Source organism: Bacteroides sp. RTP21281st1_H5_RTP21281_210402, assembly GCF_040918965.1.
GTDB classification, from domain to species: Bacteria; Bacteroidota; Bacteroidia; order Bacteroidales; family Bacteroidaceae; genus Bacteroides; species Bacteroides congonensis.
In genome coordinates this window covers 1-115,343 of record NZ_JBCOWR010000004.1, presented here as the reverse complement: position 1 = coordinate 115,343, position 115,343 = coordinate 1, and the positions used below count along the sequence as shown (strand labels likewise).

The 115,343-nt window shown below is 42.7% G+C and carries 93 protein-coding genes and 1 rRNA gene (1 of these 94 running past the window's edge); 62 read left to right on the top strand and 32 right to left on the bottom strand.

From position 1 onward, the window contains the following. Together AB5443_RS07630 and AB5443_RS07625 are read left to right on the top strand one after the other, a co-directional pair. Positions 1 to 221 carry the 3' end of an RNA degradosome polyphosphate kinase gene (locus AB5443_RS07630; RefSeq protein ID WP_277131453.1) on the top strand. 1,870 nt of this gene lie to the left of the window's left edge, so the window shows 221 of its 2,091 coding nt (coding positions 1,871–2,091); the start codon falls outside the window, past its left edge; the stop codon is at positions 219 to 221. Next, entirely contained in the window at positions 218 to 1,159 is a 942-nt protein-coding gene (locus tag AB5443_RS07625; protein WP_277131455.1) for a Ppx/GppA family phosphatase, read from the top strand. Before AB5443_RS07630 ends, AB5443_RS07625 begins: the two co-directional genes overlap by 4 nt. Positions 1,160 to 1,388: 229 nt before the next feature. On the opposite strand, the gene AB5443_RS07620 is transcribed toward AB5443_RS07625, so the two are convergent. Together AB5443_RS07620 and AB5443_RS07615 are read right to left on the bottom strand one after the other, a co-directional pair. Next, positions 1,389 to 3,749, bottom strand: coding sequence for an LruC domain-containing protein (locus AB5443_RS07620; RefSeq protein WP_277131457.1), 2,361 nt, complete (start codon positions 3,747 to 3,749; stop codon positions 1,389 to 1,391). Between the two features lie 156 nt (positions 3,750 to 3,905). Then, on the bottom strand, positions 3,906 to 5,765 hold the full coding sequence (locus AB5443_RS07615) for an SLC13 family permease (protein WP_277131459.1): 1,860 nt from the start codon (positions 5,763 to 5,765) through the stop codon (positions 3,906 to 3,908). A 273-nt stretch (positions 5,766 to 6,038) separates the two neighbouring features. Here AB5443_RS07615 and AB5443_RS07610 point away from each other — a divergent pair, with 273 nt between their 5' ends. After that, entirely contained in the window at positions 6,039 to 7,664 is a 1,626-nt protein-coding gene (locus AB5443_RS07610; protein ID WP_277131462.1) for an ATP-binding protein, read from the top strand. A gap of 73 nt (positions 7,665 to 7,737) precedes the next feature. Here AB5443_RS07610 and AB5443_RS07605 read toward each other — a convergent pair whose 3' ends face one another. Together AB5443_RS07605 and AB5443_RS07600 are read right to left on the bottom strand one after the other, a co-directional pair. Beyond that, a complete protein-coding gene (locus AB5443_RS07605; RefSeq protein ID WP_073346228.1) occupies positions 7,738 to 8,883 on the bottom strand; it encodes an iron-containing alcohol dehydrogenase in 1,146 nt (381 codons plus the stop codon). 79 nt (positions 8,884 to 8,962) lie between these two features. Then, positions 8,963 to 9,103 (bottom strand): hypothetical protein, encoded by a 141-nt coding sequence (locus tag AB5443_RS07600; protein ID WP_022137877.1) that lies wholly within the window; start codon positions 9,101 to 9,103, stop codon positions 8,963 to 8,965. Between the two features lie 360 nt (positions 9,104 to 9,463). On the opposite strand from AB5443_RS07600, the gene trpB reads away from it, so the two are divergent. The 13 genes from trpB to AB5443_RS07535 all read left to right on the top strand — a co-directional run bounded on the left by trpB (position 9,464) and on the right by AB5443_RS07535 (position 23,206). Further along, positions 9,464 to 10,651 carry a tryptophan synthase subunit beta gene (trpB, locus tag AB5443_RS07595; RefSeq protein WP_277131465.1) on the top strand — a complete coding sequence of 396 codons (1,188 nt, stop codon included), beginning with the start codon at positions 9,464 to 9,466 and terminating at the stop codon, positions 10,649 to 10,651. 48 nt (positions 10,652 to 10,699) lie between these two features. After that, entirely contained in the window at positions 10,700 to 12,106 is a 1,407-nt protein-coding gene (locus AB5443_RS07590; protein ID WP_277131468.1) for an anthranilate synthase component I family protein, read from the top strand. A gap of 53 nt (positions 12,107 to 12,159) precedes the next feature. Continuing rightward, a complete protein-coding gene (locus AB5443_RS07585; protein WP_022137880.1) occupies positions 12,160 to 12,726 on the top strand; it encodes an aminodeoxychorismate/anthranilate synthase component II in 567 nt (188 codons plus the stop codon). Between the two features lie 4 nt (positions 12,727 to 12,730). Next, positions 12,731 to 13,726 carry an anthranilate phosphoribosyltransferase gene (gene trpD, locus AB5443_RS07580; RefSeq protein WP_022137881.1) on the top strand — a complete coding sequence of 332 codons (996 nt, stop codon included), beginning with the start codon at positions 12,731 to 12,733 and terminating at the stop codon, positions 13,724 to 13,726. A 3-nt stretch (positions 13,727 to 13,729) separates the two neighbouring features. Next, positions 13,730 to 14,512 (top strand): indole-3-glycerol phosphate synthase TrpC, encoded by a 783-nt coding sequence (gene trpC / locus AB5443_RS07575; protein WP_073346241.1) that lies wholly within the window; start codon positions 13,730 to 13,732, stop codon positions 14,510 to 14,512. A 26-nt stretch (positions 14,513 to 14,538) separates the two neighbouring features. After that, positions 14,539 to 15,168 carry a phosphoribosylanthranilate isomerase gene (locus AB5443_RS07570; protein ID WP_277131472.1) on the top strand — a complete coding sequence of 210 codons (630 nt, stop codon included), beginning with the start codon at positions 14,539 to 14,541 and terminating at the stop codon, positions 15,166 to 15,168. A gap of 13 nt (positions 15,169 to 15,181) precedes the next feature. Further along, complete coding sequence (trpA, locus tag AB5443_RS07565; protein WP_277131475.1) at positions 15,182 to 15,952, top strand: tryptophan synthase subunit alpha; 771 nt, start codon at positions 15,182 to 15,184, stop codon at positions 15,950 to 15,952. Positions 15,953 to 16,196: 244 nt separating this feature from the next. Beyond that, positions 16,197 to 17,237 carry an asparaginase gene (locus tag AB5443_RS07560; protein ID WP_022137885.1) on the top strand — a complete coding sequence of 347 codons (1,041 nt, stop codon included), beginning with the start codon at positions 16,197 to 16,199 and terminating at the stop codon, positions 17,235 to 17,237. A gap of 244 nt (positions 17,238 to 17,481) precedes the next feature. Beyond that, on the top strand, positions 17,482 to 19,866 hold the full coding sequence (locus tag AB5443_RS07555) for an LruC domain-containing protein (protein WP_283139997.1): 2,385 nt from the start codon (positions 17,482 to 17,484) through the stop codon (positions 19,864 to 19,866). Positions 19,867 to 20,102: 236 nt separating this feature from the next. Beyond that, the gene (locus AB5443_RS07550; protein WP_022137887.1) at positions 20,103 to 20,468 is read left to right on the top strand and encodes a PleD family two-component system response regulator; all 366 of its coding nucleotides are present in this window, start codon (positions 20,103 to 20,105) and stop codon (positions 20,466 to 20,468) included. Positions 20,469 to 20,483: 15 nt separating this feature from the next. After that, positions 20,484 to 21,647, top strand: a complete 1,164-nt coding sequence (locus tag AB5443_RS07545; RefSeq protein ID WP_195407529.1) for a sugar transferase — start codon at positions 20,484 to 20,486, stop codon at positions 21,645 to 21,647. A 15-nt stretch (positions 21,648 to 21,662) separates the two neighbouring features. Continuing rightward, positions 21,663 to 22,607 carry a glycosyltransferase family 2 protein gene (locus tag AB5443_RS07540; RefSeq protein WP_073346246.1) on the top strand — a complete coding sequence of 315 codons (945 nt, stop codon included), beginning with the start codon at positions 21,663 to 21,665 and terminating at the stop codon, positions 22,605 to 22,607. Next, complete coding sequence (locus AB5443_RS07535; protein ID WP_073346249.1) at positions 22,559 to 23,206, top strand: DapH/DapD/GlmU-related protein; 648 nt, start codon at positions 22,559 to 22,561, stop codon at positions 23,204 to 23,206. Before AB5443_RS07540 ends, AB5443_RS07535 begins: the two co-directional genes overlap by 49 nt. A 554-nt stretch (positions 23,207 to 23,760) precedes the next feature. Here AB5443_RS07535 and AB5443_RS07530 read toward each other — a convergent pair. Together AB5443_RS07530 and AB5443_RS07525 are read right to left on the bottom strand one after the other, a co-directional pair. Next, positions 23,761 to 24,372 carry a LuxR C-terminal-related transcriptional regulator gene (locus AB5443_RS07530; RefSeq protein WP_277131479.1) on the bottom strand — a complete coding sequence of 204 codons (612 nt, stop codon included), beginning with the start codon at positions 24,370 to 24,372 and terminating at the stop codon, positions 23,761 to 23,763. Beyond that, positions 24,362 to 25,066: a hemerythrin domain-containing protein gene (locus AB5443_RS07525; RefSeq protein ID WP_073346251.1), complete on the bottom strand. Its 705-nt coding sequence runs from the start codon at positions 25,064 to 25,066 to the stop codon at positions 24,362 to 24,364. Before AB5443_RS07525 ends, AB5443_RS07530 begins: the two co-directional genes overlap by 11 nt. Before the next feature lie 206 nt (positions 25,067 to 25,272). Between AB5443_RS07525 and AB5443_RS07520 the strand changes: the two genes are divergently transcribed. The 4 genes from AB5443_RS07520 (at position 25,273) to AB5443_RS07505 (ending at position 28,721) form a co-directional block, all read left to right on the top strand. Further along, positions 25,273 to 26,448 (top strand): phosphoribosylaminoimidazolecarboxamide formyltransferase, encoded by a 1,176-nt coding sequence (locus tag AB5443_RS07520; RefSeq protein ID WP_277131482.1) that lies wholly within the window; start codon positions 25,273 to 25,275, stop codon positions 26,446 to 26,448. A 190-nt stretch (positions 26,449 to 26,638) separates the two neighbouring features. Continuing rightward, a complete protein-coding gene (fldA, locus tag AB5443_RS07515; protein WP_022137894.1) occupies positions 26,639 to 27,145 on the top strand; it encodes a flavodoxin FldA in 507 nt (168 codons plus the stop codon). Between the two features lie 34 nt (positions 27,146 to 27,179). Continuing rightward, positions 27,180 to 27,542, top strand: coding sequence for a DUF2023 family protein (locus AB5443_RS07510; protein WP_044655700.1), 363 nt, complete (start codon positions 27,180 to 27,182; stop codon positions 27,540 to 27,542). A gap of 156 nt (positions 27,543 to 27,698) precedes the next feature. Continuing rightward, a complete protein-coding gene (locus AB5443_RS07505; protein ID WP_277131486.1) occupies positions 27,699 to 28,721 on the top strand; it encodes a TQO small subunit DoxD in 1,023 nt (340 codons plus the stop codon). Between the two features lie 301 nt (positions 28,722 to 29,022). Here AB5443_RS07505 and AB5443_RS07500 read toward each other — a convergent pair whose 3' ends face one another. Continuing rightward, positions 29,023 to 29,523 (bottom strand): hypothetical protein, encoded by a 501-nt coding sequence (locus AB5443_RS07500; protein ID WP_277131487.1) that lies wholly within the window; start codon positions 29,521 to 29,523, stop codon positions 29,023 to 29,025. A gap of 111 nt (positions 29,524 to 29,634) precedes the next feature. Continuing rightward, positions 29,635 to 29,985, bottom strand: a complete 351-nt coding sequence (locus AB5443_RS07495; RefSeq protein WP_277131489.1) for a hypothetical protein — start codon at positions 29,983 to 29,985, stop codon at positions 29,635 to 29,637. Positions 29,986 to 30,414: 429 nt separating this feature from the next. Between AB5443_RS07495 and AB5443_RS07490 the strand changes: the two genes are divergently transcribed. The 7 genes from AB5443_RS07490 (at position 30,415) to ccsA (ending at position 39,722) form a co-directional block, all read left to right on the top strand. Next, complete coding sequence (locus tag AB5443_RS07490) at positions 30,415 to 31,755, top strand: hypothetical protein (protein WP_277131492.1); 1,341 nt, start codon at positions 30,415 to 30,417, stop codon at positions 31,753 to 31,755. A 29-nt stretch (positions 31,756 to 31,784) separates the two neighbouring features. Beyond that, positions 31,785 to 32,936: an imelysin family protein gene (locus AB5443_RS07485; protein WP_277131494.1), complete on the top strand. Its 1,152-nt coding sequence runs from the start codon at positions 31,785 to 31,787 to the stop codon at positions 32,934 to 32,936. A gap of 108 nt (positions 32,937 to 33,044) precedes the next feature. Further along, the gene (locus tag AB5443_RS07480; protein WP_073346264.1) at positions 33,045 to 34,475 is read left to right on the top strand and encodes a di-heme oxidoredictase family protein; all 1,431 of its coding nucleotides are present in this window, start codon (positions 33,045 to 33,047) and stop codon (positions 34,473 to 34,475) included. Positions 34,476 to 34,503: 28 nt separating this feature from the next. Then, positions 34,504 to 35,718, top strand: a complete 1,215-nt coding sequence (locus AB5443_RS07475) for a porin (RefSeq protein ID WP_277131497.1) — start codon at positions 34,504 to 34,506, stop codon at positions 35,716 to 35,718. Positions 35,719 to 35,741: 23 nt separating this feature from the next. Then, positions 35,742 to 36,452: a hypothetical protein gene (locus tag AB5443_RS07470; RefSeq protein ID WP_073346267.1), complete on the top strand. Its 711-nt coding sequence runs from the start codon at positions 35,742 to 35,744 to the stop codon at positions 36,450 to 36,452. A 21-nt stretch (positions 36,453 to 36,473) separates the two neighbouring features. Next, a complete protein-coding gene (locus AB5443_RS07465; protein ID WP_277131502.1) occupies positions 36,474 to 37,628 on the top strand; it encodes a Rid family hydrolase in 1,155 nt (384 codons plus the stop codon). Between the two features lie 21 nt (positions 37,629 to 37,649). Then, positions 37,650 to 39,722: a cytochrome c biogenesis protein CcsA gene (gene ccsA / locus AB5443_RS07460; protein ID WP_277131505.1), complete on the top strand. Its 2,073-nt coding sequence runs from the start codon at positions 37,650 to 37,652 to the stop codon at positions 39,720 to 39,722. A 384-nt stretch (positions 39,723 to 40,106) separates the two neighbouring features. Here the strand turns inward: ccsA and AB5443_RS07455 are convergent, their stop codons facing one another. Then, entirely contained in the window at positions 40,107 to 41,186 is a 1,080-nt protein-coding gene (locus tag AB5443_RS07455) for an acyltransferase (protein WP_368114043.1), read from the bottom strand. A gap of 86 nt (positions 41,187 to 41,272) precedes the next feature. Here AB5443_RS07455 and AB5443_RS07450 point away from each other — a divergent pair, with 86 nt between their 5' ends. Continuing rightward, positions 41,273 to 42,046: a LuxR C-terminal-related transcriptional regulator gene (locus AB5443_RS07450; RefSeq protein ID WP_368114044.1), complete on the top strand. Its 774-nt coding sequence runs from the start codon at positions 41,273 to 41,275 to the stop codon at positions 42,044 to 42,046. 124 nt (positions 42,047 to 42,170) lie between these two features. Here the strand turns inward: AB5443_RS07450 and AB5443_RS07445 are convergent, their stop codons facing one another. Continuing rightward, positions 42,171 to 44,477, bottom strand: coding sequence for a family 20 glycosylhydrolase (locus tag AB5443_RS07445; protein ID WP_368114045.1), 2,307 nt, complete (start codon positions 44,475 to 44,477; stop codon positions 42,171 to 42,173). 184 nt (positions 44,478 to 44,661) lie between these two features. Between AB5443_RS07445 and AB5443_RS07440 the strand changes: the two genes are divergently transcribed. Together AB5443_RS07440 and AB5443_RS07435 are read left to right on the top strand one after the other, a co-directional pair. Continuing rightward, the gene (locus tag AB5443_RS07440; RefSeq protein ID WP_073346277.1) at positions 44,662 to 45,576 is read left to right on the top strand and encodes a cation diffusion facilitator family transporter; all 915 of its coding nucleotides are present in this window, start codon (positions 44,662 to 44,664) and stop codon (positions 45,574 to 45,576) included. 129 nt (positions 45,577 to 45,705) lie between these two features. Continuing rightward, a complete protein-coding gene (locus tag AB5443_RS07435; RefSeq protein WP_277131515.1) occupies positions 45,706 to 47,265 on the top strand; it encodes an ATP-binding protein in 1,560 nt (519 codons plus the stop codon). A 147-nt stretch (positions 47,266 to 47,412) separates the two neighbouring features. On the opposite strand, the gene AB5443_RS07430 is transcribed toward AB5443_RS07435, so the two are convergent. From AB5443_RS07430 to AB5443_RS07405, 6 genes are all read right to left on the bottom strand, one after another. Next, positions 47,413 to 49,740, bottom strand: a complete 2,328-nt coding sequence (locus tag AB5443_RS07430; RefSeq protein ID WP_277131518.1) for a TonB-dependent receptor — start codon at positions 49,738 to 49,740, stop codon at positions 47,413 to 47,415. Positions 49,741 to 49,829: 89 nt separating this feature from the next. Next, complete coding sequence (locus tag AB5443_RS07425; protein ID WP_277131579.1) at positions 49,830 to 50,210, bottom strand: hypothetical protein; 381 nt, start codon at positions 50,208 to 50,210, stop codon at positions 49,830 to 49,832. A gap of 46 nt (positions 50,211 to 50,256) precedes the next feature. After that, the gene (locus AB5443_RS07420; RefSeq protein ID WP_277131520.1) at positions 50,257 to 51,855 is read right to left on the bottom strand and encodes an aspartate:alanine exchanger family transporter; all 1,599 of its coding nucleotides are present in this window, start codon (positions 51,853 to 51,855) and stop codon (positions 50,257 to 50,259) included. Positions 51,856 to 51,904: 49 nt separating this feature from the next. After that, entirely contained in the window at positions 51,905 to 52,807 is a 903-nt protein-coding gene (locus AB5443_RS07415; RefSeq protein ID WP_277131523.1) for a cation diffusion facilitator family transporter, read from the bottom strand. A gap of 294 nt (positions 52,808 to 53,101) precedes the next feature. Beyond that, positions 53,102 to 53,770, bottom strand: coding sequence for a bifunctional 4-hydroxy-2-oxoglutarate aldolase/2-dehydro-3-deoxy-phosphogluconate aldolase (locus AB5443_RS07410; protein ID WP_004300153.1), 669 nt, complete (start codon positions 53,768 to 53,770; stop codon positions 53,102 to 53,104). A 75-nt stretch (positions 53,771 to 53,845) separates the two neighbouring features. Next, on the bottom strand, positions 53,846 to 54,871 hold the full coding sequence (locus AB5443_RS07405) for a sugar kinase (protein ID WP_022137926.1): 1,026 nt from the start codon (positions 54,869 to 54,871) through the stop codon (positions 53,846 to 53,848). A gap of 252 nt (positions 54,872 to 55,123) precedes the next feature. Here AB5443_RS07405 and AB5443_RS07400 point away from each other — a divergent pair, with 252 nt between their 5' ends. The 5 genes from AB5443_RS07400 to creD all read left to right on the top strand — a co-directional run bounded on the left by AB5443_RS07400 (position 55,124) and on the right by creD (position 60,234). Beyond that, entirely contained in the window at positions 55,124 to 56,188 is a 1,065-nt protein-coding gene (locus AB5443_RS07400) for a LacI family DNA-binding transcriptional regulator (RefSeq protein WP_277131549.1), read from the top strand. Between the two features lie 30 nt (positions 56,189 to 56,218). Then, the gene (locus AB5443_RS07395) at positions 56,219 to 57,709 is read left to right on the top strand and encodes a UxaA family hydrolase (protein ID WP_022137928.1); all 1,491 of its coding nucleotides are present in this window, start codon (positions 56,219 to 56,221) and stop codon (positions 57,707 to 57,709) included. Between the two features lie 249 nt (positions 57,710 to 57,958). Next, positions 57,959 to 58,558 (top strand): hypothetical protein, encoded by a 600-nt coding sequence (locus tag AB5443_RS07390; protein WP_277131550.1) that lies wholly within the window; start codon positions 57,959 to 57,961, stop codon positions 58,556 to 58,558. Continuing rightward, positions 58,559 to 58,855, top strand: coding sequence for a transcriptional regulator (locus AB5443_RS07385; protein ID WP_022137931.1), 297 nt, complete (start codon positions 58,559 to 58,561; stop codon positions 58,853 to 58,855). 26 nt (positions 58,856 to 58,881) lie between these two features. After that, on the top strand, positions 58,882 to 60,234 hold the full coding sequence (creD, locus tag AB5443_RS07380) for a cell envelope integrity protein CreD (protein ID WP_277131551.1): 1,353 nt from the start codon (positions 58,882 to 58,884) through the stop codon (positions 60,232 to 60,234). A 465-nt stretch (positions 60,235 to 60,699) separates the two neighbouring features. Here the strand turns inward: creD and AB5443_RS07375 are convergent, their stop codons facing one another. Further along, the gene (locus tag AB5443_RS07375; protein ID WP_022137933.1) at positions 60,700 to 61,143 is read right to left on the bottom strand and encodes an N-acetyltransferase; all 444 of its coding nucleotides are present in this window, start codon (positions 61,141 to 61,143) and stop codon (positions 60,700 to 60,702) included. Positions 61,144 to 61,275: 132 nt separating this feature from the next. On the opposite strand from AB5443_RS07375, the gene AB5443_RS07370 reads away from it, so the two are divergent. Beyond that, positions 61,276 to 61,416 (top strand): hypothetical protein, encoded by a 141-nt coding sequence (locus AB5443_RS07370; RefSeq protein ID WP_022137934.1) that lies wholly within the window; start codon positions 61,276 to 61,278, stop codon positions 61,414 to 61,416. Beyond that, complete coding sequence (locus tag AB5443_RS07365) at positions 61,417 to 61,698, top strand: PIN domain-containing protein (protein WP_277131552.1); 282 nt, start codon at positions 61,417 to 61,419, stop codon at positions 61,696 to 61,698. Positions 61,699 to 61,846: 148 nt separating this feature from the next. Here the strand turns inward: AB5443_RS07365 and AB5443_RS07360 are convergent, their stop codons facing one another. Beyond that, on the bottom strand, positions 61,847 to 62,197 hold the full coding sequence (locus tag AB5443_RS07360; RefSeq protein ID WP_277131553.1) for a helix-turn-helix domain-containing protein: 351 nt from the start codon (positions 62,195 to 62,197) through the stop codon (positions 61,847 to 61,849). Positions 62,198 to 62,364: 167 nt separating this feature from the next. Here AB5443_RS07360 and AB5443_RS07355 point away from each other — a divergent pair, with 167 nt between their 5' ends. The 24 genes from AB5443_RS07355 (at position 62,365) to AB5443_RS07240 (ending at position 96,719) form a co-directional block, all read left to right on the top strand. Beyond that, a complete protein-coding gene (locus tag AB5443_RS07355; protein WP_277131554.1) occupies positions 62,365 to 62,892 on the top strand; it encodes a DJ-1/PfpI family protein in 528 nt (175 codons plus the stop codon). 482 nt (positions 62,893 to 63,374) lie between these two features. After that, positions 63,375 to 64,973, top strand: a complete 1,599-nt coding sequence (locus tag AB5443_RS07350; protein ID WP_277131555.1) for a HAMP domain-containing sensor histidine kinase — start codon at positions 63,375 to 63,377, stop codon at positions 64,971 to 64,973. Between the two features lie 180 nt (positions 64,974 to 65,153). Then, complete coding sequence (locus AB5443_RS07345) at positions 65,154 to 68,273, top strand: ATP-binding protein (RefSeq protein ID WP_277131556.1); 3,120 nt, start codon at positions 65,154 to 65,156, stop codon at positions 68,271 to 68,273. Between the two features lie 186 nt (positions 68,274 to 68,459). Then, positions 68,460 to 69,761, top strand: a complete 1,302-nt coding sequence (locus AB5443_RS07340; protein WP_277131557.1) for a Na+/H+ antiporter NhaC family protein — start codon at positions 68,460 to 68,462, stop codon at positions 69,759 to 69,761. Positions 69,762 to 69,867: 106 nt separating this feature from the next. Continuing rightward, entirely contained in the window at positions 69,868 to 70,419 is a 552-nt protein-coding gene (locus AB5443_RS07335) for a 30S ribosomal protein S16 (protein ID WP_044654313.1), read from the top strand. 176 nt (positions 70,420 to 70,595) lie between these two features. Continuing rightward, positions 70,596 to 71,591 (top strand): GntR family transcriptional regulator, encoded by a 996-nt coding sequence (locus tag AB5443_RS07330; RefSeq protein ID WP_022137139.1) that lies wholly within the window; start codon positions 70,596 to 70,598, stop codon positions 71,589 to 71,591. A 68-nt stretch (positions 71,592 to 71,659) separates the two neighbouring features. Next, a complete protein-coding gene (gene fucI / locus AB5443_RS07325) occupies positions 71,660 to 73,435 on the top strand; it encodes an L-fucose isomerase (protein ID WP_022137140.1) in 1,776 nt (591 codons plus the stop codon). A 157-nt stretch (positions 73,436 to 73,592) separates the two neighbouring features. Beyond that, positions 73,593 to 74,231: a class II aldolase/adducin family protein gene (locus AB5443_RS07320; RefSeq protein ID WP_022137141.1), complete on the top strand. Its 639-nt coding sequence runs from the start codon at positions 73,593 to 73,595 to the stop codon at positions 74,229 to 74,231. A gap of 18 nt (positions 74,232 to 74,249) precedes the next feature. After that, positions 74,250 to 75,680 (top strand): rhamnulokinase family protein, encoded by a 1,431-nt coding sequence (locus AB5443_RS07315; RefSeq protein WP_277131559.1) that lies wholly within the window; start codon positions 74,250 to 74,252, stop codon positions 75,678 to 75,680. Positions 75,681 to 75,686: 6 nt separating this feature from the next. Then, positions 75,687 to 76,079: an L-rhamnose mutarotase gene (locus AB5443_RS07310; protein WP_044654178.1), complete on the top strand. Its 393-nt coding sequence runs from the start codon at positions 75,687 to 75,689 to the stop codon at positions 76,077 to 76,079. 18 nt (positions 76,080 to 76,097) lie between these two features. Further along, positions 76,098 to 77,414 carry an L-fucose:H+ symporter permease gene (fucP, locus tag AB5443_RS07305; RefSeq protein WP_277131560.1) on the top strand — a complete coding sequence of 439 codons (1,317 nt, stop codon included), beginning with the start codon at positions 76,098 to 76,100 and terminating at the stop codon, positions 77,412 to 77,414. A 191-nt stretch (positions 77,415 to 77,605) separates the two neighbouring features. Beyond that, positions 77,606 to 78,163: an RNA polymerase sigma-70 factor gene (locus AB5443_RS07300; RefSeq protein ID WP_044654176.1), complete on the top strand. Its 558-nt coding sequence runs from the start codon at positions 77,606 to 77,608 to the stop codon at positions 78,161 to 78,163. Between the two features lie 55 nt (positions 78,164 to 78,218). Then, a complete protein-coding gene (locus AB5443_RS07295; protein WP_022137145.1) occupies positions 78,219 to 79,205 on the top strand; it encodes a FecR family protein in 987 nt (328 codons plus the stop codon). Between the two features lie 198 nt (positions 79,206 to 79,403). After that, positions 79,404 to 82,757, top strand: coding sequence for a TonB-dependent receptor (locus AB5443_RS07290; protein WP_277131562.1), 3,354 nt, complete (start codon positions 79,404 to 79,406; stop codon positions 82,755 to 82,757). Positions 82,758 to 82,761: 4 nt separating this feature from the next. Continuing rightward, on the top strand, positions 82,762 to 84,360 hold the full coding sequence (locus AB5443_RS07285; protein ID WP_277131563.1) for a RagB/SusD family nutrient uptake outer membrane protein: 1,599 nt from the start codon (positions 82,762 to 82,764) through the stop codon (positions 84,358 to 84,360). Between the two features lie 27 nt (positions 84,361 to 84,387). Beyond that, on the top strand, positions 84,388 to 85,335 hold the full coding sequence (locus AB5443_RS07280) for a glycoside hydrolase family 18 (protein ID WP_277131564.1): 948 nt from the start codon (positions 84,388 to 84,390) through the stop codon (positions 85,333 to 85,335). A 41-nt stretch (positions 85,336 to 85,376) separates the two neighbouring features. After that, positions 85,377 to 87,017, top strand: coding sequence for a DUF1735 domain-containing protein (locus AB5443_RS07275; protein ID WP_277131565.1), 1,641 nt, complete (start codon positions 85,377 to 85,379; stop codon positions 87,015 to 87,017). A gap of 167 nt (positions 87,018 to 87,184) precedes the next feature. Then, a complete protein-coding gene (locus AB5443_RS07270; RefSeq protein ID WP_277131566.1) occupies positions 87,185 to 88,120 on the top strand; it encodes a glycosyl hydrolase family 18 protein in 936 nt (311 codons plus the stop codon). A 407-nt stretch (positions 88,121 to 88,527) separates the two neighbouring features. Next, positions 88,528 to 89,793, top strand: a complete 1,266-nt coding sequence (locus AB5443_RS07265) for a DUF1735 and LamG domain-containing protein (protein ID WP_277131567.1) — start codon at positions 88,528 to 88,530, stop codon at positions 89,791 to 89,793. Positions 89,794 to 90,296: 503 nt separating this feature from the next. Continuing rightward, on the top strand, positions 90,297 to 91,205 hold the full coding sequence (locus AB5443_RS07260; protein WP_277131568.1) for an Rpn family recombination-promoting nuclease/putative transposase: 909 nt from the start codon (positions 90,297 to 90,299) through the stop codon (positions 91,203 to 91,205). 926 nt (positions 91,206 to 92,131) lie between these two features. Continuing rightward, positions 92,132 to 92,728, top strand: coding sequence for an AraC family transcriptional regulator (locus tag AB5443_RS07255; RefSeq protein ID WP_277131569.1), 597 nt, complete (start codon positions 92,132 to 92,134; stop codon positions 92,726 to 92,728). A gap of 679 nt (positions 92,729 to 93,407) precedes the next feature. Then, positions 93,408 to 95,099, top strand: a complete 1,692-nt coding sequence (locus AB5443_RS07250; protein WP_277131570.1) for a response regulator transcription factor — start codon at positions 93,408 to 93,410, stop codon at positions 95,097 to 95,099. 176 nt (positions 95,100 to 95,275) lie between these two features. Then, positions 95,276 to 95,926, top strand: a complete 651-nt coding sequence (locus tag AB5443_RS07245; RefSeq protein ID WP_277131571.1) for a DUF4840 domain-containing protein — start codon at positions 95,276 to 95,278, stop codon at positions 95,924 to 95,926. 100 nt (positions 95,927 to 96,026) lie between these two features. Beyond that, positions 96,027 to 96,719 (top strand): DNA alkylation repair protein, encoded by a 693-nt coding sequence (locus AB5443_RS07240; RefSeq protein ID WP_073346392.1) that lies wholly within the window; start codon positions 96,027 to 96,029, stop codon positions 96,717 to 96,719. An 87-nt stretch (positions 96,720 to 96,806) separates the two neighbouring features. On the opposite strand, the gene AB5443_RS07235 is transcribed toward AB5443_RS07240, so the two are convergent. From AB5443_RS07235 to potA, 4 genes are read right to left on the bottom strand one after another with little or no spacing between them, the layout of a single operon-like run. Continuing rightward, a complete protein-coding gene (locus AB5443_RS07235) occupies positions 96,807 to 98,144 on the bottom strand; it encodes an ABC transporter substrate-binding protein (protein WP_073346589.1) in 1,338 nt (445 codons plus the stop codon). A gap of 32 nt (positions 98,145 to 98,176) precedes the next feature. After that, positions 98,177 to 98,971: an ABC transporter permease gene (locus AB5443_RS07230; RefSeq protein WP_022137160.1), complete on the bottom strand. Its 795-nt coding sequence runs from the start codon at positions 98,969 to 98,971 to the stop codon at positions 98,177 to 98,179. Then, positions 98,965 to 99,765 carry an ABC transporter permease gene (locus AB5443_RS07225; protein ID WP_022137161.1) on the bottom strand — a complete coding sequence of 267 codons (801 nt, stop codon included), beginning with the start codon at positions 99,763 to 99,765 and terminating at the stop codon, positions 98,965 to 98,967. The genes AB5443_RS07230 and AB5443_RS07225 overlap by 7 nt, the downstream gene beginning before the upstream one ends. An 11-nt stretch (positions 99,766 to 99,776) precedes the next feature. Then, complete coding sequence (gene potA / locus AB5443_RS07220) at positions 99,777 to 101,168, bottom strand: polyamine ABC transporter ATP-binding protein (protein WP_195407573.1); 1,392 nt, start codon at positions 101,166 to 101,168, stop codon at positions 99,777 to 99,779. Positions 101,169 to 101,306: 138 nt separating this feature from the next. Here potA and AB5443_RS07215 point away from each other — a divergent pair, with 138 nt between their 5' ends. After that, on the top strand, positions 101,307 to 102,407 hold the full coding sequence (locus AB5443_RS07215) for a TlpA disulfide reductase family protein (protein WP_277131572.1): 1,101 nt from the start codon (positions 101,307 to 101,309) through the stop codon (positions 102,405 to 102,407). Between the two features lie 140 nt (positions 102,408 to 102,547). Here the strand turns inward: AB5443_RS07215 and AB5443_RS07210 are convergent, their stop codons facing one another. The 10 genes from AB5443_RS07210 to rrf all read right to left on the bottom strand — a co-directional run bounded on the left by AB5443_RS07210 (position 102,548) and on the right by rrf (position 115,170). Further along, positions 102,548 to 105,112, bottom strand: a complete 2,565-nt coding sequence (locus AB5443_RS07210; protein WP_044654104.1) for a glycosyltransferase family 1 protein — start codon at positions 105,110 to 105,112, stop codon at positions 102,548 to 102,550. Positions 105,113 to 105,149: 37 nt separating this feature from the next. Further along, entirely contained in the window at positions 105,150 to 106,811 is a 1,662-nt protein-coding gene (locus tag AB5443_RS07205; protein ID WP_044654103.1) for a glycogen/starch synthase, read from the bottom strand. A 205-nt stretch (positions 106,812 to 107,016) separates the two neighbouring features. Continuing rightward, complete coding sequence (locus tag AB5443_RS07200) at positions 107,017 to 107,478, bottom strand: V-type ATP synthase subunit K (RefSeq protein ID WP_005675599.1); 462 nt, start codon at positions 107,476 to 107,478, stop codon at positions 107,017 to 107,019. 55 nt (positions 107,479 to 107,533) lie between these two features. Beyond that, positions 107,534 to 109,351 (bottom strand): V-type ATP synthase subunit I, encoded by a 1,818-nt coding sequence (locus AB5443_RS07195; protein ID WP_368114046.1) that lies wholly within the window; start codon positions 109,349 to 109,351, stop codon positions 107,534 to 107,536. Then, entirely contained in the window at positions 109,348 to 109,953 is a 606-nt protein-coding gene (locus AB5443_RS07190; protein ID WP_004297640.1) for a V-type ATP synthase subunit D, read from the bottom strand. The genes AB5443_RS07195 and AB5443_RS07190 overlap by 4 nt, the downstream gene beginning before the upstream one ends. A gap of 43 nt (positions 109,954 to 109,996) precedes the next feature. Further along, positions 109,997 to 111,322, bottom strand: a complete 1,326-nt coding sequence (locus tag AB5443_RS07185) for a V-type ATP synthase subunit B (RefSeq protein WP_167965943.1) — start codon at positions 111,320 to 111,322, stop codon at positions 109,997 to 109,999. A 33-nt stretch (positions 111,323 to 111,355) separates the two neighbouring features. Then, positions 111,356 to 113,113, bottom strand: coding sequence for a V-type ATP synthase subunit A (locus AB5443_RS07180; protein WP_277131574.1), 1,758 nt, complete (start codon positions 113,111 to 113,113; stop codon positions 111,356 to 111,358). 17 nt (positions 113,114 to 113,130) lie between these two features. Then, positions 113,131 to 113,973, bottom strand: coding sequence for a DUF2764 domain-containing protein (locus AB5443_RS07175; RefSeq protein ID WP_044656342.1), 843 nt, complete (start codon positions 113,971 to 113,973; stop codon positions 113,131 to 113,133). Positions 113,974 to 113,984: 11 nt separating this feature from the next. Further along, complete coding sequence (locus tag AB5443_RS07170; RefSeq protein WP_073346402.1) at positions 113,985 to 114,575, bottom strand: V-type ATP synthase subunit E family protein; 591 nt, start codon at positions 114,573 to 114,575, stop codon at positions 113,985 to 113,987. 484 nt (positions 114,576 to 115,059) lie between these two features. Beyond that, positions 115,060 to 115,170, bottom strand: a 5S ribosomal RNA gene (gene rrf, locus AB5443_RS07165). Positions 115,171 to 115,343 lie beyond the last annotated feature (173 nt).

The window sequence follows — 115,343 nt, the reverse complement described above, 5'->3', positions numbered from 1 at the left end:
GCATTGAAGTGCTGGCTCCTGTGTATGATAAAGAGATACAGGCGGATTTAAAACGAATCGTCTGTTACGGATTTCAGGATACAGCCAAAGGACGCATAGTAGACGGGATGGGAACCAACCAGGCATGGAATTTTCCGTTCACTCCTCCACTAGACGAGAAAACGATATCACCTTTCCGTTCACAAGAAAAATTATATAACGAATACAAGAACACATTATGATAAATATGAAGAAAGTTAATTATGCAGCAATCGACATCGGTTCCAACGCTGTACGATTATTGATAAAATGCGTAAACGAAGAAAATGCGCCCGAACTTATGAGTAAGGTACAACTCATCCGTATCCCGTTGCGACTGGGAGAAGACGCTTTCACAACAGGTGTTATTTCGGCAGAAAAAGAGAAGAAGCTGGTACGGCTGATGAAAGCCTACAAGCAATTGATGAAAATATATGATGTAGTGGATTACCGCGCCTGCGCCACATCCGCTATGCGCGACGCCCGAAACGGCAAGGATATCGTCCGACAGATAGCGAGGAAAACAGGAATTCGCGTGAACATTATCGACGGACAGGAAGAAGCGCATATTGTATATGACAATCACATCGAACAACTGTTTGCATCCGGACAGAATTATCTATATGTAGATGTTGGCGGCGGTAGTACGGAAATTAACCTTATCAGTAACGGAGAATTGAAAAACTCCCGTTCATATAATATAGGTACAGTCCGTATGCTTAGCGGCATGGTGAAAGAAGAGGAAAAGGAAGCGCTACGTACCGACCTGATTGGTATTGCCACGGAATATGCGCCAGTCAGCATTATCGGTTCGGGCGGAAATATCAATAAACTCTTCCGTCTCGCTGAAAAAAAGGACAAAAAGGCTTCTCTCCTACCCGTTGAATCGCTGCGTAAAGTTTATACGGCTTTACAAGCCCTCCCTACCGAGCAGCGCATCAAGCAATACAAACTGAAACCGGATCGGGCAGATGTAATTGTTCCGGCAGCAGAGATATTTCTTGAAGTAGCGACTTATGTAAAAGCTACCAGTATCATTGTACCTACTATCGGATTGTCCGATGGTATCATTGATAGCCTATACACACAACATATGAATTTACCACCTGCTCCGCATAATTCTACGTCTCCGATTAAATGAATTTATCCCTTATATTACATACTCTTATTCGTCTGACAGTTGTCAAACTTCCGTCTGACAGTTGTGTTTCTTTCGTCTGACAGCTGTTAGACGAAAAAAATACAACTGTCAGACGAATAAAGTCTTGCATAATGAATATTAATTCTTCGCAACCTAAGGATTAGTTCATAGAGAAAACAGCCGGAAAATAGTTCATTCTCCGGCTGTCGACTTATATTAAAAAAGAAGATTAGTATTTTATTACCTTATCACTACTTAAAGGCGTACTATACCAATCGGTATTAGTACTCTGATCATGCGCCCAGTCCGCAAACTTAGCATAGGCGTCCGTTATCACAGTTCTTTCCATCGGATAAGCAAATTTATCGGGGACACAAAGAGCCCACGTGTTATTGACTGCCTTGATAACCTCAAGTACATTACTATCCGCCAACTGACCATTCGCTGTTGCCGAATTAAATTGGTTCAAATGAACCTCCGTTCTTTTTTCACCAATCCCCTGATAAGCTATGAAGAAATCCAAATTATTTGTTACACTGGGAATGGATACGGCATTTTTAAGTTTTACCGTCACTTCAAGAGTATATATATCCGTAAGAGATGTACTTGCATTTCCTGTATTCAACATAGGACGTTGTGCACCTGTATATCCATAGACATAATGCGCATCTCCAAACAAAGGTATGACAAGTTCACTGCCATTCGTTTCATAAGACGCATTTTCAAATATACGTGAAGCAGACAAAGAGCCGGCCCGTTGAGTTGCGCCTGCACCAAAGTCCACCACTTCCACATTGCTCTTATTTATTCCCAGTATTCTTAATCCGGCACCTAATTGCTTCACGGCACCAACAGCCCGAAGGTCAACTGTATATTTTAATTCTTTCACCTCATTGCCGGCAGCGGGTAAAGCCACATTCAATACAATATCATTGAAGTCATAGTCACCTGCTTTGGGGTAGTTATCTTCAAAAGCATATGAATATACGACTTTTCTAATCTCCACATCGTCGGGATTATCATCAGAGCCATAACCTTCTTTTATGCATCCATTTTCATCCTCATCAGCAGGAAGCAGAAAATCCGCTTTTCCCGGATTGCAATAGGTAGCGGAGTTTTGCAGTCCCTTATACACCAGCCAATCAAAAGCAGACCATTCCCACGGTGCCGTTCCATGAGAGGTCTGGTCTTTTATTTCGCAAATAATATTATTCGTTATTTTAAAATCTGAATATGGCAATTCTGAAACATTACCTATTATTTCATCAATCTTCAATAAAGCCTTCCCAACAGTAGGGCCAAAGATATATTTGCATAAATCAGCCTTCTCACAAACCAACATGGATTGTGCTTCCATCTCAATCTTGCCATTACTCCCATTTCTGCTCAGTTCCCCGCAGATAGCCTCAGAAATATGTCCCATCAGAAGTTCTCCAAACTGGAATCTATTTTCGACTTTGATGTGACAGCCATTTTTGATAGATGTATTATTGTTACCCTCTATGTCTTCAGCTTCAATAGTTCCATGATTCACCAGCACCATGCCATTGGTAGAAGCCATATACTTATCTAGTTCAAGTTCTCCATAATTATAAAATTCACCTACCCCTCCATTAAAATCTAAAACCGAACAATCAATCTTTCCCGCATTGTAGTTCTTGCATCCGGCAGATCCGTTTGTTATTCGAAGATCTCCATCACCTTTGATACTTCCACCTTTCAACACAGTTATATATGAAGCGGCAGTTAATATTAAACTTGCATCATCATCTATTTCTATTTTTCCTCCATCTTCTACTATAATCTCTGTGATATTATCAAACTGAACGGAATTATTAATTACCCATGTACTGCCATTGGGAATAATTACTTTCACTGCCTGAGCTCCCCCGCTAGTTCCGCTATTCTTAAATCCTGCCTTGAAAGTTTTCCCTTCCTCAATCTTAAACCAACGCTCACTCTGCCCGAAAACAGGGTGTTGCTTATAGTTATCACCCCATCCGGAGCTTGCACCAAGATCCCACCCTGATTGAATTTCAGTGGCAGTCTCCTTTTTACTACTAATAAACTCTGCTGTATAAGGAGCTTCCATAGTAGGTATTGTCCCCATTATTACACCGCGAGACGCAGAACGTGCAGATATATCCTTATCTCCAAAATATGCTCTTACCTCTCCATTTTGAATGGTTACCGGCTGCACAAGATAATGTCCTTCCGTATCTACACGCGCAACAAATACTTTATCGAGTGCAGTCGCACAGTCCATCACAACATCAAAAGAGGTACTTTGATTCACGCTACCTTCCGCTAACAGTTTGGCATTGCTTTCCGGATTTAACGGATTTGCATCAAATATCCGTATCGGATAATCTTTTCCCAAGTCAGCGTCCACCGCCACGTGTGCAGTTACACTGCGGGACATAGTCCAGTCTCCGTCAGGATCGATATTCTTTACAGGAAAAGTTTCTTCGTAAATCTGTCTCAGTTGGTCTGCGTTAAACAAGTTTTTCTCATTATCCACACAACTGGTAAAAACGGCAGAGGTTGCCAATAACGAAAAAGTTAGTGTTTTTGCAATGTTTTGTTTCATAATCCCTTAATTCTTTAGTTCGTTTTATTTATGCGAAAAAATCTATTACCCTTAATACGCTGGTAATCTGCTTGCAAAGATAGTCGTATTTGCAGATATTAAATAAAAAAAGGCTGTATTTTTCAATACAGCCTCCATCTTTTTTTCACGTTCGCATCAAAAAGGGAAAAGTAAAGGTAAAACGAAAATCATCACAATTCCCATAATAATCTGTAACGGCAATCCTACTTTGACATAATCCATAAAGGTATATTGCCCGGCAGGCATCACTAACGCGTTAGGTGGTGTAGAGAACGGAGAAGCAAAGCACATACTTGCTCCCACCGTCACAGCAAACAGGAAAGGAAGCGGACTAACCCCTATCTGTAGGGCACTTTGCAAAGCAATCGGCGCAAGCAGTACTGCCGTAGCGGTATTACTGATAAACATAGTCATCAATGAGGTTGTAAAATAGATACCTGCCATTAACGCTAGAGGACCATAAGAACCCAAACCGCTGACTAACGTATTGGATATATACTCCGAAGCCCCTGTTTTCTCCAAAGCCAAGGACATGGGAAGCATGGCGGCAATCAGCACGATACTTTCCCAATTAATTGTTTTATAAGCGGCTTCTACATTACGGAAGCATCCGGTTAGTACCATCAATATGCCTGCTATCATAACCGCAGTGACCGGAGCAACAGGAATAAAGTCGAATACCATCATTGCCACCATCAACACCATGATAGAGGCAGCTACCGGAGCCTTATAGTCTAAAGTAACTTTAGCCGCTTCTGCCAAAGGCTGTCCTAAAACAACCCAATCGGAATCTTCTTTGCTAAGGCGGGCTATGTTGTTCCATGTGCCCTGCACTAAAAGAACATCACCGCTATGAATCCGTTCATTGCCTAAATCCTGCAATAAATATTCTTTTTTACGACGAATACCTAATACATTTACGTTATACAAATCACGGAACCCTGTTTCTTTAATAGTCTGGTTTATCAGATTGGACGCCGGCATCAAGACTATTTCCGCAATTCCGATATCATAAAATTCAAGAGAATTAGCAGAGTTCTTCGTTTCCTCCGTTGCATGGTCGCCCAATATTTCCAGCAGGTATTCTTCGGCAAACAGTTGAACCTTCTCAAAATCGCCTGTTATATATAGAATATCTTCTGCTTGGAGTACTGTATCCGGTGCCGCAAACTTCTGTGTAATCGTTTTCAGAAAGCGATGTTGCGACGCATCCCCACGACGGACTTCTATAATATTCAGCCCATATTTGCGTCGGATATCCAAATCGATGATTGTTTTTCCCAAAAGGCGGGAATCCCCTATCACCTGCAAACGGAACAAATTGCTCGAAAGCCCATATTCATTTACCAATTGCTTCAGCGATTTGCCTGAGCGTGAATTGTCGTTTTTCTTTCCTTTCTTAGAAAGAAACCATTTGCTAAGCGGCATCAGCACCAACGTACCGACAGCTACACAAACAAGACCTACCGGCAAGAACGAAAAGAAAGAGAGTGGTTCAAGTCCTGCCGAAGTCAGTGTGTTTTGTATCACAAGGTTCGGCGGAGTACCGATTAAGGTCATCATACCACCCATGCTGCTTGCAAAAGCCAACGGCATCAACAGCCGGCTCGGATTCATTCCGGCGCTCATTGCTAAACTGACTACAATAGGAAGCATCAACGCCACCGTTCCGGTATTACTGACAAACGCACCGATGGCAGAAGTCACCAACATCACCAATAGAAACAGGCGGGTTTCACTCGTTCCCGCAAGTTTAAGAATACGGGAGCTTATCATTTTTGCCAGCCCTGTCTGGAAAATAGCCCCGCCTACCACAAACAATCCGATCATCATAATGACTACCGAATTGGAAAAACCGGAAAGGGCTTCATCAGGGGTTAATATCTGAAAAATAAGTAAGGCCACCAACGCACAAAGTGCCACAATATCCGAACGAATCTTGCCGTTCACGAAAAAGATAGCCGAAAGAACGAGAATAATAATGGTTATTAACATAAGTAATTAAATGATTGTTTTATTCTGACTTTATCAAAAATCAATTTGGATAGACAAAAATAGAAAATACTTCCACTCGATGAAAACAAATTAGATAAGTTTTTAGTTCGTAATACCAAACAAGAAAAAAACAACACCATAAGTAACGGAATTGCTGATATTATATTATTACAGCCATACAATATATCGCTGAACCATAATATATTTATGTATAATATTTTGAGAATTACGTAAGAATTCATATCTTTACAGCCTATTTATAACAAACATTTTATGGCAAACAATAGTTTATTAGTTTACTGGATTAGCGGTTCCCATTGGGGTCTTAATTATTTACTGATAATAATTTTACTCCTTATTATCTGCATCTTGTTACACAGAATTTACAAACTACGCAAAGCTATAGAAAAAACAAATCACTCTTATCGCTTCTCATTCGACATTCTCGATAATCTTCCCTTTCCCATCATAGTAAAAGACATTACAAATGATTTTCGATACTACTATTGGAACAAAGAGTCGAGTATCGAATCAGGAATCAGCAGTGAAGACGCTATAGGGCATACTGACTATGAAATATACGGAGAAGAACAGGGAGAAAGATACCGCAACATTGACAATGAGCTCGTAAAAGAAGGTAAAATTTATCGCGGAGAAGAGAAATATCTCACTCCGGACGGGATAGTACACGACACTATTGTCGTGAAATCAGTCATCTCGTGGGAAGGGGAGAAAAAGTGGTTGTTGGCAATCCGTTGGGACATTACCCAACTCAAGAATTACGAAAGAGAACTGGAGGCTGCCAAAGAGCAATTGGAGAAAGCATTGAGAAAGCAGAAACTTGCTCTGAAAAGTATCGACTTCGGGCTTATCTATATTGACAAAAATTACCGTGTGCAATGGGAAGAGACAACACAAATCACCAGTCTGGTAAAAGGAAGACGATATATTCCGGGAAAAATCTGCTACCAGACCAGTGCGCTCCGAAATGAACCTTGCGGGCAATGTGCTTTCAAAAAGGCAATTGAACAAGGAAAAATTATCCGGCATACAATCAGAGTGGACAATGTAGACTTTGAGGTAACGGCAACTCCCGTATTCAATGATAAAAACGCTACTGAAATCATCGGCGGATTACTCCGTTTCGAAAATATCACCGAGAAATTAAAAATAGACAGGATGCTGCAAGAGGCAAAAGAAAAAGCAGAGGAATCCAATCGGCTGAAATCAGCTTTCCTTGCCAACATGAGCCATGAAATACGTACACCACTGAACGCTATCGTCGGATTCTCTGAAATGATTTGCCAATCGCAGGAAGAGGAAGAAAAACAGGAATTCATGAAAATCATCTCCAGTAACAATATATTGCTATTGCAGTTGATTGATGATATTCTCGACCTGTCGAAAATTGAAGCGGGTACTATGGAGTTTACATTAGCCCCGACTGATATCAATGAATTGATGGACGGTATCTGCCGGCAAATGCAGGAAAAGAATCCCTCGCCGGACGTACAAATCATGTTTACGGAAAAGGCAGAACAGTGCATTCTCAACACTGACCGCGTTCGCTTATCGCAAGTGATTATAAACTTCACCAACAATGCCATGAAGTTTACCCCGAAGGGAAGTATCCAAATGGGATACCGGATTGAAGAGGAAAAAGGTGATATATATTTTTATGTAAAAGATACAGGAATCGGAATTCCTGCTGATAAGACAGACAAGGTATTTGAACGCTTTGTCAAATTGAACTCTTTCATAAAAGGAACGGGACTCGGATTGGCTATCTGCCGTATTATTGTGGAACGATTGGGCGGAGTGATCGGCGTAGATTCCAAAGAAGGGGAAGGTTCTTGTTTTTGGTTCAGGATTCCGATACGGGAGATTATTGTGAAATAATAAAACTGTCCTGCACTTTTCTTATGAAACTTGCAGGACAGTCATTTATTCTCTTAACAGACAGGGAAGGCGATTAAAGTGCAGTCTCCAATATCTCACGGGCAACAGTTCCCGTCACAGTTCCATTCTCTCCATATTTAACGCCACGTTCATTGAAGCGGCGTTCAATTTCGAGGATAGTCTCCTGCCCTATGTTTTCTTCATGTAGGCGGGTAGTCAATCCCAATGAACGGAAGAAGTCTTCCGTACAACAAATCGCTTTGTCAATACGTTCTTCTCTCGTGCCGGAAGTGATTCCCCATACTCTTTCACCGTATTGTACCAACTTATCGCCTTTTGCTTCACGAAGCACTTGCAGGGTAGCAGGAAGAACGATTGCCAGTGTATGACCATGTGTCAGTCCGTGCAATGCGGTGATTTCGTGACCAATCATATGAGTCGCCCAATCCTCCGATACTCCCATGGCAATAAATCCATTCAGTGCCATTGTAGCCGAAAGCATAAAGTCTGCCATCAGTTGATAATCATGCTGATTCTCACGGATTTTGGGAGCAATCTCTACCAATGTTTGCAGGATACCTTCTGCCCAGCGATCCATGATACGGCTCTGTCCGGGAGTAGTCATATATTGTTCCATCACATGAACAAAGGTGTCTGACAGTCCGCATGCTACCTGATGGGGTGGCAGCGTAAAAGTTACTTCCGGGTCAAGGATGGAGAATACCGGGTAATTGGCATAGAAAGGATATTTCTCCTTTGTTTCACGACGGGAAATCACTGCTCCGTTATTCATTTCGGAGCCGGTAGCAGGAAGAGTCAATACAGTAGCAAGCGGCACTGTATGAGTGGCAGGACGTCCGGCAAGCACCAAGTCCCAGGCATCACCGTCATACAGGATACCTGCAGAAATCAATTTCGTACCGTCAATCACGGAACCGCCGCCAACAGCCAATAAATAATCTACTTTCTCTTCTTTGCCCAAAGCAATCGCCTTACGGAGCGTTTCAATGGCAGGATTGGGTTCAATCCCCCAAAACTCTACGGTAAAATGATTCTTCAATGCTTCCTTTACCTGGTCGTACACACCATTTTTCTTCACGCTCCCGCCACCGAAAGTAATCATAATACGTTTGTCGGACGGAATTTCTTTAGCCAACCGGGCAATCATCCCATGACCCACCATCAGTTTCACGGGATTTTGAAAAATAAAATTTTCCATATCTTGTCTCTTGTTCTTATTTGGTTTTATCAGTTACTATCCTTGCAAAGATACTCGAATTATCCGAAACCTTTCAGAATCAAGCTACAAATTGTTGCGCAATGGAAGGAACCATAGCCGACAGCCAAGGTTTCATATCCTCTGCCACTAGTAACCAATAAAGCAATAATATAACAAAAATGGCAATAGCGATGCCTACTAAGACTTTTCTCTGTTTCATACTTGTTTTTGTTTAAAAATTCAATATTTATAAGAACAGTTCAGGCTTGAAATTGTTTCTATAATCAGAAAAATGAAGGCAAAAGAGAAAAAAAGTAATATTTTGTTTGCAGTTTCAAACAAAGTGTCTATATTTGTCCCCATAAAATAACAAAAGACAATGAGAACAATGTTAGTAAATACATATTGGTGGTGGCGCCCGTTACAACTCCGACAGTCGTAAGGGAGCAGTGCTCGTATGTATATACCTCATTAAAGATATAACAGATTTGAAAGAGCCCTGTCGCAGCTTGCGACAGGGCTCTTTTTATTTGCCCGTCTTCGAACAAAATCAAATAGTAACATAAAAATAGATAGGATTATGAAAAGTTTTTTAGTTGACCAGGATGGCTATTACGGAGAATTCGGTGGTGCTTACGTACCGGAGATTCTCCACAAATGTGTAGAGGAACTGAAGAATAAGTACCTCGAAGTAATTGAAAGTGAAGACTTCAAGAAAGAATTCGACCAGTTGCTGTGTGACTACGTAGGACGCCCTTCCCCACTCTATCCGGCGAAACGCCTTTCTGAAAAATATGGTTGCAAACTGTATCTGAAACGGGAAGACCTGAACCATACGGGCGCTCACAAAATCAACAATACAATCGGGCAGATTCTGTTGGCGCGTCGCATGGGAAAGAAACGTATCATCGCCGAAACAGGAGCCGGGCAACATGGTGTGGCAACCGCTACCGTATGTGCGCTAATGGATATGGAATGTATCGTTTATATGGGAAAACTGGACATAGAACGCCAGCACGTCAACGTAGAGAAAATGAAGATGTTGGGAGCAACCGTGATTCCCGTCACTTCAGGAAACATGACTCTGAAAGATGCCACGAACGAAGCTATCCGCGACTGGTGTTGTCATCCCGCTGACACTTATTACATCATCGGCTCTACCGTCGGTCCTCATCCTTACCCTGATATGGTGGCACGCCTGCAATCTGTTATCAGCGAAGAAATCAAAAAGCAACTGCAAGAAAAGGAAGGACGCGATTTTCCCGACTATCTGATAGCCTGTGTAGGCGGCGGAAGCAATGCTGCCGGAACGATCTATCACTATATCAATGACGAACGGGTAGGCATCATCCTGGCGGAAGCCGGAGGTAAGGGGATAGAGACAGGAATGACTGCCGCCACCATCCAACTCGGAAAAATGGGAATCATCCACGGTGCACGTACTTACGTCATTCAAAACGAGGACGGACAGATTGAAGAGCCATATTCCATTTCTGCCGGACTGGATTATCCGGGAATCGGGCCGATACATGCCAACCTTGCCGCACAAAGACGCGCCAACGTGTTGGCCATCAACGATGACGAAGCCATAGAAGCCGCCTACGAACTGACGAAACTGGAAGGAATTATCCCCGCACTGGAATCGGCACACGCACTAGGCGCTTTGAAGAAACTGAAGTTTAAACCGGAAGATGTGGTTGTACTCACGGTTTCGGGACGAGGTGACAAAGACATCGAGACGTATTTATCTTTCAACGAAGAGCAATAGGAGAACCAGCCAAATCGAATTTATAACTTGTAATTAATAAAAGCAGAGATGAAAACATTTAATTATACTACCCATAGCAAACAGGTGCTCGGAGATATGCATACTCCCGTCAGCATCTACCTGAAAGTGCGCGATATGTATCCGCAATCTGCATTAATGGAAAGTTCCGATTATCATGCCGGAGAGAACTCTCTATCATTTATCGCCCTTTGTCCGTTGGCAAATATCGGCGTGAATTGCGGTATCGTTACAGCTAATTACCCGGACGGCAGCCGTACAGAAGAGCCGCTGACTAAAACATTCACCGTGGAAAAAGCCATGAACCGCTTTATCAGCCAGTTCCAAGTGAGTGGAGAAAACAAAAATGTATGCGGGCTTTATGGATATACCACTTTCAACGCCGTGAAGTATTTCGAGCATATCCCGGTGAAAGAAAGTCACGATGAAGAGAACGACGCACCGGATTTGCTATACATATTATATAAGTATATCATCGTCTTCAACCATTTCAAGAATGAATTGACATTAGTAGAGATGTCGGCCGAGGGAGAAGAAAGCGGTCTGTCGGAACTGGAAGCAGCCATCGAAAACAGGAATTACGCTTCTTACAATTTCTCAGTGACAGGCCCTGTCACCAGTCCCATCACAGACGAAGAGCATAAGGCGAATGTCCGTAAAGGAATCGCACACTGTATGCGTGGCGATGTTTTCCAAATCGTACTTTCCAGAAGATTTATCCAGCCATACGCCGGAGATGATTTTAAAGTTTACCGCGCGCTCCGCAGCATTAACCCCTCTCCTTATCTTTTCTATTTCGACTTCGGCGGATACCGCATCTTTGGTTCTTCACCTGAAACACACTGCAAGATTGAAGAAGGCAGGGCGTATATCGACCCGATCGCAGGAACTACCCGCCGTACCGGAGATGTCGTAAAAGACCGTGAACTGACTGAAGCGTTACTTGCCGACCCGAAAGAGAATGCGGAACACGTGATGCTGGTAGATCTCGCAAGAAACGACCTTTCCCGCAATTGCCATGATGTACGGGTGGTATTCTACAAAGAGCCGCAATATTACAGTCATGTCATCCATTTGGTAAGCCGTGTCAGCGGCGCACTGAACGAGGGAGCGGATAAAATAAAAACATTTATCGACACGTTCCCTGCCGGCACATTAAGCGGCGCACCGAAAGTCCGCGCCATGCAACTAATCAGCGAAATCGAACCCCACAACCGTGGAGCGTATGGCGGGTGTATCGGTTTTATCGGCTTGAACGGTGAATTGAATCAAGCTATCACTATCCGTACATTTGTAAGCCGCAACAATGAATTATGGTTCCAGGCCGGGGGTGGTATTGTGGCACGCAGTCAGGATGAATACGAATTGCAAGAGGTGAATAACAAGTTGGGAGCGTTGAAAAAGGCTATTGATTTGGCTGTAAAATTAAAAAATTAAGTGAAAGACAAAGGAAACGATTTGAGCAACAATTTTACAAAGACTAGAAAAAAATGAAAATATTACTTTTAGATAACTATGACTCTTTCACCTACAACTTGCTGCACGCAGTGAAAGAACTGGGAGCTACGGATGTAGAAGTAGTCCGCAATGACCAAATAGAGCTTGACGAAGTAGAACGGTTCGATAAAATCATCCTGTCTCCCGGCCCGGGCATACCCGAAGAAGCAGGATTGCTGTTACCTATTATCAAAAGGTATGCTCCGACAAAAAGCATTCTGGGCGTTTGTCTGGGACATCAGGCTATCGGCGAAGCTTTCGGGGCACATTTGGAAAACCTGACAGAAGTATATCACGGGGTACAGACTCCGGTCAGCATCCTCTGCCCGGATATACTTTTTGAGGGATTGGGGAAGGAAATTCCCGTCGGACGATATCATTCCTGGGTAGTGAGTCGGGAAGGTTTTCCCGATTGCCTGGAAATAACGGCAGAAAGTAAGGAAGGGCAAATCATGGCACTACGCCATAAAACTTATGACGTACATGGCATCCAGTTCCATCCCGAATCGGTATTGACTCCTCAGGGAAAAGAAATTATCAAGAACTTCTTAAACGATTAAAGTTATGAAACAGATTCTATATAAGCTTTTTGAGCATCAGTATTTGGGACGCGATGAAGCCCGTACTATCTTACAAAACATCGCACAAGGAAAATATAATGATGTACAGGTGGCTTCGCTAATCACGGTTTTCCTGATGCGCAATATTTCCGTTGAAGAATTATGCGGTTTCCGCGATGCATTGCTTGAGATGCGCGTTCCGGTAGATTTGAGCGAGTTTGCTCCGATAGATATCGTAGGAACAGGCGGTGACGGGAAAAATACATTCAACATTTCTACGGCTTCTTGTTTCACTGTTGCCGGAGCAGGCTTTCCGGTGGTGAAGCATGGTAATTATGGAGCAACGTCAGTCAGTGGTGCCAGCAATGTGATGGAACAGCATGGCGTGAAGTTTACCAGTGATGTAGACCAATTGCGTCGCAGTATGGAGCAGTGTAATATTGCTTATTTGCATGCTCCTTTGTTCAATCCGGCTTTGAAGGCGGTCGCTCCGGTGCGTAAGGGACTGGCAGTGCGTACTTTCTTCAATATGCTCGGCCCGTTGGTGAATCCGGTATTGCCGGCTTATCAGCTTTTAGGAGTTTATAATCTTCCGCTGCTGCGTCTTTATACCTATACTTATCAGGAAAGTAAAACGAAGTTTGCCGTCGTTCATAGCCTGGACGGATATGATGAAATCTCCCTGACCAACGAATTTAAAGTAGCAACCAGTGACCACGAAAAGATTTATACTCCTGAAAGTCTCGGATTCTCCCGCTATAAAGACACCGATTTGGATGGTGGGCAAACACCCGAAGATGCCGCGAAAATCTTTGATAACATCATGAATAATACAGCGACTGAAGCCCAGAAGAATGTGGTGGTTATCAACTCGGCTTTCGCCATCCATGTAGTTTGTCCGGAGAAAACGATTGAAGAGTGTATTGCCATGGCTAAAGAGTCGCTGGAAAGCGGACGGGCATTAACAACTTTGAAGAAATTCATTGAATTAAACAGTTAAAATATGAAAGATATATTATCCGAAATTATAGCCAACAAACGATTTGAAGTAGACCTGCAAAAGCAGGCTATTTCTATCGAACAGTTGCAGGAAGGTATCAGCGAGGCTCCGGTTATTCGCTCCATGAAACAGGCATTGGCTTCTTCAAAGTCGGGCGTGATTGCAGAATTCAAACGACGTTCTCCGTCTAAAGGATGGATAAAGCAAGACGCCCGTCCGGAAGAAATTGTTCTCTCCTATGCGACAGCAGGTGCTTCCGCCCTTTCTATCCTCACCGATGAGAAGTTTTTCGGGGGAAGCCTGAAAGATATTCGTATCGCACGCCCTTTGGTAGAGATTCCTATTCTAAGAAAGGATTTCATCATTGACGAATATCAGCTTTATCAGGCAAAAATTGTCGGTGCGGATGCAGTGCTTCTTATCGCAGCCGCGCTTGAACAGGAAAGATGTAATGAACTTACAGAGAAGGCACATTCTTTGGGACTGGAAGTTCTGCTGGAAATCCACAGTCCGGAAGAGTTGTCGTATATTAATGAAAAGATAGATATGGTAGGAATCAACAATCGTAACTTGGGAACTTTCTTCACCGATGTGGAAAACTCGTTCCGGTTGGCCGGACAACTTCCCCAAGACGCGGTATTGGTATCCGAAAGCGGTATCTCCGATCCCGAAATCGTAAAACGTCTCCGGACAGCCGGATTCCGCGGATTCCTGATCGGTGAAACATTTATGAAAACTGAGCAACCGGGAGAAACTTTACAGAATTTCCTGCAAGCCATACAATAAACTAATTATTCAAAACGGACAGCCCTATGATCAACGGAAAAATTATCAAAGTATGTGGAATGTGTGAAGCTGAAAACATACGGGATGTAGAATCACTTGAAGGCATTGATATGCTGGGATTTATCTTTTATCCCAAATCTCCCCGATATGTCTACGAGCTTCCGGCTTATCTCCCTATCTACACCCGACGTGTCGGAGTTTTTGTGAATGAAGACAAGCAGATAGTCAGCATGTATGCCGATCGTTTCGGACTGAACTATGTGCAACTGCACGGAACCGAATCACCGGAATACTGCCGGTCATTGCATATGGCGGGATTGAAAATCATCAAAGCCTTTTCAATAGCCCGTCCCAAGGATTTGGCAAAGGTATATGAGTATGAAAAGGTCTGCGACTTGTTCCTGTTCGATACGAAATGCGAACAGTATGGTGGTTCGGGCAATCAGTTCGACTGGAGTATCCTGCACACGTACAACGGGCAGGTACCTTTCTTATTAAGCGGTGGCATCAATCCTTACAGTGTCAATGCGCTGAAAGAATTCAAGCATCCCCGACTGGCCGGATATGATCTCAACAGCCGTTTTGAACTAAAACCGGGAAAGAAGGATACGGAACGTATCCGGACATTCCTGAATGAACTAAAATCATCATTTTAAATTTCCAATAATCATGAATAGAATTAATCAACTTTTCAACAGCAATAAGAAAGATATACTTTCCATTTATTTCTGCGCAGGTGATCCGACATTGGACGGTACTGCCGATGTAATCCGTACACTCGAAAAGCACGGAGTCAGTATGATTGAAATCGGGATTCCCTTCAGTGATCCGATGGCGGATGGCATTGTTATTCAAAATGCCGCTACCCGGGCACTACGTAACGGCATGTCCCTGAAACTCCTTTTCGAACAATTGCGTGATATTCGCAAGGATGTGAAAATACCACTTGTATTTATGGGTTACCTGAATCCGATCATGCAGTTCGGATTTGAGAACTTCTGTCGCCAATGCATGGAATGTGGTATCGACGGAGTGATTATTCCCGACCTTCCCTTCCGAGATTATCAGGAACAATACCGCATCATCGCCGAACGTTATAACATCAGAGTTATCATGCTTATCACACCGGAAACCAGCGAAGAGCGTATACGTGAAATCGACGCACATACAGACGGCTTCATCTACATGGTTTCATCCGCAGCAACCACCGGAGCACAACAGGACTTCAACGATCAGAAGCGGTCTTACTTCAAAAAGATAGAAGATATGCATCTGAACAATCCATTGATGGTAGGATTCGGTATCTCGAACAAAGCGACTTTCAAGGCGGCCTGCGAACATGCTTCGGGAGCAATCATCGGTAGCAAATTTGTCACTCTGCTCGAAGAAGAAAAAGATCCGGAGAAAGCCATTCTCAAATTGAAAGAAGCACTGAAATAAATAAGGATAATCAACAGCAAGCAGTTAAAGTAACCGGAACGGATATGTTCGCACAGCCATCCGGTCTTTAACTACTTACTTTTAAAGACACAGGCGCTTTTTCTTTTAAATCATCGGATAAGTCCGTATAAATATTCAGGTTTAAAACATTTCAATCTAATCTACAAACAAATTCATCATTTACTATTCATAATATCCAATTAATCGGTATCTTTGTCAGCGTTTTAACAGAAATTCAACGGTTATGAAAGTAGATACTCCCTCTGTTTTGTTAATTTATACGGGTGGAACTATCGGAATGATAGAAAATCCTGAAACTGGTGCTTTAGAGAATTTCAATTTCGACCATCTGCTCAAGCATGTTCCCGAACTGAAAAGATTCAACTATCGTATCTCTTCCTATCAATTCGAACCACCTCTCGACTCTTCGGATATGGAGCCTGCTTATTGGGCAAAACTGGTGAAGATTATCAATTATAACTACGATTATTTTGATGGTTTTGTTATCCTTCATGGAACGGACACCATGGCTTACACTGCTTCTGCCTTAAGCTTTATGCTCGAGAACCTAAGCAAACCCGTTATTCTCACCGGCTCGCAACTTCCTATCGGAACTTTACGGACGGATGGAAAAGAAAATCTCATCACCGCTATTGAAATCGCCGCTGCCAGGAACCCGGACGGCACTGCCATCGTTCCCGAAGTATGCATATTCTTCGAGAATCACTTGATGCGTGGTAACCGTACTACCAAAATAAACGCGGAAAACTTTAATGCGTTCCGGTCTTTTAATTACCCGCCACTGGCACGGGTAGGTATTCATATTAAATATGAGCCTAACCTTATCCGTAAGCCCGACCTTACCAAGCCTTTAAAACCGCATTATCTATTTGACACAAATGTGGTTATACTGACACTTTTTCCCGGTATCCAAGAGAGTATCGTAACTTCTCTCCTACATGTTCCCGGATTGAAAGCGGTGGTAATGAAAACTTTCGGGTCAGGAAACGCGCCACAAAAAGAGTGGTTTATCCGCCAACTGAAGGAAGCTACCGAACGGGGGATTATTATCGTGAACATCACCCAATGTGCTTCAGGAGCGGTAGAGATGGGACGCTATGAGACAGGGATGCATCTGTTGGAAGCGGGTGTCATCAGTGGATACGATAGTACCCCTGAATGTGCCATAACCAAGCTCATGTTTTTATTGGGACACGGATTATCCAACCAAGACATCCGATACAAAATGAACTCCTGTCTAATAGGTGAAATCACCAAGCCCTAAGAAATAAACAGATTTAGTACAATCCTCTAACTTTCGTTTTACAGGTTCCTGTAAAAGAGAATGTTAGGGGATTTCTTTTGTATTCATACAGAGCCTTAAACAATCCTAATGTAGCCAAAGTGAAACCAAAACGGAAGTAGAGTTGTTTTCATTACATAAAATAGAGAAAAACACATCTTTAATATAAGATATGCGACTATTTTTGTATAAGATTTGGTTACAAACAATCAAGCAATATTACAGTATGATGAAAAAAACAATTCAATTTGTGCCAATCATTGCTATTGCAATGGCAGGCACTGTGTCCAGTTGTGTCGATTCAGGAAAGGATTTATATGATCCGTCTTATGAAACACCTAACCCAATGGGTGACGGTTTTGCCGCTCCCGACGGTTTCGATTGGAGCATGATGACAAGCAAAAATGTATCAGTCGAAGTGAAAGATGAAGAAGGTGGTCTTTATGCTTATTTAGTAGAAATATACGCAGATGATCCTCTTGCCAACGAAAGTGCTTCCGCACTTACTACAATGACGGCTGACAAAGGCAATAACTTCAAAGTTACAGCCGCCATCAGTCTACTATCAACTCAAAAGGGGATTTACATCAAACAAATCGACCCTAGAGGACGTAAACAGGTATATCAATTCGATGTACCGGAAAACAGTGATAATATGACTTGTAAACTCTATTATGTAGAATCTGCCGCACAAAATAGAGCGTTGATGAGCCGTGCTGTCGCAACAAGAGGTATTTCTTTTGAAAAACCGGATTATTCTACGATACCGGATGGCGCTAAAGAAATTACAGAAATGAGCGGGACTACTTTACTGCGCGATGCATCCTACAAAATCACTTCTGATTATATCGGCACATTCAAATTTGATGGATATAATGGTGAGATTGCAACGAAAGTTTATGTAGATGCAAAATGGACTATTCCATCAAATTTTGAATTCCAAAACGGTATCGAAATCATCGTTATGGACGATGCTAAAATCCAAGCATCAGGAACAATGACATTTATCAGAAATTCTATGTTGACCATTATGGATCAGGGTAGCGTTGCGACTGAAAATATATCATTCACGAATGGCGAACCTGCCGCATTAAGAAACTGGGGTACACTGGCAGTAACAAATAATGCTACACTACACTCTGGTGCAGCTCTCTATAATAAAGGAACAATAACAAGTAAAGACATCTCAATCAATTCTAACACGCAAATTGTTAATGATAATAAGATTGAGCTTGAAGGCGAACTGAATCTTCCTTCTAACTTCTCATTAGAGAATAACGGAGAGCTTTATGGTAAAAAAATAATCGCCAATTCAGATGCTGTTATTACGAATACTAATATAATGGTATTTGAGACGATGAGCTTCACTAATACTACCGTCAACAATTCTTGTAGTATGGAAGCTACTACTTCTTTCTATGAAAACGGAGCTACGTTCAACTTCAATCAGGGATACCTCAAAGCACCCAAGATGGAATTTATGAATGGAACAGTAAACTTGAATGACGGTTCAATGCTAGACGCAACTACAAGCATAGATTTAAAAACTGGTCATGTTATTTTTTATGGAAAAGGTGAAAATGCTTCTATGATAAAATCTCCGGTAATAACCGGACAAGGTTTCACATATGACGGTAATTTGGCCATTGAATCTGATAACCATGTAGAAAAGAACCCATGGTGGGATAATTTCTACATACAGAACGGTGCATATATCACTAAAACAGGAGAATCCAAAACCGTAATCGAAGTTTGTACAGGTACTAAGAATAACGGAAACGAAGGTGAAGAACCTAAAGACCCTGACTATCCGATCATAGTAGATGACACTCGTAACTATGCATATTTATTTGAAGACCAATGGCCGCTATACGGAGATTATGATATGAATGACGTGGTTCTGATTATCAAAGAAAGAAAGATTTCGATTAATAAAGATAATAAGGCGCAGGAGTTTAAACTAAGTATTGACTTATCGGCTGCCGGAGCAACCAAGAGTATCGGAGCTGCCATCATGCTGAACGGCGTTCCTGCCAGTGCCATCACACAACCGGTAGAGTTCAGCGACAATTCTCTTATCCAAAACTTCAATGTGAATAATAACCGGATTGAAAATGGGCAGGATTATGCGGTGATTCCGTTGTTTGACGATGCACATAAGACATTAGGGCTTAATCGCTACGAACAAATTAATACCATCAAAAACAGTTCAAACAATAAAAGTCCAAAGAATATTAGTTTCACGATTAAATTCAGTAATCCGATTTCTGTTGACGAGCTCAACATTAACAAGTTGAATGTTTTCATCTTTGTAGAAGGAAACAGAAACAACCGTAAAGAAATTCACGTTGCCGGTTATCAGCCAACCAAACTGGCGAATACTGATTTGTTCGGTGGAAACAACGATGACAGCTCTACTTCACGCAAGAGATATTACATCAGTAAAGAGAATCTGGCATGGGGAATTATGGTTCCGACCGAATTCCAATGGCCTTTGGAATATACGAACATCAAGAACGCCTACTCCCTGTTTGAAAGTTGGGTGACAAGTGGCGGTAGCAAGAATCAAGATTGGTGGAAAACTTTCGATTCCTCCAAAGTATACAAATAAAAACTAAACATGATTTGTTGACACGGATTTCATAAATAGTGGAGTCCGTGTCTTTCATTAAATTCCCGCCGATTTGCATTTTATAGAGAAAATTATACATATCATGAATTTTAGCTCCCTATATTGAGAGATTATTCTAAAATAATATCTATATTTGCACAGCGTCACAAATTTAATGTGACAGCAAACAAATCTATAAATCAATAACAAAGCAAGCGATAGAAAGGTCTATTCGTATGAAGAAAAAAATATTACTAGTCGACGATAAGGCGACAATTGGGAAAGTAGCAGGGGTTTATTTAGGAAAAGATTATGATTTTACCTATTTGGAAGATCCTATTAAAGCTATAGAATGGCTTAATGAGGGTAATATGCCCGATCTTATTATTTCGGACATTCGTATGCCCCTCATGATGGGAGATGAATTTTTAAAATACATGAAGAATAATGAGTTATTCAAGTCAATTCCTATCGTTATGCTGTCTAGCGAAGAAAGTACAACAGAAAGAATCAGATTACTGGAAGAGGGAGCTGAAGACTACATCCTGAAGCCATTCAATCCTTTGGAACTTAAAATCCGAATAAAAAAGATTATCGACTAATACCGGAGCTTCCACATGCAATATTTTGTTTACATAGGCAAAGATGGTAAAACAATCGAGCTGTTCTCTAAACTAAGTATAGGGGTATTCTATGCGGCATCGAATTGCAATAAAGCTATCAAAGTACTGGATAAGATACGGGAAAAATATGACGCTGCCCTATTTTTTGAGCAGGTAAACCTGTCTAAAGATATTGCTGATATACGCTATATGCGCAAAAAATATCCGGGGCTTTATATGGTACTCGTCATTGATTCTTTATCCAAAGAGGAAGCGTCAGAGTATCTCAAAGCCGGAATCAACAATACCATCAAATACGAAACCACACACGAAGCTCTGACTGACTTGTCAACCTTCCTCAAGCGCAGGAAAGAGCAAAAAATAAAAGCTCTTCAACTCAAAGCGCAAAATATAAACGCTTTCAAGCTGCCATTATGGAAAAGAGCTTTTGACATATTCTTTTCGGGAATGGCAATACTGTGTCTTTCTCCCCTTTTGATATTTACGGCATTAGCCATCCGGATAGAGAGTAAAGGCCCGATTATCTACAAATCCAAACGTGTAGGAAGTAATTATCAGATATTCGACTTCCTCAAGTTCCGCTCGATGTACACCGATGCCGACAAGCATCTGAAAGACTTCAACGCTCTCAACCAATATCAGGAAGAAGAGCAGGACATTTGGGGAGAGGAAGAAGAACCGGAAGCAGAACTTAATGAAAATGCCGACGAAGAAGAAATCCTCCTGATATCTGACGACTTCGTTATCACCGAAGAAGATTATATTCACAAGAAATCCAAAGAAAAGAGTAATGCGTTCGTGAAACTGGAGAATGACCCCAGAATCACGAAAATCGGACGGTTCATTCGTAAATATAGCATTGACGAGTTGCCACAGCTCATTAATATATTAAAGGGGGATATGTCGATAGTAGGCAACCGCCCTCTCCCACTCTACGAAGCTGAATTGCTGACCAGCGATGAGCATATCGACCGTTTTATGGGACCGGCAGGGCTAACCGGACTCTGGCAGGTGGAGAAAAGAGGGGAAGCCGGAAAGCTTTCCGCCGAAGAGCGCAAGCAACTGGACATCACCTACGCAAAAACATTCTCTTTTTGGCTGGACATAAAAATCATCCTGAAGACAGTCACTGCATTTGTTCAAAAAGAGAACGTATAATTCCCCTTTCGGACAATGGACTCTTATATCTACATACTAGATGATTTGGTATTCTTCTTCACAGGAGTTTTATTTCTATATCTTTTTATATTGGCAGTGGCGTCGCATTTCAAGCATATCATCTATTCAAAAACCAAGAAGAAGTACCATTGTGCGATTCTTATCCCGGAAGGTAGTCCACTTATAACCATCTATAAAGAAGAGCCTTACGAGTTTATCACCTATAATGACTTGTACCAACGTATCAACAGTTTGGACAAAGAACAGTATGACCTGGTACTTATTCTGTCTGATACAGCCTGTGCCTTGTCACCACGATTGATGGACAAGATATACGATGCCTACGATTCAGGCATACAGGCAATCCAATTACATTCAATTACCGAAAACCGCCAAGGCTTTCGAAACCGTTTTCGCATCCTGTGTGATGAAATAAAAAACAGTATTTGCAGGGCAGGAAACACTCAGTTTGGATTGTCATCCAATTTACTCGGAACCAATATGGCTATTGATTTGGAATGGCTGCAAAAGAATTTGAAAAGTTCCAAAACCAACATTGAGCGGAAGTTACTCCGACAGAATATTTATATAGATTACCTACCGGACGCAATCGTTTACTGCCAGTCCTCCCCTGTCTGCCCTTATCGGAAACGTATCCGGAAGATGGCTTCCTATCTGCTTCCTTCTTTATTAGAAGGAAACTGGAGTTTCTTTAACCGGATTATACAGCAATTGATACCTTCTCCACTAAAATTGTGTATCTTCGTAGGCATTTGGGCTTTATTGATTACAGGATACGACTGGACTTCATCATTTAGTTGGTGGATTCTGCTTTTCGGTTTACTAATCACATACAGTTTGGCAATTCCTGATTATTTGGTAGAAGATAAGAAGAAGAAAAAACATTCAATATGGAGAAAAAGACACTTAAACAGCGAATTAAAGGAAATCCCGGCTTAAAGCAAGCTATTCATCGTTTCATCATGCATCCCGTCAAGACACGCCCTAACTGGTGGATACGTCTTTTCGATTTCATCTATCTGAAACGCGGAAAAGGTTCTGTTATCTACCGAAGTGTACGCAAAGACCTTCCTCCTTTCAATCGATTCTCTTTAGGAAGATATTCGGTGGTGGAAGACTTCTCCTGTCTTAACAATGCTGTCGGAGATTTGGCAATCGGGGATTATACCCGTATCGGACTAAGAAATACAATCATAGGTCCCGTTACTATTGGTAATCATGTCAACCTGGCTCAAAATGTAACTGTCACCGGACTCAACCACAATTATCAGGATGCGGAAAAGATGATTGACGAACAGGGGGTGAGTACACAACCCGTTGTTATCGAGGATGATGTATGGGTAGGCGCCAATTCGGTGATTCTTCCGGGCGTCACTTTAGGTAAACATTGCGTAGTGGCTGCCGGAAGTGTAGTCAGTCATTCCGTTCCTCCCTATTCCATATGTGCGGGATGCCCTGCTAGAATCATCAAAGCGTACAATTTTGAAACAAAAGAATGGGAGAAAGTAGAGAAAACACCTACTAGTAACCATAAATAATGAGAATAGCTGCGTAATATACCTTATATAGGTGATTGTGACACATGCTGAAACGCACTATCTTTGCAGTATCAGAATTGAATTAATTAGTCATAATTTTATTACGTAGCCACATTTAAGTAAAAATGAAATAGAATCCCGCCGAAGCGATTTCGTCGGGATTTTGTTTTTAAATGATATTTTATAATCCCAACAAGACCAAGATATGTATACGCAGGTTTATTTCAAAATAAAAAAACGAGTTAATTCCTCTATGGAACCACCCGCCTCACATCAGAAAAGCCTTAAAGGCTTTTCTTTTCCTTACCTCTTTTTTCCTGAAAACTAATCTTCTTTTTACCCTAAAACTTCTTACCTATTGTTATCCTTTTACCTTCTATTAAAAACTTTCCTACTGAACTAAAAACTTTAATACCTTAAATTTATTGTCTAATCTAATACCTTCATATTTTCTTTTACCTTATAAACTAATAGCAATTTCCCAACTGCACTGCAAAGGTACGAATAATTTCCGTGTGCGCAAACGGTTTTATATTTAATAACATTTCATTAGACTATAAATCTTTCACATCACTCAGCGCAACCAGCTTATTTACAATAGCATAGATAGTCAGACCGGCAGCACTGTGTATTTGCAATTTTTTGCTAATATTTCTCCTGTGAGTGATGACTGTGTGAATGGACAAAAACAGTTTTTCCGCAATTTCCTTATTCGTCATTCCTTTCACCACACAGATTACAATTTCTCTCTCCCGTTGGCTGAGTGCATCCTGACTATCAGTTTCTTCTTCCTCAGAAGCCATATTCAGCAAACCTGCAATCTTCTTGGAAAGAATTTCCAAGTCATCAAAGATAGAAATAGACTCATCGTACTTGCTCAACAAAGAAGCGTCTACAAAGGAAGTAACCAAAGCTATCACACGTATTCTTTTGCCGGATGTTTCTTCCCGGAACTTACCCACATCAAAATAATCACCAAAAGCCGGATTGACAATCAGCATATCAGGATACTGCGTCCGGACACAATCATTTAATGCCTCAACAGAAAGCAATTCAATGGGCTGTACTTTTACATTAGAAAGACGTTTCAAAGCGGCAGTCAATCCGCCACGAATAATCACAGATGTTTCGGCAATCGCAATTCGGATAACTTCATTATTTTTCATTTTCTCTAATCCTCCTTTCCAAGTTCAGAATAGCAGGAACAAAAATATAATCTTCTACCTTACAATGAGATTCCAAACCGGCCTCGCAAGCATAAATATCGAAAAGAGCGGCATTTAAAAGATTCTCATTGGCCTTGGCAGGACAATATTTAATAATAATATTCTTCAGTTCCGTCAACTTCTCTCCTACCTGGTCATGATGCTTGGAGAATGTACTGATTTGATAATTCTTCGGAGCATTCCCCGCAATCAACGCATCGACATACTTGAATACGGTTTTCTCTTCATAATCCATGTGCTTACGTACTTCACGTGTATATTCATCGAAAAACCTCAGAATAAGAAAAGCGACGTCATCCTGTGAGCAGTCGATAGCCTCAATCAGCTTACGCCGTATGGCAGGAAGAGAAAAATCAAGGAAGTAACTATGCGCTTGTCGCAGGTAGTCTATCAATCCCGGTATGGAAATATTATCCTTATCACCATTCAGCCGTGAAAAGCCTTCAGCTATGAAATTGACCACAATTAAAAAAGTCTGGCAGTCTACTCCGTTCTGTTCACAGACCTCTTTTACTGTTTTATCTCCGAAACCTAATGACAGCCCGAAGCGGCTCATCACTTGCAATAAAGAATAGTCGTCACTGATAAGATCAATCATCTTGTCAGTTGATTTATATTTTTGTAAATTATCCATCGATACCTACTTTATATTAGAGACTGCAAAGAAACGGAATATTTCACGGATATACAATCATCATTTATAGGTATTTTGATTCTTTACAAATTGCTAAATACCAATTATATGCTACTATTTTGTGTCCCAAGTATAGGCGAGCATCTCTTTTTTTAGTAATTTTGTCGCTATCAATTTGTAATTAATAACTCGTAATAATTAATAAAATGGCAAACGAACTCGAATTGAAATACGGCTGCAACCCTAACCAAAAGCCTGCCCGTATCTTCATGAAAGAAGGCGAACTCCCTATCGAAGTACTGAACGGACGTCCCGGTTACATCAATCTGCTGGATGCATTCAACAGTTGGCAGTTAGTAAAAGAACTGAAAGAAGCTACCGGACTACCGGCTGCCGCTTCCTTCAAGCATGTCAGTCCGGCCGGCGCTGCCGTTGCAGTGGAAATGAGCGATACACTGAAAAAGATTTATTTCGTGGATGACGTGAAACTGTCGCCATTGGCAACAGCATACGCACGTGCACGTGGCGCAGACCGAATGTCGTCTTACGGGGATTTTATCGCATTGTCCGATACTTGTGATGAAGAAACAGCACGTATCATCAACCGTGAAGTGTCTGACGGTGTTATTGCACCGGATTATACTCCCGAAGCCTTGGAAATTCTGAAGAATAAAAGAAAAGGCACCTATAATGTTATCAAGATGAATCCTGCTTATTGTCCTGCTCCTATCGAACACAAAGATGTTTTCGGCGTGACTTTCGAACAGGGAAGAAACGAACTGAAAATTGATGAAAGTCTTCTGAAAGAGATGCCCACAGCCAACAAAGAAATTCCGGCTGATGCCAAACGTGATTTGATTATTGCCTTAATCACTTTGAAATATACGCAGTCCAACTCCGTTTGCTATGCAAAAGACGGACAGGCAATCGGTATCGGCGCAGGTCAGCAATCCCGTATTCATTGCACGCGTCTGGCGGGCAACAAAGCTGATATCTGGTATTTACGCCAACACCCGAAAGTGATGAACCTGCCATGGATTGACAAAATCCGTCGTGCCGACCGTGACAATACCATCGACGTATATATTTCAGAAGACCATGAAGACGTATTGGCAGACGGTATTTGGCAACAGTTCTTTACTGAAAAGCCGGAAGTCCTGACTCACGAAGAAAAACGCGCCTGGTTGGATACCATGACTGGGGTAGCTTTAGGCTCGGATGCTTTCTTCCCGTTTGGAGATAATATAGAGAGAGCACACAAAAGCGGTGTCAGTTACATTGCGCAACCGGGCGGTTCTGTTCGTGACGACCATGTTATCAGCACTTGCGACAAGTATAATATGGCAATGGCATTTACGGGTATCCGCTTGTTCCACCATTAAAAAAGCATCCCCTATAAAAGTGAAGATTTACAGTTGTTAATCCCAACTTTTACCAATGTTAAAGTTAACTTCTTATTTTACATATCCCCATTTATAATGAGTATGAGACTGTTATTCCATTATAAATGGGGATTTCCTATTTCTAAAGGACACCCTATCTTTGCGGCATTACATTTAAAACAAAATCAAGATGAATAAAATTGGAGTATTTTACGGTTCCACTACCGGAACAACAGAAGACCTTGCCCGTCGAATTGCAGAGAAATTGGATGTTTCTTCGGAACATGTATTTGATGTATCCAAACTTACAGAAGCATTAGTAAATGAATATGATGTGTTAGTACTTGGTTCTTCCACATGGGGAGCAGGCGAACTTCAGGACGACTGGTATGACGGTGTGAAAGTTTTAAAGAAATGTGATTTGTCTCACAAATATGTAGCCTTGTTCGGTTGCGGTGATTCGGATTCTTATGCAGATACATTCTGTGACGCAATAGGAATTCTTTATGAAGATTTGAAAGATACCCGTTGCAAGTTCTGCGGTTCGGTAGATACGGCAGGATATACGTTCGACGCTTCCATCGCTGTTGTGGACGGTAAGTTCGCAGGGCTTCCGCTTGATGAAGTTAACGAAGACAACCTGACAGACGAGCGTATCAGTGCATGGGCAGAACAAGTGAAACAAGAAATCAGTTAACTTTACCTTTATATATTAAAGAATACTTTGCATCATGGCTACTGAAAGAATCATTCCCGGTGAAATCAGGATTTTCCTTAATCACATTTATGAGTTTAAGAAAGGCGTACGCAATATGGTACTTTATACAATGAGCAGAGAGCACGAAGAGTTTGCCATCCGCCGGTTGAAAAATCAAAAAATCAGTTATATGATACAAGAAGTAGGTACCAATAAAATCAACCTATTTTTTGGAAAGCCCGAATGTATGGAAGCTATGCGGCATATCATCATTCGCCCTTTGAATCAGCTGACCGCCGAAGAAGATTTTATTTTGGGAGCCATGCTGGGATATGACCTTTGCCAGCAATGCAAACGGTATTGCAGTAAAAAAGAAGGTATAAAGATTGCAGTGTAAGCGATAACCTTAACATAAGTTTAGCTTTGTTTGTATGTGGTTTGTCTTGAGTGGAATCGTTTCTTTAAAAAAACAGGTATCCATCAGAACATTTTCCAATGGAAACTTGTTATACAAGAAACGATTCCCTCAATTACAACCAAATCAAACATTGCAATGAAGCAACAACAAGAACAACTCACCGCCTACACACTGGCCGGTATTTTCACCCTTTCGTTACGACTTATTGTCGGCTGGACTTATTTTTCAGCCTTTTGGCGAAGACTTGTCCTCGAAAACAAACTCATCCCGGATTCTGCCGGATACATCGGAGAAAAGTTTAATCACTTCCTTTCTAACTCACTAGGAATCAAACCTATCATTGAATATCTTGTCAGCACTCCCGATTTACTTTGGTGGGCAATGATCATCTTCACCATCGTCGAAGGTATAGTCGGATTATTGTATATGTTCGGCTTCTTTACAAGATTGATGAGCATTGGTGTATTCAGCCTTGCATTCGGCATCCTGTTAGGCTCCGGCTGGTTGGGAACTACCTGTCTCGATGAATGGCAAATAGGTATTTTAGGCGTATCGGCGGGATTTACTATCTTCCTTTCCGGTGGCAGCAAATATTCTTTGGATTATCTGTTACAATCCAAGTTGCCCAAAAACAAATGGTTGGTATGGATCACTTCCGGTGAACTTCCGTTGTCTATCAAACGATTTAGTAAAGTGGCAATCAGCGGTGCAGTCGTATTGTTCATACTTGCGCTATACACCAATCAGGCTTTTCATAATGGTGTATGGGGGCCGTTACATAACAAATCCGTAAAACCCAAAATCGAACTCTCGGATGCAAAGATTGATAATGGGACTCTCTCCTTTAAAGTATATCGTGTAGAAGGTGCCGACGTATACGGTTCTTTCCTTATAGGTATTACGCTAAAAGATGCCAATGCCAAAGTCGTGATTCAAAAGAATGGAGAAGAACTGTCACAATTCCCGCTTACCGATATAAAGAATGATTATGTAGCCAAAGTGGCTCCGGGCAAGCACAGTCTTATTATTCCACTAGGCAGCAAAGCAACTCTAAACATCACAGACAATATGCTGAAGAACTTGCCTGAAGGTCAGTATGAACTAATTTTGACTGACATCAGTGGAACTGTATGGAAGCAAGATATGATTGTCAACTAAATCAAAACAAACGATTTTAATAATAGAACGGCGCATATTAGATGAAAATAGCAGACTAATATGTGCCGTTATTCATTGTATGAACTTCCTTTTATATTCAATTCAACAGCTTTCCTCATAGTTCTGAAGGCTATCTTTTTGATTTAGAATGAATTTATATATTCTTTGCAACTCTAAATATCGTCTTATACCCTTCAGACCATTTTTTATCGGACAACCAATCCAAAAAGTTCAAGTCATGATTGTGTTTCTCAAAAACATATACAGTCAAGTTTGTTTTATTACATACATCGAACCGTGCTTACAAATCCAACACACTTTCTACAGGAACATTAGCATCATCTTTCCCATGAAACACATATATAGGAATATTTATTCTTAAAAGTCTAGTCTTGTTAGGTTCCAGACAGAAATGCTCCTTAAACCATTGAGACATAACATTAAAGTAGTTACTTTTTATCCATGCCCAATTATTTTCTGTTACACATTTCATTAAATAATCATGAAAAGGAGCTCGCATTCTCCTAATGTCACGAATATCAATAAGACTATCTTTTACAACATCCAACGATTCGAACGGTGCATTCTGAAATAGCTGTGATTTACAGGCAAGCACTTGTTTATCCGTATTCTCATATTCTTCGAAACTAATTGCCTTATCCCCATTCCGGTCAAAAACAGCATTAACCATGTTCATTACTCCATATCCTTCATTCTGCCATTTTATAATATCAAACATATTGTCATGTGCATAACCATGCAATAGCAAGGCATCAATTTTGACATTTCCTCTTTCAACCACGATTGGAGCAATTATAGTCCCTTCACTTATTCCATATAGTATTATCTTACATTTCTTAAATCTCCGGTCTTTAAAAAGTGACAAAATCATCACTTCTATATCTTCTGCTTCCTACAACGGTCCATATTTAGCATATTTCACCGAATCCACTTCTACAAAGAACGGCGGCTTCTCTCCGGTTTTACACCCGCGTCTGTCATAAGTAAAAAAAGCAAGTCCCTGTTCACAAAAGCCCTTAGCCAATTCGTCATTATAATTAAACGTCGGACGTTTTGTCAAATAGGTACTCGGCCCTGTCCCCGAAATACAAAAAACAATAGTTGCGACGTCGTTGTCTGGCAAACAGATACGGGTATTGATTACTTCACCGTCTTCAAGTTTGACAGTTTTCACTTCAGATGTAAATGCCATAAGATTGAAACTCATCAAACTTATCAACATCAGGAATAATATTCGTTTCATAACATATTGTATTAAATTAGTTTATAGATATTAATGTCGACAGAACAAACAGAAAATTCAGCTACGCACTCTCCATTTTCTATATATGTCGACATTTAAACTTATTTATTACAAACAAGACGAAAAAATTTACGATTGATCATATACCTACAAATTACAATATTTACTGATTTTACTTTATGCAGTAAACATCCTTAATAAGAGTCTCAAAAAATGTATAAATACCAAAGGCTAACCTGCATACCTCAAATATATGCTTACTGATATGCACCTTTGTTAATTTTCTTTCCCATTCATTCCCTAAATCCACCCGTTTTAGCTTAAAATTACCTACATATATTGAATTTAAGAAACAACTATGCCTACTAATAGGTATTGCCACATTTTTTAACACCACCTAACTTTGCAGTCGATAAAATTATTAAAAAGATGAGAAAAATAACTGCAATCGTTATTCTTTGTTTCCTCTCTTCTCTCACACTTTCAGCGCAGGAAACAACAGATAATTCTAAAGACAGTAAATCTTCTTCTACGGAAGAATATACTAAATTCCGCTTTGGGGGATATGGTGAAATGGTCGCAAACTTCAAAGACTACGGTATCAACCGCTTTTATGGCGGCAACGACGGTAATCCTAAGAAAAACAGGAACACAATCTCCATTCCCCGTTTTGTTGTAGCCTTTGATTACAAATTCAATTCCAAATGGATACTCGGTGCTGAGATTGAGTTTGAATCCGGTGGAACAGGTACTGCTTTCGAATTGGAAAATACAGAAAATGGTGAATACGAAACCGAAGTAGAAAAAGGTGGTGAAGTGGCTATTGAACAATTTCACATCACACGCCTGATTCATCGGTCTATCAATGTACGTGCCGGACATATCATCGTCCCGGTGGGCTTGACCAATGCCCACCATGAGCCGGTTAATTTCTTCGGAACTTCGCGCCCGGAAGGTGAAACCACCCTCCTGCCCTCTACCTGGCATGAGAACGGACTTGAAATCTTCGGTTCCTTCGGAAAAGGTTATGCAAGTTTCGATTATCAGGCTATGGTCGTAGCGGGTCTGAATCCCAACGGCTTCGACCGTAACACATGGGTAGGCAGTGGTAAACAGGGAATCTTTGAAGAAGACAACTTTACTTCTCCCGCCTATGTATTCCGTTTGGATTATAAAGGAGTTCCGGGATTGCGTGTAGGCGCATCCTTCTATTATTGCGCAGATGCAGGTTCCAATTCAGACAAGGAACAGACTTATTCAAGCTACGGAAAGATTCCGGTGCGTATCTATACGGCAGACGCACAGTATCGCAATAAATACGTAATAGCACGCGGTAACGTTGTGTATGGGAATTTAGGAAACTCTTCAGGAGTAAGCCAGGCAAATGTCAAGTTATCGAATAAATCGCCTTACAGCCGTTTGGCTCCGGTAGCTAAGAATGCGATAAGTTATGCAGCTGAAGCCGGTATCAATATCCGTTCAGTATTCGGTGGCAGCAAGAAAATTCCGGTAATCTATCCATTTGCCCGTTACGAATACTATAATCCACAAGAAAAGGGAGAAAAAGGTCAGACAATGGAAAAACGCTGTCAGGTAAGTATGTGGACAGCAGGTTTGAACTGGTATGCTTTGCCCAATCTGGTAGTAAAGGCGGACTATGCGACACGTCAAATCGGAACAAACAAGATTTTCGGCGTATCCAAAGCCTACAACAGTGAAAACGAATTTTCTATCGGAATAGCCTATATAGGATGGTTTATCAAGAAATAACAAATAATTAATTATTTAATTTAGATAAGATGAAAACAAAATTCTTTTATGTTGCAGCCCTGATAGCGGGACTGGCATTTACAGCAACTTCTTGTAGTAGTGATGATGACAATCCGATAGTGGATCCTGCAAATATCGACTACACCTCTGAAAATGCTTCAAGCTGGCATAATTACATGAGAAACGTTGCAGCTCTCCTGAAAACAGATGCAACCAATCTTTATGATGCATGGAATTCAAGTTATAAAGGCGGAACAAGCTATGCCGATCTTTTCAAAGCACATAATAGTTCAGCTTATGCAAGCGCTCTGAGTTGCGTAGAAGAAATCGTAGACAAATGCGCGGAAATTGCCAACGAGGTAGGTACTGCCAAGATCGGTGATCCATACAACTTGTACAAAGCCGGAAACACAGAAGAAGCATTATATGCTGTAGAGTCCTGGTATAGCTGGCACTCTCGTGATGACTATACCAATAACATCTATTCGATCCGAAATGCTTATTATGGTTCTTTGGACGGTAGTATCAATACCAACTCTCTGGCAACAGTGATTGCTGGTGTTAACCCGACACTAGACACCAAAATAAAAAATGCTATAAAAGCAGCCGCAGAAGCCATTCAAGATATTCCGCAGCCTTTCCGTAATCACATTGCCAGTGATGAAACAGTAGTGGCAATGAATGCTTGCGCAGATTTGGAAAGCGTATTGAAAAATGACTTGAAGTCCTATATTTCGAATAATAATAACGGTATCAACAGCGATGCAGTACTTAATCCTGTAGTAACACGCTATGTCGATGCAGTAGTAGTACCGACTTACAAAAATCTGAAAGAAAAAAATGATGCATTATACAATGCAGTGATAGCACTTGCAGACAATCCATCGAACAAAGCATTTGAAACTGCTTGTGCTGCCTGGATCACCGCACGTGAACCTTGGGAAAAAAGCGAAGCATTCCTGTTCGGTCCGGTAGACGAAATGGGACTTGACCCCAACATGGATAGCTGGCCTTTGGACCAAAATGCAATCGTACAGATTCTGAACTCTCAAAGTTGGAGCGATCTGGAATGGAGCGATGATGATGACGATGCTGCCGTTGAATCAGCTCAGAACGTACGTGGTTTCCATACACTGGAGTTCTTACTCTACAAAAACGGTGTACCTCGTAAAGTACAGTAAAGATTTATCTTACTAAGATAGTATTGAGAAGTAAAGGCGGGATACCGAAATCTCCCTTTACTTCTTTGGTATGTTAAAAACATATTATTGAAATTAAGTCAATAAACAATGAATCACTTTCTAAAATATTCATTTTCTATCTTTTGTCTGCTGACGTGTGCGGCCTGCGACGACGACGGAATTGATGTACTGGATATAGAAATCCCGGAAGGATATGCCCTATCCGCCGGTACATCCACTATTTTCCTAAGCTCATCCGTAGCCTATGATACTCCCGCAGACTGGATAACAGGAGCTTATGACATCCGTTTCACCCGCGGAGACAGGCTTTATGATGACGTGCGTACAAGTAACAACGGTCATGGCGGCGGACTGGGTCCCGTCTATGCCGGCTATTCGTGTGGTAGTTGTCACCGGAATGCCGGACGTACCAAACCATCCCTATGGACGGAAGGCGGTTCGGGAAGTTATGGATTCTCTTCCATGCTCATCTACATATCCCGTAAAAACGGAGCTTTCTTCCAAGACTATGGGCGTGTACTTCACGATCAGGCAATCTACGGAGTACAACCGGAAGGTAAACTATCCGTAGAATACACCTACGAGGACTTTTCTTTCCCTGACGGTGAAACGTACACACTCTGCAAACCGAATTATACTATCTCCGAATGGTATGCCGAAGAAATCAAACCGGAAGATTTGTTCTGTACCGTACGTATCCCCCTACGCCACGTAGGCATGGGGCAGATGATGGCTTTAGACCCTATCGAGATTGAAGCACTCGCAGCAAGAAGCAATTATCCCGAATATGGAATCAGCGGACGATGCAACTATATCATGGAGCGCGGGGTCAAATGTCTGGGACTGTCCGGAAATAAGGCCCAACATGCCGACTTGACGGTAGAGTTAGGCTTCTCCAGTGATATGGGAATAACGAACAGCCGCTACCCAGAAGAAATCTGCGAAGGACAAATACAAGTCAACCAAGGCAGTATGATGGGACTTTCTTACGATCAACTGGATGTCAGTACGGAAGAAATGGAGAATGTAGACCTCTACATGCAGAGTCTTGGCGTTCCTGCCCGGCGTAATGTAAATGACCCGCATGTAATCAAAGGGGAACAAAACTTCTATAAAGCCAAATGCCATCTTTGCCATGTAAGCACCCTTCACACAAAGAAGCGCGGCACTGTCTTATTGAACAATACCCAACTCCCGTGGCTGGGCGGTCAGACGATTCATCCCTATTCCGATTATCTGTTGCACGACATGGGTTCCGAGATTATGGGAGTCGGCCTGAATGACAACTATGTAAGCGGTCTGGCTCGTGGAAACGAATGGCGTACCACTCCGCTTTGGGGAATCGGTCTGCAAGAAAAGGTGAACGGACATACTTATTTCCTGCACGACGGACGTGCCCGCAATCTGACGGAAGCCATCATGTGGCATGGCGGAGAAGGAGAAGCATCAAAGAACCTGTTCAAGAACATGAGTAAAGAGGATCGCGACGCATTACTCGCATTTTTAAATTCACTTTAAAGTAAAAAGTAGTATATACCAAATAATTATGAAGAGATTTATAATCATTGCCATGTTGTTTGCCATGATGCCTTTAGTTGCTATGGCACAACATGAAGAAGATACGGAAAATGGTGTAGTATCATTGGCTGGAAGAGAAGGATTCACTATCGGAACCAAGAAAGGCGATTTCGTTTTCAAACCTTATCTGCTTGTGCAGACTTGTGGAAACTTCAACTGGTATGACGATGAAGGACTGGACAAGGCATACAATCAGGACAACATAGCCAATTCCGGCTTCTCCGTTCCTTATGCCGTACTCGGTTTCACAGGAAAAGCTTTCGACAAAGTAACTTTCAACCTTTCCATCAATGCCGCAGCCAGTGGCGGAGCATTGCTCCAACAAGCCTGGTTTGATGTCCAACTGAAGAAACAGTTTGCCATCCGGGTAGGTAAGTTTAAGACGCCTTTCTCACACGCTTACCTGACAACATTGGGAGAAACAATGATGCCTAGTTTGCCTGTATCACTGACTGCCCCCGTCATTCTTCCCTATTCCTTGAATGCGGTAACACCGAATATTGGTACCGGATTCGACTTGGGTGTAGAAATTCACGGTCTGATAGCCGACAAGTTCGGATACGAAATCGGCTTGTTCAACGGTACGGGAGCTTCGGTGAATACAGCTACAAAAACATTCAGTGACGACTGGCACATTCCGTCTTTGCTATATGCCGGACGTTTCACATATATGCCAAAAGGCGTGATGCCTGCTACGCAGGGAAATCCGAACCGATTGAATGAAGATAAAATCATGTTCGGTATTTCTACATCTATCAATATGGAGAGTGAAAACGAAAGTACCAATGACTACCGCGCCGGACTGGAGTTCGCGATGCTGAAGAACAAACTTTACCTGGGAGCTGAAATGTATTACATGAATGTAGGTTTCACCAAAAGACAGAAGATTTCCGAATCATACAATTACCTGGGCGGTTACGTACAAGGCGGTTACTTTGTAGCTCCACGCTTGCAGGCTGCTGCACGTTATGATTTCTTCAACCGTAACGGAATGGACACCAACGGTTTCCTGAATATGCCCGCCGTAGGTATGAATTATTTCTTCAGAAATTGCAATCTGAAATTACAGGCTATGTACCAGTATATCGCCCGCAAAGGACATGATACCCAACTCGACCGTGACAACGACGATTTGGGCCTGGCTACACATTCCGCCACCATCTTACTTCAGTACACATTCTAAATAGAACAGGAAAGGATTTGTTTATGAAAAAATATATTCTTTTGGGGACTTGTCTACTGTTATTCGCAGGGCTTTCTTCTTGTGACGACGGACCTGTTTACGAAAAGACAGGTATTATATCAGAAGAGGGACGCACGCTGAAGATGAGTGGAATAATCAACGGTATCAGTAAATGGCCCGATAGTTATAGTATAGTAGTGGCAGGCTTCGGCGATGAGAGTGAGTATGCCGTTGTCACAAAAACAATCCCGGTTCCGGCTATCGAAGGTGATAAGATTCAGGTAACTATGACAGGCATCAGTGATGAGGTGAGTACTGTCGAATTATGCATTATCAATAAATTGAGAAAGCGGATTATCAGTTTCCAGTCGATGGACGACCTTACAGCAATCGACGATACCATACGTATGGATGCAGGTACCGTGAATGTAAGCATGTACAACGCTATCCAGCAAAATGTTTTCGATAAAGGCTGTATAGGCTGTCACGGAATAGCAACCAGTGCCGCAGCAGGATTGAGCTTATTGGAAGGAAACAGTTATCAGAATTTAGTAGGGCACTCTTCGTCGGTAGTAACCGGACTGCTGCGGGTGAAAGCCGGCAGCGCAGAAGAAAGTGTACTGCATCAAATCCTGAATACGACAGGTTGGAAAACCAATCATTCCAATATGATAACCGAGCCGAACATTCTGACTCTTATCGACGACTGGATTGACAACGGTGCACAAGAATAAATAGTTATTTATAAAATGAATATGAACAACAAAGAACAACAGAACATTCAGTCTGAAAAGACTCTAACTGAAATTTTCAAATATAAGGCAGCAGAAGGCCCTTCGGAGTATCACATCATGATTCATTCCACCCAACCGGAAGATACATACGAAAACCAACTCAACGCTGTACTGAATACTTACGATGATTTACTTGCAAAAGAACTGAAAGGAGCAGTTGCCATTTTCAAACGTTACTTCCTGAGCGATGCCGCCAACCAGACAGACACGCTACTGGCAGTAACGACCGAAGGTTCGGGCTACGCACTCTCTATTGTGGAGCAACCGCCATTGGACGGAACAAAAATCGCGTTATGGGTTTACCTGCTGACCGACGTACAGACACAAGTCCTGCACAACGGTCTTTTTGAAGTGAAACACAGTACCTACCGCCACTTTTGGGGCGGCAGCGCATTCAATCGTGCAGCTAATCCGGAATATCAAACCCGCCTGCTGCTGAACGATTATGTGATGCAACTGATGGAACAAGGCTGCACATTGGCAGAACATTGTATCCGCACATGGTTCTTCGTTCAAAATGTAGACGTAAACTATGCCGGAGTAGTGAAAGCACGCAATGAAGTTTTCGTCACCCAAAACCTGACGGAAAAGACACATTATATCTCCAGCACAGGTATCGGCGGTCGCCATGCCGATCCGAAAGTACTCGTACAGATGGATACATACGCAGTGTCCGGAGTAAAACCGGAACAGATTCATTTCCTCTATGCCCCTACCCACCTCAATCCTACCTATGAATACGGTGTCAGCTTTGAGCGTGGTACGTATGTGGATTATGCCGACCGTCGCCAGGTATTTATCTCCGGGACGGCAAGCATCAATAATAAAGGCGAGGTAGTACATCCCGGCGACATCCGCAAACAAACGGAACGGATGTGGGAAAATGTAGAAACACTGCTGAACGAAGCGGACTGCACCTTCGACGACGTGGGACATATGATTGTATATCTGCGTGATATTGCAGACTATACTATCGTCAAAGGAATGTATGACAAACGTTTCCCATATATACCTAAAGTCTTTGTTCATGCTCCGGTATGCCGTCCCGGATGGTTGATAGAGATGGAGTGCATGGGAGTGAAAGACTGTAAGAACAAGGAGTACGCTCCATTTTAATATCATTAAAAGATTGTACTGTTGAAAAAGTTACTTATCATTTTATACATCTGCCTGGTGGGACTACTCGCTGTAGCTACTTTTATAGAACAGGCGAATGGGACAAATTTTGTAGAAAGAAATATATATCATACAAGTTGGTTTTGTTGTTTATGGGGAGTAATAGCTGTAATAGCACTCGTTGCTCTCATCCGACGCGCTTTGTGGCGACGGTTTCCCATATTGTTGTTTCATGGCTCCCTTCTCGTTATCTTGGTGGGAGCCATGATTACATTTATGAGCAGCGAAAAGGGATATATACATTTAGTTCCCGGCACAACAGTGAACAGTTTCCAAGAGCCGGAAAGCGGAAGAAATATAGACTTGCCATTCAGCATGCAACTGGACAGCTTCCGTATCGAATATTATCCGGGGACGGAAGCTCCGTCAGATTATGTCAGCTATATCACCTACTCCACTACCGGTCAAAAGAACTTTTCATCACACGAACGGATTTCAATGAACCGGATATTCACCGCACAAGGCTTCCGCTTCTATCAGTCTTCTTTCGATGAAGACCAACAGGGAAGCTGGTTGAGTGTGAATTACGATCCATGGGGCACAGGTGTGACGTATGCAGGGTATATTTTACTGGGAATCTCCATGCTTTGGCTACTATTTTCCCGCAGCGGTGAATTCCGCCACCTGCTGAATCATCCTTTATTAAGGAAAGGAAGTGTATTCATCTTGTTTCTTCTCTGTCTTACAGGCACAACGCGGGCACAAACACAAGCGCCCCCAAAGCTGCTTCCTGCATTAAAGCGGGTGCAAGCCGATAGCCTGGCACGGGAACAAGTGATTTATCATGACCGGGTAGTACCTTTCAATACATTAGCCCGTGACTTTATTCAGAAACTGACAGGGGAAACCTCATACAAAGGACTGACACCCGAACAGATTATAGGCGGCTGGCTGCTCTATCCCGAAGTGTGGAGAAACGAACCGTTAATCTACATAAAAAACGCGGAACTACGGCATCTGCTCAACCTGCCAACATCCTATGCGCGCTTAACCGATTTGTTTGACGGTTCCGTCTACCGCTTGCAGAAACACTGGCAACATGAACAGGGAAAACAAAGTAAACTGGCGAAAGCCATTCAGGAAACAGATGAAAAAGCAGGCTTGATTCTTATGCTGGAAAAAGGAACATTCATTCATCCGTTGCCTGTGGACGGCAGTGTACAACCTCTTTCTGAACGGCAAGTGAAAGCCGAACTGCTCTACAATCATATTCCGTTCAGCAAGATTCTCTTTATGGTGAATCTGACAGCAGGAATATTGGCTTTTCTGCTTTTACTTTATAACAGCCTGCGGAAAAATACGCTTTCACCGAAAGCACAGAAAGTTTCACGGATAGCAAAGACTTCCTTTTCTATTGTGCTCTATGCTGCCTTTATCTTTCATCTGGCAGGATATTGCCTGCGTTGGTATATCGGCGGACGAATCCCGCTCAGCAACGGTTATGAGACCATGCAGTTTATGGCACTTTGTATTCTCCTGCTAGCCTGTCTGCTCCACCGGAAATTCCCGTTTATGCTTCCATTCGGATTCCTGCTTTCCGGCTTCGCCCTATTGGTTTCTTACCTAGGGCAAATGAATCCCCAAATAACCCCTTTGATGCCGGTACTTGTCTCCCCGTGGTTAAGCATCCATGTTTCATTGATTATGATGTCCTATGCGCTGTTTGCTTTCATCATGCTGAATGGAATATTGGCCTTATGTCATCACAGGCAAGATGAACGGGTGGAACAGTTGACTATACTCAGCCGCCTGTTGCTCTACCCTGCCGTGTTCTTCCTAGGTGCGGGAATCTTCCTCGGAGCAGTTTGGGCAAATGTATCCTGGGGACGCTATTGGGCATGGGATCCGAAAGAAGTATGGGCATTAATAACTTTCCTTGTGTATGGAGCTGCTTTCCACTCACAAAGCCTTCGTTTCTTCCGCAAACCTTTATTCTTCCATATCTATATGATAATAGCTTTCCTCACAGTCCTGATGACTTATTTTGGAGTGAACTATGTCTTAGGTGGAATGCATAGTTACGCAAATGGCTGACTTGCATCCAGTTTTTTTCCGGGAATAAAGCTGCCCCCCTATATATAGTTACTAATTCCTATTAGAATACCCACTTCAGGGGATTGCGGGAGCAACGGAAAGCCCCTATCTTTGCAGTATCAGAATTGAATTAATTAGTCATAATTATATTACGTAGCCACATTAAAAATACATAGGAATCGGCCGAAGTGATTCACCCGCATTTCTTCTATTTGGTTGTTAAGTTGAAAAAACCATATAATGTATTCATTTTGGGATATGAATAGATGACATATTCTAAAAGAGGCAAAAACGTCCGGCTTGTGAAAGCCGGACGTTTTGTTATACTTGCAGTCCATCTCCTGAATCCGACAGACTGCAAACAGAATATGCCCGGACTGTGTATCAGCCCACGAGGTACTTACTGCCCGGCAGATAAGACAACAACTTCGCTAAAATACAGCATCCGCAGAATGTACTTGTACCCACCAACAGAATCGTGACCGGAGTAGAAAAGTATCCTTCCAGCAGTTTATAACTAAAACCGAGAATGAATATGTGCATCAGATAAATACCATAGCTCAACTTGGATAGTTGAAGGATAAAATTGTATATCCGCCCCTTTTCAAAAGAAATCTTTTTTATAATGACAAAAGCACCAAAAGTCATAAAGACCACATTGAAAGAACAGAAACGCCAGCTCAACTCCAGTTCCTGCAACTGAGTAGCAGTAAAAGTACGGTGATAATATACAATAGCGGTAAACAGATAACCGATAAGGAACAGGCTGACACCGACAAGCAAACTTTTCTTCAATGACCAATTAATATAGGTACGTATGTAATGCGCCAGTACCAAATAACCAATGAACCCGGAGAAATACCAGAAAGTATGGAATTCATTCCAATAACATTCACCATATACATCGCCTACCAACAGTTTTCCATAATGCCAGAAAGTAGTGAGAAACCATACAAGCAAAAAGACCTGTTCGCCACGCTTGGACGTCTCTTTCAACCAGGGAGATAGAACGGGCATAAACATATAGAGTCCGATAAGCATATAGATAAACCAAAGATGACCGCTCGCACCATTAAAATTCCATAGCAGTTGCAACAAGTTAGCCTGCACGTCGGTATAGGTAATATCTCCCCACGACCAAGGCAGGATGGCATACAGCAAAGACCATACTGCAAAAGGAACGACAACCCGGATAAAACGTCGTTTAAAAAAGTTCTGCGAACTGCCCCTCATAGGTAAAAGCAAGTAAGAAGAAGCCATCACGAAGAGAGGAACAGAAGAACGGAAAGCACTGTCAATCACACTCACCCAAAAGCCATCGGATACCGAACGTATCCCGATGGAATCACCATCAATAAAGAAGAACTCACAGGAATGGACCATAATAACCATAAAGCAAGCAATCACACGGAGATAGTCCAAAAATACAATCCGTTCAGCTTGACTCGAATCTTTTATTTGCATAGTAGTAGCTAATTAATTAAATTTGCGCAAAGATAGAGACCGAATAATTACGGTGCAATACTGATATATAACCATACCCCACACACATGGACGTATTAAAAACAGAACTTGAAGAAGCATTCGCTACGCAGCATTTCGACTATACGCGACTCAACCAGGATACGGTAGACGAGTGCCACACGCTAATACATTCTCTTACAAAAGTGAATAATGGCTGTGCCGTCCTTTCCGACCTGGCTGCCGATAAAAGCTATTTCTCCATAGGATCATTCGGCGACTTCCTCGGACTATCTGCCGAAGACTTATCACAGGAAATCATTGATTCGGTAGACGAAGACTGTATATATCATCATATCCACCCGGAAGACTTAGTGGATAAACGGATGCTGGAATTAAAGTTCTTCCGTTTCTTATGTGAACTTCCCGTAGACGAGAGATTGAAATACCGTTCCAGTTGCTGCATACGAATGATAAACGGGAAGGGTGAATACAAGTATATAGCCAATCAGACACAAATCTTACAGAACTCGCCTTGCGGAAATATGTGGTTGGCATTATGCCAATACGACTTGTCGCCGGAACAGAGCGAACGCTCAGGGATACAGGCAAGAATCACTAATAATGAGACAGGCGAAGTGATGGTTCTTTCCTTATCCGAAGAACGCTACGCGCTTCTTTCTGTCCGTGAAAGAGAAATACTGCATTTGATTAAAGAAGGTTTTATCAGCAAGGAGATTTCGGTCAGACTGGGTATCAGTATTCATACGGTAAACCGCCATCGGCAGAATATTCTGGAAAAACTAAGTGTGGACAATTCATTGGAAGCAATCCGTACAGCGGAAATAATGAAGCTATTGTAAAATCCATCTATCCCTCATAGAACAAAGCGGATAAAAGTATCACTACTTTCACCCGCTTCTGACCTAACCTAAACTTGACCTAAATATTACAATCCTAATGAAAACTGATTTTAATAGAGAACGTTTATTCATGTTTCAACCATTCTTTTGGTAGAACTTCCTTTTCATTTTTATCATTTACTAATTCCAGTTGCAGCACACCGCCGTTGCAATCGAAGTAACGTACTTCCATCGGATGCAATCCGGCTTTCAATGCTTTCTGCACGATAATTTCTACCGGAGAATGTGCGCCGTCGTTGTCTCCCAGCAGTTCACCGTCAAGCATCAATGTGCTACCATCGTCCGAGAGAAGGGCAAATGTATAAATACCGTCAGCGGGAACTTCCAGATAACCGGTTATTACCAGTCCGATATCCCCTTTCACTTCTTCGAGGATGGATACGGATTCTACGACATACTCTCCTCTTACGGGAGCAGCGTCAATATCCGCACAGAGATTTCCACGGAAGTTGTGCCATACAGCCTTCAGTCCGGGCTGCAAAGAAGCCGGAGCAGTGACTGCTTCCGCATAAGGAGCTTTGACGTATCTCGTACGTGCTACATCCGAAGGAGAACCATCCGGACGGAAAGTACGGAAAGCAAAGTCTGTCGTTTCCTTTATTTTCAGTGAACCATTGTATAGAGACGATTTGCTGGTAGGCATACTTCCATCCGTCGTATAGCGGATTTCAGTGCCAGGCAACGGACAAGTTAAATTCACCGTAGCATCATCAATAAACGCGTTCACCTTATAGAATCCCTGCAAATCGGGGATACGGTAATTCACTCCCATGATATCCATACGCTTGAATTGCGGAACGAGCTGACGGTAAAATTCATCAAGTTCCGGTTTCGCTGCCGGTTCCGCCCATGCTATTTCACTCAATGCAATCATGCGGGGAACAATCAGATATTCAATGCGCTTCATTGTCGGAATCCATTCCGCCCAAAGATTGGCCTGCACACCCCAAATATATTCCTTCTGTTCCTGCGACAGTCTGTCGTCCGCATAGGGGTCGAATGCCAATATCTTCTTTACCGAATTTTGGTCTTGCGCATAGTCGAAATAAAAATATTCATTCGGACAAGCAATCACTTTTTGCTTTTGCGCCGTTGCCGTAGGCAGCGCTTCTTTCGCCCAACTTCTCCACCAGGTAATGGCAGCGTCCGAAGATAATCCGTCCTTCACCACTTCATCCCAGCCTACGAGTTTCTTTCCGTTGGCCTGGAAGAATTTCTCCATATCACGTACGAACCATGCCTGAAGTTCTTCCACCGAACCCAGTCCCTCGGTGCGGATACGTTTCTGGCAACGGGGACATTTCTTCCAGTTGTTCTTTTCCACTTCGTCTCCACCCATATGTACATATTCATAAGGGAAAAGTTCGAAAACTTCCTTGAATACATTCTGACAGAATTCCAAAGTCGCGTCTTTGCCCGGGCAGATGGGAGAAGAGAATGTCTCTCCCCATCCGATTAATCCGTCACAGGCTAAATCAGGATACTGGCTGATAGCTGCCAGGAAATGCCCCGGCATATCAACTTCGGGTATTACATCAATCCCTCTCTGCGCAGCGTAAGCTACTATCTCTTTGATATCATCATGTGTGTAATAACCGCCATACAACGTGTCACCTTCCACAATCCGTATCTTATTTTCAGGAATCAGGAAATCAGTGTTATCTTCCTCTATCGCACGTGCCATGCAAGTACGGTCGTGCGTATTGAATTTTCTCCATGCTCCTTTTTCAGTCAGCAACGGATATTTTTCAATCTCTATGCGCCAGCCCTGGTCGTCCGTGAGATGCCAGTGGAATTTGTTCAGTTTGTACAGGGACATCAAGTCCAACACGTGCTTCACTTCGTCTTTATTCCAAAAATGGCGGGAAGCGTCCAGCATAAATCCGCGCCACTCAAAACGGGGAGCATCTTCTATCTGTACGGCGGGAATGGAATAAGTCTGCTTCACACCCTGTATTTCTATTTCGGCGGGAAGTAACTGGCGGATAGTGGTAATGGCGGAAATAATGCCCGAATAGTCATTGGCTTCCACCTGAATAAATTCGGGTGTAGACTGGAGCTTGTAAGAGCCGGGCTTCCCATCGGTATTCCCCAATTGAAAATAGACATCTACCTGATTTTTATCAGCAGTGACTTCCACAGAAGACGACACTACATTTCGAAGAATCTCTTGCAGGTATCCGACTGCCGGAAATAGCGACTGGTCGGAAACTCCTATCTTCATTTCATCCTTAAAAACGAAAGCGCCTGACTGCTCGGTCAGACTTACGGGAGTAGGTAAAATTGCGATTTCTTGCTTGACGGCAGGCGTGCAAGCAGAAAATACACAAGCTGATACAATCAGTAGAGAGGTACTTAGTTGTTTGAACATGAGGTTAACTATTTAATAAATTAATTGTCCTGTTTTTAATTGACTATCTATATATAATACAACTAAAACAGGCAAACTACTAAAAGGGAATGAAAAGTTTTTTGTGTCTTGGGTTCACAAATTGCTATAAATGATTATCTTTGAACCCAATTATCACTACAAATAAGGATAAAGACCCGCTTAAATGTCAAGAGAGAATATTTTAATCAAAACCTCATGGATTAGCACCATTGGCAACGCAATCCTGTCCGCATCAAAAATCATTATCGGTTTGTTGGCCGGAAGTCTGGCCGTAGTTGGAGATGGTATCGACTCGGCGACGGATGTCATTATCTCTGTCGTTATGATATTTACGGCACGTGTCATCAGCCGTCCGCCTTCAAAGAAGTATGTATTCGGCTATGACAAGGCTGAGGGTATCGCAACCAAGATTCTATCGCTTGTGATATTCTATGCCGGTATGCAGATGTTACTGTCATCTATTCAAAGCATCTTTTCGGATGAAGTGAAAGAAATACCATCCGCCATTGCCATTTATGTGACTATATTCTCTATTGTCGGTAAACTCTTACTGGCTTGGTACCAGTACAAGCAGGGAAAGAAAATAGACAGTTCCATGCTGACGGCGAACGCGATTAATATGCGTAATGATGTTGTTATTTCGGCAGGGGTCTTGATTGGTTTGCTCTTTACTTTTATATTCAAATTACCTATACTCGACTCGATAACAGGATTAATAATCAGTCTCTTTATTATAAAATCTTCCATCGGAATCTTTATTGATTCGAATGTGGAACTTATGGATGGCGTTAAGGATGTCAATGTATATAATAAGATATTCGAAGCTGTCGAGAAAGTGCCGGGGGCAAGTAATCCGCATCGGGTCAGGTCGCGGATGATAGGAAACCGGTATATAATTACACTTGATATAGAGGTGAATCCGCAGATAACCATCACGCAGGCACATGAGATTGCCGGAGCGGTGGAGAAAAGTATCGAAAGCTCCGTAGATAATGTTTATGATATTCTGGTGCATGTGGAACCTGCGGGGGAATGTCAGACGGATGAGAAATTCGGTATAGATAAAGATATGGTCTGAATTGCCGGAAGTTGCACTATCCGGTAATCCTTTTATTATGGATTGATAAATCTTCGGCAGCAAGGAAAGCTATTCCGCTTCTTTTTCTTAACTTTGCGTTCATCGTTTACACTATAATAAAGATTTGATATGGAAGAAACATTCAGGCGCTATCCTATCGGGATACAGGATTTTGAACAGTTGCGCAACAACAACTATATATATGTTGATAAAACAGCATTGGTCTATCAACTGGCTAATACAAACACGGTTTATTTCCTGAGCCGTCCCCGCCGTTTCGGAAAGAGCCTGCTCGTCTCTACGCTCGAAGCCTATTTTCTGGGAAAGAAAGAGCTTTTCAACGGACTTGCCATGGAGCAGTTGGAACAGGACTGGACGGTGTATCCGGTGCTGCACATCGACTTCAGCGGCAGTAAATATATGGAAGCAGAGTCACTCCGCGCATCTATCAATGTACAATTACTGCTTTGGGAAAACGTCTACGGACGCCAGGAAGGCGAAGACACATTCAGTTTGCGTCTTGAAGGCATCATCCGACGCGCTTATGAGCAAACCGGACAGCAGGTTGTCGTATTGGTAGACGAATATGATGCCCCGATGTTGGACACTAACAGTGATCATGAGTTGCAACGTGAGATTCGCGGTATCATGCGAGACTTCTTCAGCCCCTTGAAAAAGTCAGGCAAATATCTTCGTTTCCTCTTCCTTACGGGTATCAGCAAATTCAGTCAAATGAGTATATTCAGCGAACTGAACAATCTTCAGAACGTCAGTATGAGCGACAATTATGCCGCTATCTGCGGTATCACCGAGCAAGAACTACTGACGCAGATGAAAATAGACATCGAACAAATGGCTCAAGCCAATGATGAGACGTATGAAGAGGCATGCGCCCACTTAAAGAAACAGTATGACGGATATCATTTCAGTAAATCCTGTGTGGATGTGTACAATCCTTTCAGCCTGATTAATGCTTTTGCACAAAAAAGCTATGAGAACTACTGGTTTTCTACCGGTACCCCCACCTTCCTGATAGAACTCCTGCAACAGATGGACTTCGACATCCGTCTGCTCGACCGTATGGACGCCAAGCCGGAAGATTTCGACAAGGCCACGGATTGTCTTACCGACCCCATTCCGGTGCTTTATCAAAGCGGCTATCTCACCATCAAGTCTTACGACGCCTTCTTCCGCACCTATACATTGGGCTATCCCAACGAAGAGGTTCGAATCGGCTTTATCGAATCGCTTATTCCTTCTTATCTTTACCAGCCAACGCGCGAAAGCAACTTTTACGTAGTGTCTTTCGTACGCGATTTGATGAAAGGAAACCTCGAATCTTGTCTCGAACGTACCCGCTCTTTTTTCGCCTCTATCCCGAACGACCTGAACAACAAAGAAGAAAAGCATTATCAGACTATTTTCTATCTCCTGTTCCGCCTGATGGGGCAGTATGTGGATACCGAAGTAAAAAGCGCCGTCGGACGGGCGGACGTGGTTATTAAAATGCAGGATGCCATTTATGTACTTGAATTCAAAATGGACGGTACGGCAGAAGAAGCTTTGGCGCAGATAAACAGTAAAGGATACGCCATTCCATACGCGGCCGACCACCGGAAAGTAGTGAAAGCCGGCATCAACTTCGACAGCTCCACGCGGACAATCGGAGACTGGAAAATAGAAGAATAACCTATTATTGACGCATCCCGCCATCTCTTGACAGGCTTCACCATATAAATGAAAAGGCAGTAACTCCTCCCATTGATAAGAAGCTACTGCCTTCTCTTTTAAAATGCGGACTTTTGTTGAAAGCCTGCAAAATCGTATAGAAACAACCTAATAGCTAATTTTCACTCCGGCAAAGAAACTTCTCGGCAAGGAAGGGCCGTAGATATATCCCGAATCACGGTCGGCACCTTTATCGAAATCATTCTGATAGGCGTTGAAGATATTCTGTATTCCGGCATTCACCTGCAAGTTCACCGACTTATAAAGTTTGAAGTCATAGGCAGCTTTCAGACCGATGTCGAAAAAGTCTTTCGTATTTACCGTTATCGGATTTTCAAGGAACCCCGGAACGGGTTCGTGAGGGACTAGCATCGAACCGGTATAGGTGCCCGAAAGGGCGATGGATAACGGTTTTATCGGGGTATAAGTTGCTGTAAAATAGCCGTAAGTATTCGGTGTACGCATCATTTTCTTCACAGCCGGAGCATCTTCGTTCCATGTATGCGGTTCGCTGTAATGACTCTGTTGCAAAGTAACTCCTGCCTGAAGTTGGAATTTGTTCAAGTAAGCCATTTTTCCTTCCAGTGTCAATCCCATTACCCGTGCGCCCGCCGCATTATGGCGTGTACGTGTCAGAATCCCATCAACTACTTCCCCATCGGTAAGAGCAAAAACATCGGATAATTTGGTATAAAACCCTTCAACGAGAAAGTTGACCTGAAATGCGCCAAAACGATGGTAGATATCTGCCGATGCACTCAGGCTTTGTGACCTTTCTTCTTTCAAATCATCAGCAAGCTTCACCATTGCCACATTACCACCTACATTCTCCACATGCAAATCTTCATCAAAAGCCTGCGGAGCGCGGAAACCGGATGAATAACTCAAACGGAGATTGATATTCTCTGTCGGGTTGTAGCGCAGATTGGCACGCGGGCTGAAAATAATGTGGCCTATCAAGTTGTGCTTGTCCAGACGACCACCGATAAGGAATCCCCAGTGTTCATTCTTCCACTCATTCTGAAGGAATGCACTACCGATATTTACTTTTTGGTCTACCGTACGGTTGTATCCCCACATGTTATCTTCCAGTTTGTCCTGATTGAATTCTATTCCTGCTGTCAGGTCGGAAGGCATGAAGATGCATTTGCCGAAGCTGTAAACATACTGTGAGCCTGCCATCCAGTTGAGGTCAGTGGTTTTTCCATATGCATCTAAAGGGTCTCTGTCGCCCGGACCATAGTAACTGTCACGATTGATATGCTGTGCGGAAGCGAATACATTGAAACGATGCTTCTCATTAGGTGAGAAATAATCGAACTTCACACCACCGCCATTGATGGAATGTTCGGTCTGTTCGGCCACATTCGCTTCGTGGGGCGGACGGTTCAACAAGTCTCCTCCTCTGCGGAATTCTTCCATATGGTGATATTCAAAAGTCAGTTTGGAGTAAGTGCTTGTTTTCAGGAAAGAACGGAAGCCGACTGTCTGCCCATGTATTTTGGGGATTTCAGAGTATCCGTCTCCGTCGTGGTCGTAAGCGGAACGGTGGCGGTTCTGCCCGAAGATATATAGTCCGGCACGTTGGTCGTCCGTCACTAATGAGGCATTCAGGGAAGTACTGTTGTCGAAAGCGTCTCCGTCACCGATTCCCGTTATCGTATGAGACAACATGCCTGAATTGCGGATTGGTTCTTTAGTAATGATATTGATTGTACCCGCAATGGCAGACGAACCGAACAATGCCGAGCCACCGCCACGCATCACTTCTACCCGCTCTATCATACTGGCGGGAATCTGTTCGATACCATATACACCGGAGAGTGCACTGAAGATAGGACGTGAATCCAGCAGGATTTGTGTATAAGGGCCATCCAGTCCGTTGATACGCACCTGTTGGAAACCGCAATTCTGGCAGTTGGACTCAACACGTACTCCGGGCTGAAAGCTCAGTCCTTGAGCCAAAGTCGTAGAGTTCGTATTCTCAAAGATTTTCAAATCAACGACATTGACCAGTGTCGGAGCCAAACGGCGGGCCGTTTCATTACGGTTGGCAGATACAACGACACCATCCAGGGCAACCGCGTCTTCTTCTATTTCAAAGTCTTCTTCCAAAGTGCGTCCTTTTTTCAACGTCACGTTGCGCCTTATGGTTTTATAACCGACAGAACTTACTTCGAGCACAAAATTTCCTTCGGGAAGATTCTTCAGGAAGTAGTGTCCCGTAGCATCGGTGACAGTACCGATGGTAGTACCTTTCAGTGCCACTGTGATATATGGCAGATGTTCTTTCGTGTTTTTATCAAGGATATGACCGATAATATTGGCATCCGACTTACGTAATTCGGGATGATTGGGATGTTCGTAGGCTTGTCCTCCGATGGCAGGCAACAGTGCACAGCACAAGCAGACAAGCGAAAATATGTATTTCTTCATTTTTCGTTTGTAATTCGTTCTTCGTTAAGTATTCACGTGAGAAAACAGATAATACCCTGCCTGATTACTAAAAGGCAGAATGTCATCATTCAAATAACGGAAAAACGAATGGCAGGCGGAGCGCGGAGTGCTGTCACTCCATGATAAGGAGCATGAAAATGTGTATGCTGCGGACGTTTGAGCAACAGGCACAATAAAAATGGGATGAAAAGGGAAAGAGCAAAAACAACAGCCGCACCGTCCACTGTCAGATGAGACAGGAAGTGGATATGTATCAGTTCGACTGTTGAATGTTTATGTGCCGCCCCTTTCTTGAACGGGTGTGAATGGACGATTGTCACGCCATTGACCACATGCACGTGGGCAAAGAATGTAAGACTTGCCAAATACGACACAAAGAGTATCGGCAAGAAATAGCGTGTAATATTCAATAACAATCGTTTCACCTCATTTTTGCTTTGGGACGGCAAAGATACAAATATTTCTTTTAACAATCAATGTTCAGACAGAATACTGTTAATATACGGCTGAAGCTATCACTTGTATAAATAGAATCAGAAATACCATAGCAATCGGATAAACGGTTGCATAGGCCACACTGGGGATATTACTGTCCACCATCGAATCGGCAGCAGCCAGACCGGGCGTACTTGTCATACCGCCGGTAATAGTTCCCAGCAAATCGAGCAAACTGATTTTAAACACCAGACGTCCTACAAGGGTTGCAATGAGCATCGGCGCCAAAGTGATGGCTGCCCCTACTCCGAACATCAGCAATCCGCTTTCCTGAAAAGTGGCTACGAGGTTCTTTCCGGCAGAAGTTCCTACTTCAGCAAGGAAAAGAAGCAGTCCCAACTGACGCAGCAACTGATTGGCAGGCCCTGACATTGACCAAATGACGGGCCCTGTCTTACCGACAGCACTCAATACAAGAGCTACCATCAGAACTCCCCCGGTCAATCCCGGCGAGAATGACAGGCTTTCAGAGAAAGAGATATTTATTTTGCCGAACAACACTCCCAGTACAATACCCATTGCAATCGGAAAGAAATCCGTATCGGATAGTTTCTTCGCGTTATTTCCCAGCAGACGGGCCACGCCTTTAAGTCCTTCTTTCTCGCCGACTACCATCAGTTTATCACCGAACTTCAAAGCTAAATCGGGAGATGGAGACAAGTCGATACCGCTTCGACGGACACGGGTCACTGTACAACTGAAGTTTTTCTGTAAATTCAAGTCACCCAGTTGCTTGTTTATCATATCTTTTTTAGTCAGCAGCAGAGACTCGATTTCTTGTGTTTTGTCCAGAGGAAGCTCTCCTTCTTCACGTTTGCCTACCAACACTGCGAGTTGGTTCAGCGATTCTTCGCTGCCTACCGCCTGTATATAGTCTCCTTCATGTAGTACGGTAGAAGCGGTAGGAATGGATATTTCTTCCTTATGTTTCAGTCGTGAAATGACAGCTCCCGTCATACCACGTGCATTAATCTGCATCAGGCTGCGGTCGAATACATTCGCATTGGTGACACGATAGATACAGGTAGTCAACTCCGGGAATTGGCTGCGGCGTTCTATCTCCAGACGGCGTGCTTCTTTATCCAAGTCCACCCGCATTATTTTAGGCAACAGTTTGACAAACAAAATCACCCCGATCACTCCAAACGGATATGCGATACCGTAAGCAATGGATGCCAAAGGTGAATGTGTGCTGTCGATAGCGACTGCCAAACCCGGCGTACTGGTTAGCGCCCCGGCAATCAGGCCAACCACACTGGGTGTGTCGATATCGAACGCGTACTTCAGTCCTACTGCCGTGAGACAAGCGGAACTGATGATGAGAATGGTAATGATAATCAACGTCTTTCCCTTGCTACGGAAAGAATCGAAGAATCCGGGCCCTGCTTGAATACCGATGGTAAAAATAAAAAGTACCAAACCGAAATTTCCCAATTCTTTGGGAATGATGACGCCATAATGCCCGAAAAGAAGTGCGATAAAGATTACCGCAGACACATCAAGAGATAACCCCTTAATCTTAATTCTTCCCAGCATAAATCCCAACGCGACAATCAGGAAAATGGAGAAATAAGAGGAGTGTAATAAGTCAGTAAACATAAAAATAAAGGTTAGTTTGTTTTAAGGGCGCAAAGGTACGGATTTTATTTTAATCCGCACAACATTCCATCTTACAAGTGCCTTTCTCATTTTCAAATTCCAAAGTGGCATGATGAATACCTGCTTCCTCAAGCGCTTCTTTTATGTGATGTTTTATTTCTTCCATTTGTGTGATGTCATCAACCACAATATGGGCAGTCAACGCAGTTTCTGTTGTGCTCAACGCCCATATATGTAAATGATGGCAGTTTTCTACGCCGGGTTGTCCCATTATCAGTTGCTGAATCTTTTGTGCATCTATGCCTACCGGAACACCATCCAATGACAAGCGAAGACTATCGTGAAGCAATCCCCAGGTAGAAATAATAATGACAACGGCTATCGCGAGCCCGATTATCGGGTCGATAATGCTCCATCCCGTATGCATGATGATAATCCCGGAGACACCTACGCCGACAGATACCAGCGCGTCGGCTGCCATATGCAGGTAAGCTCCTTTCACATTCAGATCTTTATCTTTGTCCTTCATAAAAAGCCAGGCAGTGAGCGCATTGATTATCACCCCTACTCCCGCCGTCCAAGCTATGGCAGACCCATCGACGGAAACCGGATGAAACAGTTTGTCTATGCTCTCGGCAATGATAATGCCGACAGCAACTAATAGTATGACTGCATTCAATAAAGAGACAAGTACGGTACTTTTCTTATACCCATAAGTATAACGGCTATTAGGATGAACTCTTTCCAGCCGGAAAGCCAGCATGGCGAGTACAAGACTTGCCACATCGCCCAGATTATGTCCGGCATCGGAAAGCAAACCAAGAGAATTATAATAAAAACCGACTCCGAATTCTACGATAACGAAAGCTATATTCAGAGCGATACCTATAATAAAGGCTTTATTGAGCGATGTCAACCGATGATTATGTTCGTGATGATGATGAGGTTCCATATTATACAGCTATTATTCTTTATATATAAGAAACATCTACAGAAATAATTAGTTCAAAAGTACCCATTATGATTAATGACTTGATTCTTTTTTTCATATCCTATAGGCATTAACATAAAACAAGCCACCGGAATGAGTCGCTCATTCCGATGGCTTATCCCCTTTAAACACCTTTAAACAAAATGAAAATATGCCTCATTTACTAACTAAACTAACTAACCCTTCGAGGCATATTTTAAAGAGACTGTCGCATCAGCCCCCCTTTCTTATATAGATGGCTTTCGCCCTCTAGTCTTATTTACGAGCTTCAGCGATATAGCCGAGCGCTTCTTCGCATTTTGCAGTTACATAAGCCCAGTCTTCTGCTGCTACCTTATCTTTCGGGAACAGTTTAGAACCCATACCTACGCAGAATACGCCGGCTTTAATCCATGCAGTCAGGTTTTCCTTAGTAGGTTCCACCCCACCGGTCACCATCAGCTTAGACCATGGCATCGGAGCCATCAGGCCTTTTACGAAGTTAGTTCCATAAACGTCACCCGGGAATACTTTGCAAAGGTCGCAACCTACTTCCTGAGCGAACCCGACTTCGGATACAGAACCACAACCTGGAGTATAAGCTACCGAACGACGGTTACATACCTTAGCTATTTCAGGATTGAACAACGGGCCTACTACGAAGTTAGCACCCAGTTGCAAGTACATGGCAGCAGTAGCCGGGTCAACAATAGAACCAATACCGATTGCCATTTCAGGACATTCCTTTGCTGCGAATTTTACGATTTCAGCAAATACTTCCTGCGCGAAGTCACCACGGTTTGTGAATTCGAAAGCACGAACACCACCATCATAACAAGCCTTTACTACTTTCTTTGCAACTTCTGCGTCTTTGTGATAGAATACAGGAACCATTCCTGTAGAGCCGATTTTATTCAATACGGCTATTTTATCAAATTTTGCCATTTTATTATTTACTATTTTAAATGAATTGATTTTTCAAACTCTCAACTCTCCATTTTCAACTCTCAACTTATCTCCTTATCTCTGTACGCGACCGCTTGCGTCACCACCAGCCAATGCTTCAACTTCCTCTACGGAAACAAGGTTGAAGTCACCATTGATAGTATGTTTCAAAGCAGATGCGGCAACAGCAAATTCAAGAGCTTCGCCCTGATTAGGCTTAGTCATCAAACCATGGATGATACCACCTGAGAATGAGTCACCACCACCTACACGGTCGATAATCGGGTCAATATCATAACGCTTTGAAGTATAGAACTCTTCTCCGTTGTAAATCATAGCTTTCCAACCATTGTGAGTAGCAGAGAAAGATTCGCGCAATGTAGAAACGACATATTTGAATCCGAATTCTTTCATCATCTGTTGGAAGATTCCTTTGTAACCTTCAGCATCCGTGTGACCTGCCTCAACGTCAGCATCCGGTTTGAATCCCAAGCATAATTCTGCGTCTTCTTCGTTACCGATACATACGTCTACAAACTGCATCAACGGTTTCATGATAGACTGCGCTTTTTCTTTAGTCCACAGTTTCTTACGGAAGTTCAAGTCAACAGAAACAGTTACACCGTGACGTTTTGCAGCTTCGCAAGCCAGACGGGTCAGTTCGGCAGCCTTGTCAGAGATAGCCGGAGTGATACCAGACCAGTGGAACCAGTCAGCACCTTCCATGATAGCGTCAAAGTCGAAGTCAGCAGCATCGGCTTCGGCAATTGCAGAATGAGCGCGGTCATAAATAACCTTGCTAGGACGCATAGAAGCACCTGTTTCCAAATAGTAGATACCTACGCGGTCGCCCCCACGAGCAATAAAGTCTGTCTTCACACCATATTTACGCAATGCGTTAACAGCAGACTGTCCGATTTCGTGCTTCGGCAATTTAGTTACGAAATAAGCTTCATGTCCGTAGTTGGCACAGCTCACTGCAACGTTCGCTTCTCCACCACCATATACTACATCAAAAGAGTCAGATTGAACAAAACGAGTATTACCCGGAGTTGATAATCTAAGCATGATTTCGCCTAACGTAACGACTTTCTTTCCCATAATTTTATGTTTTAATTTCTAAGTTATTAATATTATGAACTTTCAATTTATCATTTTAGCCCTATTTTTAGGGTTAACACACTGATAACATGATTATTAAACCATCAAAAGGTTAACACTGCATACCTTTCGTGTGCGGGCACAAAGATACAACAATTTTCGTAATTACAAAAATTGTTATATATTTGTATCGAAAATATTAAGATTATTATTGTGTGCGAGCACATATACCTATATAAATAAGGTTATCGTATGAATAAATTGCCCGAAAGGATTAGAATCAAAGACATCGCCCGCTTGGCGGATGTATCAGTGGGAACGGTAGACCGCGTCATTCACGGACGCAGCGGAGTATCGGAAGCAAGCAAAAAACGCGTGGAGGAAATCCTGAAGCAACTCGACTATCAGCCCAACATGTACGCCAGCGCCCTGGCATCCAACAAGAAATATACGTTTATCTGTCTTTTGCCGGAACACCTGGAAGGCGAATACTGGACAGCCGTTGAGTCGGGTATCCATGAAGCTATCGCCACCTATTCGGATTTCAACACTTCGGTGAAAATCAACTATTACGACCCATACGACTATCATTCGTTTGTCGATGCCAGTGAAGCGATTCTGAAGCTTCAGCCGGACGGAGTCATGGTAGCTCCTACCGCTCCCCAATATACAAAGGGATTCACGGATCAGTTGCAGGCACTGGATATACCTTATATATATATAGACTCAAATATCAAAGATGTTCCTCCCCTCGCCTTCTTCGGTCAGAACTCACGCCAAAGCGGATACTTTGCCGCACGGATGATGATGCTACTGGCACGGGACGAGAAGGAAATCGTCATTTTCCGTAAAATACATGAAGGTATTGTAGGTTCCAATCAGCAAGAGAACAGAGAAATCGGTTTCAGGCAGTACATGGAAGAGCATCATCCGTCTTGTAATATACTGGAGCTCGACTTGCATGCCGAACGCAACGACGAAGACAACGAGATGCTGGATGAATTCTTCCGTACCCACCCGACGGTGAAGAACGGAATCACCTTCAACTCCAAAGTCTACATCGTCGGCGAATACCTGCAAAGTCGCGGAAAGAAAGATTTCAATCTGATAGGCTATGACCTTCTGGAACGGAATGTCACCTGCCTGAAAGAAGGAAATGTCTCCTTCCTCATTGCCCAGCAACCGGAACTACAAGGCGCCAACGGTATAAAAGCTCTTTGCGACCACCTCATCTTCAAAAAAGAGGTCACTTGCATCAACTATATGCCTATCGACTTGTTGACAGTAGAAACAATTGACTATTACCATAGCAAATAACAACGAAATACAACTTTACAAGTACATTACATGGAAACAAAGTATTTAAGAATTAATCCTGCCGACAACGTTGCCGTTGCCATTGTTAACCTCCCGGCAGGAGAGCATCTCTCTGTAGATGGCATTGAGATTACATTGAACGAAGACATTCCCGCCGGACACAAATTCGCATTGAAGAATTTTGCAGAGGGTGAAAATGTAATCAAGTACGGTTACCCCATCGGTCATGCCTTGATGGCCAGACAACAGGGTGACTGGATGAACGAAACGAACATCAAGACCAACCTCGCCGGATTGTTGGAATATACCTACAACCCGGTTCAGGTTTCTTTGGATATCGCCCGCAAAGACCTTACCTTCAAAGGGTATCGCCGCAAAAACGGTGACGTAGGTATTAGAAACGAAATATGGATTATCCCGACTGTGGGTTGCGTGAACGGCATCATCGGACAATTGGCCGAAGGGCTGCGCCGCGAAACGGAAGGCAAAGGCGTGGATGCCATTGTCGCTTTCCCGCACAACTACGGTTGCTCGCAACTCGGTGACGACCACGAGAATACGAAGAAGATTCTTCGTGACATGGTGCTTCATCCTAATGCGGGTGCAGTGTTGATAGTGGGTCTGGGATGCGAGAACAATCAGCCGGATGTATTCCGCGAATTTCTGGGCGAGTATGATGAAGACCGCGTGAAGTTCATGGTCACTCAGAAAGTAGGCGACGAATACGAAGAAGGAATGGAAATCCTGCGTGATTTATATGCGAAAGCATCTAAAGACGAGCGTACCGATGTTCCTTTGTCCGAACTTCGTGTAGGCCTGAAATGTGGTGGTTCCGATGGTTTCTCCGGTATTACGGCAAACCCGTTGCTCGGCATGTTCTCCGATTTCCTGATTGCACAGGGTGGCACAAGCGTATTGACGGAAGTTCCCGAAATGTTCGGTGCGGAAACAATCCTGATGAACCGTTGCGAAAACAAAGACTTGTTCGAGCAGACTGTACATCTGATTAATGACTTCAAGGAATACTTCCTGTCACATGGAGAGCCTGTCGGCGAAAACCCGTCTCCGGGAAACAAAGCCGGTGGTATCTCTACATTGGAAGAAAAAGCGTTGGGATGTACGCAGAAATGCGGAAAGAGTTATGTATCCGGCGTAATGCCTTACGGCGAACGTTTGCAAAAGAAAGGGCTTAACCTGCTTTCTGCTCCGGGCAATGACCTGGTTGCAGCCACTACTCTTGCGGCAAGCGGATGCCACATGGTACTTTTCACAACCGGACGCGGAACGCCATTCGGCACTTTTGTCCCGACCATGAAGATTTCCACCAACTCGACTTTGGCTAAAAACAAACCGGGATGGATTGACTTCAATGCAGGGGTTATCGTTGAGAACGAACCGATGGAGAAGACTTGCGAGCACTTCATTGATTACGTTATCAAAGTGGCAAGCGGTGAGTTCGTTAATAACGAAAAGAAAGGGTATCGCGAAATTGCTATCTTCAAGACAGGCGTAACTTTATAAATCGCCTTTTATTCCGTATTCTGATAAAAAGAATAGATTGTTAGAATTATAATACGAGTTGCTATCCCTCACTCAATGACAAATTGAACGGGATAGCAATTTTTTTTTAGATTTATGACTATTCCAATGCAGCCGAATAGAGAAATATCTATCCAACTTCTTTTTTGAACCTGTTTATTGAAATAATCAGATAAAATCTTGTTCATCTTAAATGTTTTATTTTACTTTGCACTACAAAGTACTTTTAATATGAATAAAGATAAAGCATTAGAATCGGTTTTTGAGATAAAAGAGTTGATGGAAAAGTCCTCAAAGTTTATCTCTGTCAGCGGGCTCGCCGCAATCCTGGCAGGCATTTACGCACTGGCCGGCGCGTACATCGCGACACAAGTTATCACACCGGACACGTATTTAATCGTCGCATTGGAATTAATGGCTATCATAGCCCTGTCGGTACTGATAGCCGCCGCCATCACTGCCGGAATACTGTCCTATTGTAAATCAAAAAAGACAGGACAGAAGTTTTTCAGCCGGCTCACCTATCGGGCATTATGGAATTTTTCCCTTCCGATGTTGGCCGGTGGCATTGTATGTATTTCTATCCTGATGCACGAGTATTACGATATTCTGGCATCCATCATGCTTCTATTTTATGGACTGGCGTTGGTCAATGTATCCAAATTTACCTATTCCAGCGTGGCATGGTTGGGCTATGCTTTCATCTGCCTGGGTGCCGCCGACTGTTTTTGGACAGGTCATTCACTGCTATTCTGGACGATAGGCTTCGGTGGTTTCCATATCCTCTATGGCATATTGTTCTATTTACATTACGAAAGAAAGAAATCATAAATGATAGAATCATTCCAATATATTAATAAAGCATTCGAAAGCAAGGTACGACTGGGTATCATGGCTGTTCTGATGGTAAATGAGGAAGCTGATTTCAATTTTCTGAAAGAACAGCTTGCATTGACCGACGGTAACCTTGCCAGCCATACCCGTGCGCTGGAAGAACTGGGATACATCGTATGCAACAAAAGTTTTGTCGGACGAAAGCCGCGGACTGCCTTTCAAGCAACTCCGCAAGGCAGAGAAGCTTTCAAATCTCATATTGAAGCTCTGGAGCAATTTCTAAAATCAAAATAATTCATTCATCTAAACACTATCAGCTTATGGACGGTTTCAATGAAAATTCAAACGAGCAACAGGCACAGCAACCTATGGGATGCCTTCACCGTTTCTCCAAAACAATCAAGGTGGTCATTATCGGGGGATTAATCCTTCTCCTGATGATTCCTATGTTCATGATTGAAAATCTTATTTCCGAACGGGGACGCACGCAGGAAGAAGCAATCAATGAGGTAAGCGAGAAATGGAGTCTCGCACAGACCGTCACCGGCCCTTATCTGAATATCCAATACCCGATGGTCACAGAGAACAACGGAGAAAAGAAGGTGTCAATCAAAGACCTGATACTCTTTCCCGACGAGCTTTTGATTAACGGACAACTAAAGACGGAAATCCTGAAAAGAAGTCTCTACGAAGTCAATGTGTACCAATCGGAACTGACCCTGAAAGGTTCTTTCAGTTCGGAAGAACTGCTAAAGAGCAGAATAGATATGGGTCAGCTGCAATTCGACAGAGCCGCCATTTGTCTGAACCTGACCGATATGCGTGGTATCAGCGAACAGATTAGTATCACCCTCGGAGATTCCGTCTATGTATTTGAACCGGGAATGGATAACAGAGGGATTGATAATACAGGTGTACACGCCATTGCGGATTTATCGGAACTGAAGAACAACACGAAACTGCCTTACGAAGTAAAAATCAAACTGAAAGGCTCGCAATCCATAAACTTCATCCCACTGGGTAAGACAACCCGCGTCGACTTGAAAGCCAATTGGAATACACCGAGCTTTACAGGAAGCTATTTACCCAATAACCGGGATATTACCGAGAAAGAATTCTCGGCACAATGGCAAGTCCTGAACTTAAACCGGAACTACTCACAAGTAATGATTGACTATACCAGTTCCAATATCAAAGATATAGATAATTCCAGTTTCGGCGTTAACTTCAAGATTCCGGTAGAGCAGTATCAGCAATCCATGCGTTCCGCCAAGTATGCTATCCTGATTATCCTGTTGACATTCGGAGTTATCTTCTTCACTGAAATTATGAATAAAACCCGTATTCATGCTTTACAGTATTTGTTAGTGGGATTGGCACTCTGCCTATTTTACAGTCTGCTCCTCTCCTTCTCCGAACACATCGGTTTCAACCCTGCTTATCTGTTATCTGCCGCACTGACTATCATACTGACAGGTGGATATATGTTCGGCATCACCAAGAGAAAGAAGCCGTCATTAATCATGTCCGGATTATTGGGAGTGCTCTATCTTTATATATTTGTCCTTATCCAATTAGAGACTTTCGCTCTGTTGGCAGGCAGCTTGGGATTATTTATTATCCTGGCAATGGTAATGTATTTCTCCAAGAAAATTGATTGGTTCAATGAATAATCCGCTTTTCTTTTGAAACACTTGACAAACGACTTTTTATTTTGTATCTTTGAAGAAATAAAAGTGATAAACAGCATGAGTAATATAAGAAAAATAGATACATAAACAGCATTTAAACTGATATATTTTAGTATCAGAACAAATATGGTATAGGGTAATAGTCTAACGATTATTACCCTATTTTGTTTACATTTTTACTTAAACAATTTAATCTATCCCCGAAAAACGCAGAAAATAGTTTTTAATAAACTCTGATACCGTTTATAATAAACTATCCAAAAGTTTATTATAAACAGAAATCAAGTTTATTAATAGTGGAGCATTCAGTTGTAAGAATAAAACAACCTAATTTTACAGAATAGAAGTGCATTGATAAGCACGCCAGTCTATATGATAATATAAACTAACACATCTTTCTTTTTACCCAAATATACGGATAGTTCAAGACTCTTTTTTATGATAGTATCAAAATGTTCTTTTCAGATATACCATATCCGTCAACAGCTCACCTTCTTCATAAATCGGATGGTCATAATTGTCGGTAAAGAAATTTTCTATACGATGGGAAATTGTGAAACCGCAATGTTCATAGAAAGATATGGCAGAAGGCACATCTCCCGTACCAACTAACATTTCAGTACACTTGTCCTGATAGTACTCGAATAGAAATTCAACCAAACGTTTCCCGTATCCCTGACGTTGGAAAAAAGGAACAGTAGCAATATTCTTGATTTCATAAATGCCTTCCCCTTCACGAGTTACCACACAGGCAGCTTTCAATCCATCGTCATACAGGACGAACATATCGCCACGCTCCAAATACCGGTCTATCATATCCTCTTGTTCATCAGCCAAGAGTAACAGTTCGAGGAATTCTTTCTTATCTGAAATTACTTTTTTTATCTCCATATTATCTAGTTTGCCATAAAGATATAAAAAACTAAAATACCAGACTCTACTTTAACGAAACTTATCCTGATATTTGGAATAAATAGATTATCTTTGTCTACGGAAATGTGATACACTAATAATAATAGAATTATGAAAGAAGAAAAGAAAATACCAGAAGAAAAGAAAGTCAAAGTGCAGAGGTCGAAGAAAAAGAAAGTAAATAAGACATGGGAAGCACTTGGCAAACTAAAGGGAAGCCTCATAGTAAACGACCCTAAATTCTTACTATAAATGAGATATTTGATAGATACTAATATCTTTGTTTATGCAGTGATTGACAGAGACTCGTTAGACCGTGATGTAACAGCTATACTACAGGAGCCTGACACGGTACTTTATATGAGTGCAGAATCTGTCCGCGAATTAATTGTAGGATACCGAAATAAAGGTTTATGTTCCAAACGCTGGAAATCAGTAGAAGCAATGGTCACTTCAATTGAAAAGGAGCTCTACATCAAAATACTTCCCTCTGAAGAAAGAACATATGCAGACTTATGCACGATTAGAAATTAATGAAATACAAGGACATAAAGACCCATCCGACCACGTTATTATCGCCCATGCCATCACCGAGCATTTACCACTCATTTCAAGTGATACCCGATTTGAATTTTATCGTTCCCAAGGACTTGATTTGATATTCAATAAAAAATAATGAACGCTATACATCTATTTGCCGATGTTCTAAAATAGTATCCATATTCTCCAAGGCCCATCCAACCAATCCTTCAATATGAGGAATCAGAGTTCCTCCCGTATCCGTCAAGCTATATTCCACCCGAGGAGGTACTTCCGCATACACTTTCCGCTCTACCAATCCGTCGGACTCGAGCGTACGGAGAGTTACCGTCAACATTCTCTGAGAAACATCTCCTATCGTTTTATGAATATCGCTGAAACGCATAGTTCCGTTTGCGTTCAAAGTAATAAGCACCAGCATCGACCACTTGTCTCCCAAGCGGCTGAGTACATCTCTTACGGGACAATTTCCTGTCGGGTGAAAGTTTTTCATCTTTTAACGTTTTGTATTTAACTGACTTACAGCAATAGTTACTTCCATGTAACTTCCTTATTCAGAGGTGCGTTCTTGCATTTCTCCACAAAGGAAGATACATTTGCATCACAAAAGTAATAAACTTACTAATAATAACTATTGTTTCATTTTAAATAATTATGATTATGGCAAAGAAAGTAGCAGTTTTAGCAGTGAATCCGGTAAACGGTTGTGGATTATTCCAATACTTGGAAGCGTTTTTCGAAAATGGCATTTCATATAAAGTATTTGCCGTATCGGATACGAAAGAGATTAAAACAAATTCGGGAATCAGCTTGACAACAGATGATGTGATTGCCAATCTGAAGGGGCACGAAGATGAATTTGACGCGCTCGTTTTCTCTTGTGGAGACGCCGTACCTGTATTTCAACAAAATGCGGACAAACCTTATAATATAGATTTAATGGAAGTAATCAAAACCTTTGGGGATAAGGGGAAAATAATGATTGGACACTGTGCAGGCGCAATGATGTTTGACTTTACAGGCATATCGAAAGGTAAGAAAGTGGCAGTTCACCCGTTAGCCAAACCGGCTATCCAGAACGGAACAGCTACCGATGAAAAATCAGAGATAGACGGCAACTTCTATACCGCACAAGATGAAAATACCATTTGGACAATGTTGCCGCAAGTTATAGAAGCATTAAAGTAAGGTAAGACAAAGCAAGTACGAAGCAGAAAAATATAGACATAAATTAGTATTTTATAAACTCTGCCTATGGAGTGATGCGTTCCTTTAAAAGAAACGATGTCTTCCTCGGTGTGCAACGGGTCGTTCCTTTAAAAGGAATGACCCGTTGGTTTTAAAGGAAAATCAAAGAATATATCCCACTAATAATCAATTACTTAAAAATCGATATCCAGAAAGTGAACATTACAGTGCAATCATAAATAATATTCAACAAAAAAACATTCAAAGAACCATCAGCTACTTGGAATATATCCGCCTTTCCAATCTTATCTTCAACTTACTCTTCCCTTTTCGTGCCAAAATAAAGAAGAACAAGACATCATAAAATATCGAAATAAAAAATCTGGCAGTCTAAAAGTGTGTATATTAGCAGCTTGAAGTTTTATGAAAAAAGTGGGACGTTCAACTAGGGTAATTCAAATTAATGGCGTTAAAAAAAATATATGATTAAAGAGAAAGAGGGTTTTAATGCATTTTTACTTCATTTTTTAGAAAGATTGAACGGCTGTGAATCCATAGAGAAGAAAGTCACTGAATCTCTGACAGATATTTGCAATTACTACGGGTTCAAAAGAGGATTCGTGTATCAGACAGACGGATTCCGTTATTTCTATTTGAAGGAAACGATTGGAAATGAGAATAATATCCTAAAGACTCGTTTTGAAACAAACGAGATGACCAGACAACATATCAACTATACAAAGAACAGAAATACTCCTTTTTATAGCAATAGAAATACGGATACTTCTCCGGATGACATTGCCATTATGGACTTCTATAATGCCGAGTCATTGTTAGTGCGGCAGTTTAAAGATTCGGAAGGAAAAATCATCGGATTTGTCGGATTTGCAGACAGAAAAGAAACAAATCCGTTCACGGATGAAGAGTTGCAAATGATTCATCTTCTGCTAGATTCTCTGTCTAAGGAAATTGCTGTCCGCGAATATAAAGAAAGAGAAGTGAGGGCGAGCAAGACTTTAGGCAGTATCATGAACAATATGGGAGTCGATATTTATGTCAACTCTTTCGATTCTCATGACATGCTATATGTCAATGAATCTATGGCCGCCCCTTATGGCGGCATTAAACATTTCGAAGGCAAGAAGTGTTGGGAAGCTCTTTATACCGACAAAAAAGGAGAATGTGAGTTCTGCCCTAAAAAACATTTGATAGATGAAAACGGCCTGCCTACCAAAGTTTACTCCTGGGATTATCAACGCCCGTTTGACAAATGTTGGTTTCGTGTGTTCAGTGCCGCATTTGCCTGGATAGACGGACAGATGGCACACGTTATCACCAGTGTCGATATTGACCATCAGAAGACGATAGAAGAAGAATTGAGAATAGCCAAGGAAAGAGCTGAAAACCTGGACAGGCTGAAATCTGCGTTTCTTGCCAATATGAGTCACGAAATCCGCACTCCGTTAAACGCGATTGTCGGCTTCGCCAGCCTTTTGGTCGAATCGGATAATAAAGAAGAACGGCAGGAGTACGTGAATATCATGCAAGAGAATACGGATTTGCTCTTGCAACTGATATCCGACATTCTCGACTTGTCAAAGATAGAAGCGGGTACACTCGATTTCACAATGGATCATTTGGACATCAAGAGCTTCTGCGAAGATATTATGCGCAATTATGACATAAAAGAGGATAAGCCCGTCCCTGTCCTGCTGGCTCCCGACTTGCCTGAATATTATATTCATACAGACAAGAAGCGTCTGATGCAGGTGATTACGAACTTCATAAACAACGCACTCAAATTTACGGAGAAAGGACAGATTATTCTTGAATATCATTTCAAGGAAGATACGGGGGAAATAGAATTCTCCGTCACAGATACAGGTATGGGCATTGCTCCCCAAAAAGTAGACAAGGTATTCGACCGTTTCGTCAAGCTCAATTCTTTTTCAAAGGGTACAGGACTTGGATTGTCCATTTGCAGAAGTATTATCGAACATCTTGGCGGCACTATCGGTGTCGAATCCGAATTGGGAACCGGCAGCCGCTTTTGGTTTACCCATCCCTATACAGCCGGATAAAAAAGATATGCTAATACTCGCAGAAAGCGGGTTTAGCATAAAAAAGGGATAAAATAACCACTAAAACAAGCATTCCGGCAAAATTAATCATAGAAATAGTTTTTCAATCCGTTTTTTCACTACATTTGTACTGCTAAAATAAAAACCATAAAATAAAGATATCACAAACAAACATTTCTCATGGATATAAGAAAATGCCTATGGCTCTTTTTGCTATGCTTCTTGTCTGCGCCGTCCCTTCCAGCCCAAAGAAACTATATAGATATTCCGAATTACATTTTGTGTATTAATTCTTATGCAGAATCTGCACCGTGGAGCAGTCGCACGATTTCTACCATATCGGAATACGTCCAGAAAGACTCTCAACTGGCAATGTATGCGGAACATATGAACACACTAATGACGGACAACGATTCTATTCTGGAAGATTTTAAAAATATGATTTCTCAAAAATACTCACAGCCACGTCCCCGGTTATTGGTGTTATTGGGAAGTCCCGCATTCACACTGAGAGATGAATACAGAAAATTCTGGGGTGACATCCCTGTCATTCTCTGCTCGGAAGAAGATTTTCTAGGCCCACAAAAATCCTATTTCAGGAAACAGGCGATTGCACCGGCCGACCGTATTCCGATGTCTCAGTTCGCCGACCCGTACAATATGGTTTTCCTGTATTCCAATCTCTATCTCCGCGAAAATGTACAGCTAATCAATCACATAAATCCCAACCTCAAGAAATTTATCTTTATTGGCGACGAACGGGAAATCAATCTAAGCAATAATCTGGATATAGAGGACGAATTAAAGACCTCCCATCCGCATATCGAATATCAGTTTATAACACCCAAGAAAATGACGACCAATCAATTGCTGGACTCGCTATATCGTATAGACTCTAAAACGACAGGTATATTATTCGCGTCCTGGTTTTATAAAACGACATTTGCCGGCAATTCATCATTAGTAGCCAACGACCACAAACTTATCGTGACAACGACCGCCCCTCTATTCACTCTGAACATGACAGATATTACCGAAGAAAACGGTGGAATGATAGGCGGCTATACCTACAACCAGAAGAAATTCAACCAGGAATTAGTCAACGCCATTTCAGCCATTCTCCAAGGAAAACAAGCGAGGGAACTTCCTTTCTACCTACCGTCGGACGGTGGTCCCATCATCAATTATACAGCACTACTCCGCAAAGGGTTCTCTCCGTCCATGTGTCCTTCAAACACCCGTTTTCTGCATAAGCCACTTTCATTTTGGGAGCAAAACCAATACTTCATCATAGGCTCCTTATCTTTCATCTTTATACTTGCCGTGCTTTTCTTCTATCGTATCCATAGCCTGAATATCATAAAGAAAATGCAACAAAAGGAAATAGACGCCATGGGTAATTACAAAAACCTGGTAAACAATATGCCTATCCTCTATATGCAGGAAGAACTGATTACGGATGAAAAAGGCATGCCTGTCGAACTGATTTATCGGAAAGTTAATGCTCATTTCGAAAAAAATTTCCTTCGCAAAGAAGAAATAATCGGCAAGAAGGCAAGTGAAATTTTCCCGGAATCAATGCCGGAGTTTTTGTATTTCATAAAGAAAGCGCTTGACGAAAACAAGGCTATAACTTTCCCTTATTACTTCAAGGAAATCGACACTTTCTATGACGTAATACTCAAAGGGACACAGTACAGCAATATTATCGACGTATTTTGCCTGGACAGTACAGAGTTGCACAGGGCACAGCAGAAGCTAAGCACTATCAACAATAAGCTTTCCATGTCCCTCGAAGTGGCTAATATCGTGCCGTGGAAATGGGATCTGCAAAGCCACACAATCTTATGCGACATCAATAAACCGATAGAGCTCAGTACACTCGGGAAAGATATATCCGAAGAGCAACTGGCAGTGCCCGACAGCCAATATTTCTCCAAGATATTCAAAGAAGACCGTACACGGGTAGAACAGGCTTACAAAGACTTGATAGAAGGACGTTCGAACAAGGTAAAAGAAGAATACCGCATAGTGAATGTTCACAAGGGACTTCACAGAATAGACTGGGTAGAAGCCCAGGCAGCAGTCGAAACCCGGAACGATAAAGGAGAACCGCTGACTTTGGTAGGTTCTTCACTGGTCATTACCGAACGAAAGAAGATGGAGCAGGAACTGGTGAACGCCAAAAACCGTGCAGAAGAATCGAACCGTCTGAAATCTGCTTTCCTCGCAAATATGAGCCATGAGATACGCACCCCTCTCAATGCCATTGTCGGCTTCTCCGGCATATTGGCTTCTACCCAAGAGGAAGAGGAAAAACAAGAATACGTGAGCATCATTGAAAGCAATAATACTTTATTGTTGCAACTTATCAGTGATATTCTGGATTTATCCAAGATAGAAGCAGGCACACTTGACTTCCATTATTCCAATGTCAAGATTAACGATTTAATGAGTGATTTGGAAAGCAGTTGCCAGTTAAAGCTCAAATCGGATAAGGTAAAACTGGAATTTATAGCTCCCCCAGAGCCTTGTTGCGCGCATATAGAGAAAAACAGATTGTCCCAGCTAATCATCAATCTCATAACAAATGCCATCAAATTCACCGAGCAGGGCAGCATCCGTTTCGGATACAAACGGCAAAATGACGAATTATATTTTTATGTCACAGATACCGGTTGTGGTATCCCGCAGGATAAACAGGACAGCATCTTCGGACGCTTTGTCAAGTTGAACTCATTTGCGCAAGGTACAGGGCTGGGACTTTCAATCTGCCGTACTCTTGTTGATAATATGGGTGGTAAAATCGGCGTAGAGTCAGAGATAGGAAAAGGCTCTACATTTTGGTTTACACTACCCTACCAACAGGCGGAGATTGTAGAAAAAGCACCGGAAAAGGAAATACAGGCCATCAGTATCGAGAAAGACAAACTGGTGATTCTGATTGCCGAGGACAACGAAAGCAATTATAAACTGTTCGAGTCTATTCTAAAATATGATTATCACCTGATACATGCCTGGGACGGAATGGAAGCCATCAATCTGTTTAAGGAGCACAATCCGCAAATCGTATTGATGGACATCAATATGCCTGTCATGGATGGATATGAGGCCACTAAGGAGATTCGCAAATATTCTGCCAAAGTACCGATTATAGCCATCACAGCCTTTGCTTTTGCTTCGGATGAGCAACGGGTGATGGAGAGCGGCTTTGACGGTTATATGCCCAAGCCTATCAACGCACGTTTGCTGAAAGCGCAACTGACTGACATCATGCAGAAGCGCATTATTTTGTTGTAAAACGGATAGCAGTGTTTCCGCTTCCGCCACTTTCACCCATACAAGTTCATCTGCCTAAAGATAAAAGACATTTGTTTCAAAAATATCCGAAACGGAAAAAGAAAGGATGAAATTTTGAGCCTTTTATCGTACTTATGTGTTTCCTTACTATCTTTGCAGCTCGAATTATTTCTACAATATCCATTTATGACTGAAGAAAAAATACATAAAGACCGTACCGGAAGCTGGTGGGCGCTAAGTCCGTTGCTCGTATTCTTATGCCTTTACCTGGTTACTTCCATCCTTGTCAACGACTTTTATAAAGTACCCATCACGGTTGCTTTCCTCGTCTCTTCCTGCTACGCCATCGCCATCACCAAAGGATTGAAACTAGACCAACGTATCTATCAGTTCTCCGTGGGAGCCGCCAATAAGAACATTCTCCTGATGATATGGATATTTATTCTTGCCGGAGCTTTCGCGCATAGCGCCAAGCAGATGGGAGCTATCGACGCGACCGTCAACCTGACACTACATATTCTTCCTGACAACTTGCTGCTGGCAGGTATATTTATCGCCGCCTGTTTTATCTCCCTGTCCATCGGAACGAGTGTAGGCACCATCGTTGCCCTCACCCCTGTTGCTGTCGGACTGGCGGAAAAGACAGAAATAGCCCTGCCTTTTATGGTAGCTGTCGTGGTCGGCGGCTCTTTTTTCGGAGATAACCTGTCGTTTATTTCAGATACCACCATCGCTTCTACGAAAACACAGGAATGCGTCATGCGTGACAAGTTCCGCGTAAACTCCATGATAGTAGTTCCGGCAGCCATCATTGTATTGGGCATCTATATCTTTCAGGGATTATCCATTACCGCTCCCGCACAAATGCAGACAATCGAATGGATAAAAGTTATACCTTATATAATAGTATTAGGAACAGCCGTTGCCGGCATGAATGTGATGCTCGTATTAATTATAGGTATACTGACAAGCGGTATTATCGGTATCGCTACCGGAAGTTTCGGAGTATTCGACTGGTTTGGAGCCATGGGAACCGGAATAACGGGAATGGGAGAATTAATTATCATTACCCTGTTGGCAGGAGGTATGTTGGAAACTATCCGCTACAACGGCGGCATCGACTTTATAATCAGGAAACTTACCCGTCACGTCAACAGCAAGCGAGGGGCGGAATTGAGTATTGCCGCCTTGGTAAGCATTGCCAATCTGTGTACTGCCAACAACACCATCGCCATTATCACAACAGGGCCGATAGCCAAGGATATTGCCCAAAAGTTTCATCTCGACCGCAGAAAAACCGCCAGCATCCTCGATACATTCTCCTGCCTGATACAAGGAATTATTCCTTATGGAGCGCAGATGCTGATTGCGGCGGGACTTGCCAATATCTCCCCTATCAGTATCATCGGTAACCTTTATTATCCTTTTACGATGGGAGCTTGTGCATTGCTCGCTATCCTGTTCCGTTATCCGAGGCGATATTCGTAAAAAAGAAGTGAAATGTTTGTCAATCAAAAGAAAAGCCGTATCTTTGTGCCCGCTATTACGAGATAATGGCATAATTCAAATCAATCATTAAAAACAATTATTTAAAATGGCAACTAGAATCAGATTGCAGAGACACGGACGTAAAAGTTACGCGTTCTATTCAATTGTAATTGCAGACAGCAGAGCACCACGTGATGGTAAATTTATTGAGAAGATTGGTACTTACAACCCTAACACCAATCCTGCTACAGTAGATTTGAATTTCGACGCTGCATTGGCATGGGTACTGAAAGGTGCACAACCAAGCGACACTGTACGTAACATCCTTTCCCGTGAAGGAGTTTACATGAAGAAACATCTTATGGGCGGTGTAGCAAAAGGCGCATTCGGAGAAGCAGAAGCAGATGCTAAATTCGAAGCTTGGAAAAACAACAAACAGTCAGGTCTGGCTGCTTTGAAGGCTAAACAAGACGAAGCAAAGAAAGCTGAAGCTAAAGCACGTCTGGAAGCAGAAAAGAAAATCAACGAAGTGAAAGCAAAAGCACTCGCTGAAAAGAAAGCTGCTGAAGCTGCTGAAAAAGCTGCTGCTGAAGCACCCGCAGAAGAAGTTGCAGCTCCGGCTGAAGAAGCTCCTGCAACAGAAGCTGCTGCTGAATAATTTTCGGCAGGTTCCGAATAAGAAATCAGGAAAAAGCTATAAATCCTCTCCGGTTCGCCGGAGGGGATTTTTTCATTTTATGCTATAAAACATAGTAAATAATTAGTTTCATTCAGAATAAAATGCCTTTCTTTGCATCAGCATAGTTCAGCACAGTTATCTTTATAAAAACTAATATGAAACGAACTGATAGGAAAGCAACATTCGGACAGCAGTCTAGCAAGGTTACGCAGTTGGCGGACACACTTAGCCAGGCTATTTCCAGGAAAGAATTTCTTGAAGGAGATTCTTTGCCTTCTATCAATCAGCTGAGTGCACAATACGGGGTATCGCGCGATACGGTATTCAAGGCCTTCCTTGATTTACGCGAACGGGGACTGATTGACTCCACCCCCGGGAAAGGATACTATGTGACGAGTCAGGTAACAAATGTTTTACTGCTCCTCGACCAATACACCCCGTTTAAAGAAGCATTATACAACAGTTTCGTCAAGCATCTGCCTATCAATTATAAGGTAGACCTGCTGTTCCATCAATACAATGAACGGTTGTTTAATACCATCATCCGTGAATCCATAGGAAAGTACAATAAATATATAGTGATGAATTTCGATAATGAGAAATTCAGCACGGCATTAAACAAGATCAATCCTGCCAGACTATTACTACTTGACTTCGGCAAATTCCAGAAAAACAAGTATTTTTATATCTGCCAGGACTTCGATGAATCATTCTATCAGGCATTATTGACACTGAAAGAAAGGATGCACAAGTACCGCCAAATTGTTTTCCTGTTCTCCAAAGGACTGAAGCACCCGCAAAGCAGCAAAGATTATTTCATCCGCTTTTGCAAAGAACAAGGATTCTTATATGAGATACAGGAAGATATTGAAAATTTGGTGGTACGAAAAGAAACTGCCTACATTGCCATCAAACAACAAGATGTGGTAAAGGCAGTGAAACAAGGAAGATTGGAAGGACTGAAATGCGGAAAAGATTTCGGCCTGCTGGCATACAATGATATTCCTTCTTACGAAGTTATTGATGAAGGAATCACCTCATTGAGTATCGACTGGGAAATGATGGGAAACGAAGCCGCAAACTTCGTCCTTAATGATACGCCTATACAGAAGTACCTGCCTACTGAAGTCAGACTTCGAAAGTCACTCTAATTTTTTTTGCCAACCAATCAGCACAGTTCAGCACAGATATTAATTAACTATATAATTAAAAAGAAACCATGAAAAAGTATCCGAAAATCGGGATTCGTCCCACTATCGACGGTCGCCAGGGTGGCGTTCGTGAAAGCCTTGAAGAAAAGACAATGAATCTGGCTAAAGCAGTAGCCGAATTAATCAGCAGCAATCTGAGAAACGGTGACGGAAGTCCCGTGGAATGTGTTATTGCCGACAGTACTATCGGTCGTGTGGCCGAAAGCGCGGCTTGTGCTGAAAAGTTCGAAAGAGAAGGTGTAGGCTCTACTATCACTGTCACTTCCTGCTGGTGTTATGGCGCTGAAACGATGGACATGAACCCTCATTACCCGAAAGCCGTTTGGGGATTCAACGGAACAGAACGTCCGGGCGCTGTATATTTGGCAGCCGTATTGGCAGGACACGCACAAAAAGGTCTTCCTGCATTCGGCATCTACGGACATGACGTTCAAGATTTGGATGACAACACCATTCCTGAAGATGTAGCGGAAAAGATTCTTCGTTTTGCACGCGCCGCACAGGCAGTAGCCACCATGAGAGGTAAATCCTACTTGTCTATGGGTAGCGTATCTATGGGTATCGCCGGTTCAATCGTTAATCCTGATTTCTTCCAGGAATATCTGGGTATGCGTAACGAATCCATCGACCTTACAGAAATCATCCGCCGTATGGACGAAGGCATCTACGACCACGAAGAATATGCGAAAGCAATGGCATGGACAGAGAAAAACTGCAAGGCAAACGAGGGAGATGACTTCAAGAACCGCCCTGAAAAGCGCAAAAGCCGTGAACAGAAAGATGCTGACTGGGAATTTATCGTGAAAATGACAATTATCATGCGCGACCTGATGATTGGCAACCCCAAACTGAAAGAGATGGGATTCAAAGAAGAAGCTTTGGGACACAATGCCATCGCAGCCGGCTTCCAGGGACAACGCCAATGGACAGACTTCTATCCGAACGGTGACTATCCCGAAGCTCTGCTCAATACTTCTTTCGATTGGAACGGTATCCGCGAAGCATTCGTTGTAGCTACCGAAAACGATGCTTGCAACGGTGTAGCTATGCTGTTCGGACACCTGCTGACCAACCGTGCACAGATATTCTCCGACGTACGTACTTACTGGAGCCCTGAAGCCGTAAAACGTGTGACCGGCAAAGAATTGACAGGTCTGGCAGCCAATGGTATCATCCACCTTATCAACTCTGGTGCAACCACTCTTGATGGCTCCGGTCAATCATCTGACGCAGAAGGCAATCCGGTAATGAAAGAGCCATGGAACCTGACTGATGCAGATGTAGAAAACTGCCTGAAAGCAACTACCTGGTATCCGGCAGACCGTGACTACTTCCGAGGCGGCGGTTTCTCGTCCAACTTCCTGTCAAAAGGCGGCATGCCTGTCACGATGATGCGTCTGAACCTGATTAAAGGTCTTGGCCCCGTCCTGCAAATCGCAGAAGGATGGACTGTTGAAATCGACCCTGAAATCCATCAGAAACTGAATATGCGTACCGACCCGACATGGCCTACCACTTGGTTTGTTCCCCGTCTGTGCGACAAATCAGCTTTCAAAGATGTATATTCAGTAATGAATAACTGGGGAGCTAATCACGGTGCTATCAGCTACGGACATATCGGTCAGGACTTGATCACTCTTGCTTCCATGCTCCGCATTCCGGTATGCATGCACAACGTGGAAGACAACGAAATCTTCCGCCCGGCTGCATGGAATGCATTCGGTATGGACAAGGAAGGAGCGGATTACAGAGCTTGTACCACTTACGGCCCTATCTACAAATAATCTTAATTCAGACAAAAGAACATAAGGACAAAAGATGAAACAACTTCAATAAACGGCTATAAATAACTTTATTAGCACAGACCTTATGTTCTTTTGTTCTTATGTCTAAATAAAAACAATTTCGACCACCTAATTATATTTTTTTATCTTTGCAATTATGATTACCAACGAACATATCGAACTGTTCATCGAACAAGCACATCGCTACGGAAACGCAAAACTGATGCTTTGCAGTAGCGGCAACCTGTCCTGGCGAATCGGCGAAGAAGCTCTGATTTCCGGCACTGGTTCCTGGGTTCCTACCCTTTACAAAGAGAAAGTTTCCATCTGCAATATCGCAAGCGGAACACCGACTAATGGTGTAAAACCTTCCATGGAAAGCACCTTTCACCTGGGTATTCTCCGCGAACGCCCTGACGTCAATGTGGTTCTCCACTTCCAGTCGGAATATGCGACAGCTATCTCCTGCATGAAAAACAAGCCGACTAATTTCAACGTAACAGCAGAAATTCCCTGTCATGTAGGTTCGGAGATTCCTATCATTCCTTACTACCGTCCGGGTTCCCCCGAACTGGCCAAGGCAGTAGTGGAAGCGATGTTAAACCACAACTCCGTCTTACTGACCAACCACGGACAAGTGGTATGCGGAAAAGACTTCGACCAAGTCTATGAACGTGCCACCTTCTTCGAAATGGCTTGCCGCATTATCGTCCAGTCCGGCGGTGATTATTCAGTACTGACACCGGCTGAAATAGAAGACCTGGAGATCTACGTGTTAGGAAAGAAAACAAAATAGTATCCGGGAATACATACCATGAAAAATATCTGTAAAAACACATATCTGGCAGCAGACTTTGGCGGAGGAAGCGGACGAATTATCGCCGGCTTTCTTCACCAAGGAAAGCTGGAACTGGAAGAAGTCCACCGTTTCCCGAACCGTCAGGTTAAACTCGGAAATCATATTTACTGGGACTTCCCTGCCCTCTTCGAGGACATGAAAACCGGATTAAAACTAGCCGTGCAAAAGGGATATGCCGTCAAAGGAATCGGTATTGACACTTGGGGAGTAGACTTCGGACTGATTGACAAACACGGAAATCTACTGGGAAATCCGGTTTGTTACCGGGATGCACGGACAGACGGAATACCGGCAGAAGTCTTCAAGACTTTAGACGAACAACAACACTATGCCGACACCGGAATACAGGTGATGGCTATCAACACGCTGTTCCAACTATACAGTATGAAACTGAATCAAGAGGTGCAACTGGACGTTGCCCGTCAGCTCTTATTCATGCCCGACCTTTTCAGCTATTTCCTGACAGGAGTAGCCAACAACGAATATTGCATCGCCTCTACATCCGAATTGCTTGATGCACGCCGGCGAAACTGGTCTACATCTACCATCCGCACTCTCGGACTTCCTGAACATCTGTTCGGAGAAATCATCTTCCCGGGAACAATCAGAGGAACACTCAAAGAGGATATTGCCCGGGAAACTGGATTAGGTTCTGTAGATGTCATTGCGGTAGGTTCCCATGACACAGCAAGCGCTGTGGCAGCCGTTCCTGCTACGGAATATCCCATCGCATTCCTAAGTTCCGGCACCTGGTCACTGTTAGGAGTCGAAGTAGACGAACCTATATTGACAGAAGAAGCACGCCAGGCTCAATTCACCAATGAAGGCGGTGTGGGAGGACGTATCCGGTTCTTGCAAAATATCACGGGATTGTGGATTCTGCAACGCCTGATGAATGAATGGAAAGCGCGTGGCGAAGAACAAGACTACGATATCATCATTCCGCAAGCCGCTGAAGCAGAAATCGACACTATCATCCCGGTAGATGACGCAGTATTTATGAACCCTGAAAATATGGAGACTGCCCTCACCGATTATTGTCGGGAACATAAACTTCAGATTCCCCGGCATAAGGCAGAAATGGTGAAATGTGTGCTCCAATCATTAGCCTTCAAATATCGACAGGCAGTAGAACAGCTTAACCGTTGTCTCCCCTCCCCGATCCGCCAACTGAACATCATCGGCGGTGGTTCGCAAAATAAACTTCTCAATCAACTGACAGCCGACGAACTCGGTATTCCCGTATATGCCGGCCCGGTAGAAGCTACTGCGATAGGAAACATCCTGACGCAAGCCATGGCAAAAGGTGAGATTGCCGATCTTCGTGAATTAAGAGAAATTGTCACTCACAGCGTTACACCGCAAGTATATTATCCTAAAAAATAGAAGCATATGGAAACATCCAAAACCGGTTATCAGGTTCAATCTTACAACGTTCCCGTCAAACGTTACTGCCAAACGCTCGATTTGCGCGATTCCCCGGAATTAATAGCTGAATATCGCAAAAGGCACAGCGAAACGGAAGCGTGGCCTGAAATCCTTGCCGGCATCCGGGAAGTAGGCATCCTCGAAATGGAAATCTACATTCTCGGCACCCGCCTGTTTATGATTGTCGAAACTCCCGTCGACTTTGACTGGGACACGGCAATGGCACGTCTGAACACTCTTCCCCGCCAACAGGAATGGGAAGAATACATGGCTATATTCCAGCAAGCCGATCCCGGAATGAGTTCCGCGGAAAAATGGAAACCGATGGAAAGAATGTTCCACTTATATAATACCTAAAAAATATCAAGAACGACCATGAAACACACTAAGCAGTCCATTATCTCAAAAGATGGCATCAGTTATCTTATACCCTTTATTCTCATTACCTCTTGTTTTGCGTTATGGGGATTTGCAAACGATATTACCAATCCGATGGTGAAGGCATTTTCTAAAATCTTCCGAATGAGCGCTACCGATGGTGCATTGGTACAGGTAGCTTTCTATGGCGGATATTTTGCGATGGCTTTTCCTGCCGCCATGTTCATCCGCAAATATTCTTATAAAGCCGGTGTTCTTTTAGGACTTGGCTTGTATGCTTTCGGAGCCTTCTTATTCTTCCCCGCTAAAATGACGGGAGAATATTACCCGTTTCTGATAGCCTACTTTATCCTTACCTGCGGACTCTCCTTCCTGGAAACGAGCTGTAATCCGTATATCCTCTCTATGGGAACGGAAGAGACTGCCACCCGCCGCCTGAACCTCGCGCAGTCCTTCAATCCGATGGGTTCGCTCCTCGGAATGTATGTAGCCATGCAATTTATCCAAGCCAAGCTGCACCCGATGGATACCGCCGACCGCGCCCTGCTCAACGACAGTGAATTTCAAGCTATCAAGGAAAGCGACCTCGCCGTCCTGATTGCCCCTTATCTTATTATCGGGCTGGTCATCGTAGCCATGTTACTCCTGATCCGGTTTATCAAAATGCCGAAGAACGGAGATCAGAATCACAAAATAGACTTCTTCCCGACATTAAAACGTATCTTCACCGAAACACGTTATCGCGAAGGGGTGATTGCCCAATTCTTCTATGTAGGCGCGCAAATCATGTGCTGGACTTTCATTATCCAATACGGCACACGCCTGTTTATGTCACCGGAATTCGGAATGGATGAGAAGAGCGCTGAAGTCCTCTCGCAGCAATATAACATCATAGCCATGGTTATCTTCTGTATCAGCCGCTTCATCTGTACCTTCATCCTGCGTTATCTCAATGCCGGAAAGTTACTGATGATACTTGCCATCTTCGGTGGTATGTTCACATTAGGTACCATCTTCCTTCAGAATATCTTCGGGCTCTACTGCCTGGTTGCAGTTTCCGCCTGTATGTCACTAATGTTCCCCACCATTTACGGCATTGCGCTGAAAGGCATGGGAGACGACGCCAAATTCGGTGCAGCCGGCCTTATCATGGCCATTCTTGGCGGTTCTATTCTTCCCCCGCTGCAAGCATGCATCATTGACATGAAAGAAATCGGATGTCTGCCTGCCGTCAATGTTTCATTCATTTTGCCCTTTATCTGCTTCCTTGTGATTAGCGGTTACGGTTATCGTACACTGAAAAGAAACTGGTAAAAAACAGACTTAAAAATAGTGACGCTATCCACTCGTGATACCGTCACTATCCCACTCATATAGTGACGCCATCCGCAGCGGATAGCGTCACTATTTTATTTTCCCTTTTTTAAGAAACAATTCTTTTTTTCTTTGTATCTCAATTTATTTCTCTACATTTGTCATTCAGTTTCCAACAATTTGTTAACCCAATGACCCAGAAACAAAACGACATACTTTTAGCACATCAATTCGAAACAATATTCTCCGGATACTATTCGGCGGTGAAATACTTCGCCCTTATGCTCCTGAAATCCGAAGCGGACGCGGAAGATATTACTCAGGACGTTTTCACAAAATTATGGACACAACCGCAAATATGGACCGACCGGGATAGCGCAGAGATATCCAATTATATCTTTGCCATGACCAAACACATTACCATCAACTTCATCAAACACAAGAGAATAGTAGAAGAATATCAAGAAAGTGTAATCGAGAAAAGCCTCATCGAGGAACTTTTCCAAACAGATGACACACTCGAACCCATCTATTATAAGGAAGCGGAATTATTGGTACGCCTTGTCCTGAGCCGCCTTCCCGAACGCCGGAGAGAAATCTTCGTGTTAAGCCGCTTTAAGAATATGAGCAATCAGGAGATTGCCGAAAAACTGAACATTTCCGTCCGTACAGTAGAGCATCAGATATACCGTACCATGCTCGAATTAAAAAAAATCATTTTTATTGCATTTTTTTTCCATTTCGTGTAAGTAGTTCGTCCGCTTCAAGTGTGCTATTTATGTAACACCCTAATAAATAGCATAAATGAAGAATTATTTTCAGAAAATACTGACCTTATTTACCGGACATGAATATCCGGAATCTACCGGGCAAGAATTCTACAGATGGTTGGTAGACAAGGAACATCTTTCCGAAAAAGACGAGGCATTACAAAACCTTTGGGAAGAAGCCTTAAAGCAGGAACCTGCTCCAAACATACACCGTTCATACGAGCAATTAAGAAAGAATGCAGGCATTCCTTCCGTACGGAAAGAACGCAGAATCCGCCCCATCCATATTTGGCAGGCAGCCGCAGCCGTATTCTTTATAGTAGCTGCTTCTTCCGTTTATCTTTCCACCATAGGAAAAGATGCGGAACCCAATTTACTACAGCAATACATCCCGACAGCAGAAATGCGGTCTCTCACCTTGCCCGACGGTACCAAAGTGCAACTGAATTCACAAAGCACCCTATTATATCCGCAGGAATTTACAGGCAAAGACCGTAGTGTATTCCTGATCGGTGAAGCCAATTTCAAAGTGAAGCCGGACAAGAAACACCCGTTTATCGTCAAGTCGAACGACTTTCAGGTAACAGCATTGGGAACAGAATTCAATGTAGCCGCATACCCCGAGAATCCGATAGTAGCGGCAACCTTGATTTCGGGAAGTGTGCTCGTGGAATATAACGAGCTAAACTCTCAAATGATTCTGAAGCCAAACGAACAGTTGGCATATAACAAGCACACCCGCCACTACAGTCTGAGCAATCCCGATATGAAAGACGTAACAGCCTGGCAACATGGCGAGCTTGTATTCAGGGAAATGAGTGTAAAAGACATCATCACGGTGCTCGAACGAAAATACCCATATACATTTGAGTATCAGCTTAAGAGTTTGAAAGAAGACAAGTATAGTTTCCGTTTTAAAGACCAGGCAACGCTATCGGAAGTAATGGATGTGATAGTTAATGTAGTCGGTCAGATGGACTACAAAATAAAAGAGGGTCGCTGTTACCTGATTCCCAAATAACAAATAACTCCGGAATCAAAATACAGTAAAAACAAACAACAATAATAGGCTAACCTTTTTAACCCTTTACAGACATGCAAAAAAGTATCCGGAACAGAGCCCGAACTCTATCCCGGATATGAAATCAAGATTCTCAATATTAGAGTTTTACTCTAACTAGTGTGATTTAAATTAGTTTAATAACCTAATACTAAGAAAATGCTACAAATTTATGAATTTATAGTAAACCAAACAGCAAAGGGAAGAAGTTTTATACTTTTTTTCTGTTTGTTACTGATGCAGACATCCACCTTTGCGCAAAGCAGTGCCAAGATTACGATTCAAAAGAAAAACATATCTATAATAGAGGCACTAAAAGAAGTAGAAAGACAATCCGACTACTCTGTCGGATTCAACGATTCCCAATTAAAAAACAAGCCGGTCTTAAATCTCGACCTACGAATTGCAACAATAGAGAACGCCCTTGCACAAATACTCAAAGGTAGCGGGTTCACTTATCAGTTCAAAGGAAAATATATTATGATTATTCAGGACAACAACTCAAAAGTGTCTCCTGTCAAAAAAGTGACAGGAAAGGTTGTTGACGAGAGCAATGAACCGTTAATCGGAGTAAACATCAAAGTGGTAGGTAGTTCTGAAGGAGCAATCACTGACATTGATGGTAACTTCACAATCTCAGCATCTCAAGGCAACACATTAAGTTTCACTTATGTGGGATATACATCTCAAACAGTGAAAATAACAGATAAGAATGCTTATGAGGTAAAATTGCAGAGTGACACCAAGCAATTAAATGAAGTAGTGGTAACGGCACTCGGTATCAAACGCGAACAGAAGGCATTAAGTTATAATGTCCAGCAAGTAAATGCCGACCAATTGACAGAAATCAAAGATGCCAATTTCGTCAATAGCCTTAACGGTAAAGTGGCCGGCGTTACTATTAACAGTAGCTCTTCCGGTGTAGGTGGAGCCAGTAAAGTGGTGATGCGTGGTACAAAGTCCATCGAACAGAGCAGTAATGCGCTGTATGTCATCGACGGTATTCCGATGTTCAATTTCGGAGGCGGCGGTTCTACCGAATTCGGTTCGAAAGGTGAAACGGAAGCAATAGCCGACATCAATCCCGAAGACATCGAGAGCATATCCGTACTGACGGGTGCGGCAGCAGCAGCTTTATACGGCAGTAACGCCGCTAATGGAGCTATCGTAGTCACCACTAAAAAAGGAAAAATCGGCAAGTTGCAAGCCAGTGTATCCAGCGGCATCGACTGGATGAAACCTTTTATCATGCCTGAGTTCCAGAACCGCTATGGTACGGGTAGTCATGGCAAAGCCAACGGTTCGTCAACGCTCAGTTGGGGTCCCCTGCTAAATCAAGCCAGCCGTACAGGTTATGAACCCGTTGATTTCTTCGAGACTGGAGCAGTATATACCAACTCGGTAACCCTCTCTACAGGAACGGATAAGAATCAGACATTTTTCTCGGCAGCGGCAACCAACTCGGAAGGAATGGTTCCCAACAATAGGTATAACAGATATAATTTCACTTTCCGAAACACAACCAGCTTCCTCGACGACCGTATGAAACTCGATGTCGGAGCAAGCTACATTATCCAGAATGACCGTAACATGACCAATCAGGGAGTATATTCCAATCCGATTGTGCCGGTTTACCTGTTCCCTCGCAGCGATGATTTTTCACTTACTAAAATATTTGAGCGTTGGAACGATGCACGCAAAATCAACCTGCCTTACTGGCCGCAAGATGAAGGAAATCTCCGTATGCAGAACCCCTACTGGATTGCCTACCGCAACCTGCGCGAAAATAACAAAAAACGCTATATGTTATCCACCGGACTTACGTACAACGTACTCGACTGGTTGAGTTTGTCAGGACGTATCCGCGTAGACAACTCCAACAACACCTATGAACAGATGCTATATGCCGGCACCATCGCCACCCTGACCGATGGCGGTACTCAGGGACATTATACCATCGAGAAAACCGAAACGACGCAAACCTACGCTGACTTTCTGGCAAATGTCAACAAACGTATAAATGATTTCACTCTCGTAGTCAACCTGGGTGCCAGCTTAAGCCGCAACACCAGTTATGCATTAGGTTACGGCGGCCCTATACAAGACAACGGAATCCCTAACGTATTCAATGTGTACGACCTCGACAACGTGAAGAAACGCGCCACACAGGTAGCTTGGGAAGAATTGACACAATCCATATTCGCCAGCGCGGAAGTAGGTTGGAAAAGCATGCTTTATCTTACCCTGACAGGACGCAACGACTGGGCTTCACAGATTTACGGAACTACCCAACCCTCTTTCTTCTATCCGTCTGTAGGTCTGTCGGCAGTCATCACGGAAATGGCAAAATTGCCCGAATGGGTCACTTATCTTAAAGTGCGTGGTTCATACAGTTCCGTAGGCTCGCCCTATCCGCGCTATCTGACCATTCCGACTCATCCCTACGATGCCACCACACAGCAATGGAAAGAAAAATCCAATTATCCCATCGGAACCCTCTATCCCGAACGTACCAATTCCTGGGAAGTGGGTGTGGATGCAACCTTGCTGCGTGATTTCAAGTTGAGCGCCTCGTTTTACTATTCCAACACGTACAACCAGACATTCGACCCGCAGATTCCTGTATCTTCCGGCTATGACAAGCTATATGTACAAACCGGATTCGTACGCAATGTAGGTATCGAGGGAATGTTAAGCTACGGACACACCTGGAACGATTTCAGATGGGACAGCGGATTTACTTTCTCATCCAACAAGAACAAGCTTATCGAGTTGGTAAAGGACTACGTACATCCCGAAACAGGTGCTATTATCAATAAAGACCGTCTTGAACTGAAACCGTCGGACGGACGAGGTCTGGCACAAGCTAAGTTCATACTGAAAGAAGGAGGTTCCTTGGGCGACTTGTACACCCAGTCGGACTTGGTGCGTGACGACAAAGGCATGATACAAGTAGACAACAACGGCAATATTGCTAAAGCCGACAATATGAATGACATCAAGTTGGGCTGCGTATTTCCAAGAGCCAATCTGGCGTGGAATAACACTTTCTCTTATAAAGGCATTCAGGTAGCATTCCTCGTTTCCGCCCGTATCGGAGGTATCGTATATTCTGCTACCCAAGCCGCAATGGACGAATACGGAGTATCCGAGAGAACAGCGGTAGCCCGCGATGCCGGAGGAATTATGATTAACGGGCGCAGCCTGATAGACTCACAGAAATGGTTCGAAACGATTGCCACTTCCAGCGGCCTGCCCCAGTACTATACCTACAGCGCAACGAACGTCCGCTTGCAGGAAGCACGTATCGGCTACACCATTCCCCGCCGGTGGCTGAACAATATATGTGATATCAACCTGTCACTGGTAGGCAGGAATCTCTGGATGATATACAACAAGGCGCCATTCGACCCCGAAGCTGTGGCAAGCACAGGTAATTTCTATCAAGGGATAGATTATTTTATGATGCCGAGCAGCCGGAACATCGGATTTAACATTAAGATAAACTTCTAAAACGATGAAAGACATGAAATATTCGAAAGGTATAACCCGTGTAGCGGTTGCCCTGACTGCACTATTCAGCTTGGGCGGCTGTATGGACAACTACATCAACCGGAATCCATTTGAAACGACGCTGGAGGAGATGGGACGTGACAACTACGTGGTCGGTTCCAATCTAAAAACGCTTGAAGCCCAGGTAGTCCCTACGCAGGAACATCTCTACCAGTTTATGGAAGCCATGTGCGGCGGCGCGTATGGCGGGTACTTCTGTGAGACACGAACGGGATGGGGAGAAAAGTATTCTACCTACAATCCCAAGTCGGACTGGCTGAAAGGAGCCTACTCCACCCCGATTATCAATACTTACCCCAGTTACCGGAAACTGATGAAACTGGAAGACATCCCTGTCCCCCAAGCCATCGCTAAAGTGTTGCGTGTGGCCATCATGCACCGTACCACCGATATGTTCGGCCCCATCCCCTACAGCAACATCATTGCACAGAACGAGACAGCCGACGAACTGAGCGCAAAATATGATTCGCAAAAGGAGGTCTACCTGCAGATGTTCAAAGAACTGGAGGAAGCCGACAAAGTGCTGGAAGAAAACAGCACGCTTGATGCCGACGCTTTAAAAAAGCAGGACGACGTATATTACGGTGACATAAGTAAATGGCGCAAATACCTTCATTCACTCCAACTACGCATGGCAATACGTCTATCGTATGTCACAGAGATGAAAACGGAAGTACAACGGATTGCCGAGACTGCCGTATCGGCGGGCGTAATAGAAAACAATAACGACAACGCCATGATGCATGTAGAAGAAAACCGTTCCGCACTCTGCTTCAACAACTGGAACGACCATCGCATCGGTGCGGACATCGTCTGCTACATGAACGGGTATAACGACCCGCGCCGCCCCAAATACTTCACCCAAGGAGCAGGAGAAGACACGCCGGGTTATTATGGAATACGAATCGGTATCCAACCGTCCAAAATCACTGACGAACAATTGGTCAACACCTATTCCAACCGCCTGATGACCGAGAAAGACCCGTACTTATGGATGACTGCCGCTGAAGTGGCTTTCCTTCGTGCGGAAGGTGCTTTACGCGGATGGGCTATGGGCGATAATGCCCAAAACCTCTATGAGAAAGGGATAACACTCTCATTCGAGCAACATGGTGTTGCAGCGGAAGCCGATGCTTATATCAGCAATACAAGTTTAACTCCCGATGCATATAACGACCCACTGGGAGAATACAGTACCAACAGCCCGTCGACTATCACCATCGCTTGGAACGCAGACACGGGAAGCGACCATTTCGAAGAGAATCTCGAACGCATTATCACCCAGAAGTGGATTGCCATCTATCCGCTCGGCATCGAGGCGTGGTGTGAATATCGCCGCACCGGCTATCCCAAAAGACTGCCGATTGTTAACAATAACAGTAAATTTCCCGCACTTACCGATATGGGTATCCGCCGCCTGAGGTATCCGGCAGAAGAATATAGTCTGGACGGCGGACATGTGAAAGAAGCCGTACAGATGTTGGGCGGAGACGAAATCAACATCCGCCTGTGGTGGGACTGCAATCCCAATATAATAAAATAGAGAAATTGAACCCTAAAAAGAAAAGCCATGAATAAGAAAACCTCAATCAAGAAGTTATTCACCGGATTATTCCTGTTGCTGGCTCTCGCCATGACTGCCTCGTGTAGTGACTGGAACGACATAGAGACAGTCGGCATTGACAATCAGCATGCCCAAGACCAGAATCCGGAACTGTGGGCACGCTATTTGGAATCGCTGCGTGTCTACAAAAAGGAACGTCCGCATTACATTACTTATGCAAGCTTCGCCAACGGAATCAAATCACCCGTGGATGAAGGCGATTTCCTTCGCTCACTACCCGACTCACTGGATATTGTCACACTCGCAAATGCGGAAAATATGACTTCTTTCGACCGTGAGGACATCCCGATGTTGCAGGAAAAAAGCACCCGTGTGCTCTATCTGGTGGATTATGCCCAAAAGCAACCCGAACTGACTGATGCCGCTTCACTGAATGCCTGGTTGGACAAAGCGGTGGCTACTGCAACCGAACTCAACATGGACGGTTTTGCCTTCAACGGGATACTCAATTATGGAGGCTCGGAAGCCGAACAGGCTGCACAAAAGGAAGCTGCCAAGCAAATTGTCTCCAAACTGTCGGCTACGGGCAAGTTACTTGTATTCGAGGGCGATCCTGCATTTGTAGATGCTGCCGATCTAAGCAAACTGAATTATCTCGTACTGAACACAGCCGATATAGAAGATGCCGTAAGATTGAAACTACACGTCACGGCGATTATAACTACTTATGCCTTACCTAAAGAAAAAGTAATATTAGCAGCTAAAATAGGCTTAGTGCTGGACGATGAAAACCTGGAACCGCAGGATGCCGTGTTGGAAATGACCAATCGCGTAGTATCTCTCGGTCCTCTTTGCGGACTCGCCATATATGCTATAGGAGACGATTACTATCATGCACAAATGGATTATCAGGTTAGCCGTACAGCTATACAAACAATGAATCCGTCCATGTAAGACAAACCTGAAAATGATTAATATTTAACAAACTCAAACTTATGAATAACTCAATAAAATACTTCGCTTTTTCGATGCTGCTGGCTGCAATGGCAAGCTGCACGGAGAGTGACATTATTCAAACCGTCGGCTCACTGCCGGACGAAACGCCAATGAACAATGTAGGAAGCCGGTTATATAGTACAAAGACTTTCTCCAACATGATTACCATTCTCATGTATGAGGATGACGAACCGGCTACCGATGAAATAGGCTATACACTGACAAAGCCCGCCACTGCGAATGTTACGGTGAAAGCCACCGCATCTCCTGAACTGGTAGCTGCCTACAATACTGACCACAATACGGAAATGAAGGAATTTCCCGCTGCCAATGTCACCTTTGAAGGTGACGGTTCACTTACCATACCTGCGGGAAAGAAAACTGCCGAGAATATCAGGGTCACTTTTTCTCCCGAAGGGCTGGAACATGAAACAATTTATTTACTGGCTATCACGTTGACACAAAATCCTGCGGGAGTGGAAGCCGCAACAGGCAAACAAACAATCTATTACAGAATAAGCTATCGGGAGAAGATTACCACTTGCGAACCCGAAACAGGCGGTACCATAACAGAAATCCCGCCTCTACTCCCTAATGTGACTTCGGTATTCTATGTAAATACCGAGTTCTATCAACCCGCGATTGTTGCGGGATGGGGAATCTACGCAGATGACATGATGACCTTCCCTACCCCTCTATATAGTATAGGAAATATTATAAACTTGAAAAGGGCAACAATTGATTATGATGCTTCCAGCCAGCGTGCGTTGCTGCAATTAGGGAGCGACCTATCTTATGTGTTAGAACATAGAGATAAATATGTCCGCCACCTTCAGGAATATGAACGCAAGGTTTGTATATGTATTGAAAATGGCGGCAAAGGCATTGGTTTCTGCAATATGAACGAAACACAGATAACAGACTTTGCGCGACAGGTGAAAGATGTGGTAGAACGTTACCATCTAGACGGGGTAAACCTATGGGATGAAGATAGTAAATACGGTAAAGCAGGAATGCCGGAAAGGAATACGACTTCATATCCTCGACTGATAAAAGCACTGCGCGAAGTATTACCCTCCGAGAAACTAGTGACATTGGTAGATAAAGGGGATGCTACAGAATATTTCTACGACGTCAATAAATGTGGCGGTATTGAAGTGGGCAGATACCTTGATTATGTATGGCACGGTTATTTTTCACCAACACAAGAATTGCAAATCATTAACCCCAATTCAGATGGAAGCCCCCAAAAATACAGCCAATATACACGTAGGTCTATTGCCGGACTGGATGCTTCTTCTTACGGGAGCGTAAATATACCACGTTATCCTAACACTCATTCTGAGGAAATGGGTACACCTGCAGCAGAAATTATCGCTCAATGGAAATCAGCAGGAAATAAAAAAAGTAACATTCTGGTTTTCGGAGATGACCTTATCGGTCAAGAATATGGTGATAGAGAGGGAGCGGTTAAGTATATGTTGGATTCGTATGGATTTATGCAATTTATGGATGATGGTGATGGATGGGACTTTACTATGGATAATATTTCTTGGGGGCTTGTAATGTATTATGGAGGGTATTTGAACTCGGCTCTAGGTACGGGTGCTGATAACAATCCCTACTTAAAAGATTGGTAAATTAACAATAATCACTTGCAAAATATAGAAAAACTAACAAAACAGTTTAAGCTGCAACAGACTGCGTTACTAAGTTCTAATTATACAGCTAGGAGGAGTATTACAATAAAACAGAAAGTACGTGGCAGCCAAGAACTGATAATTATTAATCTTAAAAAATAAAAATTATGAAGACTTTTTTTAAGCTTTTTGCAACTTTGTTTTTGGGTTTGTTCATTGCTAATTGCAGCAATGACGTGGACATGGAAGTAGCATCGCAAGACGCTCAAACTCCCGTTACTCGTGGTGTATCAGCTAAAACGCCAAAGCTGACAACGTACATTGAAACCAACGACATCAACCCGTTGAACATGGGTGAGTATTACTTCACCGGTACAGATCCGAAAGACTACGTTGTAGATCATGTGATTCTGTTCGCATCAAACATTCGCGGTACGAAAACAACTGTAGAGTTGTATCACAACAACAACCAAAGTCATATTTTGGCTAATGTAAACACATTGGTACGTCCGTTGCAAGACAAAGGCATCAAGGTGTTGCTTGGTCTATTGGGAGACCATACAGGTATTGGTTTTGCTAATCTGACTTCCGCTCAGATTGACTCGTTCGCACAGCAGCTAGCAGATTGCGTTGCCACTTATGGACTTGACGGTGTAGACTTTGATGATGAGTATGCCGAATATGGAAAAATATCCGGCACTCCGGGACAAAGTGGCACTATCTTTAGCCAGTTGGTTGTACGCTTACGCGAATTGATGCCCAATAAACTGATTACGGCTTTCCGCTTTGGTAATGCTGTTGGCTTCAATCAAGATGCTTTGGATGCTCTCGACTATATGTGGCCGGACTTTAGCTTCAATCAGCCTGCTCCTGCCGGATTCCCCAATAGCAAGTGGGCAAGAATGTCAATACATTATACAGACAACAGACCTGCCGACAGATACATCCAAAGTTGTGCACAAAACTATGGTGACGCCGGTGCAATCATGATGTTCAATGTACGCAACACAGATGCTTCCGCAAAGATGAATCTCTTTGCTTCACGTGTATGGGGCGGAAAGACAGTTAGCTGGACAGGGACTTCTCATCCGAAAGACTATTAATGTCATGCGCTAACTAAATCCAATGCAACGGTTCAGTCTTAGGACGACCGTTGCATCGGATAGAAAAGAAAAATGTTTGAAGGTGCTGTCTTTGCAGAGAGCATTCTTAAAAGATGGCACTTTCAAAATAATCTGTCCGAAAGAACAAAACTCAGAAACAACCATTCATAATCATCTATTGATGTACAGACCGGTTACCTTATATCTCAAAGGCTAGTAAACAACATACTTTGTAAACCTTGAAAATAATGCAATGAAATCATGAAAGAAGGATTGAAAACAAAGTCGGTGGATAGCGCAAATGCCACCTACCATAAAGAAGATTATAATCCGCTTTACTTAAAGCGTCAATATAAAAAAATTAGTAATCACCTGTTAATAATAAACTTTTAAAAACCAAGAATCGCATGAAAACAAAAAGTATTATTCGAGGCATCTTATCATTCGCCTCATTTGCGAGTGTCACCGTGGGCACGCTGACAGCACTTGCCGGTTGTGATAACAAAGACTACAGCAACGCTTCGCCTTTCGACAACGTGGTCTATCTGGATGCCGCCGAGCTAAAGGATGTATCGAACTTTACCTTCAACCGTACTATCGAGACGGGACAGAGGGAAATCTCCGCACTGTTGGCACGTCCCGCAGGCGAGGATATCAATGTGGGTATTAATGTAGAACCTTCGTTGGTTGATACCTACAACGCCCGATTGGGGACTAATTATACTATACTCGATGCCAAGCACTACAAACTATCGGCACAGCAAACGGTCATTCCGAAAGGTAAAACCAGTTCCAAACCTGTCACCATCGACTTTAACGAGCTGACAGGGCTTGAAATTGATGCCAGCTACCTGCTTCCCGTCACCATCAGTCAGGTGTCCGGCGGCATGAATACTCTGGGTGGTTCGAAAACCATCTGCTACGTCATCCGCCGTTCAAGCGCCATCACTACGGCAGTCAACTTGAAAAGTAATTTCTTTGAAGTGCCGGGCTTCGACAAAGACAGCCCAACCGCCGATGTGGTAAACAATATGACGCAACTCACCTTTGAAGCTATCATCCGTGTGAACGACTTCAAGAATGGTGCTGACCCAAGGGAAATCACCACCATCATGGGTATCGAGCAATACTGCCTCTTCCGCATAGGCGATGCTAACTTCCCCGCACAGCAGTTGCAGTTCTCGTGTAATGAGATAAAATTCCCGCTCGCCGACTACAACAAGCTGTTGCAGGCAGGCGAATGGTATCACGTAGCAGTGACCTTCGATACGGAACAGAAAGTGGCAGTCATCTATGTAGACGGACGTGAGCAAAGCCGCATAGAAGATTATGGCAAAGGAGAACCCATCAATCTGGGTATGCAAAAAGAAAAGGACTTCAAATTCAAGATTGGTCATTCTTATGGTGAACCGGAAGATATGTCCCGCCAACTCGACGGCGAAATCTGTGAAGTGCGCGTATGGAACGTTGTCCGTTCCCAGCAAGAAATCTTCGATAATATGTATAACATAGAAGACCCCGTGAACACACCCGGGCTGCAAGCTTATTGGAAGTTCAACGAGGGTCAAGGGGATATCGCCAAAGACTATACCGGACATGGAAACGATGCGAAAGCACACGCCAAAGCTGTATGGCCGACCGGCATCGAAGTGACGCAGAAAAACAAAGAATAATCAAGTATGGAGAATTCCGGGCACTATCCCATTAAAGAACCAAGCCCCTCTTCTCCTATTTAACCAATCATCCTTCGGAAGCTACTAACTCTTCCAACGCTCATAGAATTAACTGGAGAGAAAGTTTCGAGTGAAAACAAGAGTAGTAGCAACCGAAGATTCTTGAGCTTTAAGCGCCGTGACATTTTTGTTCTTATTTTAAGTATTATACGGGAAGAAACAAAAATGTCACAGCGCTTATAATCAACATCTTAAGCCTTAAATGCCCCTCTATTTTATATAAGTTTACAAAAATCATCTATAGGCTTTTCGCTTTTATCAGAAGAAAACTGCACTTTTTACTAGAAGTTTGGTAAATGGAATGCTCGCCAAATAAATTTACACAATAAACTCACTTTGATAGAAGGTAGTCTTTTTCACTATCTATGGGATATATTATTGTCAAAGAGTAGCTATTATCTAAAAAAAGTCGTAGCTTTGCAATAACCTAAAAATAAATTGAAATGGAACAACAAGATAAATATATACGCTTTGACTGGGCTGTGAAGAGACTTCTCCGCCAAAAAGCAAATTTCGGCGTATTGGAAGGTTTCCTGACCGTTCTTCTCGGTGAAAACGTGAAAATCATAGAGATATTGGAAAGTGAAAGTAACCAACAAACAATCGATGATAAATTCAACCGGGTAGACATCAAAGCCAAAAACAGCAAGGATGAAATCATTATTGTAGAGATCCAAAATACACGGGAACTCTATTATCTGGAACGTATCTTATACGGAGTGGCTAAAGCAATCACAGAACATATTTCTTTAGGCGAACGTTACTATGCAGTGAAAAAGATTTACTCCATCAGCATTCTGTACTTTGATATCGGCAAGGGAGAAGATTATTTGTATCACGGCCAAAACCATTTTATCGGAGTACACACAGGAGACAGACTGGAAGTGACCACCAAAGAAAAGGACGCCATCGTTCATAAAATTCCAGCAGAAATCTTTCCAGAGTATTTCCTGATTCGCGTGAATGAATTTGATAAAGTAGCCGTCACTCCATTGGAAGAGTGGATTGAATACTTGAAAACCGGTTGCATTCGACCCGACACCAAAGCTCCCGGATTGGAAGAAGCACGCCGGAAACTTATTTATTACAATATGTCCAAAGAAGAACGGCATGCCTACGACGAACATCTAAGTGCCATCATGATACAAAACGACGTATTGGATGGAGCAAAGCTGGAAGGTAGAATGGAAGGACGTATGGAAGGACGTATGGAAGGACGTATGGAAGGTAGAATGGAAGGTAGAATGGAAGAAAGACTAGAAATTGCTAATAATTTAAAGTCATTAGGATTAGACATAGCAGCCATTCATAAAGCTACCGGACTATCGCTGGAGGAAATAGAGAAGTTATAAACAATCAAAGCCTATAAGAATATTGAATTATAAACAAGAGTCATATAAGAGTTACCTTTGTCAAAGATATCTCCTACCTTATACTGTAGATGGCAGACGGCTAGTAAAAATCGGTATCGTTTTCGATGCCGAAAAACGAAATTTGGGAGAATGGATGATTGGATGATGCAGACTGCAATATTATTTATATACAATTGAGAGGTGTCTGCAACATCCAGATACCTCTCTTTATTTTAATATTTTTCGCCACAAATCCATCTTCTGTAATTATAGATATTTTACACTATATTTTAACACATGAAAATATTCAAAAATTGAGCCCCATCATAACCTGCCTTTTTCAATAAAGACAGAAAATATAACATTACAAAGCAATTATACAACTTTTACTTACAATCTCCTATTAACCACCCACATTTTTTATAATACCCCAACAAATTACACACTCTTAATATTACAAATATTAGACAAATCATTACATTTACTTCGTAAAGATAATTTCTTATCTATTGCAAAGAAAAATAGTATTGTAGTTGTTAATTTGTATATGATAAATCAAACACAAACAGCTATTGGCAGACAATCCAATAGTAAACCCTTTAAATCCAGGTCGCCTCCTTTCTCTGTCTCCACTTAACAGGCTAATTATATAATGCCGAAAACAAAAATAAAAAAATAAACAAAACATCATTACTTGGGAGGAGGTGCTTTTTTTCCTTGACAAATTAAAACATTAATATTTAGACTTTGAATATAGAACTTGATTCTGAATATTGACCTCCCACATAACGAACAATTAAGAGATCATATTATTTGAGTTTGTAGTCATATACAGCTATGCTTTCATAGTTGTAGGACATATTTGTGTTTTTCTATAAAAGGAAAAAGGCTATTCAAGCAAGTAGCGTCACTAAAAATATAATAACATGAATCTTTTAAAAAGAACATTGATTTCTATCTCAACGATAAAAGCAATAATTATTTCATTATACTCATACATACCCCATTTATTAACATTAAAGAGAGAAAACGATCTTCTAAAAGAAGAAATTCAATATCTGATTAATTCTTTTCCTAACGTACATCACCCGCTTACATTACCCCACACTTCTTTGCAAAATATCGGTAACAATGATAACACATCACCAACTTTACCAGCCTCTGTTAAAGTTCTAAATGAAAATGATTACAACCTTATTAACAAAGTGAAAAATTTGGTGTTGGAAAGCCTGACCGATATAGATAAGATAACAATAAAAAAAATATCCAAAGATGTTGGTATGAGCCGAACCAAATTTTACGAATTATGGGTGTCCATCACAGGTGAAGCTCCAAATTTTTTTATTCATCGAATCCGTATGGAAAAAGCATGGGAATTATTGACTAGTGGAAAATATGCTGTAAATGAAATACCTAATTTGATTGGATTAAAGGACGAAAAAAACTTCCGGGAACGTTTCAAGAAACACTTTGGGATAACACCGAGTGAAGCCATCAAAAGGGTTGGAAAATCATCCATTTAACGGTCAGTCCGTATAATATTGGAAAAATCGTAAGTTGCCCGTCATTGATAAATTAGAGGTCAATGGCGAGCTTCTTGTCAAGAGAAAACAACAAGGAAGTTACACTTGTGCATCTATACAGACAGACTTGTGCAGCAAGCTTGACACACTTGTGTATCCCCAAAGTTACTCAACAGCAACAGACTAAATCATCCGTATGAAATAGCTAATAGAAAGCCGGAATTTATTAATTCATGCTATAGAATACTTTAAATTAACCTGATGATTCTGGTAAAGTATGCATATTACCAACAAATCACAATATAACTATACCATTTCACGCACTCTTAACACCATACAGCAACAAATCAGTATTCAAGACTGACAACAGTATCTACTTATTAGAACTTATCATTATTTTTACTTCGTAAAAATAGACCAATCATCCCTTCTTATAAAAACCTAATCTCCATCATCTTTTCAGTTGATATATGAGGAAATACATACGCTCCCCTACGCATCTAAAGTAGCCCAAACAATATTCAACCAATAAAACTGATTAATAATTGTTACTTAGAGGATATTCACCGTTTCTTTCAAAAAAATGATTCAAAATATCAAGATAGTGAATTTCCTCTTTTTTCCTCAAACGAAAGCAACGGGTTTATTTCATCTGAGTGACGTCACTAAAAAATATAATATGAAATACTTATTACAAACGTCGCCCCTCGTTTCCAGTGCCATGACAGTACTTATTCTTTATCAATTTAATTTCACCTCCATACTTCTGGCAGGAGGAATCTCTATTTATTGGATTATAACGCGTATCATTACGATACAGAAAGAAAAAAATCTTCTCAAAGAAGGAAGCCAGTACTTTATAGACTCCTTCGAGAACATCCGTGCCCCGCTTACACTGGTTCATACCCCATTGAAAATAGCATGTAATGATATTTGCCCCGAAAATATCAGGAAAGAGTTATCAGTAGCTATCCAAAACATAGATTACCTCAACATACATTTAACGAGGTTGATGAATTTAAAGCAATTGTTCGCAAACTCTGAAAAGTTGGATTCCTCAGAATATGAACTGGGAATATTTATCAAAAGCCGAGTCACTTCTTTGAAGGCACATGCTGCCAACAACATGGTTGGGCTGGACATAAAAACTGACTTTAATTACGCCAGTGCGTGGTTCGACCCAAGCAAAATATCTCCAGTCATTGATAAATTCATAAAAAATGCCATAGACCATACCGGACAAAAAAAAACAATAACCCTGTTAATCACCTCAAATTCCCAAAACTGGCAAATAAAAATTACTGGTTTCGAAAATAAAAAGTTACTTCAATGCTATAAATGTAAAAAGTGGCAGCTATTCCAACGGAAAAAAGAAGTCGAATACAATTTTGCCAAAAATATATTCTGCAAAAGGCTGATAAAAATGTGTAATGGAAAGATTCTGATTAACCATTCCAACCGCACTATTATCCTAAAATTCCCTTCAAAAGATTCGACGGGAAATGTTCGCCACCATAGCAGCATGAATATCTCGGCAAACTTGACAGAAGAAAGAATAGATGCCTTGTCCGGCAAGGATACACAAAAGAGAAATTCCGCCAAGCCGTTGGTCGTACTTGCTGACAGCAACAAAGAATTCAGGTTGTATCTGGAAGAACGTTTATCAAAGGATTTTATTATAAGAAGCTTCGCAAACGGTTTGGACGCTTTGGAATGTATAAAAGAAGAATACCCGGATTTAGTAATTTGCGACATTATGCTTCATGGGATGTACGGCAACGAACTGTCGTCGAGACTAAAAACATCAGTAGAAACATCCGTCATCCCCATTATCCTCTACGGTTCACATATGGATATAGGACAACGCAGCAAAAGAGAAAGTTCCCTGGCTGACACATTCTTATATATGCCCTTTCATATCGAAGATTTAAAGATAGAAATGAATGTCCTTATCAGGAACAACCGTTTCCTCAGAAAATCATTCCTGCAAAAAATATTCGGGAAGCAATTTCTGGAAGTTGAGGAAGAGGAAAACCCAAATGAGGATAAGTACGTATTTATCAACCAAGTAAAAGAATTTATTCAAAGGAATATAGACAAGGAAAATCTGACAATAGACGAAATCGCCTCAGAACTATATATGAGCAGAACTGCTTTTTTTAATAAATGGAAAGTACTGACAGGAGAAGCACCCAAGTACTTCATTTACCGGATCCGTATGGAAAAAGCGCGTGAACTATTGGAAAGCGGAAAATACTCTGTCAATGTTCTTCCGGAAATGATCGGGTTGAAGAGCCTCAAAAACTTCCGTCATAAATACAAAGAGTATTTTGGAATAACGCCAAGCGAGTCTATCATGAAAAAACAATAAGACAAGAACAAACTTATATATCCGAAGATCCCATGAACAGGGGTCTACATCATAGTACTCATATGAAGGATTCTCTCTTTATTTTATTTCTTCATGCAGTATTTTATTAATCGTAGCATTTACACTATGTACGTACACCTTAATTTTGAAATTAATAATCTAATTTTTTAAACAGTATGAAAACTTTAACTAAAATGAAAAAAGTTTGTTGTTTTAACCGCTTTGTCTTATTCGCAATGGCATTGAGCATGGTAACTTCTTTTACTGCGTGTAGCAGTGACGACGATTCGGACATTCCTGTATATTCCCTTAAAGATGTTGATGGTAATTACTCCGGTACAATGCTGACGGAGTCCGTAGCCGTCAATCCTCAGGAAAATGCTGAAGAGGGAGAAGAACCGACAGGAGCTCAAGTTACTGCCGAAGTAAAAGACAATCAGATTATGATTAAGAAACTTCCGGTTGATGACCTGATTAAAAGCATTGTCGGTGAAGAAAATGCCGGAGTCATTATCGAAAATATAGGCGATATTAACTACAATATCCCTTATACACCGACTTTTGATGAAAATAAAGCAAATATCCTGCTTCAACTAAAACCTGAACCTTTAGAAATCAAACTCACTATCCCGACCCAAGTACAAGAAGAAGGGCAAGACCCTGAAATGCTTATCAAAGTGACTATCGAAGCTGAAAAGAACGGTGTCTACGTTTATGAAGGCAAAAAACTGGCATTCGTTATCAAAGCAACAGGAGTAAAAATCGGAGAAGCAGATTTCCCTGATTTCCCGGTTACAACATTTACTTTCGACATGGTCAAGAAGTAATACAAACCTATTATTGAAAGAAAAAGCTAAAATGGAGTATGCCTGTGCGCAAGGCATGCTCTTTTTTTATACCTTTGTGAAATAACCCAACTATAACAAAATGACTACAACGGAAAACATTCGAAAAGAATTGCAGACTTTAGTAGATTCCAAGTATCAGGAATTTCATTCCGCCTTAGTCCCCGGAACCGAAAATATTCTCGGTGTACGTATTCCGCAACTACGGATACTGGCAAAAGAAATCGCTAAGAGAGAAGATTGGCGTATATTTGTGGAAGCAACCGATACCAAGTTTTATGAGGAAACAATGCTTCAGGGAATGGTCATCGGATTAGCCAAAATGGAACTTGACGAACGACTGAAATACGTCAGCATGTTCGTTCCCCGCATTGATAACTGGGCTGTATGCGACATCTTTTGCGGAGAACTGAAGACTGCTGCAAAAAAAGGAAAAGAAGTTGTATGGCAATTCATTCAGCCTTATCTGACATCCCCCAAAGAATTTGAAATACGATTCGGTATTGTGATGCTTTTCCATTATGTGGATAAAGACCATATCGACTCATTGCTGACATACGCAGACTCATTCTGCCATGATGCTTATTATGCACGTATGGCTATGGCTTGGATGATATCCATCTGCTTCATCAAGTTCCCCGAAAAGACAATGGAATATCTGAAACAGAGTAAACTGGATAACTGGACTTATAATAAATCATTGCAGAAAACAATCGAATCGCTTCGCGTAGATAAAGAAACTAAAGACGTACTCCGAAACATGAAACGGCGATAATGACAATATAAAAATAGCCCGATGAACATTCTGCTATCAACATTCTGTTCACCGGGCTATTTCATTTTCAATATATATCCGAAGGAATTAACGTTGATTCCTCTTTACCTTTTTTCTTCTGCTTCTGCGGTTCTGTTGCTTCTGACGACTGTAACGTTGCCATCTCTTATATATCATCCAACCGCTCATCAAAGCAACGACAACGAAAATAAGAATAGTTATACCCACTCCCAAATTATCTCCCTTAATACGTGACCAAATATCAAGCACTTCTTTCGTCTTGTCGCCAAAATCACGGATCATAGCACATCGTTCCACCACTTTGCGGTCGGGGTATTGTATCTTATCAATCTGTATGCTATCGGCACCCGGCCCGAAAAAATAGCTCAAATCGGCAAAATAGGCAAGTGTCGTATCGGTCTTCTCTTCCAAAATCTCGGGAGTAGCAATCGAACTTACATATCCGCAGAAATCCATATTTCTCAAAGCGATATCCGGGCGACACATGAAATTGATAAAGTAACTGGCAGCTTTCGGGTTCTTCGCATATTTCGGAATGACCCAACCGTCATACCATATATTGCTTCCTTCTTTAGGAACTTCATAATCCAAGTCCACTCCTACCGCATTAGCTTCTTCAATCGCCCATATCGCATCACCGCTCCAGGTCATATTCAGCCAAGCCTTATTCTTCGTCATCATCTCCTTACCGAAGTCAGCTTCCCAACCTGCTATATTCGGCTTCAACGCTTTCAGATACTTTTCCGCCAGTTCCATCGCACGTGGAGAATAGTCGTTCATCAGTTCTTCCACTGTCACTGTCCCCTCTTCCAATTCCTTGGCATGCGCATAGATAATAGCCGTACCGTAAGCATCGCGATAACTATCTTTCATCAGGATTTTTCCGGCATACTTCTTATTCCAGAGACAATCCCAGGATGCCGCAACCGAATCGGGAACATAAGCACGATTGTACAGAAGCCCTGCCGTTCCCCACATATAGCACACCGCATAGCGGCTCGCTTCCTCTCCCGGTTGGCTCAATTTATTGATTTGCTCACGAATAAACGGAGACACATTATTCATATAATTGGGAGAATGGGCAAAATTCGTGTCAATAGGCAGAAGCAAATGCTTCTTCAACATACGCTCAATGATATATTCCGAAGGACAAACCACATCAAAATCTTCATGCCCTTTCTCGATCTTCGTCAGCATAATCTCGTTGATGTCGAATGTCTGATAAACAATGCGGATATTTTCGCCCGTCTGCTCCTTATAATACGCCTGAAAATCTTCGAGTACACTATCTCCGATATAATCCGCCCAGTTATAGATTTTGAGAACCCGCTCACGGGGTTCGCCGGAGTTATAACATCCGGCCAGACTCAACAATAACAGGATAACAGGAATTATTCTTTTCATATTATTTACGTAGTAGCACATTTAGTAATCCATTAATCTTTTTTCTTCGCTTTCCCTGCACGGTAATTGATCGCGATAAGCAACGCCAGCACTACTACAAAAATAATAGCGGAAAGCGGGCGAAGTTCCGGTGTCAGACCACCTTTGCGGGCATCAGCGTAAATATAAGTGGAAAGCGTCTCCAAACCTTGATTACCGATAGTAAACACAGTTACGGCAAAATCGTCAATAGACAGTGTCAACGCAAGCATGAAACCGCTAATCATTCCCGGACGAATCTCCGGTACAATGACTTTCCACAAGGCTTGCATGGGAGTTGCTCCCAAATCGAGGGCAGCTTCATAAATATTCGGATTCATCTGCTTCAGACGCGGCAGGACACTTAACACAACGTAAGGCGTACAAAATGTGATGTGCGCAAGCACTACAGTTGTATATCCTTGTGTGATTCCCAAAGAAACAAATAGAAGAAAAAGCGAAATACCCGTAATAATATCTCCATTCAGAATAGGAATACTATTCACAAAACTAATCGCTTTGCGCGAACGGGATTTCAAATTAAAGATGCCGATAGCAGCTACGCTCCCCAACAAGGTAGAAGCAGTTGCAGCCAACAGGGCAATAGTGATCGTATTAATCAGTGCATTCATCAAGGAATGATGCGTGCCTGTGGTGAAAAGCGAAGTATAAAGTTTGGTAGAAAAACCTGTCCAGTTGCCCAACACTTTCGCTTCGGTGAAGGAATAGATGATGATAATCACGATAGGAGAATAAAGCAACAACAGCAATATCCACAAGTAAGCCTGCGCAAATATTTTCTTTACCATAGCCCACCTCCTTCGTTAGAGTTGTCTTTATCGTCAGTGCTAAACAAAGAAGTAGCGGCTATCAGCAGTAACATGATAAGCGAAAGCGCCGCTCCATAATTCCACATACTGTTATTGATGTTCTCCTGAATCGTCGTACCGAACAGCTTGATATTGTTCATCGTCAACAGCTCGGCAATAGCAAAAGTCGATATAGTCGGCATAAACACCATCATAATGCCACTCATCACCCCCGGCATGGAAAGCGGAAGAACTGCTTTCAGAAAGACCTGTACGGGGTTGGCGCCCAAATCCTGCGCAGCTTCGATATAACTATGATCCATCTTCTGCAACGTGTTATAGATAGGATAAATCATAAAGGGGATAAAGTTGTACACCATACCGAATATCAAAGCCCCCTCACCCAACGGTACACTGAAAAAGTCGAATAAAGCGACCGTAGCCAAAGTACGCACCAGGATATTCACCCACATTGGAAGAATAAACAGGACGACCATCGTCTTGGAACGGTTCAACTTACTGTTGCTTAGTATCCAGGCAGCAGGATAACCCAGCAAAAGACAAACAAGGGTGGTAATAATAGCAATGCCTATCGAATAGACAAAGGTATTGATTGCTTCGGGATGTTCGAAGAACTTCTGAAAATTGGCGAGTGTCAAATGACCGTTATCGTCAGTAAACGCATACACAACAATCAAGAACAACGGTATGACCACAAAGATCGCCGAAAAAATAATGTAAGGGAGAGTCCAACTCTTACGTGATGACAAAAAGACCAAAAACCTCTTATTCACTTCCTTTCCTGTTAATCGGTTATTTTAATTACACGAATTGCATCCGGGGGGATGGTAATACCTACACGGTCGCCGTCGTCCCACACGTCATTCGTATCTACAAACACATTCTCGTCCCAGTCGGAGAACACCGTCAAATGATAATGGTCACCCTTATAAAGGATAAACTTCACTTCACCCGTCAATGTTCCGTCTTCTTCATTATCCTGAAGAATTACCTTGTCGAAATCCACTTCCACTTTGACATTCGTTTCGGGTTCAATACCTTCCACCGAAGCACATTCAAAGTTACAACCGAGGAATTCCACATGAGTGGCATCCAGTAACTTTCCTTCAAAAGTATTGCAGACACGCTCTTTCTTCATAATATGGATATCGAACGGCTTCACCAACAGACCGACTTCCGCTCCGACCTCAAAATGATGGTAATCCTGCACAAGGAATTCATAGCCGCCGCAAAGCACGGTCATCTCATAATGCACACCTTTGAATATGGAAGTCTGCACCACTCCTGTCAACTGTGCCATATCCGAAACCGGGAAAATATATAAATCTTCCGGACGAATCACCACATCAACCGATGTATTCTCACCAAATCCTTCGTCCACACATTCAAACTCCGTATCGCAGAAGCGTACCAGTTTGTCATGAATCATCGTACCATTCAAGATGTTACTTTCTCCGATAAAGTCCGCGACAAAAGAATTGATAGGCTCGTTATAAATATCAATCGGCGTACCGATCTGCTGAATCTTTCCCTCACTCATCACGACAATAGTATCACTCAGCGTAAGCGCCTCTTCCTGGTCATGAGTGACATAGACAAATGTGATTCCCAAAGATTTATGCATTTCTTTGAGTTCCATCTGCATATCCTTACGCATTTTCAGGTCAAGTGCTGCCAGCGGTTCATCCAGAAGCAACACTTCCGGCTCGTTGACAATGGCACGGGCGATGGCTACACGCTGTTGCTGCCCCCCGGAGAGAGAATCGACATCACGATATTCATAATCCGTCATGCCTACCATTTTCAGAGCAGCTTTCACTTTCTTCCCAATGGTCTGCTTCGGTGTCTTTTTCAGTTTCAGACCGAAAGCGATATTGTCGTAAACATTCAAGTGCGGAAACAGGGCATATTTCTGGAATACCGTATTTACCGGACGCTTGTGGGGCGGAGTTTGTGTGATTTCCATCCCCGAAATTCTGATTTCGCCTTCCGAAGCTGTCTGAAAACCGGCTATGAGACGCAACAACGTGGTTTTTCCGCAACCGGAAGGTCCGAGTATCGTGACAAACTCGCCCTTTTTCACGTTCAGTGTCACATCATCCAATGCTGTTTTCTCGCCGAAAAACTTCGAGACATGGCTTACCTCAATGATGGATTTATCTTCTTGCATATTCATACTAAAGTTTGGGCTGCAAAGGTACACATTTCTGCGGTTTTCACCTACGTGTTAATCTAATATAACAGTGTTTTTCGATGCTCGAGAGAAAAATAATCTATCTTTGCATAAATATTTATTCACTAATCTTACAAAAGCATGAAAAAATTAACTTATTTAGTTATCGCAACAGCCGCCCTGGGTATGGTAGCTTGTACCGGTAACAAAGCTGGTTACGTTGTTACAGGTACAGTAGAGGGCGCAGCCGATGGTGACACCGTTTATCTTCAGGAAGCTACAGGTCGAAATTTGACTAAACTCGATACTGCTGTTATCAAAAAAGGTACTTTTACCTTTGAAGGTACACAAGATTCTGTTGTCAGCCGTTATGTCACTTGTGAAGTAAACGGAACACCGTTGATGGTTGATTTCTTCCTCGAAAACGGAAAAATCAATGTCACGTTAGGCAAAGATGATGATTCTGTTACCGGTACTGCCAACAACGACGCTTACCAGGAACTCAGAGCCAAAATCAATGACATCAGCAAGAAAATGAATGGCATCTATGAATCAATGGGTGACACTACCTTGAGCGACGAACAGAAAGAAGCCAAGCAAAAAGAAGGAGCAGAGTTGCAGGAACAGTACGAAAACGCAATTAAGGAAGCTGTACAGAAAAACATCACCAACCCGGTCGGCGTATTCTTGTTCAAACAGACTTTCTACAATAACTCAACTGCCGAAAACGAAGCATTACTACAACAGGTTCCGGCTAACTTGCAAAACGATGAAGCAATCGTAAAAATCAAAGAGCTGACCGAAAAGCAGAAAAAGACTGCCGTAGGTACCAAGTTCATTGATTTCGAAATGCAGACTCCTGACGGAAAAGCTGTGAAACTGTCTGATTACGTAGGTAAAGGCAAAGTGGTATTGGTAGACTTCTGGGCTAGCTGGTGCGGTCCTTGCCGTCGCGAAATGCCTAACCTGGTAGAAGCTTACGCTAAATACAAAGGCAAAAACTTTGAAATTGTAGGTGTATCTCTCGACCAAGACGGTGCTGCGTGGAAAGAATCTATCAAGAAACTGAACATGACTTGGCCGCAAATGTCCGACTTGAAATTCTGGCAAAGTGAAGGTGCACAACTTTACGCTATAAACAGCATCCCTCACACAGTGTTGATCGACGGTGACGGTACGATTATCGCTCGCGGCCTGCACGGAGAAGAGCTTCAAGCTAAAATAGCAGAAGCAGTAAAATAAAAGAAGCAAAGACTGTTTCGTTCTGGAGACAGTCTCTTGATGATAAAAATTTAGCCCCTGCATTCTTTAAGATTGCAGGGGCTAATTTTATCTATGAAAGCAGCAGGGAGATTTACTCTCCCTACTTTATTCTCAATTAATCAGACAAACCAACGCACGTAGCAGAAGTCCTGACGATGCGGAAGATCCGGGTTCTTCGGGAACATACGATAAGCCACCTTGAAGCTACCTGCATTCGACAAGCTATGTTTAACCTGGAATGTGTACAAATCGCCTTCTTTCTTGATTACGTTGAACGGCTCTACTGAGTAAACATGTTGTTTACCGTCGGCAGTCGTATATGTCGTTACCAGTTCAAGTCCTACTGCATCATTCAAGCCTTTCTCATCGATTACGTAAGTGATAGTATATTCTTTTCCGCTTTCGATGTCGCCTTTCTTCAGTTCTTCCACTGTATCTGAAGACACGATTTCGATAGAATCCCATTTAGCAACCACTTCTTCTTTCCAAGCTGCGATTTCTTTTGCTTTTGCATTGTTATCGGCAGACAAAGACGCAAAGCGTTTTGCCTGTTTGCAATAGAATTTGCTAAAGTAGTCATCCAACTGACGTTTCATTGTATAGTGAGGAGCAATCTGCGCGATAGAATTCTTCACAACCTTGATCCAGCCTTCCGAATATCCCTTTTTGTTGCGGGCATAGTACAACGGCATGATTTCTGTCTCAAGAATACTGTAAATAGTAGCAGCATCTAATTGATCCTGGTGTTCTTGATTCTGGTAAGTACGTTTTTCAGTCAACGCCCAACCTGCACCTTCGCGGTAACCTTCCAGCCACCATCCGTCCAATACGGAGAAGTTGACAACACCGTTCATTAATGCCTTTTCGCCAGATGTACCGGATGCTTCCAACGGACGGGTCGGAGTATTCAACCAAATATCAACACCTGAAACCAGACGACGAGCCAACTGCATATCGTAGTTTTCGAGGAAGATAATCTTACCCAGGAATTCAGGACGACGGGAGATTTCGATGATACGTTTAATCAAGCCCTGTCCTGCTCCATCGTGCGGGTGAGCCTTACCTGTAAACAGGAACTGTACCGGATAGTCAGGATTGTTCACAATCTTGGAAAGACGTTCCAAGTCAGTAAACAACAGGTGCGCACGTTTGTAAGTAGCAAAACGACGGCCGAAACCGATCAGCAATGCGTTCGGATTGATTTTATCCATCAGCGAAACAATGCGTGAAGGATCTCCCTGATTCTTCAACCAAGTATCGCGGAATGACTTGCGGATATAGTCAACCAACTTATTCTTCATCGTCATACGAGTCTTCCAAATCTCTTCATCGGGCACATTGTAGATAGCTTCCCAAATTTTAGGATTAGACTGGTCAAACCAGAAGTTTTCGTTGAAATATTTAAAGTACAGTTCTTTCCATTCCGTAGCGCTCCAAGTCGGGAAGTGAACACCGTTCGTCACATATCCTACGTGGCTTTCTTCGGGGAAATAACCTTTCCAGATAGAAGAGAACATTTCCTGAGAGACTTTTCCGTGCAGCCAGCTTACACCGTTCACTTCCTGAGAAGTGTTGCAAGCAAAGACAGACATACAGAAACGTTCGCCCTTATCACCCGGATTGTTACGTCCGAGATCCATCAAGTCGTCCCAAGTGATACCCATTCTTGCAGGATAGCCACTCATATATTTACCGAACAAGCCTTCATCAAAATAGTCGTGTCCTGCCGGAACCGGTGTATGAACCGTATAAAGAGAAGAAGCACGAACCAGTTCGATAGCCTGATCGTATGTCAATCCGGTAGCTACGTAGTCACAGATACGCTGAACATTAATCAATGCAGCATGTCCTTCATTACAGTGATAAATATCTTTCTTGATACCCAATGCCTTCAGCGTCAGGATACCACCGATACCCAACAGGATTTCCTGTTTCAGTCGGTTTTCCCAGTCGCCACCATAAAGTTGGTGAGTGATAGGACGGTCGAACTCACTGTTCATTTCATTGTCCGTATCCAACAGATACAAAGAAATACGTCCTACATTAACACGCCATACGTTAGCGTGAACATAATAATCCAAGTAAGGAACGTCTACTACCAACGGCTTGCCGTCTGCGTCCATTACGCGGTCGATAGGAAGCTGACCGAAGTTCTGTGCTTCGTAGTTTGCGATCTGCTGTCCGTCCATAGACAACGTTTGGGTAAAGTAACCGTAACGGTACAAGAAACCTACCGCACACAAATCCACATTGCTGTCGGAAGCTTCTTTCAAATAGTCACCGGCCAACACACCCAAACCACCGGAATATATTTTCAGGACGCTGCTCAAGCCATATTCCATGCTGAAATAGGCTACAGACGGACGCTGTTCATCCGGCTTCACATCCATGTAATCTCTGAATTTCGTATAAACTTCATTCATTCTTCTCAGAATCACCTTGTCTTTTGCCAGAGCTTCCAGCTTTTCATAGCTCATACGTTCCAACAACAGTACAGGATTCTGTCCACATTCTTTCCAAAGTTCCGGATCTAGATCTCTAAACAGTTCAGTCGCTTCAAAATTCCATGCCCACCAAATGTTGCGTGCGATTTCAGACAACTTCTCCAACTCTTCCGGTATACGTGATTTTACAGTAACCTCTTTCCAGTTGGGAGTATTCACATTACTAACTTTAATTTTCATAATGTTTTTATTTACTTATTGATGAATAAATTTTACCTTAACTCAATTGACGCTTCATAGCATTGCGCAGGGCAATGTCGTAAGCCTCATAGTAATATTGTATAAAGTGTTTCCACAAAGCTTGTTCCGCCACTTCAGCGGCATGCTTGCGAATTTCCTTCACTTCTTTTTCAGTCTTGTCCGCAAACAGCGTAATCGTATCTTTGATACCATCCGCTACTTCCGAGTCATTGTAGTCCGAACGATGAAGCACCTCTACCCCATCATTGATACCATGCTGGTTTTTCAGGCTATTCACCCAAAGTCCGAATCCGGCCAGATCGGTAGTGATTGTCGGCACATGGAATGCTACGCTTTCCAATGGGGTATATCCCCAAGGTTCATAATAGGAAGCATAGACACTCAAATCCTGTCCCAGTAATATATCATAATACTCCTTGTTCATGATACCGTCGCGGCCGTCCAGATAGCAAGGTACGAAAATAACTTTCACCTTATCTTCCGGACGATTTCCCATTCCTAGATATTTCAGCATATCCAACACCTGGTCATGCGTCATATTATGCAGCCAATGGGTAATGAACGGCACTTCAAGCGGAGTATCGAACTTATCCTTGCTCTTCAGACGTTCCTGCAAATCTTCACGGGGATCGCCTACCCAACCGGGCACATTGATAAATGCCAATACATTCTTATGCAGGTTCTTATCCCTGTTCAAGCGGTTCAATGATTCCAGAAATACATCGATTCCCTTGTTCTTGAACTCATATCGTCCACTGGTTCCGACAATTAACGTATCGTCACCCAGATTTGTTCCCAGTAATTTATTCGCTACATTCAGCATCAGGGAACGCGCACGTTTACGTTTTCCGGTGAATGTACTTCCTTTCGGCACAAAATCATCCTCAAAACCGTTCATAAGGACTACATCCGCCGGCTTGTCCAGCAGTTCCTTACATTCGTTGTTGGTGATTTCGCTGACCGTGGTGAAGCAATCCACATAATGTGCTGTCTGTTTTTCAATCGAGTGTTTCGATTGCATATTCAGTTCCTGAGCCATCTGATCGCCGTTATAGGCAAACAAATAGTCATACAACGGCTTATGATTACCTGCAATCGACCGACCGATGGAAGTAGCATGGGTCGTAAAAATAGTCGCCACCTCGGGCACAGCTTCTTGTACATAAAGTGCTCCCATTCCTGTCATCCATTCATGAGCCTGATATACCACCTTATCCGTTTCTGTCAGGTTGTAGTGATAGAAACTCTCCACCACTCTGCCCGCAGCATACGAAAACATGGAAGCTTCGTCGTAATCGCCATAAGCGTGCAACGAATCTACTTGAAAACGATTCCACATTTCTGTGTATATATCGTCTTTTTTCTCAAAAAAAGGTTGGAAATCGACTAGAATGACTATGGGTTCACCGGGGATGTTCCATCGTCCTACACGGACGGAAAGTTCGTCATTTTCAAGTGCATGCTTTTTCCAGGCAGCACATAGGTTATCCGACTCGATGAATAGAGGGTTCTCTTTTCCTTGCCACACATCAGGACCTATGAAAAAAATTCTGTCACGGAACTTTTCCTGCAATGTATTTGCCCGTGTCGACAAGACGGTGTATATCCCTCCCACTTTATTACATACTTCCCAGCTGGACTCGAAGATATAATCGGGGGTTAATAAATCTTTTACCATATAATATATTAAAACTCTTTTTAGTATGCGAGTGCAAAAGTACGCATTATTCTTTGAAAAATAATACTTTATACAAAAAATATGATTTAAGAAGAGGAAAGAAACGTTCGTTTGCAGTAAGAAAAGAATATCCCCTTGCCAATGCAAAGCTGCATTAGCAAGGGGATTGAATGTTTTTTTAACGGGAATAATCCCGCAGAAAAAATTATGCGAGAGCGCTACCAATCAAGAAGGTTGCCGCCAAAGCTACGATAGCATAAAGTTCCGGGAATACGGCAAGAATCAATGTATTGCTAAATACGTTGTGTCCCTGACCGATAGCAGCGATACCGTTGGCACAAACCTGTCCCTGGCGGATAGCTGAGAACAAGGCAACCAAACCCAAAGCGATACCTGCGCCAAGCACGGCCGATGCCTGGATAGCTGTAATCTCAGGAGTCAGGATACCGAAAATAGTCTGGAACATAAAGTAACCGGCAAAACCGTAAAGTCCCTGTGTACCCGGAAGGGCTGTCAATACCAGGAAGTTACCGAATGCACTATCATTCTTCTTCAATGCTCCGATAGCAGCGTTACCTGCAATAGTTACTCCGTAAGCACTACCAATGCCTGACAAACCAACCATAACTGCGATGCCAATGTAGGCAATAAACAAATTCATTTCCATAATCTTATTCTATTTTTTATTGTTTAATTCTTACTTTAATTTTAATCTTCAAATTCTAATTTCTAAAAGGTTTGTACTCCTTGCCACCGCCTTCGTATCCGGAGTTCTTGAAGAACTCGACAAACGTCAGACGCATCGGGTGAACCATGGCACCGAGCACATTCATAAAGATATTGATTGCATGACCGATAACGAAAATCAGCACCATCACGATAGGCCCTGCTATTGCATTATCCGGGCTCATACCTACTGCCAGGCTGTTGAATACTCCCGCCAGAATACCGCCGGAAAGACCGAGGGCAAACAGACGAACGTATGACAGGACATCTCCAAGCAAACCGGTAGCCATGTTGTATGAATCCCATAATCCCAGTCCGATATTCATGAAAATATTCTTTCCCGGACTGTTATAAAGGAATATCATAGCGGCCGAAATACCCAGAATAACGAGATGTACCGTGCCTCCCATCGGTAATACTTTCGGCAACAGAGCCGAAACAGCCAGTGAAACCAGCAGAAGAATCCATCCGATTGTTGCCACCGCATATTTGAAACCAAACTGAATCGTCTGATTCACTGCTTTCAGCACCATACCGAACAGAATCTGAACAACTCCCAATATCAACGACAACTGGAACATATCATTGTTATCCATCAGGACAGCATGTTTCAGACGTTGAACGATAGGCCAGTCCAAATCATAGATGTTCGCTCCGAAGAACGTACCTGTCAGCAGACCGCAGAAGAAAGTTGAAACCGCCAAAACTTGTATCAATGATATAATCGACTTCGCTGACGGAGTTACCTTCTTTGCCAGTAAGCGATATGCCGTAGCTCCCAGGAACAGGAAAAGTCCGTATCCCGAGTCTCCCAGACAGAGTCCGAAGAATACCATAAAGAACGGAGCAAAGAACGGAGTCAAGTCCAGTTCATTATACTTCGGAAGCATATACAACTTGCAAATCGGCTCGAACCAGGCAAAGAATCCCTTATTGTTCAATCGAATAGGAACATCGTCACCCGGCATCGGATCGGTAATCTCATAATATACATGTACGTCATTCAGATAAGCTTCTATCTCTACCTTACTATAAGCAGGTGCCCATCCTTCAATCAGCATCAGTTTATCACCGGCAGCCTGTTCAGAACTTAATACGACTTTGGAGAATTCAATCTGACTCTGCAACTCTTTCAAAGCCGCCTTCAGAGAAGGAACATCCGCTTCGGAAAGTGCAACGAGTTTCTTTTCGTTCTCTTCAATCGCCTGTTCGGTCGTATCATAAAGCGCTTCAAGACGCGACAGAGAGTATGCGGGAAGTTTCGCCTGCTCCACATCCAAGTCCACCTCTTGTCCGGCCTTCGTTACGGTCACAAAAAACACTTTGGAAGAAATGCGGTTTACAATCATTGCATTGTATTCCGTCTCCCACTCTTCTTTATAGTTACCTTCCGAACAGCTATAGAAACCAATCACATAACCGGCCTCTTTCAGTTTTCGAATACCGTCCGGCTCAAAGTTACCCCAAGCTTCCAGTGCTTCTTTCTCTTTCGCATAGCTTTGTAGCTGCTGGGACAACTTTCCGTGTTCCGTCTGCAAAGCGTCCACTTCGTCCAGTACTTGCATACCGCGGGCAGCCGTTCCACCTTCCGTAGCAATCACGGCATTCTTTTCGTGCTTCTGATTCTGAAGCAATTTCAAAGTAGCTGCCAAACGGTTGGAAAGACGGATATTCTCTTGCAGCTCCGAGTTATCGGCAACGCCTTGCTGCTTCTCCACAATGTGAACCACACCAAGTTCGCGCAGGCTGTTCAGGAATCCTTCGTGCTCCTTGTGATAAACCAGGAATGTGAGTTTCTTCATTTTTGTAATCATGCCTCTACCTCCTTCCTTTTTTCTTGATGGGACTTCATGATCTTTTGCGAAGATTTCGACAGGTTTTCTTCATCTTCCATAAATCGCTTGATCTTTCGCAATGCATCCTGATAGCCCGGTATCTGCACCTTCTCAAAAAGATTCACTTTCTGAGTGGTCTTTTTTCTTGCATGTTCTAACAAATTCAGCTTGGCGAGCATGAATTCACGTTCAATAGCCGTATGAGCAAGCTCTTCTAAAAGGTGGATACCATCGGCATACCACTTGGGAGCGTTAAACATACTGTACGGACGTATCTCGAATTCTACATTTTCGAGCAACGGTACACGTACACCGGCAATTTTCTTCACGCCAAGATGAACATCATTTACCTTTATTAATGAAGCGTCAAACTCATTCCAAAGGGCGAACATGGCTTCATAGGCTTGAATCTGTTGCTCGAGCCTATCCTCCAAATCAGCAGCTTCCGTTTTGCAGCGCTTCACTTCCATGCGGAGAGCACTTTCCTTATTCTTGATGATAGGAAGCGTACGCACCCGCACTTTCAGTTGCTTTTCGAGCTGCTGAAGAGAGGTCTTGTTATATTGAAACTTTATAGCCACGTTGTTAATTACTAATTATAAATTATTAATTACAAGTTTATTATTATTCGCCTTTTGGCCAGTATTGATCTACCAAGTCTTTCTTGATATTTACTTCTTCCGGACGGAAGTATCTGCCCAACAAGCCCCAAGCCACATCGAGCATTTCAGTAGTATCCAGATTGACATCAATAGCCAATAACTGATTAGAATAATCTTTCGCAAAAGCCAACGTACGTTCGTCGTAGTTAGTCAGGTCAAAACCATTTTCCATCTTCGTCTTGGCGTTAGCGGCATCGGCGTACAGACGTACAGCGGCATTCATCACCTGCGGATGGTCTTTGCGTGTCTTTTTACCGGTAACCAACTGTTTCAGACGGGACAACGAGCGAAACGGGTCAACAATAACCTTACCGATATCGCTATCACGACGCAGGAACAACTGACCTTCAGTGATATAACCCGTATTATCAGGCACAGCGTGTGTAATATCACCACCGGACAGTGTAGTCACGGCAATAATTGTGATTGAACCGCCTGAAGGGAACTGTACCGCCTTCTCGTAAATCTTCGCCAAATCCGAATAAAGTGAACCCGGCATTGAGTCTTTAGAAGGAATCTGGTCCATACGGTTGGACACGATGGCCAACGCATCGGCGTAGCTGGTCATATCCGTCAACAGTACCAGGACTTTCTCATTATTATTTACAGCGAAATATTCGGCAGCCGTCAGTGCCATATCCGGAATCAGCAGACGTTCCACCGGCGGATTTTCAGTCGTATTCATGAAACTCACGATACGGTCGAGCGCACCTGCATTAGAGAACACATTCTTAAAGTACAGGTAGTCATCATTCGTCATACCCATACCGCCCAGGATAATCTTATCCGTTTCGGCACGCAGCGCCACGTTTGCCATAACCTGGTTGAAAGGCTGATCCGGGTCGGCGAAGAACGGAATCTTCTGACCGGATACCAGTGTATTGTTCAAGTCGATACCTGCAATACCGGTTGCAATCAGTTCCGACGGTTGTTTGCGTCGAACCGGATTCACGGAAGGTCCGCCGATTTCCACTTCCTGTCCTTCAATCTCAGGGCCACCGTCAATCGGGTCACCGAAAGCATTGAAAAAACGTCCAGCCAACTGCTCGCTTACTTTCAATGTAGGCGATTTGCCAAGGAACACCACCTCAGCATTGGTAGGAATACCTTCCGTACCTTCAAATACCTGCAAAGTGACATCGTCACCGGCAATCTTCACCACCTGTGCCAGTTTTCCGTTCACAGTGGCAAGCTCGTCATACCCTACTCCAGTCGCTTTCAGCGAGCAAGTAGCCTTCGTAATCTGAGTAATCTTGGTATATATCTTTTGAAAAGCTTTTGTTGCCATCTATATATTTACTATTTAGCTAGTTACTATTTACTATTTGACACTTCTTTCGGCAATCAATTCCTTCAGTTGCTGCTGGAATCCTTCATACTCCTCAGATTTGAACTTCGAATAGTTCATCTGCTTGCATACGTTAATCATCTTCTTGAAGTAATCCATTACATCATTGAAGTTATCAAACTCAAATTCCGTATGGCAGATGTCGATAATCATATTCAGAATATCTTCCTGACGTTCCATCGGAGTTACCGCGTCGATTTCGTCGAAAGCATCCTGCTGCAGGATAACGAAGTCGATCAATTCTGATTTCCAGAAAGTAACATGGTATTCTACCGGCACACCGTCGTCACCAAGGATATTAATCTGTTCGGCAATTTCCTTACCACGCTGCAAGCGTGTTTTCAGTTCATTTACCTTACCAATCCATTCACCATTGATATGACTTTTGATATATTCCTCAAATTCCGGATATTCGATATATTTAGAATAAGAATCAATCGGGTTCACAGCCGGATAACGTTTCTTATCGGCACGATCCTGTTCCAAAGCATAGAAACAACGGGCTACTTTCTTCGTATTTTCAGTTACCGGTTCTTTCAAGTTACCACCGGCGGGAGATACCGTACCGATGAACGTAATAGAGCCTGTTTCGCCATTGCTTAGTTTTACGTATCCTGCACGACCGTAGAAGTTGGAGATGATAGCCGAAATATCCATCGGGAAAGCATCCGGTCCGGGCAACTCCTCCATACGGTTGGACATTTCACGCAAAGCCTGTGCCCAACGGGAAGTAGAGTCGGCCATCAACAGAACCTTCAATCCCATTGAACGGTAATATTCTGCCAAAGTCATTGCCGTATATACAGATGCTTCACGGGCAGCTACCGGCATGTTTGAAGTATTGGCGATAATGATGGTACGTTCCATCAACTTACGCCCTGTGTGCGGGTCGACCAGTTCGGGGAACTCCGTAAAGATTTCCACAACCTCGTTTGCACGTTCACCACAAGCGGCGATAATAACGATGTCCGCTTCCGCCTGTTTGGAGATGGCGTGCTGAAGCACTGTCTTACCCGTACCGAACGGGCCAGGAATAAAGCCAGTACCACCTTCCACAATCGGGTTCAGCGTGTCGATTACACGTACACCTGTTTCCAACAATTTGAAAGGACGCGGTTTTTCCTTGTAGTTCGTCATGGCACGTTTCACCGGCCATCTCTGAATCATAGTCACAGGGATATCGTTTCCTTCTTCATCCGTCAGGATAGCAATCGTGTCTTCTATTCTATAGTCACCTTCCGGCATGATTGTTTTAACGGTAGCCGTTCCGTCCATTGTGAACGGAGCCATTATCTTCAATGGCTGGAAGTTCTCATCTACCTGTCCCAACCATGCAGAAGCCTGCACTTTGTCGCCGACATTTGCCAATGGAACGAAATGCCACATACGTTCCTTATCCAACGGATACGTATATTCTCCTCTTTTCAGGAAAACTCCGTCCATCTTGTCGAGGTCATTCTGCAGACCATCATAGTTTTTCGATAACATACCCGGACCTAATGTCACTTCGAGCATGTGTCCTGTAAATTCGGCTTCGGCGCCCACCTTCAGTCCGCGGGTGCTTTCAAACACCTGGACATATACATGTGAACCTACAACCTTAATCACCTCCGCCATCAACTTATCGCCACCGGTCGAGATATAACAAATCTCATTCTGAGCTACCGGGCCGTCAACGACGAGGGTCACCATGTTGGCAATAACGCCACTAACAGTTCCTTTTGTTGCCATATATTTTTAATAATTTATTATCTGAATTCTGCAGGGATCTGCACTTCGTTCTTCAACGATTCGATGATGCTTCTGAACAACTGATTTCCTCTCTCCTTATCCAATGAGATCCACCGTTCAATCATTTCCAACTTCAACAAGAAAGCGAAAATGCGTTCGATGGTGAAATAATCAAAGAAGATGGCATCTTCCATCCAGTTCCATCGCAAAGCGTCGAGTTTCTTCTCACGTTCCACCAATTCCGTAATCTCACTGATTTTCACCAACGATTCAAAAACTTCCACCTCACCGGACAATCCGAAGTCGCGGGCACTCGACGTACGCAAAGCTTCGCATACTTCCGTGTTACCTACGACATTGGAAGCGATATCCCATTTGAATTTACGGCTTGTAAATGCGACAAGGATATTATTAATGTTGAGGTTGAATTCAAACCAGGCAGAAACAAACTTATTTCCACACTTCATGGCATATTCGTAATACAATGCAGCCAGATGGTCTTCGTGCAAAGCCGTGCTTTCAGCAGGCGTATTCAAATAATCGATGATAAATGTAGAGAGATAAGCCGGAAATTCTTTGGGGCTGATTTCTCCGCCTTCCCTCAGAATAGAAATATATTCGGTGAGTTCCGCAGCAGAGTAGTTTCCCCGTTTGTCGATTTCGGCTTCTTTATCTTTGAGAAGTTTCAGCACATTCGCATTATCAAACTTCAGATAAAACAAGTCAATCAACTTCTGGTCTGAAGCAGACAATCCCGGGTAGATTTCAGTTTTAAAATCGGCTACTGTATAGCTCAGTTTGCTGTCTTCCAGCGAAAGTTCCGGCAAACCTGCTACCAAGTAATAGTACTTACTACTCATAGTCGCTTCTTTTAAAATAGCATTTCTACTAATTGAGGACGCAAGAACGCTTTGAAGTAATTCATGAATTCTTCTTCTCCGAAGTTCACCTTATAGGAACCGTCCGCCGGAGAAACAGTGAATAAAGTTTTGATACCGTTTACTTGCTGTATAGTCACTCCCTTATCCAACAAAGCTTTTGCATGAGCAGCAAAATACTTTTTCAGTGATTCCGCGTCGGCTGTCGAGATGACGATAGGTTCGTCTATACTCCACTTAGAAGCCAATGCAACGATAAACGCATTCAGATAATCTTTATCTTGTGCGAAATCCTTCACAGAAGTAGTTACTAACTTGTCAGTTACCATAGTAGCGACCTCAGACTTGAGTGCATTAACAGCCTGACCGGCAAACAGTTTTAACTCTGATTTTGTATTTTCCACCAATTCATCGGCGGATTTACGAGAGGAATTTACAATTGATTCTGCTTCTTTGCGAGCATCCTCAATGATTTTTTTTGCTTCTTCCTGAGCATTCGCGATAAGTTTCTGCGCTTCTTCGTTTCCTTTTTCCACGCCTTCACGATAAATCTTATCGGTCAACTCTTGAATTTTGTTTTCCATATCAACAGGAGTATTTAGTATTATTACTGTATTAATTGTGTACCTTTCTTAGATTCTCGCCAAATTTACAAAAATCAATTTGATAAAAAAGAGAAAGATGAAAAGAAAAATATTCCCTTGCGAAAAAATCACAGTTATACACTGTTTTTATTCCGTTTTTCCCCCTTTCTTATAACGAAATGACACTTTTCTGATTTTATCTGGCGAGAAAGCAAATATAGGAAATCTAAAAGACATCTGAAAACGGGCAAATACCGAAAGCGACAAATGGGATACTAAAACGGATATATTAAAGACTAAATAATAAAATAAGAAATTTAGGTAAAAAAGATGAGGGGGCATGTAGAAAACAGTAGCAAAAAAGAAAATATAGGGTAAACAACAAAAGTGCATAGAGCAAAATACGAGGTATATAGAGCAAACCATGAGATATATAAAAACAGAAAGCCCCTTGATTCTTTCGTTGAATCAAGGGGCTTCTTAAAAACGGCGGCTACCTACTCTCCCACTGTTACGCAGTACCATCGGCGTGACGAGGCTTAACTTCTCTGTTCGGAATGGGAAGAGGTGGAACCCTCGTGCTATAACCACCTGAAGAAGGTTATGACATGATGAAAAGTAAAATTCCAGTCTGTTACTCTTTTAAAGGAGTAATCGCTAAACGTATATATCGCGCCCCGTACAAGTCCAAAAGAAAGTGAACGGGCAATTAGTAATGCTCGGCTATGATGTTACCACCTTTACACCTGCATCCTATCAACGTCATCG

Excerpts from the sequence above, each read along its gene's own strand:
- AB5443_RS07625 (WP_277131455.1), top strand. The coding sequence starts at position 218 with ATGATAAATATGAAGAAAGTTAATTATGCAGCAATCGACATCGGTTCC.
- AB5443_RS07620 (WP_277131457.1), bottom strand. The coding sequence starts at position 3,749 with ATGAAACAAAACATTGCAAAAACACTAACTTTTTCGTTATTGGCAACC.
- AB5443_RS07615 (WP_277131459.1), bottom strand. The coding sequence starts at position 5,765 with ATGTTAATAACCATTATTATTCTCGTTCTTTCGGCTATCTTTTTCGTG.
- AB5443_RS07610 (WP_277131462.1), top strand. The coding sequence starts at position 6,039 with ATGGCAAACAATAGTTTATTAGTTTACTGGATTAGCGGTTCCCATTGG.
- AB5443_RS07605 (WP_073346228.1), bottom strand. The coding sequence starts at position 8,883 with ATGGAAAATTTTATTTTTCAAAATCCCGTGAAACTGATGGTGGGTCAT.
- AB5443_RS07600 (WP_022137877.1), bottom strand. The coding sequence starts at position 9,103 with ATGAAACAGAGAAAAGTCTTAGTAGGCATCGCTATTGCCATTTTTGTT.
- trpB (WP_277131465.1), top strand. The coding sequence starts at position 9,464 with ATGAAAAGTTTTTTAGTTGACCAGGATGGCTATTACGGAGAATTCGGT.
- AB5443_RS07590 (WP_277131468.1), top strand. The coding sequence starts at position 10,700 with ATGAAAACATTTAATTATACTACCCATAGCAAACAGGTGCTCGGAGAT.
- AB5443_RS07585 (WP_022137880.1), top strand. The coding sequence starts at position 12,160 with ATGAAAATATTACTTTTAGATAACTATGACTCTTTCACCTACAACTTG.
- trpD (WP_022137881.1), top strand. The coding sequence starts at position 12,731 with ATGAAACAGATTCTATATAAGCTTTTTGAGCATCAGTATTTGGGACGC.
- trpC (WP_073346241.1), top strand. The coding sequence starts at position 13,730 with ATGAAAGATATATTATCCGAAATTATAGCCAACAAACGATTTGAAGTA.
- AB5443_RS07570 (WP_277131472.1), top strand. The coding sequence starts at position 14,539 with ATGATCAACGGAAAAATTATCAAAGTATGTGGAATGTGTGAAGCTGAA.
- trpA (WP_277131475.1), top strand. The coding sequence starts at position 15,182 with ATGAATAGAATTAATCAACTTTTCAACAGCAATAAGAAAGATATACTT.
- AB5443_RS07560 (WP_022137885.1), top strand. The coding sequence starts at position 16,197 with ATGAAAGTAGATACTCCCTCTGTTTTGTTAATTTATACGGGTGGAACT.
- AB5443_RS07555 (WP_283139997.1), top strand. The coding sequence starts at position 17,482 with ATGATGAAAAAAACAATTCAATTTGTGCCAATCATTGCTATTGCAATG.
- AB5443_RS07550 (WP_022137887.1), top strand. The coding sequence starts at position 20,103 with ATGAAGAAAAAAATATTACTAGTCGACGATAAGGCGACAATTGGGAAA.
- AB5443_RS07545 (WP_195407529.1), top strand. The coding sequence starts at position 20,484 with ATGCAATATTTTGTTTACATAGGCAAAGATGGTAAAACAATCGAGCTG.
- AB5443_RS07540 (WP_073346246.1), top strand. The coding sequence starts at position 21,663 with ATGGACTCTTATATCTACATACTAGATGATTTGGTATTCTTCTTCACA.
- AB5443_RS07535 (WP_073346249.1), top strand. The coding sequence starts at position 22,559 with ATGGAGAAAAAGACACTTAAACAGCGAATTAAAGGAAATCCCGGCTTA.
- AB5443_RS07530 (WP_277131479.1), bottom strand. The coding sequence starts at position 24,372 with ATGAAAAATAATGAAGTTATCCGAATTGCGATTGCCGAAACATCTGTG.
- AB5443_RS07525 (WP_073346251.1), bottom strand. The coding sequence starts at position 25,066 with ATGGATAATTTACAAAAATATAAATCAACTGACAAGATGATTGATCTT.
- AB5443_RS07520 (WP_277131482.1), top strand. The coding sequence starts at position 25,273 with ATGGCAAACGAACTCGAATTGAAATACGGCTGCAACCCTAACCAAAAG.
- fldA (WP_022137894.1), top strand. The coding sequence starts at position 26,639 with ATGAATAAAATTGGAGTATTTTACGGTTCCACTACCGGAACAACAGAA.
- AB5443_RS07510 (WP_044655700.1), top strand. The coding sequence starts at position 27,180 with ATGGCTACTGAAAGAATCATTCCCGGTGAAATCAGGATTTTCCTTAAT.
- AB5443_RS07505 (WP_277131486.1), top strand. The coding sequence starts at position 27,699 with ATGAAGCAACAACAAGAACAACTCACCGCCTACACACTGGCCGGTATT.
- AB5443_RS07495 (WP_277131489.1), bottom strand. The coding sequence starts at position 29,985 with ATGAAACGAATATTATTCCTGATGTTGATAAGTTTGATGAGTTTCAAT.
- AB5443_RS07490 (WP_277131492.1), top strand. The coding sequence starts at position 30,415 with ATGAGAAAAATAACTGCAATCGTTATTCTTTGTTTCCTCTCTTCTCTC.
- AB5443_RS07485 (WP_277131494.1), top strand. The coding sequence starts at position 31,785 with ATGAAAACAAAATTCTTTTATGTTGCAGCCCTGATAGCGGGACTGGCA.
- AB5443_RS07480 (WP_073346264.1), top strand. The coding sequence starts at position 33,045 with ATGAATCACTTTCTAAAATATTCATTTTCTATCTTTTGTCTGCTGACG.
- AB5443_RS07475 (WP_277131497.1), top strand. The coding sequence starts at position 34,504 with ATGAAGAGATTTATAATCATTGCCATGTTGTTTGCCATGATGCCTTTA.
- AB5443_RS07470 (WP_073346267.1), top strand. The coding sequence starts at position 35,742 with ATGAAAAAATATATTCTTTTGGGGACTTGTCTACTGTTATTCGCAGGG.
- AB5443_RS07465 (WP_277131502.1), top strand. The coding sequence starts at position 36,474 with ATGAACAACAAAGAACAACAGAACATTCAGTCTGAAAAGACTCTAACT.
- AB5443_RS07455 (WP_368114043.1), bottom strand. The coding sequence starts at position 41,186 with ATGCAAATAAAAGATTCGAGTCAAGCTGAACGGATTGTATTTTTGGAC.
- AB5443_RS07450 (WP_368114044.1), top strand. The coding sequence starts at position 41,273 with ATGGACGTATTAAAAACAGAACTTGAAGAAGCATTCGCTACGCAGCAT.
- AB5443_RS07445 (WP_368114045.1), bottom strand. The coding sequence starts at position 44,477 with ATGTTCAAACAACTAAGTACCTCTCTACTGATTGTATCAGCTTGTGTA.
- AB5443_RS07440 (WP_073346277.1), top strand. The coding sequence starts at position 44,662 with ATGTCAAGAGAGAATATTTTAATCAAAACCTCATGGATTAGCACCATT.
- AB5443_RS07435 (WP_277131515.1), top strand. The coding sequence starts at position 45,706 with ATGGAAGAAACATTCAGGCGCTATCCTATCGGGATACAGGATTTTGAA.
- AB5443_RS07430 (WP_277131518.1), bottom strand. The coding sequence starts at position 49,740 with ATGAAGAAATACATATTTTCGCTTGTCTGCTTGTGCTGTGCACTGTTG.
- AB5443_RS07420 (WP_277131520.1), bottom strand. The coding sequence starts at position 51,855 with ATGTTTACTGACTTATTACACTCCTCTTATTTCTCCATTTTCCTGATT.
- AB5443_RS07415 (WP_277131523.1), bottom strand. The coding sequence starts at position 52,807 with ATGGAACCTCATCATCATCACGAACATAATCATCGGTTGACATCGCTC.
- AB5443_RS07410 (WP_004300153.1), bottom strand. The coding sequence starts at position 53,770 with ATGGCAAAATTTGATAAAATAGCCGTATTGAATAAAATCGGCTCTACA.
- AB5443_RS07405 (WP_022137926.1), bottom strand. The coding sequence starts at position 54,871 with ATGGGAAAGAAAGTCGTTACGTTAGGCGAAATCATGCTTAGATTATCA.
- AB5443_RS07400 (WP_277131549.1), top strand. The coding sequence starts at position 55,124 with ATGAATAAATTGCCCGAAAGGATTAGAATCAAAGACATCGCCCGCTTG.
- AB5443_RS07395 (WP_022137928.1), top strand. The coding sequence starts at position 56,219 with ATGGAAACAAAGTATTTAAGAATTAATCCTGCCGACAACGTTGCCGTT.
- AB5443_RS07390 (WP_277131550.1), top strand. The coding sequence starts at position 57,959 with ATGAATAAAGATAAAGCATTAGAATCGGTTTTTGAGATAAAAGAGTTG.
- AB5443_RS07385 (WP_022137931.1), top strand. The coding sequence starts at position 58,559 with ATGATAGAATCATTCCAATATATTAATAAAGCATTCGAAAGCAAGGTA.
- creD (WP_277131551.1), top strand. The coding sequence starts at position 58,882 with ATGGACGGTTTCAATGAAAATTCAAACGAGCAACAGGCACAGCAACCT.
- AB5443_RS07375 (WP_022137933.1), bottom strand. The coding sequence starts at position 61,143 with ATGGAGATAAAAAAAGTAATTTCAGATAAGAAAGAATTCCTCGAACTG.
- AB5443_RS07370 (WP_022137934.1), top strand. The coding sequence starts at position 61,276 with ATGAAAGAAGAAAAGAAAATACCAGAAGAAAAGAAAGTCAAAGTGCAG.
- AB5443_RS07365 (WP_277131552.1), top strand. The coding sequence starts at position 61,417 with ATGAGATATTTGATAGATACTAATATCTTTGTTTATGCAGTGATTGAC.
- AB5443_RS07360 (WP_277131553.1), bottom strand. The coding sequence starts at position 62,197 with ATGAAAAACTTTCACCCGACAGGAAATTGTCCCGTAAGAGATGTACTC.
- AB5443_RS07355 (WP_277131554.1), top strand. The coding sequence starts at position 62,365 with ATGGCAAAGAAAGTAGCAGTTTTAGCAGTGAATCCGGTAAACGGTTGT.
- AB5443_RS07350 (WP_277131555.1), top strand. The coding sequence starts at position 63,375 with ATGATTAAAGAGAAAGAGGGTTTTAATGCATTTTTACTTCATTTTTTA.
- AB5443_RS07345 (WP_277131556.1), top strand. The coding sequence starts at position 65,154 with ATGGATATAAGAAAATGCCTATGGCTCTTTTTGCTATGCTTCTTGTCT.
- AB5443_RS07340 (WP_277131557.1), top strand. The coding sequence starts at position 68,460 with ATGACTGAAGAAAAAATACATAAAGACCGTACCGGAAGCTGGTGGGCG.
- AB5443_RS07335 (WP_044654313.1), top strand. The coding sequence starts at position 69,868 with ATGGCAACTAGAATCAGATTGCAGAGACACGGACGTAAAAGTTACGCG.
- AB5443_RS07330 (WP_022137139.1), top strand. The coding sequence starts at position 70,596 with ATGAAACGAACTGATAGGAAAGCAACATTCGGACAGCAGTCTAGCAAG.
- fucI (WP_022137140.1), top strand. The coding sequence starts at position 71,660 with ATGAAAAAGTATCCGAAAATCGGGATTCGTCCCACTATCGACGGTCGC.
- AB5443_RS07320 (WP_022137141.1), top strand. The coding sequence starts at position 73,593 with ATGATTACCAACGAACATATCGAACTGTTCATCGAACAAGCACATCGC.
- AB5443_RS07315 (WP_277131559.1), top strand. The coding sequence starts at position 74,250 with ATGAAAAATATCTGTAAAAACACATATCTGGCAGCAGACTTTGGCGGA.
- AB5443_RS07310 (WP_044654178.1), top strand. The coding sequence starts at position 75,687 with ATGGAAACATCCAAAACCGGTTATCAGGTTCAATCTTACAACGTTCCC.
- fucP (WP_277131560.1), top strand. The coding sequence starts at position 76,098 with ATGAAACACACTAAGCAGTCCATTATCTCAAAAGATGGCATCAGTTAT.
- AB5443_RS07300 (WP_044654176.1), top strand. The coding sequence starts at position 77,606 with ATGACCCAGAAACAAAACGACATACTTTTAGCACATCAATTCGAAACA.
- AB5443_RS07295 (WP_022137145.1), top strand. The coding sequence starts at position 78,219 with ATGAAGAATTATTTTCAGAAAATACTGACCTTATTTACCGGACATGAA.
- AB5443_RS07290 (WP_277131562.1), top strand. The coding sequence starts at position 79,404 with ATGCTACAAATTTATGAATTTATAGTAAACCAAACAGCAAAGGGAAGA.
- AB5443_RS07285 (WP_277131563.1), top strand. The coding sequence starts at position 82,762 with ATGAAAGACATGAAATATTCGAAAGGTATAACCCGTGTAGCGGTTGCC.
- AB5443_RS07280 (WP_277131564.1), top strand. The coding sequence starts at position 84,388 with ATGAATAAGAAAACCTCAATCAAGAAGTTATTCACCGGATTATTCCTG.
- AB5443_RS07275 (WP_277131565.1), top strand. The coding sequence starts at position 85,377 with ATGAATAACTCAATAAAATACTTCGCTTTTTCGATGCTGCTGGCTGCA.
- AB5443_RS07270 (WP_277131566.1), top strand. The coding sequence starts at position 87,185 with ATGAAGACTTTTTTTAAGCTTTTTGCAACTTTGTTTTTGGGTTTGTTC.
- AB5443_RS07265 (WP_277131567.1), top strand. The coding sequence starts at position 88,528 with ATGAAAACAAAAAGTATTATTCGAGGCATCTTATCATTCGCCTCATTT.
- AB5443_RS07260 (WP_277131568.1), top strand. The coding sequence starts at position 90,297 with ATGGAACAACAAGATAAATATATACGCTTTGACTGGGCTGTGAAGAGA.
- AB5443_RS07255 (WP_277131569.1), top strand. The coding sequence starts at position 92,132 with ATGAATCTTTTAAAAAGAACATTGATTTCTATCTCAACGATAAAAGCA.
- AB5443_RS07250 (WP_277131570.1), top strand. The coding sequence starts at position 93,408 with ATGAAATACTTATTACAAACGTCGCCCCTCGTTTCCAGTGCCATGACA.
- AB5443_RS07245 (WP_277131571.1), top strand. The coding sequence starts at position 95,276 with ATGAAAACTTTAACTAAAATGAAAAAAGTTTGTTGTTTTAACCGCTTT.
- AB5443_RS07240 (WP_073346392.1), top strand. The coding sequence starts at position 96,027 with ATGACTACAACGGAAAACATTCGAAAAGAATTGCAGACTTTAGTAGAT.
- AB5443_RS07235 (WP_073346589.1), bottom strand. The coding sequence starts at position 98,144 with ATGAAAAGAATAATTCCTGTTATCCTGTTATTGTTGAGTCTGGCCGGA.
- AB5443_RS07230 (WP_022137160.1), bottom strand. The coding sequence starts at position 98,971 with ATGGTAAAGAAAATATTTGCGCAGGCTTACTTGTGGATATTGCTGTTG.
- potA (WP_195407573.1), bottom strand. The coding sequence starts at position 101,168 with ATGAATATGCAAGAAGATAAATCCATCATTGAGGTAAGCCATGTCTCG.
- AB5443_RS07215 (WP_277131572.1), top strand. The coding sequence starts at position 101,307 with ATGAAAAAATTAACTTATTTAGTTATCGCAACAGCCGCCCTGGGTATG.
- AB5443_RS07210 (WP_044654104.1), bottom strand. The coding sequence starts at position 105,112 with ATGAAAATTAAAGTTAGTAATGTGAATACTCCCAACTGGAAAGAGGTT.
- AB5443_RS07205 (WP_044654103.1), bottom strand. The coding sequence starts at position 106,811 with ATGGTAAAAGATTTATTAACCCCCGATTATATCTTCGAGTCCAGCTGG.
- AB5443_RS07200 (WP_005675599.1), bottom strand. The coding sequence starts at position 107,478 with ATGGAAATGAATTTGTTTATTGCCTACATTGGCATCGCAGTTATGGTT.
- AB5443_RS07195 (WP_368114046.1), bottom strand. The coding sequence starts at position 109,351 with ATGATTACAAAAATGAAGAAACTCACATTCCTGGTTTATCACAAGGAG.
- AB5443_RS07185 (WP_167965943.1), bottom strand. The coding sequence starts at position 111,322 with ATGGCAACAAAAGCTTTTCAAAAGATATATACCAAGATTACTCAGATT.
- AB5443_RS07180 (WP_277131574.1), bottom strand. The coding sequence starts at position 113,113 with ATGGCAACAAAAGGAACTGTTAGTGGCGTTATTGCCAACATGGTGACC.
- AB5443_RS07175 (WP_044656342.1), bottom strand. The coding sequence starts at position 113,973 with ATGAGTAGTAAGTACTATTACTTGGTAGCAGGTTTGCCGGAACTTTCG.
- AB5443_RS07170 (WP_073346402.1), bottom strand. The coding sequence starts at position 114,575 with ATGGAAAACAAAATTCAAGAGTTGACCGATAAGATTTATCGTGAAGGC.